Annotated in this window: 90 protein-coding genes; 48 read left to right on the top strand and 42 right to left on the bottom strand. The window is 70.6% G+C overall.

What is annotated here, in order from left to right; genetic code table 11:
• Position 1 precedes the first annotated feature (1 nt).
• The 6 genes from ACFP2T_RS38295 (at position 2) to ACFP2T_RS38270 (ending at position 7,855) form a co-directional block, all read left to right on the top strand.
• Entirely contained in the window at positions 2-799 is a 798-nt protein-coding gene (locus ACFP2T_RS38295) for an SAM-dependent methyltransferase (RefSeq protein ID WP_377430989.1), read from the top strand.
• Between the two features lie 112 nt (positions 800-911).
• A complete protein-coding gene (locus ACFP2T_RS38290) occupies positions 912-2,399 on the top strand; it encodes a cellulose binding domain-containing protein (RefSeq protein WP_377430987.1) in 1,488 nt (495 codons plus the stop codon).
• Between the two features lie 376 nt (positions 2,400-2,775).
• Entirely contained in the window at positions 2,776-4,101 is a 1,326-nt protein-coding gene (locus ACFP2T_RS38285) for a metallopeptidase domain-containing protein (RefSeq protein ID WP_377430985.1), read from the top strand.
• A 434-nt stretch (positions 4,102-4,535) separates the two neighbouring features.
• On the top strand, positions 4,536-5,915 hold the full coding sequence (locus ACFP2T_RS38280; RefSeq protein WP_377430983.1) for an ABC transporter substrate-binding protein: 1,380 nt from the start codon (positions 4,536-4,538) through the stop codon (positions 5,913-5,915).
• 83 nt (positions 5,916-5,998) lie between these two features.
• Positions 5,999-6,955: a carbohydrate ABC transporter permease gene (locus ACFP2T_RS38275; protein ID WP_377430981.1), complete on the top strand. Its 957-nt coding sequence runs from the start codon at positions 5,999-6,001 to the stop codon at positions 6,953-6,955.
• A gap of 12 nt (positions 6,956-6,967) precedes the next feature.
• Positions 6,968-7,855 carry a carbohydrate ABC transporter permease gene (locus ACFP2T_RS38270; protein ID WP_377430978.1) on the top strand — a complete coding sequence of 296 codons (888 nt, stop codon included), beginning with the start codon at positions 6,968-6,970 and terminating at the stop codon, positions 7,853-7,855.
• On the opposite strand, the gene ACFP2T_RS38265 is transcribed toward ACFP2T_RS38270, so the two are convergent.
• Positions 7,856-8,251, bottom strand: coding sequence for a hypothetical protein (locus ACFP2T_RS38265; RefSeq protein ID WP_377430976.1), 396 nt, complete (start codon positions 8,249-8,251; stop codon positions 7,856-7,858).
• Positions 8,252-8,375: 124 nt separating this feature from the next.
• Between ACFP2T_RS38265 and ACFP2T_RS38260 the strand changes: the two genes are divergently transcribed.
• Positions 8,376-11,528 (top strand): AfsR/SARP family transcriptional regulator, encoded by a 3,153-nt coding sequence (locus tag ACFP2T_RS38260; protein WP_377430974.1) that lies wholly within the window; start codon positions 8,376-8,378, stop codon positions 11,526-11,528.
• Between the two features lie 52 nt (positions 11,529-11,580).
• Here the strand turns inward: ACFP2T_RS38260 and ACFP2T_RS38255 are convergent, their stop codons facing one another.
• The 3 genes from ACFP2T_RS38255 to ACFP2T_RS38245 all read right to left on the bottom strand — a co-directional run bounded on the left by ACFP2T_RS38255 (position 11,581) and on the right by ACFP2T_RS38245 (position 14,449).
• Complete coding sequence (locus ACFP2T_RS38255; RefSeq protein ID WP_377430972.1) at positions 11,581-11,928, bottom strand: VOC family protein; 348 nt, start codon at positions 11,926-11,928, stop codon at positions 11,581-11,583.
• A 58-nt stretch (positions 11,929-11,986) separates the two neighbouring features.
• Positions 11,987-12,751, bottom strand: a complete 765-nt coding sequence (locus ACFP2T_RS38250) for a phytanoyl-CoA dioxygenase family protein (protein WP_377430969.1) — start codon at positions 12,749-12,751, stop codon at positions 11,987-11,989.
• Positions 12,752-12,871: 120 nt separating this feature from the next.
• Positions 12,872-14,449: a phospholipase D family protein gene (locus tag ACFP2T_RS38245; RefSeq protein WP_377430966.1), complete on the bottom strand. Its 1,578-nt coding sequence runs from the start codon at positions 14,447-14,449 to the stop codon at positions 12,872-12,874.
• Positions 14,450-14,665: 216 nt separating this feature from the next.
• Between ACFP2T_RS38245 and ACFP2T_RS38240 the strand changes: the two genes are divergently transcribed.
• On the top strand, positions 14,666-15,211 hold the full coding sequence (locus ACFP2T_RS38240) for a dihydrofolate reductase family protein (RefSeq protein WP_377430963.1): 546 nt from the start codon (positions 14,666-14,668) through the stop codon (positions 15,209-15,211).
• Between the two features lie 43 nt (positions 15,212-15,254).
• On the opposite strand, the gene ACFP2T_RS38235 is transcribed toward ACFP2T_RS38240, so the two are convergent.
• Entirely contained in the window at positions 15,255-17,381 is a 2,127-nt protein-coding gene (locus ACFP2T_RS38235) for an MMPL family transporter (RefSeq protein WP_377430961.1), read from the bottom strand.
• Between the two features lie 486 nt (positions 17,382-17,867).
• Between ACFP2T_RS38235 and ACFP2T_RS38230 the strand changes: the two genes are divergently transcribed.
• From ACFP2T_RS38230 to ACFP2T_RS38215, 4 genes are read left to right on the top strand one after another with little or no spacing between them, the layout of a single operon-like run.
• The gene (locus tag ACFP2T_RS38230) at positions 17,868-20,252 is read left to right on the top strand and encodes a sensor histidine kinase (protein WP_377430959.1); all 2,385 of its coding nucleotides are present in this window, start codon (positions 17,868-17,870) and stop codon (positions 20,250-20,252) included.
• Positions 20,249-20,683 (top strand): roadblock/LC7 domain-containing protein, encoded by a 435-nt coding sequence (locus ACFP2T_RS38225; RefSeq protein ID WP_377430956.1) that lies wholly within the window; start codon positions 20,249-20,251, stop codon positions 20,681-20,683. Before ACFP2T_RS38230 ends, ACFP2T_RS38225 begins: the two co-directional genes overlap by 4 nt.
• Positions 20,676-21,038 (top strand): DUF742 domain-containing protein, encoded by a 363-nt coding sequence (locus ACFP2T_RS38220; protein ID WP_377430953.1) that lies wholly within the window; start codon positions 20,676-20,678, stop codon positions 21,036-21,038. Before ACFP2T_RS38225 ends, ACFP2T_RS38220 begins: the two co-directional genes overlap by 8 nt.
• Positions 21,039-21,055: 17 nt before the next feature.
• The gene (locus ACFP2T_RS38215; RefSeq protein WP_377430951.1) at positions 21,056-21,610 is read left to right on the top strand and encodes a GTP-binding protein; all 555 of its coding nucleotides are present in this window, start codon (positions 21,056-21,058) and stop codon (positions 21,608-21,610) included.
• Between the two features lie 96 nt (positions 21,611-21,706).
• Here the strand turns inward: ACFP2T_RS38215 and ACFP2T_RS38210 are convergent, their stop codons facing one another.
• Together ACFP2T_RS38210 and ACFP2T_RS38205 are read right to left on the bottom strand one after the other, a co-directional pair.
• Positions 21,707-23,029, bottom strand: coding sequence for an FAD-dependent oxidoreductase (locus ACFP2T_RS38210; RefSeq protein ID WP_377430948.1), 1,323 nt, complete (start codon positions 23,027-23,029; stop codon positions 21,707-21,709).
• Positions 23,030-23,121: 92 nt separating this feature from the next.
• The gene (locus tag ACFP2T_RS38205) at positions 23,122-24,522 is read right to left on the bottom strand and encodes a short-chain fatty acyl-CoA regulator family protein (RefSeq protein WP_377430946.1); all 1,401 of its coding nucleotides are present in this window, start codon (positions 24,520-24,522) and stop codon (positions 23,122-23,124) included.
• Positions 24,523-24,714: 192 nt separating this feature from the next.
• Between ACFP2T_RS38205 and aceA the strand changes: the two genes are divergently transcribed.
• Together aceA and aceB are read left to right on the top strand one after the other, a co-directional pair.
• Positions 24,715-25,986, top strand: coding sequence for an isocitrate lyase (aceA, locus tag ACFP2T_RS38200; protein WP_377430944.1), 1,272 nt, complete (start codon positions 24,715-24,717; stop codon positions 25,984-25,986).
• Entirely contained in the window at positions 25,983-27,593 is a 1,611-nt protein-coding gene (aceB, locus tag ACFP2T_RS38195; RefSeq protein WP_377430941.1) for a malate synthase A, read from the top strand. Before aceA ends, aceB begins: the two co-directional genes overlap by 4 nt.
• 66 nt (positions 27,594-27,659) lie before the next feature.
• Here the strand turns inward: aceB and ACFP2T_RS38190 are convergent, their stop codons facing one another.
• The 10 genes from ACFP2T_RS38190 to ACFP2T_RS38145 all read right to left on the bottom strand — a co-directional run bounded on the left by ACFP2T_RS38190 (position 27,660) and on the right by ACFP2T_RS38145 (position 37,563).
• Positions 27,660-28,331 carry a class I SAM-dependent methyltransferase gene (locus tag ACFP2T_RS38190; RefSeq protein ID WP_377430938.1) on the bottom strand — a complete coding sequence of 224 codons (672 nt, stop codon included), beginning with the start codon at positions 28,329-28,331 and terminating at the stop codon, positions 27,660-27,662.
• A 126-nt stretch (positions 28,332-28,457) separates the two neighbouring features.
• Positions 28,458-29,078: a helix-turn-helix transcriptional regulator gene (locus tag ACFP2T_RS38185; protein WP_377430936.1), complete on the bottom strand. Its 621-nt coding sequence runs from the start codon at positions 29,076-29,078 to the stop codon at positions 28,458-28,460.
• Between the two features lie 240 nt (positions 29,079-29,318).
• A complete protein-coding gene (locus ACFP2T_RS38180; RefSeq protein WP_377431257.1) occupies positions 29,319-29,543 on the bottom strand; it encodes a hypothetical protein in 225 nt (74 codons plus the stop codon).
• Positions 29,544-29,678: 135 nt separating this feature from the next.
• Positions 29,679-31,409: a beta-N-acetylhexosaminidase gene (locus tag ACFP2T_RS38175; protein WP_377430934.1), complete on the bottom strand. Its 1,731-nt coding sequence runs from the start codon at positions 31,407-31,409 to the stop codon at positions 29,679-29,681.
• The gene (locus ACFP2T_RS38170; RefSeq protein ID WP_377430932.1) at positions 31,406-32,248 is read right to left on the bottom strand and encodes a carbohydrate ABC transporter permease; all 843 of its coding nucleotides are present in this window, start codon (positions 32,246-32,248) and stop codon (positions 31,406-31,408) included. The genes ACFP2T_RS38175 and ACFP2T_RS38170 overlap by 4 nt, the downstream gene beginning before the upstream one ends.
• Entirely contained in the window at positions 32,245-33,141 is an 897-nt protein-coding gene (locus ACFP2T_RS38165) for a carbohydrate ABC transporter permease (RefSeq protein ID WP_377430929.1), read from the bottom strand. Before ACFP2T_RS38165 ends, ACFP2T_RS38170 begins: the two co-directional genes overlap by 4 nt.
• A 4-nt stretch (positions 33,142-33,145) precedes the next feature.
• Positions 33,146-34,432 (bottom strand): extracellular solute-binding protein, encoded by a 1,287-nt coding sequence (locus ACFP2T_RS38160; protein WP_377430928.1) that lies wholly within the window; start codon positions 34,430-34,432, stop codon positions 33,146-33,148.
• Positions 34,433-34,603: 171 nt separating this feature from the next.
• Entirely contained in the window at positions 34,604-34,984 is a 381-nt protein-coding gene (locus ACFP2T_RS38155; protein ID WP_377430925.1) for a RidA family protein, read from the bottom strand.
• A 3-nt stretch (positions 34,985-34,987) separates the two neighbouring features.
• The gene (locus tag ACFP2T_RS38150; RefSeq protein WP_377430923.1) at positions 34,988-36,268 is read right to left on the bottom strand and encodes an amidohydrolase/deacetylase family metallohydrolase; all 1,281 of its coding nucleotides are present in this window, start codon (positions 36,266-36,268) and stop codon (positions 34,988-34,990) included.
• Entirely contained in the window at positions 36,265-37,563 is a 1,299-nt protein-coding gene (locus ACFP2T_RS38145; protein WP_377430921.1) for a helix-turn-helix domain-containing protein, read from the bottom strand. The genes ACFP2T_RS38150 and ACFP2T_RS38145 overlap by 4 nt, the downstream gene beginning before the upstream one ends.
• A 151-nt stretch (positions 37,564-37,714) precedes the next feature.
• On the opposite strand from ACFP2T_RS38145, the gene ACFP2T_RS38140 reads away from it, so the two are divergent.
• Positions 37,715-38,959 (top strand): type III PLP-dependent enzyme domain-containing protein, encoded by a 1,245-nt coding sequence (locus ACFP2T_RS38140; protein ID WP_377430918.1) that lies wholly within the window; start codon positions 37,715-37,717, stop codon positions 38,957-38,959.
• A gap of 12 nt (positions 38,960-38,971) precedes the next feature.
• Here the strand turns inward: ACFP2T_RS38140 and ACFP2T_RS38135 are convergent, their stop codons facing one another.
• Positions 38,972-39,844, bottom strand: a complete 873-nt coding sequence (locus ACFP2T_RS38135) for an alpha/beta fold hydrolase (RefSeq protein WP_377430916.1) — start codon at positions 39,842-39,844, stop codon at positions 38,972-38,974.
• 484 nt (positions 39,845-40,328) lie between these two features.
• On the opposite strand from ACFP2T_RS38135, the gene ACFP2T_RS38130 reads away from it, so the two are divergent.
• Together ACFP2T_RS38130 and ACFP2T_RS38125 are read left to right on the top strand one after the other, a co-directional pair.
• Positions 40,329-41,432 (top strand): sugar phosphate isomerase/epimerase family protein, encoded by a 1,104-nt coding sequence (locus ACFP2T_RS38130; protein WP_377430914.1) that lies wholly within the window; start codon positions 40,329-40,331, stop codon positions 41,430-41,432.
• 159 nt (positions 41,433-41,591) lie between these two features.
• Entirely contained in the window at positions 41,592-44,915 is a 3,324-nt protein-coding gene (locus tag ACFP2T_RS38125; protein ID WP_377430912.1) for a ThuA domain-containing protein, read from the top strand.
• Positions 44,916-44,970: 55 nt separating this feature from the next.
• On the opposite strand, the gene ACFP2T_RS38120 is transcribed toward ACFP2T_RS38125, so the two are convergent.
• Positions 44,971-45,879, bottom strand: a complete 909-nt coding sequence (locus tag ACFP2T_RS38120) for an N-acetylglucosamine kinase (protein WP_377430910.1) — start codon at positions 45,877-45,879, stop codon at positions 44,971-44,973.
• 111 nt (positions 45,880-45,990) lie between these two features.
• On the opposite strand from ACFP2T_RS38120, the gene ACFP2T_RS38115 reads away from it, so the two are divergent.
• The 8 genes from ACFP2T_RS38115 to ACFP2T_RS38080 all read left to right on the top strand — a co-directional run bounded on the left by ACFP2T_RS38115 (position 45,991) and on the right by ACFP2T_RS38080 (position 54,891).
• Positions 45,991-46,926 (top strand): MurR/RpiR family transcriptional regulator, encoded by a 936-nt coding sequence (locus ACFP2T_RS38115; RefSeq protein WP_377430907.1) that lies wholly within the window; start codon positions 45,991-45,993, stop codon positions 46,924-46,926.
• Positions 46,923-47,681, top strand: a complete 759-nt coding sequence (locus ACFP2T_RS38110) for a sugar isomerase domain-containing protein (RefSeq protein WP_377430904.1) — start codon at positions 46,923-46,925, stop codon at positions 47,679-47,681. The genes ACFP2T_RS38115 and ACFP2T_RS38110 overlap by 4 nt, the downstream gene beginning before the upstream one ends.
• Before the next feature lie 19 nt (positions 47,682-47,700).
• Positions 47,701-49,119: an N-acetylglucosamine/diacetylchitobiose ABC transporter substrate-binding protein gene (ngcE, locus tag ACFP2T_RS38105; protein WP_377430903.1), complete on the top strand. Its 1,419-nt coding sequence runs from the start codon at positions 47,701-47,703 to the stop codon at positions 49,117-49,119.
• Between the two features lie 15 nt (positions 49,120-49,134).
• Complete coding sequence (locus tag ACFP2T_RS38100; protein WP_377431254.1) at positions 49,135-50,052, top strand: carbohydrate ABC transporter permease; 918 nt, start codon at positions 49,135-49,137, stop codon at positions 50,050-50,052.
• Between the two features lie 80 nt (positions 50,053-50,132).
• Positions 50,133-50,936: a carbohydrate ABC transporter permease gene (locus tag ACFP2T_RS38095; protein ID WP_377431251.1), complete on the top strand. Its 804-nt coding sequence runs from the start codon at positions 50,133-50,135 to the stop codon at positions 50,934-50,936.
• Between the two features lie 126 nt (positions 50,937-51,062).
• Complete coding sequence (locus ACFP2T_RS38090; RefSeq protein WP_377430900.1) at positions 51,063-52,259, top strand: carbohydrate-binding protein; 1,197 nt, start codon at positions 51,063-51,065, stop codon at positions 52,257-52,259.
• A gap of 228 nt (positions 52,260-52,487) precedes the next feature.
• Positions 52,488-53,666, top strand: a complete 1,179-nt coding sequence (locus ACFP2T_RS38085; RefSeq protein ID WP_377430897.1) for a low temperature requirement protein A — start codon at positions 52,488-52,490, stop codon at positions 53,664-53,666.
• 124 nt (positions 53,667-53,790) lie between these two features.
• On the top strand, positions 53,791-54,891 hold the full coding sequence (locus tag ACFP2T_RS38080; protein ID WP_377430895.1) for an NAD(P)/FAD-dependent oxidoreductase: 1,101 nt from the start codon (positions 53,791-53,793) through the stop codon (positions 54,889-54,891).
• A 15-nt stretch (positions 54,892-54,906) separates the two neighbouring features.
• Here the strand turns inward: ACFP2T_RS38080 and ACFP2T_RS38075 are convergent, their stop codons facing one another.
• The 6 genes from ACFP2T_RS38075 to ACFP2T_RS38050 form a co-directional block, all read right to left on the bottom strand.
• Positions 54,907-56,571 (bottom strand): tripartite tricarboxylate transporter permease, encoded by a 1,665-nt coding sequence (locus ACFP2T_RS38075; protein WP_377430892.1) that lies wholly within the window; start codon positions 56,569-56,571, stop codon positions 54,907-54,909.
• Positions 56,572-57,081: a tripartite tricarboxylate transporter TctB family protein gene (locus ACFP2T_RS38070; protein WP_377430889.1), complete on the bottom strand. Its 510-nt coding sequence runs from the start codon at positions 57,079-57,081 to the stop codon at positions 56,572-56,574.
• Positions 57,078-58,076: a Bug family tripartite tricarboxylate transporter substrate binding protein gene (locus ACFP2T_RS38065; protein ID WP_377430886.1), complete on the bottom strand. Its 999-nt coding sequence runs from the start codon at positions 58,074-58,076 to the stop codon at positions 57,078-57,080. Before ACFP2T_RS38065 ends, ACFP2T_RS38070 begins: the two co-directional genes overlap by 4 nt.
• Positions 58,077-58,257: 181 nt before the next feature.
• Positions 58,258-59,766, bottom strand: coding sequence for a PepSY-associated TM helix domain-containing protein (locus ACFP2T_RS38060; RefSeq protein ID WP_377430884.1), 1,509 nt, complete (start codon positions 59,764-59,766; stop codon positions 58,258-58,260).
• Between the two features lie 190 nt (positions 59,767-59,956).
• Positions 59,957-60,841: an ABC transporter substrate-binding protein gene (locus ACFP2T_RS38055; protein ID WP_377430881.1), complete on the bottom strand. Its 885-nt coding sequence runs from the start codon at positions 60,839-60,841 to the stop codon at positions 59,957-59,959.
• 66 nt (positions 60,842-60,907) lie between these two features.
• Entirely contained in the window at positions 60,908-61,129 is a 222-nt protein-coding gene (locus tag ACFP2T_RS38050; RefSeq protein WP_377430878.1) for a hypothetical protein, read from the bottom strand.
• A 281-nt stretch (positions 61,130-61,410) separates the two neighbouring features.
• Between ACFP2T_RS38050 and ACFP2T_RS38045 the strand changes: the two genes are divergently transcribed.
• Positions 61,411-62,700, top strand: coding sequence for an endo-1,4-beta-xylanase (locus ACFP2T_RS38045; RefSeq protein WP_377430876.1), 1,290 nt, complete (start codon positions 61,411-61,413; stop codon positions 62,698-62,700).
• A 67-nt stretch (positions 62,701-62,767) separates the two neighbouring features.
• On the opposite strand, the gene ACFP2T_RS38040 is transcribed toward ACFP2T_RS38045, so the two are convergent.
• On the bottom strand, positions 62,768-64,315 hold the full coding sequence (locus ACFP2T_RS38040) for a family 43 glycosylhydrolase (protein ID WP_377430873.1): 1,548 nt from the start codon (positions 64,313-64,315) through the stop codon (positions 62,768-62,770).
• A gap of 38 nt (positions 64,316-64,353) precedes the next feature.
• Positions 64,354-65,856 carry a family 43 glycosylhydrolase gene (locus tag ACFP2T_RS38035; RefSeq protein WP_377430870.1) on the bottom strand — a complete coding sequence of 501 codons (1,503 nt, stop codon included), beginning with the start codon at positions 65,854-65,856 and terminating at the stop codon, positions 64,354-64,356.
• 542 nt (positions 65,857-66,398) lie between these two features.
• Between ACFP2T_RS38035 and ACFP2T_RS38030 the strand changes: the two genes are divergently transcribed.
• Both ACFP2T_RS38030 and ACFP2T_RS38025 read left to right on the top strand, forming a co-directional pair.
• Positions 66,399-67,802, top strand: a complete 1,404-nt coding sequence (locus tag ACFP2T_RS38030; protein ID WP_377430868.1) for a glycoside hydrolase family 43 protein — start codon at positions 66,399-66,401, stop codon at positions 67,800-67,802.
• A 51-nt stretch (positions 67,803-67,853) separates the two neighbouring features.
• Positions 67,854-69,368, top strand: coding sequence for a family 43 glycosylhydrolase (locus tag ACFP2T_RS38025; protein WP_377430866.1), 1,515 nt, complete (start codon positions 67,854-67,856; stop codon positions 69,366-69,368).
• A 2-nt stretch (positions 69,369-69,370) separates the two neighbouring features.
• Here the strand turns inward: ACFP2T_RS38025 and ACFP2T_RS38020 are convergent, their stop codons facing one another.
• The gene (locus tag ACFP2T_RS38020; RefSeq protein ID WP_377430864.1) at positions 69,371-69,724 is read right to left on the bottom strand and encodes a cupin domain-containing protein; all 354 of its coding nucleotides are present in this window, start codon (positions 69,722-69,724) and stop codon (positions 69,371-69,373) included.
• Between the two features lie 182 nt (positions 69,725-69,906).
• Here ACFP2T_RS38020 and ACFP2T_RS38015 point away from each other — a divergent pair, with 182 nt between their 5' ends.
• Positions 69,907-71,307, top strand: coding sequence for an NAD(P)/FAD-dependent oxidoreductase (locus tag ACFP2T_RS38015; protein WP_377430862.1), 1,401 nt, complete (start codon positions 69,907-69,909; stop codon positions 71,305-71,307).
• Between the two features lie 12 nt (positions 71,308-71,319).
• Here the strand turns inward: ACFP2T_RS38015 and ACFP2T_RS38010 are convergent, their stop codons facing one another.
• A complete protein-coding gene (locus ACFP2T_RS38010; protein ID WP_377430859.1) occupies positions 71,320-71,910 on the bottom strand; it encodes a TetR/AcrR family transcriptional regulator C-terminal domain-containing protein in 591 nt (196 codons plus the stop codon).
• A gap of 132 nt (positions 71,911-72,042) precedes the next feature.
• Between ACFP2T_RS38010 and ACFP2T_RS38005 the strand changes: the two genes are divergently transcribed.
• A complete protein-coding gene (locus tag ACFP2T_RS38005) occupies positions 72,043-73,275 on the top strand; it encodes a beta-ketoacyl-[acyl-carrier-protein] synthase family protein (RefSeq protein WP_377430856.1) in 1,233 nt (410 codons plus the stop codon).
• A gap of 244 nt (positions 73,276-73,519) precedes the next feature.
• Here the strand turns inward: ACFP2T_RS38005 and ACFP2T_RS38000 are convergent, their stop codons facing one another.
• Positions 73,520-74,104, bottom strand: coding sequence for a transglutaminase-like domain-containing protein (locus ACFP2T_RS38000; protein WP_377430854.1), 585 nt, complete (start codon positions 74,102-74,104; stop codon positions 73,520-73,522).
• A gap of 255 nt (positions 74,105-74,359) precedes the next feature.
• Positions 74,360-74,710, bottom strand: a complete 351-nt coding sequence (locus ACFP2T_RS37995; RefSeq protein ID WP_377430851.1) for a GNAT family N-acetyltransferase — start codon at positions 74,708-74,710, stop codon at positions 74,360-74,362.
• A gap of 77 nt (positions 74,711-74,787) precedes the next feature.
• Here ACFP2T_RS37995 and ACFP2T_RS37990 point away from each other — a divergent pair, with 77 nt between their 5' ends.
• A complete protein-coding gene (locus ACFP2T_RS37990) occupies positions 74,788-74,916 on the top strand; it encodes a hypothetical protein (RefSeq protein ID WP_377430849.1) in 129 nt (42 codons plus the stop codon).
• A gap of 827 nt (positions 74,917-75,743) precedes the next feature.
• Here the strand turns inward: ACFP2T_RS37990 and ACFP2T_RS37985 are convergent.
• On the bottom strand, positions 75,744-76,868 hold the full coding sequence (locus ACFP2T_RS37985) for a helix-turn-helix domain-containing protein (protein WP_377430846.1): 1,125 nt from the start codon (positions 76,866-76,868) through the stop codon (positions 75,744-75,746).
• A gap of 315 nt (positions 76,869-77,183) precedes the next feature.
• On the opposite strand from ACFP2T_RS37985, the gene ACFP2T_RS37980 reads away from it, so the two are divergent.
• The gene (locus tag ACFP2T_RS37980; protein ID WP_377430843.1) at positions 77,184-79,715 is read left to right on the top strand and encodes a polysaccharide lyase family 8 super-sandwich domain-containing protein; all 2,532 of its coding nucleotides are present in this window, start codon (positions 77,184-77,186) and stop codon (positions 79,713-79,715) included.
• Between the two features lie 38 nt (positions 79,716-79,753).
• Here the strand turns inward: ACFP2T_RS37980 and ACFP2T_RS37975 are convergent, their stop codons facing one another.
• On the bottom strand, positions 79,754-80,821 hold the full coding sequence (locus ACFP2T_RS37975; protein ID WP_377430841.1) for an SEC-C metal-binding domain-containing protein: 1,068 nt from the start codon (positions 80,819-80,821) through the stop codon (positions 79,754-79,756).
• 189 nt (positions 80,822-81,010) lie between these two features.
• On the opposite strand from ACFP2T_RS37975, the gene ACFP2T_RS37970 reads away from it, so the two are divergent.
• Together ACFP2T_RS37970 and ACFP2T_RS37965 are read left to right on the top strand one after the other, a co-directional pair.
• Positions 81,011-84,238 carry a family 78 glycoside hydrolase catalytic domain gene (locus ACFP2T_RS37970; RefSeq protein ID WP_377430838.1) on the top strand — a complete coding sequence of 1,076 codons (3,228 nt, stop codon included), beginning with the start codon at positions 81,011-81,013 and terminating at the stop codon, positions 84,236-84,238.
• Between the two features lie 159 nt (positions 84,239-84,397).
• Entirely contained in the window at positions 84,398-87,184 is a 2,787-nt protein-coding gene (locus tag ACFP2T_RS37965; RefSeq protein ID WP_377430835.1) for a family 78 glycoside hydrolase catalytic domain, read from the top strand.
• Positions 87,185-87,551: 367 nt separating this feature from the next.
• Here the strand turns inward: ACFP2T_RS37965 and ACFP2T_RS37960 are convergent, their stop codons facing one another.
• Positions 87,552-88,418 carry a hypothetical protein gene (locus tag ACFP2T_RS37960; RefSeq protein ID WP_377430832.1) on the bottom strand — a complete coding sequence of 289 codons (867 nt, stop codon included), beginning with the start codon at positions 88,416-88,418 and terminating at the stop codon, positions 87,552-87,554.
• 275 nt (positions 88,419-88,693) lie between these two features.
• Here ACFP2T_RS37960 and ACFP2T_RS37955 point away from each other — a divergent pair, with 275 nt between their 5' ends.
• Positions 88,694-89,284 (top strand): hypothetical protein, encoded by a 591-nt coding sequence (locus ACFP2T_RS37955; RefSeq protein WP_377430829.1) that lies wholly within the window; start codon positions 88,694-88,696, stop codon positions 89,282-89,284.
• Between the two features lie 34 nt (positions 89,285-89,318).
• Here the strand turns inward: ACFP2T_RS37955 and ACFP2T_RS37950 are convergent, their stop codons facing one another.
• Positions 89,319-90,455: an SGNH/GDSL hydrolase family protein gene (locus ACFP2T_RS37950; protein WP_377430826.1), complete on the bottom strand. Its 1,137-nt coding sequence runs from the start codon at positions 90,453-90,455 to the stop codon at positions 89,319-89,321.
• Between the two features lie 139 nt (positions 90,456-90,594).
• Positions 90,595-91,536 (bottom strand): GlxA family transcriptional regulator, encoded by a 942-nt coding sequence (locus ACFP2T_RS37945; protein ID WP_377430823.1) that lies wholly within the window; start codon positions 91,534-91,536, stop codon positions 90,595-90,597.
• Between the two features lie 192 nt (positions 91,537-91,728).
• On the opposite strand from ACFP2T_RS37945, the gene ACFP2T_RS37940 reads away from it, so the two are divergent.
• From ACFP2T_RS37940 to ACFP2T_RS37925, 4 genes are all read left to right on the top strand, one after another.
• The gene (locus ACFP2T_RS37940) at positions 91,729-92,385 is read left to right on the top strand and encodes a DJ-1/PfpI family protein (protein ID WP_377430820.1); all 657 of its coding nucleotides are present in this window, start codon (positions 91,729-91,731) and stop codon (positions 92,383-92,385) included.
• Positions 92,386-92,444: 59 nt separating this feature from the next.
• Complete coding sequence (locus ACFP2T_RS37935) at positions 92,445-92,762, top strand: hypothetical protein (protein ID WP_377430818.1); 318 nt, start codon at positions 92,445-92,447, stop codon at positions 92,760-92,762.
• A 168-nt stretch (positions 92,763-92,930) separates the two neighbouring features.
• A complete protein-coding gene (locus ACFP2T_RS37930; RefSeq protein WP_377430815.1) occupies positions 92,931-94,013 on the top strand; it encodes a nucleoside hydrolase in 1,083 nt (360 codons plus the stop codon).
• 73 nt (positions 94,014-94,086) lie between these two features.
• The gene (locus ACFP2T_RS37925; RefSeq protein WP_377430812.1) at positions 94,087-94,926 is read left to right on the top strand and encodes an endonuclease/exonuclease/phosphatase family protein; all 840 of its coding nucleotides are present in this window, start codon (positions 94,087-94,089) and stop codon (positions 94,924-94,926) included.
• A gap of 46 nt (positions 94,927-94,972) precedes the next feature.
• Here ACFP2T_RS37925 and ACFP2T_RS37920 read toward each other — a convergent pair whose 3' ends face one another.
• Positions 94,973-96,142 (bottom strand): aminoglycoside phosphotransferase family protein, encoded by a 1,170-nt coding sequence (locus ACFP2T_RS37920; RefSeq protein ID WP_377430810.1) that lies wholly within the window; start codon positions 96,140-96,142, stop codon positions 94,973-94,975.
• A 187-nt stretch (positions 96,143-96,329) separates the two neighbouring features.
• On the opposite strand from ACFP2T_RS37920, the gene ACFP2T_RS37915 reads away from it, so the two are divergent.
• Positions 96,330-100,997, top strand: a complete 4,668-nt coding sequence (locus ACFP2T_RS37915; RefSeq protein WP_377430807.1) for a family 78 glycoside hydrolase catalytic domain — start codon at positions 96,330-96,332, stop codon at positions 100,995-100,997.
• 123 nt (positions 100,998-101,120) lie between these two features.
• On the opposite strand, the gene ACFP2T_RS37910 is transcribed toward ACFP2T_RS37915, so the two are convergent.
• Positions 101,121-102,170 (bottom strand): LacI family DNA-binding transcriptional regulator, encoded by a 1,050-nt coding sequence (locus ACFP2T_RS37910; protein ID WP_377430804.1) that lies wholly within the window; start codon positions 102,168-102,170, stop codon positions 101,121-101,123.
• A 300-nt stretch (positions 102,171-102,470) separates the two neighbouring features.
• On the opposite strand from ACFP2T_RS37910, the gene ACFP2T_RS37905 reads away from it, so the two are divergent.
• The 5 genes from ACFP2T_RS37905 (at position 102,471) to ACFP2T_RS37885 (ending at position 107,701) form a co-directional block, all read left to right on the top strand.
• On the top strand, positions 102,471-104,060 hold the full coding sequence (locus ACFP2T_RS37905) for a sugar ABC transporter ATP-binding protein (protein WP_377430802.1): 1,590 nt from the start codon (positions 102,471-102,473) through the stop codon (positions 104,058-104,060).
• Positions 104,061-104,079: 19 nt separating this feature from the next.
• Positions 104,080-105,141, top strand: coding sequence for an ABC transporter permease (locus ACFP2T_RS37900; RefSeq protein ID WP_377430800.1), 1,062 nt, complete (start codon positions 104,080-104,082; stop codon positions 105,139-105,141).
• Positions 105,131-106,159, top strand: a complete 1,029-nt coding sequence (locus ACFP2T_RS37895) for an ABC transporter permease (protein WP_377430798.1) — start codon at positions 105,131-105,133, stop codon at positions 106,157-106,159. Before ACFP2T_RS37900 ends, ACFP2T_RS37895 begins: the two co-directional genes overlap by 11 nt.
• 85 nt (positions 106,160-106,244) lie before the next feature.
• Positions 106,245-107,306: a rhamnose ABC transporter substrate-binding protein gene (rhaS, locus tag ACFP2T_RS37890; RefSeq protein ID WP_377430795.1), complete on the top strand. Its 1,062-nt coding sequence runs from the start codon at positions 106,245-106,247 to the stop codon at positions 107,304-107,306.
• A gap of 179 nt (positions 107,307-107,485) precedes the next feature.
• A complete protein-coding gene (locus ACFP2T_RS37885; protein ID WP_377430792.1) occupies positions 107,486-107,701 on the top strand; it encodes a helix-turn-helix domain-containing protein in 216 nt (71 codons plus the stop codon).
• A 17-nt stretch (positions 107,702-107,718) separates the two neighbouring features.
• Here ACFP2T_RS37885 and ACFP2T_RS37880 read toward each other — a convergent pair whose 3' ends face one another.
• Positions 107,719-109,014 carry an aldehyde dehydrogenase family protein gene (locus tag ACFP2T_RS37880; RefSeq protein WP_377430790.1) on the bottom strand — a complete coding sequence of 432 codons (1,296 nt, stop codon included), beginning with the start codon at positions 109,012-109,014 and terminating at the stop codon, positions 107,719-107,721.
• 315 nt (positions 109,015-109,329) lie between these two features.
• Between ACFP2T_RS37880 and ACFP2T_RS37875 the strand changes: the two genes are divergently transcribed.
• Positions 109,330-110,166, top strand: coding sequence for a hypothetical protein (locus tag ACFP2T_RS37875; RefSeq protein WP_377430788.1), 837 nt, complete (start codon positions 109,330-109,332; stop codon positions 110,164-110,166).
• A gap of 43 nt (positions 110,167-110,209) precedes the next feature.
• On the opposite strand, the gene ACFP2T_RS37870 is transcribed toward ACFP2T_RS37875, so the two are convergent.
• Positions 110,210-111,757, bottom strand: coding sequence for a DUF2207 family protein (locus tag ACFP2T_RS37870; protein WP_377430786.1), 1,548 nt, complete (start codon positions 111,755-111,757; stop codon positions 110,210-110,212).
• A 109-nt stretch (positions 111,758-111,866) separates the two neighbouring features.
• Here ACFP2T_RS37870 and ACFP2T_RS37865 point away from each other — a divergent pair, with 109 nt between their 5' ends.
• Together ACFP2T_RS37865 and ACFP2T_RS37860 are read left to right on the top strand one after the other, a co-directional pair.
• Complete coding sequence (locus tag ACFP2T_RS37865) at positions 111,867-112,442, top strand: RNA polymerase sigma factor (protein ID WP_377430783.1); 576 nt, start codon at positions 111,867-111,869, stop codon at positions 112,440-112,442.
• Positions 112,443-112,446: 4 nt separating this feature from the next.
• Positions 112,447-112,977 (top strand): hypothetical protein, encoded by a 531-nt coding sequence (locus tag ACFP2T_RS37860; RefSeq protein WP_377430781.1) that lies wholly within the window; start codon positions 112,447-112,449, stop codon positions 112,975-112,977.
• A 9-nt stretch (positions 112,978-112,986) separates the two neighbouring features.
• On the opposite strand, the gene ACFP2T_RS37855 is transcribed toward ACFP2T_RS37860, so the two are convergent.
• Positions 112,987-114,474 carry a serine/threonine-protein kinase gene (locus tag ACFP2T_RS37855; protein ID WP_377430778.1) on the bottom strand — a complete coding sequence of 496 codons (1,488 nt, stop codon included), beginning with the start codon at positions 114,472-114,474 and terminating at the stop codon, positions 112,987-112,989.
• A 151-nt stretch (positions 114,475-114,625) separates the two neighbouring features.
• Positions 114,626-115,246, bottom strand: coding sequence for a hypothetical protein (locus ACFP2T_RS37850; protein WP_377430776.1), 621 nt, complete (start codon positions 115,244-115,246; stop codon positions 114,626-114,628).
• Positions 115,247-115,343: the final 97 nt, after the last annotated feature.

Raw genomic sequence — 115,343 nt, 5'->3', positions numbered from 1 at the left:
TGTGTCCGAACAGGATCGCGCACCGTCCGGAATCGACACCACGCAGATGAGCCACGCCCGCGCCTACGACTACGTGCTGGGCGGCAAGGACAACTTCGCGGTGGACCGGGAGGCCGCCCGGCAGGTCATCGCGCTGGCGCCGGACCTGCCCGCCCTCGGCAAGGCCCAGCGCAGGTTCCTGCTGCGCGCCACCCAGATGTGCGCCAACGCCGGGATCACGCAGTTTCTCGACGTCGGCTGCGGCATCCCGACCTCGCCGAACGTCCACGAGACGGCCCGGGCGATCACTTCCGACGCCCGGGTGGTCTACGTCGACAGCGATCCGATCGTGTTCGTCCACAACCGCGCCCTGATGGCCACCGACGACAAGGTGGCCTCGATCCAGGCCGACGTACGTCGTCCGGCAGAACTGCTCGACGATCCGCAGGTACGGCGGCTGATCAACTTCGACGAGCCGATGCTGCTGCTGTTCATCGGCCTGTTCCACCTCGTCACCGACCAGGAGGATCCGGCGGCGCTGATCGCCGAGTTCCGTGACCGGATGGCGCCCGGCAGCCACGTCTGCATCTCCCAGTTCTGCGTGGACGGCAGTGACCCGGCGGCCAGGGCCAAGCTGGAGGAGATCTCGGTCAACTCTCCGGCTCCGATGACCTTCCGCCCCCGGGCCGAGATCGAGAGCTTCTTCGACGGTTTCGAGCTGCTTCCGCCCGGAGTGGTGGACGTGCAGGAGTGGTGGCCGGACGAGACGGCCGCCCCGACCATGCTGAAGGTCGCCGCCGGCATCGGCCGGAAGCGGTAGCCGGCGGCAACAACCGTCACCTTTCTCCCGAGCGGAGCTTGACTCCGGCGAAACGGTTAGGCTAACTAACTGATCGACCGCCGTCGTCATTGTCCGGCCAGAGGAGAATCCGGTGCCCGTACCTGCCGTGCTCCGCCTCGCCCTCGCCACCGGGCTGGCCACGCTGCTCGCCGGCCTCGCGGTGCTGACCGCCCCGACCGCGTACGCCGCCCGGGCGCGGCTGACCGCAGCCTACGTCGAGGCATCGACCTGGAGCACCGGGTACGGCGGCGGCTATACGGTCACCAACGTCGGCGACGCGGTGGCGGAGGGTTGGACGGTCGAGTTCGACCTGCCCGCCGGCTCCCGGGTGACCAGTTCGTGGAGTTCGGTCCGCAGCCAGACCGGTCAGCGGTACCGCTTCACCAACGCCACCTGGAACGGCAGCCTCGCCCCGGGTGCCTCTGCCGACTTCGGGTTCAACGTGAGTGGCCTCGGCCGGCCCACCAGCTGCCTCGTCAACGGCCAGCCCTGCGACGGCGCACCGACGACACCGAGCCCGACCGCTGCACCGAGCCCGACTGATCCACCGAGCCCGACTGTCCCACCGAGCCCTACCGCTCCACCGAGCCCGACGCCGACGCCGAGTTCGTCGCCCGGCCCGACGGTTGCGGTGGCTACGGCGACAGAACTGCGGGCCGCGCTCGCGGATGCGGCGCCCGGCCAGCGCATCCAACTCGCACCGGGGACCTATCGCGGCTCGTTCGTCGCGCAGCGGCCCGGTACCGCCGCCGCCCCGATCGTCCTCACCGGCCCGCGTGACGCGGTCCTGATCAACGACGGTCCGAGCGGCACCGGCCCGTCGTGCCCGGTCCCGACCGCCGGCTGGGATTCCGGGTACGGCCTCTGGCTCTTCGCCGCCGCGTACTGGCGGCTGGAGGGCTTCACGGTGGCGGAGTCGAAGAAGGGCATCGTCCTGGACAACGCGCCGCACGTCACCATCGACGACGTGTACGTGCACCACGTCGAGGACGAGGCGGTCCACTTCCGGCGCTCCTCGTCGGACGGGATCCTGCGCAACTCCCGGATCGAGCACACCGGCCTGGTCCAGCCCGGCTACGGCGAGGCGGTCTACCTCGGATCGGCGAACTCCAACTGGTCCTGCCACGGCAACATCGACGGGGTGGACCGCTCCGACCGGGTCCAGGTGCTCGGCAACCGACTGGGGCCCTCGGTGGCCGCCGAGCACATCGACGTCAAGGAGGGCACCGTCGGTGGTGTCATCCGGGGCAACACGTTCGACGGGCGTGGCCTCTCCGGCCAGAACTCGGCCGACTCGTGGGTGGACATGAAGGGCACCGGCTACGTCGTCGAGGACAACATCGGCTCGTACGCCCCGCCGGGCACCTTCGCGAACGGGTACGAGACACACAACCCCGTCGCCGGCTCCGGCTGCGGCAACATCTGGCGTCGCAACAGCTCCGACCTCGGCGGAGTGGGCCAGTGGGCGATCAACGTCACCTCGACGTCGAAGTGCGCGGGAAATCTGAACGTGGTCTACGCCAGCAACACCGTGACGAACGCGACCGGCGGCCTGACCAACATCGCGGTGATCCCCTGACCCCACCGTCCCGCCGCCATTACAGCTCCGATCGAGGCCGGACGGGACCGGACAGCGGCTGTCGCCGTCTGCTCCCGTCCTTGCGGCAGATTTTGTTACCTCATAACCATAGGCGGAACGTGTTCCCGTCAGTGCGTAGAGGGTCAGGGCAATCATTGATCGTGGTCACAATTCCGACCCGGTAAGGCCGTTACGACGGGACCCGGGGTGCCGCAGGTGATGGGTCCGAGGGCTGAGAGCGGGCGGCCCGCTCCTACCCGTGGCGGACAGCGGTGGGCACGGTGGTCGGAGTCGCCGATGGGATTTCTGACCTACCTTTCTGACATGCCGCACAACGGCACCGCCACCGGGCGGTGCGCATTGGATGGAGGATGGTTTGAGGGTTAGCCAGGTCCACATCAACTGGCATTCGGCGCAGCAGGAGCCTCACCGGTGGCGCGAGGTCGGGCGCAGGCTCCGCACCCTGCTCAGCGCCGTCGCGCTGCTTTCGGCGGCGCTCGCGGTACCGACGGTGGCGGCGCCCCCGGGCCCCGCCCAGGCCGCGTCGGCCGCTGACTGTGCACTACCGGGCCCGTCCACTCCGAGCGCCCGCGAGCATCCGGGCATGCTGACCGACTACGAGGGACGCTGGAAAGATCCGATCGGTAACCATCGGGGAATCGTCCTGTTCGTCGACTTCTCCAATGCGATCGGCGACCCGGTCCACATTCCGTCGTTGCGGAGCCTCTACGCACCGGCGGCCGGCTGGTTCGACATCTCGTCCTACGGTCGGACGAAGCTCGACGTGACCTGGGACTCCCAATGGCGCCGGATGCCGTTGGAGAGCGACGACTACCACGATCCGGAAAAAAGCGTCACCAGTACGTTCGATCGGCACCGCACGTTCATGAAGGCCGCTGTCACGGCTGCGGATCCGTACGTGGACTTCACCGGGTACGACTTTGTCTACGTCATCGTGCCGCCGGACCTTTTCAACTCCAATTTTCACTCCGCCGCTTACATCACCTGGGCGAGCAGCACCTCCGATTTCCTGGACACGGCGGAGGGTTCGCCCCGGCTCGGCGTGACTCTGGGATCGGGAGTCGAGCAGGGGCAGCGACTCTTCGTGCACGAGACCGCCCACCTGTTCGGCCTCCCCGATCTGTACAGCCTTACGCCCGAGGGACACGGCAGTTACGCGGCACTCGGTGGCTGGGACCTGATGAGCATGACCAGTTCGAACGCCCCTGACCACCTGGCCTGGCAGAAGTGGAAACTGGGCTGGCTGGACAACTCCCAGGTGTACTGCATGGATACCCACGCTCGGAAGACCTGGACGTTGACCCCGTTGCACGCCTCGGGTGGTCCGAAGATGGCGGTGGTACGTACCGCGCCGAACCGGGCGGTCGTGGTGGAGTACCGGGCCACCGGCGGACCCATCGACGGCAACCCCGGGCGGGTGTCGGTTCCGGGCTGCTTCCAACCCGGGGTGCTCGTATACACGGTCGATGCCAACCTGGCGGGGCTCCAGGAACCGATCAAGGCGATCGATGCCGAGCCAATGCCGAACACCGGAGACCACTGCCCGCCGGATCAACTGCAGTTGAGCGACGCCACCATGGTGAGCCTCCAGCAGGCGGTGATCGACCCGGAGAGCGGAGTCGAGGTCCGACTCACCGGTATCGGTAGCGGCACCCGCACGGTTCAGGTGAGCTGGCCGTGACCTGAGCGCCCCTGGAGAACCAACCACGACAAGGACCGTTCAACCCGCGACCGCGGGAGACCGGGAAGCAGACGCCCCGGTGGCCGGAATGCCGGCCACCGGGGCGGTCCTTGTCGTCCGGGACCGTACGCCTTTGCCGCAAGTGCTGGTGCGATTACGACCGGCAAATCAGGCGAAAGCCTGTATTGAGGACCGCCTCCTCGCGTTCTTGTCGTCGTCTGCCGTAATCAAGTCGTGTCTTTTCAAAACACAGTCGATATCTTGCTGAAATGAGTTCGTCTCGCTACAGTGACTCCACTCACAACCCGACGTCAGGCAGCTCCAGGGCCAGGTCACACATGGCGGATAGAGATCAGTAGCAGGGCATGGCCGCGGTGACGATCCCGCGCATCAGCACAGGTCATGGAGACTCCCGTTCCCGAAGGGATGGACAGATGTCCGTACCGCAGTACCGGAAGGCCGCGGCGTTGGCGCTCGTGGCCGGCCTGGGGCTCAGCCTCACGGCCTGCTCCACAAAGAGCGACGACGGCGACTCGACCGCAGGCGGCAAGGTCACCATCACGGTCGACTGCCAGCCGGTCGGCTCGCAGAAGGAGCTGTTGCAGAACTGGAACGACGATGTCGTGGAGTTCCAGAAGCAGAACCCCGACATCGTCGTCAAGAGCGTGAGCGTCGGCGAGCAGTGCAACAACCCGCCGGACTTCACCGCTCGCCTGGCCGGCGGCACCGTGACCGACGTGTTCTACGGGTACATGACCGATCTCCAGCAGGTGCTCGACTCCGGTCAGGCGGTCGACATCACCGAGTTCGCCAACAAGGACAACATCCCGACCTGGGACAGCGTCGACCCGGCGCTCAAGGGGGTCTTCAGCGACGGCGGCAAGCTCTACGCCGTACCGGTGAAGAACTACTCGATGGGCCTGGTCTACAACAAGGTCCTGTTCCAGCAGGCGGGCCTCGACGTCAACAACCCGCCCAAGACCTGGACCGAGGTCCGGGACGCGGCCAAGAAGATCTCCGCGCTCGGCAACGGCATCGCCGGCTACTCGGAGTACAGCGCCGGCAACACCGGCGGTTGGCACTTCACCTCGCTGCTCTACTCGCAGGGCGGCCAGGTGCTGACCCCGGACGGCAAGAAGGCCGACTTCAACAACGCGATGGGCAAGCAGGTCCTCCAGAACCTCAAGGACATGCGGTACGGCGACAACAGCATGGGCGCCCGCCAGCTGCTCCAGTGGGGCGACCTGCTGACCAACGCCGGCGCGGGCAAGGTCGGCATGTTCATCGGCGCCCCGGACGCCACCCAGGCGATCGTCAGCCAGTTCCAGGGCAAGTTCCAGGACTGGGCGATGGCCCCGCTGCCCGGCCAGGACGGCCCGGCCAAGGGGACGCTCGGTGGTGGCGAGGGCTACTTCTTCAAGAAGGGCCTCACCCCGGAGCAGATCAAGGCCGGCATGAAGTGGATCGCGTACCAGAAGCTGACGCCGGGCAAGGGCCAGTTCGACTACGTCCGGGCCAAGCCGCAGAACTACCCGGTGGGCCTGCCCCAGCCGCTGCTCTTCGCCAACGGTAGCGAGGCGCAGAAGCAGGAACTCGAACTGCGCAAGGCGAACGCGAACGTCGACACCGCGAACTTCGCGCTCTTCGAGGCGACCCCGGTCCCGATCAAGGGTGAGCCCCGCAACGCGCAGGCGATCTACGCAGTGCTCGACGCCGCGATGTCCGGGGTGCTGACGAACCCGAACTCGAACATCGACGCGCTGCTCAAGACGGCCGAAGGCAAGGTCAACCAGCTACTGGCCGCCGAGAGCTGATCCGAAGCGGGTGGGGGCCGGCACGCCGGCCCCCACACACCCGCGCCACACCGTCGACGTCACCGACTTCCGCAGGAGTTGCCTTGGCGATCACCACCGTCCCGGGTACGACCAGAGAGCCTGGTCGCCCCGCGCCGACGCGCCCGGCAGGCCAGAGGCGTACGAGCCTCGGCCGCAAGGTACGGGACAACCTCACCGGGCACACGTTCCTGATCGGGGCGGTGGTCTGCTTCGCCGTCTTCTCCTGGTACCCGATGATCCGCGGCATCGTGATGAGCTTCCAGCGCACCCGGCGCGGCGAGACCACCTGGGTCGGCTGGGACAACTACTCCCGCATCATCGACGATCCCAGCTTCCTCACCGCCTGGAAGAACACGCTCTACTTCACGGTTCTCGCGCTCGTCCTCGGGTACGCGGTGCCGTTCTTCGTGGCGATCCTGCTCAACGAGTTCCGCCACGCCAAGGGGTACCTGCGGATCCTGGTCTACCTGCCGGTGATGCTGCCGCCGGCCTCGGCGCTCTTCCTCTTCAAGTACTACGCGTACGACCCCAGCGAGGCGGGGCTCTTCAACGCGATCCTCAAGGCGCTGCACCTGCCGACCTCGGAGTGGATGCAGTCCCCCGAGATGACGATGCCGGCGATGGTGATCGCGTCGACCTGGATGAACATGGGCAGCGCGGTGCTCATCTACCTGGCGGCACTGCAGAACATCCCCGGCGAACTCTACGAAGCGGCCGAGCTCGACGGTGCCGGGATCTGGCGGCGGATCGTCAACGTGACGATCCCACAGACCCGGCTGATCCTCGCGCTCCTGGCGATGCTCCAGATCGTCGCCACGATGCAGCTCTTCATCGAGCCGCTGATCCTCGCCAACGGTGCGGGCGCGGAGGACTCCGCGACCTCGGTGGCGTACCTCATCTACCAGCACGGGTTCTTCCAGAACGACCTCAACGGCGCTGCGGCCCTCGGGGTGATCATGCTCGTGGTGCTGGCCGGCTTCTCCGCCGTCTACGTGCGGCTGACTGCGAAACAGGACTAGGACGGGCCACCAATGGCACAGGACTCCGGGACCCGGACGCTCATCTCCCACGCCCAGCTCCGACGCGGACGCGGCAGGATCCTCTACTGGACGCTGCTCGCCGTCGTCGTCGTGGTGTTCACGCTGGTCTTCCTCGGGCCGCTCTACTGGATGGTCACCGGCGCGCTCAAGTCGGGCCAGGAGATCGCGCAGACGCCGCCGTCGCTGTTCCCGATGGATCCCCAGCCGCAGAACTACGTCGACGCGTGGCACAACCTGGACCTCGCCAAGCTGCTCTTCAACACGTTCTACTACGCGGCCGGCGCGCTGGTGTTCCAGCTCGTCCTCGACACCGCCGCGGCGTACTCCCTGTCGAAGCTCCGCCCGATCTTCGGCAACGCGATCCTCGGCCTGATGCTGGCGACGCTGATGATCCCGGCGATGGTGCTCATCGTCCCGCAGTACGTGACCGTGATCGACCTGCCGATCCTGCACATCAACCTGCTCGACTCGCCGTTCGCGATCTGGCTGCCCCTGGTCGCGAACGCGTTCAACATCTTCCTGCTGAAGCGGTTCTTCGACTCGATCCCGGAGGACCTGATGGCGGCGGCCGTGATGGACGGCGCGACGCCGCTGCGTACGCTCTGGTCGATCATCCTGCCGATGTCGCGCCCCATCCTCGGCGTCGTCTCGATCTTCGCCGTGACGGCGGTCTGGAAGGACTTCCTCTGGCCGAAGCTGGTGATGCCGTCGCCCGAGACCCGAACGGTCAGCGTCGGCATCTACGCCTTCGCCGGCGGTACGCCGATGAACGTCGTGATCGCCGCCTCGGTCATCGCCGCCATCCCGACCGTCATCATCTTCCTGCTCTTCCAGCGGAACATCATGTCCGGCCTGACCACGGGCAGCCTCAAGGGATAGTCAGGCGACCCGGAGTCTCGGTAGGGACGTCAGCCGGGTGCTGTCGACGGCACCGGTGACCTCGTCGGGCCGGTCGATCGACGGCACCGCCGACTTCTCCGCGCCGACGCCTGCCGTCTCCGGGTCCGACACCTCCGCGTCCGGAGCGGGTCCATCGGACGACGGCCCGGCAGTGGCGACCGAGTCGACGGACAACATGATCTCGTTGAGTGTCGTGGCGAGCCTGCGCACGTCACCGACGGCCAGCCGGAAGGATCCCCGGCACACCGGTCCGAGCCACAGGGACACCACGACGGTGCCACGCTCGTCGTGATAGCTGACCCGCATCGTCCGGTCGCCGCCGCGCGTGTCGGTGAACAGGTCACCGAAGCTCGGCATCGGCAGTACCTCGCTCATGATTCCAGGATGTGCGATCGGCGATCGCGAGGGAAGGGCTGACAGCCGGGAAGTCGACCGCCGAATCGACCCCCTTGCCTCGATATCCGCCGCGGGCCACGCTGTTAGGCATGGGGGAGACGGCATGACCGTGGCTCGTGGGGACTTCTCCGGCACGCCTTCCGATGCCGGGGGCGGTGACGGCAGCGACGCCGTACGGGTGGAGATTCTCGGGTCGGTACGGGCCTGGCGTGGACAACACCACATCGACTTCTCCTCGCCCGGCCAGCGCACCGTTCTCGGACTGCTGGCCCTCGCGGCGGGCCGACCGATGACCCGGGCGGAGATCATCGACGCGCTCTGGGACGACGACCGGCCGCCACCGACCGCGACGAACATCATCCAGACCCACGTCAAGAATCTGCGTCGTCTGCTCGAACCCAATCGCCAGACCCACACCCGGAGCGTTGTCCTGCCCCGGGTCGGCGACGGGTACGCGATGGCCGTACCGGCGCAGAACCTCGATCTGCTCCGGTTCCGCGAACTTGCCGGCGCGGCGGCCGAGGCGCAGCGTCGGGGCGACCCGTCCAGCTCGGCGCGGCTGTTGCAGCGGGCGTTGGCGCTCTGGCGTGGTGCGCCGCTCGTCGATGCTCCGCTGCTCGCCCGGCATCCGAAGGTCGTCGCGTTGATCGAGGAACGGCGGGCGGCGGTGAGCCGGTACGGAGAGGTCATGATCGCCACCGGCAGGGCGGCGGACGTGCTGCCGGCGCTGGAGGAGGCTGCCGCGCACAGCCCGCTCGACGAAACGGCTCAGGGCCTGCTGATCCGGGCCTACCACGCCATGGGACGCCGTGATCGGGCCGTCTCCGCCTTCCGGGAGGTCCGCCAGCGGCTCATCGAGGAACTGGGGGTCGAGCCCGGCCCCGAGCTGGCCGCCGCCTACCGCGCCGCGCTGCGTACCCCGGACCAGGGTCCGGCGGCTCCGGCCCGGCCGGCCGGGCGGCCGCAGGGGGATCCGGTCCGGCCGGCCGGCCCCGCTCAGCTCCCGGCGGACGTGTCCGGCTTCATCGGACGCTCGGCCGAGACGTCCATGCTGGACCGGCTGCTGCTACGGCCACCGGAGGAGGGCCGAGCGGAAGCCTCGGCGGTACCGACGGTCGTGCTGTCCGGTACCGCAGGGGTCGGCAAGACCGCCCTCGCACTGCGCTGGGGCCACCGTGCCCGACACCGGTTTCCCGACGGGCAGCTCTACGTGAACCTCCGTGGCTACGACATCGACCAGCCGATGCCCGCACGGGAGGCACTGGCCGGCTTCGTCCGTGCCCTGGGCGTGCCCGGCACCGAGGTCCCGTTCGACCTCGACGAGTGCGCCGCGCGGTACCGCAGCCAGCTGGACGGCCGACGGATGCTGATCGTCCTGGACAACGCGGCATCGGTGGATCAGGTGCGCCCACTGCTTCCGGGTAGCGCCTCCTGCGCGGTACTGGTCACCAGCCGGGACACCCTCGCCGGCCTGGTGGCGCGGGACGGCGCGGACCGGATCGGACTCGACCTGCTCTCCACCGCGGACTCCGTCGAACTGCTCTGGCGAACCCTCGGCGAGCGGGTCGCCCGGGAATCCGAGGCAGCCGCCGCGCTCGCCGGCCGCTGCGCGCGGTTGCCGCTGGCCCTGCGGGTCGCCGCCGAGCTCATCCTCACCCGGCCGACCGCGCCGTTGGCCGTACTGGTCCGTGAACTGGCCGACGAGCAGGGGCGGCTCCATCTGCTCGACGCCGGTGGCGATCCACGGACCGGCGTCCGGGCGGTGCTGTCCTGGTCGTACCAGCAACTGGCTCCGGCCGCCGCGCGGGCCTTCCGGATGCTGGGCCTGCACCCGGGGCCGGACATCGACCGGTACGCCGCGGCGGCCTTCTTCGGCACGGAGCCCGAGCAGGCCCGACAGCTGCTCGACACGCTCGCCCGGGCGCATCTCGTGCAGCCCGAGGGAGATCAGCGGTACACCTTCCACGACCTTCTCCGCGCGTACGCGGCCGAACGCTGCGCGGCCGACGAGTCGGTGGCGGAGGCCGACGCCGCCCTGGACCGCCTGTTCGACTACGAACTCTTCGCGGCGGCGGCGGCCATGGACATGTTGTACCCGGCGGAGCGGCACCGCCGTCCGCGGGTCGGTACGCCGTCGGTGTCCCCGGCACCGATCGCGGATCCGCAGGCGGCGCGGGAGTGGCTGGACGCCGAACGGGCGACCCTGGTCGCCACCGCGGTCCGGGCGGCCGAACGCGGCCGGTCCTCGCACGCCATCCGGATGACCCTGACGATGCTGCGGTACCTGGAGAGCGGCGGCTATTTCGCCGAGGCCGAGCGGATGCACGAGCACGCCCTGGGCGCGGCGCGGGACACCGGGGACCGGATCAACGAGGCACACCTGTTGACCGGTCTTGCCGTGATGTGCGCGCAGCAGGGCCGGTACGCCCCGGCGATCGAGCGGCTGCGACGGGCGGTCGTGCTCTGCCGCGAGCACGGCGACAGCGCGGGCGAGGCCCGGGCGCTGGGCAACCTCGGCCACGTCCACCAGCGGCAGGGCCGGTACGCGGAAGCGGCCGTGGCACTGCGGGACGCCCTGCTGCTGTGCCGTCGGGTCGGTGACCGTGCCGGCGAGGCGCGGGCGGCGGGCAACCTCGGTCATGTGCTGCTGCGGCAGGGCGGCTATCGGGAGGCGACGGTCCACCTGCGGAGCTCCGCGATCCTGTGCCAGCGGATCGGGGACGCGACCGGGGAGGCGTACGCGTTGTCGAGCCTCGGTGACCTGCACATGCGCGTCGGGCGTCTGCCGAGGGCCGCCAGCCGGTACCAGCGGGCGCTCGCGCTGTTCGAGGCGGTGGGGGACCGGGCGGGGGAGGCGCACGCCCTGGACGGCCTGGGCCGGGTCCGGCTCCGGCAGGGCGACCACGCCTCCGCGCTGACCGCCATCGAGCAGGCGCTCACCCTGCTCCGCCGGGTCGGGGAACGGGCGGGCGAGGCGTCGTCGACCAACAGTCTCGGCGAGTCGTTGTACCGCCTCGGCGAGCCGGCACGGGCCCGGACGGAGCACTCCACCGCGCTGACCCTCGCCACCGAGATCGGGGACCCGTACGAGCAGGCCCGCGCGCACGCGGGGCTGGCACGGGCGTACCGGAGGACCGGTGACCGCGAGCGTGCGGCGACACACTGGAGTTCCGCGAATGCCCTGTACGTGACGCTCGGAGTGCCCGAGGCGGCCGAGTGCCAGGACCAACTGGCCACACTCGACCTTCAGGCGTGAGCCGCCGGCCGTACCGGCTCAGCCGCCGCTACGCCGCGCACTCCGGACGGGTTCACCCCGCGCCGGTGTTCACCACACAGCACAGATTGCCGTCCGGGTCGGCGAGCACGACGAAGTTCGCGTCGTCGGGATAGCGCCAGGGAACGCGCCGGGCGCCGAGCGAGATCAGCCTCTCGACCTCGGCCCGCTGCTCGGCCTCGTCCGCGACGTGCAGATCGAGGTGCGTCGAGTCGGTCTCGTCCAGGGTGATGGTCGGCCCGTTGCCGTCCGCCGGGACGAGGACCGGGGACTCGTCGCCGATCGGACCGTCGCGCAGGACGTATCCCAACGCGCCGGTCCAGAACCGCGCGGCCCGGTGAACGTCGGCGACGTGGAGGACCAGGGTTCCGATCCGCACCATGGAGCCAGTATCGGGCATCCCGCTACGTCCTGCCGGTGGCGCGTCCGCCCTCCCACGGTCAGTCGGCCGCACCCAGCCCGGTCACGATCGCCCGGGCCACCGGCGAGGGGTCGGTGCCGTCGAGGGTGAACCCGTCCGGGACCTCCACCCCGGGCTGGGCCATCATCCGGGGCGTCGTACCCCGGTGCGGCCAGGTCGCGGTGTGCACGACGAAGGGATGGCACAGGTAGACGTCGCCGGCCCGGCCGGTGGCCTCCGCCGCGCGACGGCAGAACACCGACGGTCGCAGTCGCTCGGCGACGGCACCACCGCCCATGCCGGTCTCGCCGGCCGGGGCGAGGACCCGGGCCGCGTAGAGGTGGGAGCCCACCACGAGCCGGGTCGGCGCGTCGTCGGGGCCGACGTCGGAGAAGAGGAACAGCGCCAGGAGCCCCCGGCCCCGGGAACGCACGTTGGTCCAGTACTCGTCGCCACCCCACCAGTTGCCCTCGATGTGGTATCCGACGTCGCCGGGGTACTCCTCGGACGGAAACCGCACCGGGACGCTGCCGCCCACATCCGGGCGCCGGGTCCAGCGTCCCCGACCGATGAGCGCGTCGTACGCGTCGACGAGCGCCGGGGACGCCCCGGCCGCCCTGAACGGGGTGCCGTCGGGGCAGTCGACACGGACGGAGGGGCGGACCCAACTGCTCCGGTCGGCCTCGGACATCCCGTGCTCGGCCAGCGCGGCCCAGATCAGGCTCCGGCATCCGGCCGCGGTCTCCGGGTCGAAGGCGCCGCGTACCGCCACGAAGCCGTCGCGTACGAAGGCGTCGACGTCCATCCATCAAGTGTGGGTCCGGCGCCACCGCCGCGCACCCGGGTTTTCCCCGACAGGCACGGGGGTCACGGGTCACGGGTCACGGGGCGGGGACGGCGGTGCCGGTGCCGGTCGCAACGGTGCCTACCAGGTGCCGGCGCGGCGCTCCCGCCAGGCGCGGCCGTCGGGGTCGTAGACGAGCCGGTAGGCCGGGACTGCCCAGAGCCGCTGGTGCCACGGCAGCCGCTCGGTCTCGTGCGGAAGGAGCCGACCCGGCGGGCGGGGCCCGACGCGTCCGCCCCGGTGCCAGTCGCGCAACGCGTCGGCGGCGGCGCTGATGGCGCGTACCGCCGAATCGGGGTCCAGCAGATCCTGGTCGTCGGACCGGTCGAGGTGCTCACGCCAGAGCGCGAGCCGCAGGTCGCGCGGGAACCGTCGGGCCCCGTCGCCGAGCCCGGCCGGGTCGTGCGGTGCACGCTCGTCGCGGGTGTCGTCCAGCACCGCGCAGGAGAGCTCGCTGTCGTGGGTCCACGACCGGCGGTTGAAGTTGTCGCTGCCGACGCTGCACCAGACGTCGTCAACCACACAGACCTTGGCGTGAACGTAGACCGGCGTACCGGCATGGTTCTCCACGTCGAAGACGTGCACCCGGTCGGCGGCCGCCGCACGGCACAGCGCGATCGCCTGCTCGCGGCCGACCTGGTTGGGCGGCAGGGCGAGTCGGCCGTCGACGTCGGGATGCCGGGGCACGACGGCGACCAGGTGCAGGCCGGGGTTGTCCCGGAGCGCATCGGCGAACAGCTTCGCCACCTCTTTGGACCAGAGATACTGGTCCTCCAGGTAGATGAGCCGTCGAGCCCGCTGGATCGCCTTCGTGTAGCCCCGGGCGACGGTCTGCTCGCCGCGCTTCGCGAAGCCGTACGCCGGGCGCATCGCCGGATAGGTCCGCAGCACCTGGACCCGGTGCGGCCCGCACGGCGGCGGATCGGGCGGCTGCGGCGGCAGGCGGTCGGCGTGCAGGTCGGCGCCGCGCAGCCGATCCCGGACCGTGCTGATCGGCCCGTGCTGGTCCAGCGGCGCCGGATCGGTCCAGCGCTCCCGGAAGCTGAGGTCCAGTGCGCCGACGACCGGACCCCGCAGCGCCAGCTGCACGTCGTGCCACGGCGGATTGTCGCCGTACGCCCGGGCCATCGCCACCGCCTGCGGGTCGCCCCGGTGGTCGCCGTCGTCGCGTCGGCTGTGGCACAGGTCGATGCCGCCGGCGAACGCGATGTCCCGCTCCGGCCGGCCGGGATGCCGGAGTACGACCAGCTTCTGGTGGTGTGAGCCGCCCCGCCGGACGCGCTGGTCGAGCAGCACCTCACCGCCGGCCGCCTCGACCGCGTCGCCGAGGTGCCGGTTCTCCTCCTCGCTGTACGCCAGCTTGTCCAGATGTGAGCGCCAGATCAGCCCCTTGACGACGACTCCGCGCCGGGCGGCGTCGGCCAGCAGTTCGGCGATGGTCGGCCCCGCGTCGCGGAGCCGTTCGTCCGGGTCGCCGCGCCAGTCGGTGAAGAACGCGTGGTCGCCCTCGCGCAGCTCCCGCACCTCCGAGACCAGCCGGTCGAAGTACGTCGCCCCATGGATCAGTGGCTCGACGAGGTTGTCGTCGCACCAGACGGGCAGCGAAGAGTCGGGATTGCCGCGCTCCGCCGCAGTGAGGAACCAGTCCTGCGGTTGCACGGGACCCCTCTCGGTAGCTGATGTCCCCACCGTAGGACGGTGCCCGGCCCGCCGCATCCCGATCCGCCGGGTAGGTGCCGACCGGAGGTAGCCTGCTGCGGGTGCGCTGCCACCGGATGCCGGGCCCGTACGCCCGGTGGTCCGCCGGCTTCACCGAGTGAGCGGGCCGCCGTCTGCACGGAACAAGCCGGGACCTGAACTCGACGGAGGGACCTCATGGCCAAGCTGCTCTACTCGGCCAGCATGTCGCTGGACGGCTTCATCGCCGGCCCCGGTGGTGACATGTCCTGGTTGGCCGAGCACGTCGGGCCCAACCCGGCGGTGGACGAGCTGGTCCCCAGGATCGGAGCGCTGCTCGTCGGTCGCCGTACCTTCGGCGGCGACGATCCGTACAAGGGCAGGCCGGAGGAGGGGCAGGCGTTCGGTGGGGCGTGGAGCGGGCCGCAGTTCGTGCTCACCCACCACGCCCCGGAGATCCAGGTTCCGGACGTCACCTTCGTCGGCGACCTGGACACCGCTGTCGCCGCCGCCAAGGCTGCCGCGGGGGAGCGGTACGTGAACGTCCTCGGCGCCGACATCGCCCGGCAGTGCCTGGAGGCGGGGATCCTCGACGAGATCTTCGTATCCTTCGCCCCGGTCCTGCTCGGCGACGGCGTCCGCCTTTTCGACCATCCCGGTGGGAGCACCGTGCAGCTCGAACGCCTCAGTCTGACCTCCGCACCGGACGCGACGAACATCTGGCTGCGGGTGCTGGGCAGATGACGGGCATCTGGCTGCGGGTGCTGGGCAGATGACGGGCATCCGGCTACGGGTGCTCGGCTGACTCGGTCGGCTTGGCGCCGGTGTCCTCGTGACCCGGCCACCAGGCGGCGTGGCCGAGCAGGGCGGTGATGGCCGGGGTGAGGAACAGCGACATCACGAAGGCGACGATGGCGATGCCGCAGGAGATGGCGAAGCCCATCTGGGTCAGGGTGCTGTTGCCGGCGAGCATGAGTGAGGCGAACGTACCCGCGAGGATGAGGCCGGCGGCGGCGACCGTCGGTCCGGCGTGCCGGATCGCCATGCTGGCGGCGTCCCGGGGGCTCCGGCCCTCCCGTGCCTCCTCCCGCAGCCGGGCGACCATCAGAATGTTGTAGTCGGTGCCGAGCGCGACGACGAACAGGTACATGATCACCGGGAGGATGAAGATCAGGCCGGGCTCGCCGAGCCCGATCTGGAAGATCAGCACGGTGGCGCCCAGGGTTGCCGCGAAGCCGAGGCCGACCGAGAGCATCAGGTACCAGGGCGCGACGACGCTGCGCAGCAGCAACCCCAATATGATCATGATGAGAACGGCGGCGACCGGGAACACGACCGCGTAGTCGCGGTCGACCGCCGCCTGGATGTCGACGAACACCGCGGTGATGCCGCCGACTAACGCGGTCGTCCCGTCGGGTGCCGCCGCGTGCGCGGTACGACGCAGTGGGCCGTCGACGGTCCGCAGTGCCGCGGCGGACTGCGGCGTGTCCGCGAGGGTCACCTGGAAGTTCGCGACGGTCCGGTCCGGTGAGAGGGTCGGTGCGCCGACCTGCCCGACGCCGGGCACCCGGGTCAGCTCACCCCGGTACGCGTCGAGCTGGCCGGACGGCAGCGGGCCGCCGGTGTCGGACCGCAGGAACACGTTGGACGGCTCGGTCGCGCCGGCCGGCAGGCCCTTGAGGAGTTCTCTGCTCCAGACGTTGGACTCCGACTCGGTCGCGGTCGATCCACTGCTCAGGTCGAAGTTGGGGTGGAAGCCGAACGCGAACACCGCGAGTGCGACCAGCGCTCCGCCGGACACCGCGGCGTACACCGCCGGCCGTCGGCCCAGCGAGCGGCCGATCGCGGCGAACCGCGCGCCGCGTGGCTCGTGCCGCCACGCCTTCGACGGCCAGAACACCTTGGTGCCGAGCAGCGACACCACCGCCGGGATGAGGGTGAGGCCGGCGAGCAGGGTGGTGGCGACCGCGATCGCCAGCGCGGGCCCGAGGGACCGGAACAGGCCGAGCGTCGACAGGGCCAGTGCCAGGAAGGCGATGATGACCGCACCGGCGGCGGACGCGATCGCCTCGCCGGCCCGGGCGACCGCGCTGACCATGGCCGTCTTCGGGTCCTCGCCCAGCCGCAACCGTTCGCGGTAGCGGAACATCAGGAAGAGGATGTAGTCGGTGCCGACCCCGAACAGCACGACGATGAGCATCGCGCTCACCGAGCTGTCTGTCTTCAGGTCGAACGCGTCGTTGGCCCAGGCGATCAGGCCGGTCGCGATCTGCGACACCAGGCCGATGATGACCACCGGCAGGATCGCGATGATCGGGCTCCGGAAGATGATCAACAGCAGGACCAGGATGAGGCCGATCGTGGCGACCCCGATGATCAGATTTGCCCGTTCTCCGGAATTCTGGGCGTCGAGGGCCTGCGCGGCCGTACCCGTGATGCCAGCCTTGAGGTCGGACCCGTCGAGTTGGGCGGGCAGCGCGTCCCGCAACCGCTGCACCGCGTCGGCCTGCGCCTGGTCCGCGGCGCTGCGCTGCGGGGTCAGCTGCACCGCGATGATCTGAATCGACCGGTTCGGCGACGGTGGCGTCGGGACGAGGGCGAGGACGTCCGGGATCCGCTGTCCGCCGAGTGCCTGCGCGATCGCCGCGACCTTCGCCGCGTCGGCGTCGGTCAGCGGCGCGTCGTCCTTCCGCTCGAACACGATGATCGCTGCCGGCGTCGCCGCCTGTGGGAACGCCTTCCGCTGTAGTTCCGCCGCCCGGATCGACTCGTAGTGCGAGGGCAGGAAGGACGCCTCGTCGGTGGTGGCGGTCAGCGTGGGCGCGAGACCGATCACAGCTGCCGCGGCGATCACCCAGGCCACGATCACCCAGATCGGATGGTGGACCACGAACCGTCCCACAGCGGCGAACACCAGCGGAACCTCCTGCGACAGGCGAGTCTCCTTCTGTGATCAACCTAAACGGTGAATTGCCAGCAAGTAGGATAAATAGCCCATCCCGTTCGAGGGGCCGTCGGCCGTCAGTCGTCGTTGGCCGGGCTCTGCGCGGCCGGGGAGTAAGGCCGACTACGTGACTCCCCTGCGTCGCTTCGGCTCCTCTTCGGCACGCATGCAGCTCAGGGGCTGTCTCCTACTGACTGCCGCTCTGAAGTGGTCCTGGGAGGCGGCAACGACAGGGTTCTCGTTGTGGTTGGGTAGGGTTGCGCCCGCATCAGCATTGGTCGTAACGTTCGCCCTGCTGGTCCCTATTGAGCCCTTGATTGGGGATGGACGTTGGCGCATTCACATGCCGACCGTGCGGGTGGGCAACAGCCTGATTCGGAGATCCGTGGTCAGGCAACGGCGTCGACTCGACGCCGTGGTCGGCAAAAGTCGATTAGGCGGCACGTCATTCGTCTGGTGCTTGCCCCCAGTATCGTCATCGTGGTCCTGTGGCTCGTGGCATCCGGGTACCTGGTCTTCCAAGGTTTCTACACCAGCGCGGTTGCCAAGTCGGTTCGGAGCGTGTCGATCCCGGCAGTTGCCGCGTTGACCTCGATCCAGCAGGAGCGGCGGCTGAGTATCTCCCACCTTGCGCAGCGGTCCGGTGATTTGCAGGGTCTGGTCGACCAGCGAAAGGTGACCGACGAGCGACTGTCCAGGTTGCGTGCTGTGGCGACGGAGGCGCTTGGCAATGCGCCCGACTCCATTGTGACGCGGTGGCGGGCGCTGTCAGCGTACCTGGATCAGTTGCCGAGCGTGCGAGGCACGGTCGACTCCCGATCGATCGACGGACAACGCACGTTCGCGTTCTACAACGACCTGCTCGATGCCGCAACCACCCTTTTCGACACCCAGGCCCGCGTGGTGCCCGACGTGACGGCGACCCAGGGCGGCATTACGGCCACCGATGCGTTCCGGGCCAGCGACCTGATGTCCCGGGCGGCGTCGAGGATCGACGGCGCGTTCGGCGCCCGGGCGCTCGACCAGCAGAGTTACCTGGAGTTCGTGAGCCTGGTGGGCTCGTACCACGCCGGACTGGCCACCATCGCGCCACACCTGCGACCGGGCCCAGGAGAGCGTCTGAAGGACCTCACGTCCAGCGACCTCTGGCGTGAGCTGGTCGCCGCCGAGCACGCGATCATCACCGGTGGTGCGTGGCGGAACGGCGTTCCCGCCACCCTGTCCGCGACGAGGGCCCGCTGGGAGACGTTGACCCGGCAGGTCTCGGACCGGCTGATCGACGTGACCGTCGCGCAGGCCGACGAGGTTTCGGCGGAGGCCCTGCGGACCGGTAACAACCAGCTGCTGATGGCGTCGGTCGCAAGCCTGGTCGCGCTGTCCATCGCGATCGCCGCGATCCTGTGGGCATTTCGGCAGTCGCGGGAGTTGCCGGTCCGGCTTGCCAGGCTGGGCGAGGACGCGGCGGCCATGGTGGACCAGCGGCTGCCGGCCATGATGGAGCGGCTGCGCCGGCACGAGAAGGTGGATCCCGCGGCCGAGCTTCCGCTGGGGGACTACGGGAGTGACGAGATCGGCCATCTGGCCGAGGTCCTCAACAGGTCGTTGCAGGCTGCGGCGGCTGCGGCAATCGAGGAGGCGAAGACCCGGACCGCCAGTAACGCGATGCTGATGGGCGTCGCGCGTCGTCCGCAACGGCCGCTGCAACGGGGCCTGAAGGTCATCGAGGAGGTCCAGAACCTAGTCGGTGACGAGGGCCTGCTGAGCAAGCTGTTCGATATCAACCACCAGTTGACGCAGTCCCGGCGGTTCCTGGAGAACCTCCTTATCCTGACCGGTAACCAGATCGGCCGGCGCTTCCAGAACCCGGTACCGGTGGGCCGGGTGATGCTGGCCGCGTCCGCGGAGGCACAGCAGTACCAGCGCGTCACCCAGCGCAGTGCGCCCGATGTCGCGATAGTCGGTCAGGCGGTCGCCGGTACCATCCACCTGCTGTCCGAACTCCTGGACAACGCACTCGCCTTCTCCCCACCCGGCACCACCGTTTGGGTCACGAGCAACGAGGTCGCCAAGGGCGTTGTCATCGAGATCGAGGACTCCGGGATCGGGATGCGGCCGGATGCCCTGGAGCGGGCCAACGACCTGCTCACCACCGCACCCACGCCGGACGTGACCGCGATCAAGGACGGCTCGCAGATCGGTCTGCACGTGGTGGCAGAGCTGGCCAAGCGGCTGGGCATCAAGGTGACCCTGCGCCCGTCGGCGTACGGGGGACTGATGGCAGTCGTGCTGCTGCCACAGCGGGTCATCGCCGGCAACGGCGCCGCAGAGCGCCCGGACGCCGGCCCCCAGGCGCCGTCCGCAGCTGCTCCGGCCTCGAAGCCGGACGCCGCGCCCCGTCGCGAACCACGTCCCGCCGCGTCGCCCCCTGCCACCTCGGTCGCGGCATCACCGAACGGTACGGCCCAGACGGTATCCAAGTCCGCCCCCGCGCAGGTCCGGCGGCCCGACGTCGCGGGAGGCAGGATGGGTAACCATCAGTCGGATCCCGGAGCAATTCCTCGGCAACGCGCGTCCTCCGCGTCGAGCCCGGTCGGGAGCGGCTCACCAAGCCCGCAAGCCGCTACTCGGCCGCCTCTACCTCACCGGCAGCCACAACGGCACCTCGCGCCCGGACTGCGCGACGACCCTCCCCCCGCCGCTACCCAGAGGACGGCGAGACCCGCGCGGTCGCCAGAGGAGGCTCGGAGCCGGTTCACGCAATACCAGCAGGCGTGGGCCGCCGGCCAGGCAACGGGGATCCACGAACCGGCAACCACAGACGACCAAGGCGGGAAAGCGTGACCGAATCGACCATTCAAGGCGACCTGACCTGGATGTTGGACGACCTGCTGAAGGTTCCCGACGTCGACGACGCCCTGGTGCTGTCGACCGATGGATTGATCATTCAAAAATCGACGTCCATGCCCCAGGATCGGGCCGAGATCCTCGCTGCCGGTGCCTCCTCGTTGTACAGTGTCGCTGCGGGCATGGGCAGGCGGTTCAACAGTGGACCCGTGCAACAGGCCATTGTGGAATACGGCGACCAGACCTTGTTCATCGCGGCCGCCGGGCAGAACGCTCGGCTGGCCGTCCTCTGCGACCAGGCGGTCGACATGGGAACGGTCGCCTACGAAATGAGCCGCCTGGTGAATCGAATCGGCGAGTATCTCGGCACCAAGACACGACCCGCTCCGTTGCGACCAGTCAGCCGCCCAGGCACAGGCCATGGCTGACGGATGGAGCGGCGACGACGAGCGCGACGAGCCCGGGCTCGTTCCGCTCTACGTTCTTGTTCACGGTCGGACTCGGCCGCGCAACAGTAATCTGGACCTGGCCACCCAGGTTATCGCTCTACCGGCCGACATCTCGCGGTTGGAGCCGGAGTACGCGGACATCGTCAACCAGTGTGCGAGTTGGATGTCCATTGCCGAAATCGGGGCCTACCTGCGCCGGCCACTCACCATCGTCAAGGTGATGGTGGACGTGCTGGTGGAGCAGCGCTTTCTGAAGATCGGCTCCCCCGCGCAACAACAGGTCGCCGACCTTCGGCTTATGGAAACGGTGCTCGCCGGCCTTCAACGACTTTGAGCAAGAGGGACTGTTACGTGGATCGCAGGTCAATCAAGGTCGTTGTGGCCGGCGGGTTCGGCGCTGGCAAGACCACCTTCGTCGGGTCGGTCAGCGAGATCCCCCCGTTGACCACGGAGGAGGTCCTGACCCAGGCCAGCGTCGGTGTCGATGACGTCACCGGGGTGGACGACAAGACACGCACGACGGTCGCCCTGGACTTCGGGCGCATCACCATCACGCCCGATGTCGTGCTCTACATGTTCGGCACGCCGGGACAGGACCGGTTCTGGTTCATGTGGGACGAGTTGGCGCAGGGTGCCATTGGTGCGATCGTCTTGGTGGATACCAGGAGGTTGGGTGCCAGCTTTCCCGCCATTGACTACTTCGAGCGGCGGAGGATTCCCTTCGTCGCGGCTGTCAACCGGTTCTTCGGGGAGTGCCTCTACACGGAAGAGGAGATCCGCTCGGCGCTCGAACTCCAGCCGAGCGTGCCGTTGCTGTGGTGTGACGCCAGGGATCGCGCCTCCACCAAGCAGGCACTGATCCAACTCGTCCGGCACGCCATGTCCTACCTGCCGGTCGGCAGCTGAGCGCAGGCGTCCGGCGGCCGCTACCTGGCCAGCCACGAGCGGCCGGTAACCGACCGGCTGACCCGTGACCTGTCGGCCGGTACCGCCGTCCCCTGGTCATCGAGCACGGCGGGACCCACGGAATACCCGGATCAGGTGTCCCGGTGCGACCATCGCGCTGGCGGGCGCCAACATCTGCGCGACCCGAAGGAACGTCCTGGCCAGCGTCGGGTCCACGGTAGCGGCCAGCCGATACCGATCGAGGTAGCTGGCCAGCGTCCGGTCGAGTGCGGTACGGCGGCCGTCGATCTCGGGAAACCTCAGATCACTGCCGACCGAGAGGGTCCACGCGGCGTCTATCGCCTTCGCCGCCGCGCTGTAGAACCGGGCCGGCAGTGCGGCCGTCCGCGCCCGGGTCAGATCGCGGAGAATCAACGCCTCCATCGCCGCGACGGACATACCCTGTCCATAGGTCGGGTTGAAGCTGCACAGGGCGTCTCCGACCACGAGGAAGCCGTCCAGGTGCCGGCGTTGCTTCTCGAAGTGCCACCGTTCGCTCGCCGGATACCGCATCTGGACCGGATCGTCGAGCGGCTCCGCCTCCCGCAGCAGTTTCGCCAGATCATTGACCGGCAGCGAGTCTGCGAACGCCAGCATGCCCTCGTCGTCGACCGGCGGGGTGTCGCCGATCAGTCCGAAGAGAGCGACCGTCCAACGGTCGCCCTCCATGTGGACGGCGGCGCCGCCACGGGGGGTGCCCGGCATCGGGACGATGAGCAGACCGTGCCGTCCGTCGAGGTGGTTGGGCTCCCAGCGGTAGTTCCGGGTCACGTACACGACCTCCACCTCGACCCGGGATCTGTCCGGTTCGGTGACCCCCACGTCGCGCAGCCACGTCAGCGCCCGGGCACCACGGCCCGCCGCATTCACCACCAGGTCGGCGGCCAGTTCCGGGGCATCGCTGCTGTTGGTCCGCACCCCGGTCACCGCCGCGCCGCCCCGCCCGGTCAACAGTCCCACCGCATCGACGCCAGGCCGTATCGCGACGTTCGACAGCCGCTCCACGCGCTGTCGTACGTGGTGCTCCACCAGTGGTCGGCTCGCGCCGAGCACCGTCATACCGGATGGTGCCGGCGCGATGGCCCGGCCGTCGAGGTAGTACGTGGTGTCGATCTGGGGATCGAGGCGGATGGCTCCATCGGCAACGAGGTCGTCCGTGAGTCCGGGGAGGAGTTCGTCGAGGACCTCGGCCCCCCGGCTGAGTAGCACGTGGAGCTGCCGGCTCTGTGGCACCCCCCGCCGGGGCGCCGGCCCGGTCGGCAGGCTGTCCCGTTCGAGGACGGTCACCCGCTCGTACGTCTCGCTCAAGGCCCGTGCAGCCAGTAGACCGGCCATGCTCGCGCCGACGACGACGGCGTGCCCGTTACCTGTGGAGTCCATGGTGGGCAATCATCCCAGACGATGGGCCGGGTCGAAAGATCGACTGGGAGGTCCGGTGAGCGTGGCAGGCACCCCCGCTCCACCGCGAACCACTACCGGGTGGGCTGCTCCTTCAACGGGTACGGGATGAACGTGCTGCGATTCTCGTCCAGGTCGAGGCGACGACTGATCGGTGCGGCGGCACGCTGTGGACAGGTCATCCGGGTGCAGGTCTTGCAGCCCGGCCCGATCGGGGTGGCCGCCTCCGTCGCGTGCAGGTCCACCCCGGTGGAGTAGACGAGCCGCCCGGCGTGCCGGGTCTCGCAGCCCAGCCCGATCGCGAAGACCTTGCCGGGCTGGCCGTAGCCGCCGTGATGCCGGGTGACCGTACGGGCGATCCACAGGTAGCGCTGTCCGTCCGGCATCGCCGCGATCTGCGTCATGACCCGACCCGGCGCGCTGAACGCCTCGTACACGTTCCACAGTGGGCAGGTCCCGCCCGAGCGGGAGAACGGGAAGCCCGTCGCCGACTGGCGCTTGGACATGTTGCCGGCCCGGTCCACCCGGACGAACGAGAACGGTACGCCGCGCGTCTTGGGGCGTTGCAGGGTGCTCAGCCGGTGGCAGATGCTCTCCCAGCCCATCGCGAAGTGATTGGTCAGCAGTTCTATGTCGTACCGCATCGTTTCGGCGGCCGTCAGAAACTCCCGGTACGGCAGGATCAGTGCGGCGGCGAAGTAGTTCGCCAACCCGACCCGCATGAGAATCTGTGTCTGGAGATCGTCGAACTTCTCCTCCTCGATGATTTCGTCGATGACGTCGGCATATTCCAGCAGGGCTATCTGGGCACCCATCCGGATCGCCTCCTGGCCGGCGCGCAGCGACGTCGACAGGTGCAGGGTGCGAGTCTCGGGCCGGTACCGGTGCAGTTCGCCGGCGAGCGAATCCGTGTCCTGTCGGACGATCCGGATGCCGTGCCGGTCGGCCAGTCGGTCGTTCAGGGCCAGTCGGCTCTCGCCACGGCGTACCCCGAGTTCGGCCGCCAGGGTCTCGGCCGCCTCGTCCAGGTCGGGCACGTAGTTCTGCCGGCGGTAGAAGAAGTCGCTCACCTGGTCGTGCGGGCTCCGCCCGGCCACCAGTTCACGGTCGCCCACCACCTCGGCCAGCTGGTCGTTGGCCTGCCGGTAGCGCCGGTAGAGGTCGATCACCGCCTCCGCGACCTCGGGTAGCCGGGTGGCGAGCTCCGCCAGGTCGGGCAGGGTCGCCCGGGTGGGCAGTGCCTCCCGGAGCTGCGACACCAGCCGGGGGGTGTCGTGCGGGGCGAAGTACGCGGTGTCGACGCCGAACACCTCGGTGATCCGGATCAGTACGGCGACGGTCAGCGGCCGGGAGTCGTGCTCGATCTGGTTCAGGTAGCTGGGGGAGATGGCGAGCTGCCGGGCGAGTTCGATCTGGCTGATGCCGTGCTCCTCGCGCAACCGGCGTAGTCGCGCGCCCGCGAACGTCTTGACCATGGCGACTCCCTCCGCCCGATCCCGTCACATTAACACACTTGTTAAGAACACCATTTGCAACTTCGCAAAACTGCGATCGGACTTTACAAAAATTGGCTGTTTCCGTATCTCGACCCTCCGATCGGGACCATGCCATGGTTTCGCCATGACCGCAGGGGCCGCCAGAAGAGACAGAGCCCGGAGGAGGAACTGATGAGTACACCAGCAGAGCAGTTGCGTACCGAATGGGCCACCGACCCGCGCTGGCGGGGAGTGGAGCGGACCTATCGCGCCGAGGACGTCGTGCGGTTGCGCGGTGCGGTCCAGGAGGAGCACACGCTCGCCAGACGGGGAGCCGAGCGGCTGTGGCGACTCCTGCACCAGGAGGAGTACGTCCACGCGCTCGGCGCGCTCACCGGCAACCAGGCCGTGCAGATGGTCCGGGCCGGGCTGAAGGCGATCTACCTGTCCGGCTGGCAGGTCGCCGCCGACGCCAACCTCGCCGGGCAGACGTACCCGGACCAGAGCCTCTATCCGGCCAACTCGGTGCCGGCGGTGGTACGCCGGATCAACAACGCGCTGCTGCGCGCCGGCCAGATCACCTCGGCGGAGGGGGGCGGGGCCGGGCCCGACTGGCTCGCGCCGATCGTCGCCGACGCGGAGGCCGGGTTCGGTGGCGTGCTCAACGCGTACGAGCTGATGAGCGCGATGATCGCGGCCGGCGCGGCCGGGGTGCACTGGGAGGACCAGCTCGCCTCGGAGAAGAAGTGCGGCCACCTCGGCGGCAAGGTGCTGATCCCGACCGGACAGCACGTGCGGACCCTCAACGCCGCCCGGCTCGCCGCCGACGTCGCCGGCATCCCGTCGGTGATCGTCGCCCGCACCGACGCGCAGGCCGCCACGCTGCTCACCACCGACACCGACGAGCGGGACCGAGCCTTCACCACCGGGGAGCGGACCGCCGAGGGCTTCTACCGGGTACGCAACGGCATCGAGCCGTGCATCGCCCGTGGCCTCGCCTACGCCCCCCACGCCGACCTGCTCTGGATGGAGACCAGCACGCCGGACCTCGCCGTCGCCCGCCAGTTCGCCGAGGCGATCAAGGCGCAATATCCGGACCAGTTGCTCGCGTACAACTGCTCGCCGTCGTTCAACTGGCGCAGGCACCTCGACGACGACGCGATCGCCAAGTTCCAACGCGAACTCGGGCACCTGGGGTACGCGTTCCAGTTCATCACGCTGGCCGGCTTCCACGCTCTCAACTACTCGATGTTCGACCTGGCCCGGGGCTACGCCGCCGAGGGCATGCCGGCGTACGTGGAGTTGCAGGAGCGGGAGTTCGCCGCCGAGGCCGACGGCTACACGGCGGTCAAGCACCAGCGTGAGGTCGGCACCGGCTACTTCGACCTGATCAGTACGGTGCTCAACCCCGCGGCCGAGACGACCGCGCTGCGCGGATCGACCGAGGAGGAGCAGTTCCGATGAGAGTCATCGTCACCGGCCCGGTGGGGGAACGATTCGAGGAGGTCCTCAGCCCGAAGGCCCTCGACTTCCTCGTCGCGCTCGACAGCGAGTTCGCGGCGCGCCGGGTGGCGCTGCTGGACACCCGCCGGGCCCGGCGGGCCCGGTACGCCGAAGGCCAACTGCCGGGGTTCCTGCCCGAGACGGCGGCGATCCGGGCCGACCCGGACTGGCGGGTGGCGCCGCCGGCTCCGGGGCTGGTCGACCGGCGGGTGGAGATCACCGGCCCGCCGGACCGGAGGATGACCGTCAACGCGCTCATCTCCGGCGCCCGGGTCTGGCTGGCGGACTTCGAGGACGCGCTCGCGCCGACCTGGGACAACGTCATCGACGGGCAGCTCAACCTGGTCGACGCGATCGACCGCCGGATCGACTTCACCGACGAGCGGGGCAAGCGGTACGCCGTCGGCGACGATCCCGCCACCATCGTGGTCCGGCCGCGCGGCTGGCATCTGGTGGAGAAGCACATCGTGGTCGACGGGCGGGCGGTCTCGGCCAGCCTGGTCGACTTCGGGCTCTACTTCTTCCACTGCGCACAGCGGCTACTCGACGCGGGCAGTGGGCCGTACTTCTACCTGCCGAAGCTGGAGAGTCACCGCGAGGCGCGGCTCTGGAACGACGTCTTCCGGTTCGCGCAGCGCTATCTCGGCGTCCCGGAGGGCACGATCCGGGCCACCGTGCTGATCGAGACCATCACCGCCGCCTTCGAGATGGACGAGATCCTGTACGAACTCCGCGAGCACTCCGCCGGACTGAACGCCGGCCGCTGGGACTTCATCTTCAGCGTCATCAAGAACTTCGGGCAGCGCGACGACTTCGTCCTTCCGGACCGGAGCGACGTGACGATGACGGTGCCGTTCCTGCGGGCGTACACCGAGTTGCTGGTGCGGACCTGTCACCGGCGCGGAGCCCACGCCATCGGCGGGATGGCGGCGTTCATTCCCAGCCGTGATCCCGCGGCCAACGAGGTCGCCCTGGCCAGGGTCCGGGCCGACAAGGAACGTGAGGCGGGGGACGGGTTCGACGGATCGTGGGTCGCACACCCCGGTCTGGTCCCGGGCTGCCGGGCTGCCTTCGACGCCGTCCTCGGCGACCGGCCCCACCAGCTCGACCGGCTCCGCGACGACGTGTCGGTGACCGAGGCCGACCTGCTGGCGGTCGACCGGACACCCGGCCGGGTCACCCTGGCCGGGGTGCGTGGCAACGTCGCCGTGGCGCTGCGCTATCTGCACGCCTGGCTCGGCGGTACCGGGGCGGTCGCGCTCTTCGACCTGATGGAGGACGCGGCCACCGCCGAGATCGCCCGCTGTCAGGTGTGGCAGTGGCTGCACCACGGCACGCCGCTGGCCGACGGCGGTCGGGTGACGGCGGAGCTGGTGTGGTCCATCCTGGACGAGGAGGTGGCGGCGCTGCGGGCCGGCTGCGCCGGGCCCGACCTGGACCGGATCGCGCTGGCGGCGGACGTCTTCGCGCGGACCGCGCTCGGCGAGGACCTGCCGTCGTTCTTCACCACCGAGGCGTACGCCCGGCACCTGGTCACGCCGGTGGCGCCGCTGGCGTCCGTCCGGTAGCGGCATCCGTTGCACGGCACCGCGTGCGGGCCACGGTCGACACCCGTGGCCCGCACGTGCCGGCCGTCACGAGGTACGCGTCAGGCGTACCTCCAGGCCGATCCCGTCCAGGCTCACGGTGCACGTGGTGAAGTCGCTGGCCGCCGCGAGCTGGCGGAACCGCTCCGCCGAGAACGCTCGGCGTCGCAATGCCCGCAGGGCCAGCCTGGTCAACGCCGCGTCCCGCCGCGACAACCCCATCCGCGACACCTCGGCCCTGATGTCGGCCGTGCCGGCGTCCCTGCTCATGTCCTGGACCACGGCGACGCCGTCGGAGCGGAGGACGCGGTGCATCTCGTTGAGCGCCCTCACCGGTTCCCGGAAGTTCTTGAACGCGGCCTGACAGACGATCACGTCGAACGAGCCGTCCGGGAAGGGCAGCGCCGCGACGTCGCCGTGCCGGAAGTCGACGGTGACGCCCTCCCGGCGGGCGTAACCGGCGGCGATCTCGACGAACGAGTGGCTGATGTCCAGGCCGGTGATCCCGAAACCGCGCCGGGCCAGCTCGACGGCGAAGTAGCCGGGGCCCGGTGCGATCTCCAATATCTCCGCGCCCGGGGACAGCGAGTCGGTGAAGCTGGCGGCCTGCTTCCGATAGGCGTCCAGCTGGCTGGCCGAACCGCGGTTGTGGGTGTACCAGCGGGCCAACGCGCCTTCCATGCCGAGCATGGGAAGCCGCCTGGTGCGTACGGTGCTCATGGGTCTCCTCCTGATCGTCGCGGAGGGCCCGGCTATCCTTGATCTGCCGCTTGCCGCCGGGTCCGCCCGTGTGGTGAGTCGAGGTTCCGGGGCCGGTGTCGCCACACCGCCCCGGAACCGGTTTTCCTAGCCGAAGGCGACCTCCGGGGGTATCTCTCCGGTTTCGTGGAACCGGCGCCACAGGTCCTGCCCCGGCAACGTCCCCTCGCTGAGCTGGGCAAGCAGCTCACGCGTCCACTCCAGGTCCGCCTGGCGCATGGCGAGGTCGTATTCGGCCTCGATGAGGAACAGCGAGTGGACCTTCTCGCGATAGCCGTCCAACGCGGCACGGTCGTCGGCGAGATGCCGCTCCAGCACGGCCACGCGTTGGCGTAGCAGGTGGGTGGTCTCGTCGGGCCTGAGCACGCCCATCAGCGACAGCGCCGCCCGGAAGCGCGGCTGCTCGGGCTCCGGGACGGCGATGAGTTCACCGACCCAGTCCCGCAACTCGTCGCGACCCGCCGGGGTGATGCGGTAGACGGTCCGCTCGGGCCGTCCGCCCTGCCGCCCGCTCTCCACCACCTCGAGGAACCCGTGCTTCTCCAGATTCTGCACGACGGTGTAGAGCGTGCCCCATTTGATGGGCATGTCCCGGTCCTTGCCGCGCTCCCGCATCACCGTCGCCATCTCGTACGGGTGCATCGGCTCGACCACCACCGTGGCGAGCACGGCGAGGCCGAGCATGTTGCTGACCTTCCGCCGTTTCACCCCGGACCTCCCTTACTCGGATCCGAGTATACGGATGTGAATATGCCAACCACAAGGGACACGTTCCGGCGGACGCTTCCGCCACGCGGTGGCCCTCGTCAGGCATCCGAGGCTTTCGAGGACGCCCGGACCGGCGGGTACGGGCCGGTGTCGCGGGAGGGGGGAACACACATCGGGGCCGCCAGCGCGATGGCTGGCGACCCCGACGGGTGATACCCGGGCGCGTACGCCCCGGAGTGATTACTCGCCGTGCTCGGCCAGGTTGACGAGCGCGCTGGCGGTACGGAAGTACTGGCTCCGGCCGAGGTCGCCGATGGTCTTGATGCCGAGCGCCTCCTTGAGGTGCGTCGCGGCCCGCTCGCTGACACCGGCCAGCGCGGCGACCGGGGCGTCGACGAGTTCGGCCAGGCTCTTGTCCTGGTACTCCTTGTCGACCAGCTTGACGAGGTTGGCGGTAACCGGCACGAGTGCTCCCATTGAGTCGACGGTCCGGCACGGCGCCGGACCCGGCCAGCATTGTTCCATGTTGGACGGAACCGGCACCGCCGACCCACCCCATTGTCCTAGGACGCTGTACGGGTGGTGACCTGAGGAGAACGGCTAGGGCTGGCGGACGTTGCGGGTGAGTGCGGCGAGTTCGGCCTCGCGGTCGGCGCGGTCCCGTGGCCAGCCCGCCGCGTCCGGCCGGCGCTGCCAGGGCAGCGGGCCGGCGGGCCGGCGGTACTCGACACCGAGAGCGTCGAGCCGGCGCAGGTGCGCCGCCAGGCGCTGCCCGAAGTCGTCCTCCTGCCAGGGAGCCTGCGGCGGGGCTGGGGCCGGACGAGGATCCGGACCAGTAGGCAGGGCGGGGGCCGGGGCCGGGGCTGCGGGCGACCAGACCGCCTCGGCGAACGCGGACAGCCGGGGAAAGGCCAGGTAGTCGAGGCCGCGCGGACTGTCGGCATGCTCGGTCCAGAGGTTGCACTGCGCACCGATGATCCGGTCCCGCAACTCCGCCGGCAGCGCGGCGGGCACCGGTTCGAAGGCCCGGACGTCCGCCACGGTGAGCACCGTACCGACCGGGATCGGCTCGTCCGGACCGTCGGACTGCCGGTAGTCCAGGTAGGCGGCGGTGTCCCAGCAGGCCACCACGTCATGTCCGGCGCGGGCCGCCGCGACCGCCAATGCCGGACCGCGCCAGGCGGCGACCGTCGCGCCCGGCGGAAGTTGGCCCTCCAGGATCTCGTCCCAGCCGAACAGCACCCGACCGCTCGCGGCGAGATGCCGCTGGAACTGCCGGACGAACCAGCTCTGCAACTCGTCCTCGTCGCGCAACCCGAGTTCCCGCAGGCGCTCCTGGGCGGTCGGGCTGGCCCGCCACTCGTCCTTGACGCACTCGTCGCCGCCGATCCCGATGTGCCGGCTCGGAAACAGCTCCATCACCTCGTCCAGCACGTGCCGGAAGAACGCGATGGTCTCGTCGGAGAGGTTCAGCACCCGGCGGGAGACGCCCCAGCGGGTGCCGACCGCGACCGGCTCGCCGGGGTTGTTGCCCAGTTCCGGGTACGCGGCGATGGCGGCCTGGGTGTGACCGGGCAGGTCGATCTCGGGTACGACGGTGACGAACCGCTCCGCCGCGTACGCGACGATCTCCCGGATGTCGTCCTGGCTGTAGTAGCCGCCGTGCGGCCTGCCGTCGAACCGCTCGTGCTGTCGTGACCCGACCATCGACTCGGCACGCCACCCGCCGACCTCGGTCAGTCGGGGGTAGCGCCGGATCTGCATCCGCCAGCCCTGGTCGTCGGTGAGGTGCAGGTGCAGCACGTTCAGCTTGTGCGCGGCGAGCAGGTCGACGAGGCGCAGCACCCCGGCGACCGGCAGGAAGTGTCGGGCGACGTCGAGCATGCAGCCACGCCAGCCGAACCGGGGCGCGTCGGTGATCTCGACGCCCGGCACGGTCCACGGACCGGCCGTCACCGGCGCGCGGCGGTACACGGCCGGGGGCAGGAGTTGTCGCAGGGTCTGGGCACCGTAGAAGACACCGGCGGGCGAGCCTCCGGTGATGGCGATCCCGTCGGGACGTACCCGCAGGTGGTAGCCCTCGGCGGGCAGTGCCGGGTCGACGGCGAGCGTGATGCCGCCGGTCCCGTCGACCGCGCCGCCCCCGTGAGCGGCGCGATCGACGGGACCGGCGGGTCCGGGCAACGGCAGGCCGGTGGCGCCGGACAGCGTCGTCCGGAGCCAGTGCGCCACCCGGGCACAGGCCGGGTCCGCGCCGAGCGTCGTCGCCGCGTCGAGGGTGAAGGCGCCGGATCCGGTACGGGTGACGGCGACCGGGCGCGGCAGCATCATCCCTTCACCGCCCCGCCGAGGCCGGAGACCAGCCGGCGCCGGACGAAGATGAAGAAGACCAGTACCGGGATGGTCATCAGGGTCGACGCGGCCATGATCCCGCCCCAGTCGTTCTGGTCCGGTTTGAAGAACACCAGCAACGCGGCCGGCAGGGTCTGGTTCTCGGTGGCGCTGATGATGAAGGTCTTCGCGAACAGGAAGTCGTTCCACGCGATGATGAAGGAGAAGACGCTGGTCGCGGCCAGGCCGGGCGCGATCAGCGGGAACAGGATGCGCCACAGGATGGTGAACCGGGAGGCACCGTCCATGATGGCCGCCTCCTCCACCTCCTTCGGGACCGCCGCGACGAAGCCGCGCAGCATCCAGATCGCGAACGGCAGACTGAAGGCGAGCTGTACCAGGATCAGCGAGCCGAGGGTGTTCAGCCCGACGCCGGGTACCGTCCGGCCGAGATCGCGGATCTGGAAGAACAGCGGAATGCTCAGCGCCTCCACCGGCACCATCTGGGCGACCAGGAACAGCACCAGGATTGTGCTCCGGGTGCGGAAGCGGTAGCGGGTCAGCGCCACCGCGGCCAGGAACGAGATCAGCGCACTCAGCGCGACCACGGCCAGCGCGACGACCAGGCTGTTCAGGAGGTACCGGCCGAAGCCGCTGACCCCGAGCGCCGACCGGAAGTGGTCCAGGGTCGGATGCAGGGTCCACGGGCGGGGATCGGCGGACAGGATCTCGCCGGTCGGCTTCAGCGCCGACAGCACCATCCAGTAGATCGGAAACACCGTCACGGCCGCGACCGCGATCGCGACGGCATCGGCGATCCGGCGGCGGACCGTACTCACAGTGCCTCCCCGGTGCGGCGCAGTGCCCGTAGATAGAAGAGGGTGACCACGAGCAGGATCACCGTCATCACGATGCCGATCGCCGAGCCGAGCCCGTACTGGGCGGAGGCGAAGGCCTTCTGGTACGCGTACACGTTGAGCACCATGTTCTGGCCGGCGATGCCGCCGCCCCGGGTCATCACGTAGATCTGGGTGAACACCTTGAAGTCCCAGATGATCGACTGGATCACCACGATCGTGATGAGCGGGCGCAGCATCGGCGCGGTGACCCGGCGGAAGGTGGTGAAGGTGCTCGCCCCGTCCAGCGCCGCCGCCTCCAGCACCGATTCGGGTATGGCCTGGATGCCGGCGTACAGGGTGATCATCACGAACGGGAAGGAGTGCCAGACCACTACCGCGCCGACCAGCGCGAACGCCACGGTCCGGTCGTAGAGCCAGTTGTAGCCGTCCAGGCCCAGCACCTCGTTGACCAGGCCGAGGTTGCTGTCGAACAGGAACGTCCAGACGACCGAGCCGGTCATCGCCGGTGCGGCCCAGGCGGTCAGGGCGGCGAACGACAGCACCGTCCGGGCCACCCGGCCGATCCGGGTCATCAGCACCGCCAGCGCGGCGCCGAGGGCGAGCGTCACCACCACGCAGCCGGCGGCGAAGACCACCGTCTGGTTGAGCACGCTCCAGAACGCCGGATCGCCGAACAGGGTACGGAAGTTGCCCGTTCCCACGAACCGGGCCGGTTCACCGCCGCTGACCTGTGGCTGCCCGTACTCGAAGGTGGAGAGCAGGCCGAGTTGGTACAGCGGGTACGCGAACATCGGCACGAGAACGGCGAGCGCCGGCAGCAGCAGCCACAGGGGCGTCAGCCGCTGCCGGCGGATCGTAACGGACGACGGCACGTCGCTACTTCCCGAGTGCCGTACTGATCTGGGTGTTCGCCTCGGCCGCGGCGGCGTCGACGGTCGCCTTGCCGGTGATCACCTTTTGCAGCATGTTCGGCAGGATCTTCTCGGCGTCGATCGTGGTCCACGCCTTGTCGACCGGGACGAACTTCGTTCCGGCGTCCATCGTGTCGATGAACGGCTTCAGGAACGGCTCCTTGGCGATGACCTCGGCCCGGCCCGACTTCATCGCCGGCACGAAGCCCATCGCGTCGTACAGCTTCAGGGTGTACTTCTTGCTCGCCAGCAGGTGCATGAACTCGACGGCGAGGCTGCGGTGCGTGGTGGAGCGGAAGACGCCCAGGCTGCTGCCGCCGGCGAAGGCGGGCGCGATCGACCCGGGCTTGGCGCCGGGCAGCGGTACGACGCCGTACTTGCCCTTGACCGCGCCGGCCTCCACCGCCGAGCGGTTGAAGTTGCCCAGGATGCCCATTCCGGCCCGGCCGGCGGCGAACGCTTCGACGGTGCCGCCACCGGTCAGGTCGACGCACTGTTGTGCCGGGCAGATGTCGGCGCTGAACAGGTCGGTGTACGCCTTGATCCCGGCCTTGGCGGCGGGCGAGTCGATGGCCGCCGTGTACTTTCCGCCGGATCCGGTGGCGATGTCACCGCCGGCGTCCCAGACGAACGGCAGGGCGCCGAACGTGTAGAGCCCGCCGACCGCGATGCCGAGCATGTCCTTGCGCTCGGCCCGGATCTTCTTGGCCGTGGTGACGAGTTCGGCGTACGAGGTGGGTGGGGTCAGGCCGAGCTGGGTGAAGACGTCGGTGCGGTAGTAGAGCGCCCGTACCCCGATCCACCACGGCACGCCGTACGCCTTGTCGCCCACGGTCACCGTCTGCACCAGGTCGGCCGGCAGGTCGGCACCCTCGGACCAGGACCTGTTGTCCTCGGTGACGTCGGCCATTCCGTTCGAGGCGACGAAGCCGGCCAGGTCGGTGTTGCCGACCTCGGTCACGTCGGGCGCGCTCGCCGGGTCGTTGAGCGCACCCTTGTACTTCTCGGCCCGGGTGTCGGTGGCCAGGTAGCTGACGTCGACCTTGACGCCGGAGTGTGCGGCGGTGAACTCGGCGATCGCCTCGTTCACGACCGCCTCCTTGGCGGTGCGGTTGGCTTCGTCGAAGAGCCAGACCCGCAGCGTGCCGGTCTTGGCGTCGGTGCTGTCGGCGGGCTGGTCGGTGGATGGTGCGCAGGCACCGGCGCCCAGGGCGAGCGCGAGCAGCGCGGGAAGGGCCAGGAGTTTCCGCACGGGCTCTCTCCTCGAATAACGAGCTAGGTTCGTAATTAGGTCGATATGGATGCCTTACAGGCTGGGCTCCCCGCAGCGTCGCGTCAAGTCACAATTTCCCTGCTCAGAGCCCCTTTGCGGGCACGCCGGCAGACCGCCCGGCAAACGCCGGACGGCGGTTCGCCGACGGGGTCAGTCGCCCAGGTACAGCACTGCGTCGATCTCGATGTCGAAGCCCTTCAGGGCGACCGGCAGAGTGGTCCGGGCCGGCAGGTTCTCGGTGCCGAAGAACTCGACGTAGATCTCGTTCATCTGCGGGAAGTCGGCGAAGTCCCGCAGGTACACACCCACCCGGACGGCCTTGCCCAGGTCACCGCCGGCCGCCTCGGCCACCCTGGCCAGGTTGGTGAACGCGGCCCGCGCCTGTGCGGCGAAGTCGCCCCGGACCCACGTCCCGTCCGGCAGCACGGGACAGGCCCCGGCCAGGTACGCGTGGTCACCGGCGACCACCGCGTGCGAGTACGGCCCGCCGGGCGGGGCCGCCTGGTCGGCTACGACGATCTTCTTGGGCATGACTCAACCTCCGTGTCGGGGAAACTGTTCGGCGAGCCCGTCCGGGCCCACCAGGGGTGGGGTCAGTAGTTCGCGTACGGCGCGTTCCCGGCTGGCCAGGGCATGCCGCTGGGCATCGGTGAGCGGGATCCACGGCGGTACGGGCTGGGGCAGCCGGGGTGGCAGCGGTCGACCGGCCCGGTACGTCAGCTCGTTCACCAGCCGGGTCGGCGCGTGGCGGCGCTGGCCGTGCACGTCGACGTACTCGAACCGGCCGTCCTGCACGGCGAAGACCGCGATGTCGGCCGGTGCGCCCACGCCGAGCGTGCCGACGCCACCGGTCAGATTCAGCGCCCGCGCCGGTCCGACGGTCGCCGCGGCCACCACCTGCGGCAGGCTCATCCCGACGGCCAGCATCTTGGCCATCGTGGTCGGCAGGTCGAACGCCGGACCGTGCAGCGACCTGCTGTGCAGGTCGGTGGAGACGGCGTGCGGCGGCATGTCGGCCGCCAACTGCGCCTCGAGTACGTCGAAGGCGAACCCGCCGGAGCCGTGCCCGATGTCGAACAGCACGCCGGCTTGGTACGCCTCCTTCGCGGCCGGGTCGAATCCGTCCGGTCCGGCGGCGATGCCGCTGGCGCAGTGCGTGATGATGTCGCCGGGTCGCAGCAGCGGCAGCATCTGCGCGATCGTCGGCGGGGCGGCACCGATGTGCACCATCACCGGGAGTTCGCAGGCCTGCGCCGCCTCGACCGCCCGGCGCAGCGGGGTCAGGCCGTGCGTGCCGACGTTGTGCCGGTCCATCCGTACCTTGATCCCGACGATGGTGTCCCGGTGCGCCCGGACGGTCGCGACCGCGAGTTCGACGTCGCAGTTGGCCAGGTCCCGGGACTCGCCGACGGGTGCGATCAGCCCCACCGCGGAGATGTTCAGCAGTGCCGGCACCCGCACCGCGTAGCCGGCCGAGGCGGCGGCGAAGGCCGGGAACGAGTACGCACCGGCCGAGCCGGCGTCCACCCAGGTGGTCACGCCGGAGCGCCAGGCCACCGGATCGGGGTCGATGCCCCAGTAGGTCGCGCCCGGGTAGACGTGCGAGTGCAGGTCGACCAGGCCCGGGGTGACGAGCCGGCCGGTCACGTCGGTGACCTCGGCGGCGTCGTCGCGGGGCAGCCGTGGCGCCACCATGGCGATCCGGCCGTTCCGGACCGCGACGTCGTGCCGGCCGGTCCGGCCGCTGCCCGGATCGAGCAACTCGCCGCCGGTGAGCAGCAGATCCCAACCGGCTTCCCTGCCGCGCCCGGTCATCGGGCCTCGATCGCGGTGCCGATGCCCAGCCGGTAGAGGCGGGCGGGGCGACCCTTGCGGTGCAGTTGCGTGCTGCCCTCCACCTCGACCAGCCCGGCGTCGCTCAGCTTGCGGATCAGGCGCCGGCCGCTGGGGTCGGTGATGCCGAGTTGGGAGGCGAGGTCGCTGGGGGAGATGGCCCGGCCCTCCAGGGTCCGTTCGACGGCGGCCAGCCGGGACAGCGTCGCCGCGCTCAGTCCCACCTCACCGGCCAGTCGTTCCAGCTCGACGCCGTGCTCGCGATAGGTGAAGGCGACCGCGGAACCGGCCGGACTCATCGGGCCGATGATGACTCCGCTGTCCTCGATCAGGTACGCGCTGGGCGTCTCCTCCTGCTCGGCCCGGGTCGCCGCGCGTTCGGCCAGATGCAGGCAGCTCCGGGCGGACGCGCCGACGCCGAAGCCGGCGACGACCCGGATCCCGAGGGTCTCCTGCGCCTGGCCGAGCGCGGGCAGCGAGACCCAGCCGCTGGTCGCCTGCTCGAACAGCGCCTGGTGGGCGAAGACCACCACCCCACGCCGGCCCCGGTTCTCGATCCAGGCGTCGCCGAACTCCGGCGTGTTGAGGAGCAGGTTCATCAGGCCCACCCGGGCCCGGTCCAGGTCGAGCTGGGGGCTGGCCCGGTCGACCAGGAAGACGCCGGCGGCGAAGCGCAGCGCACTGGCCTGTTTGGACTGCACCCGCAGGGCCAGCTCGTGCAGTTGGGCGCGCAGCGTGGCGGGTCCCGGAAGACCGCCGAGCACTCCGGTGGTGCCCTGGAGCTGTGCCGCGACCGCGGTGCGCAGGCTGATCACGTACTCGGCGCCGGTCCGGGTCAGTGCCGAGTGGTGGAACGCCACGATCTCGGCCACGCTCTGTTCCGGGTCGTACGGCAGGCAGCTGATCTGTTTCGGGTCCAGCTCCAGGGCCTGGACGACCTCGTCGACCGTCCGCGCGTCGTACGTGTCGATGCTGACCGGGGTGGGCCGCCAGCCGCGCGCCAAGGCCTTGAACAGGGCCAGCGACAGGTCCAGTCCGGCCGAGCGCAGGATGGCGACGAGCAGGTCCGGGGGCAGCAGGTCCCGGCACTTGGCGTACGGGACGGGGCCGAGCAGCAGGCCGTCGACGTGCTGCCGGGCGAGCAGGCCGGCGACGAGCCGGCGCACGGCGTCCTCGTGCTCGTAGACGACCCACTCCAGGGTCACCCCGGCCAGGGTGCGCGCCGCGTCCTCGAACACGGCGCGGTGGCTGGCGTGGATGACCAGACCAATCACCATCGGCGCTCCAGGTTCGAAAGTAGTTCGTTTCCAGTGATGCGGACAGCCTGGGCCTTCGCGGCCGGATCCGTCAAGCGGTTGACGTGAAGTTCGTGATCAGGCAGGCTCGGCTGCCAACAGCGAGCCACATCCGAACATCTGCGGGAGAGCCGTGCTCCGCGATCAGCTCGACGCGCCTGCCCTCGACTGGCGGGCCAAGGGGTTCTGGCAGCCCGGTCCGGCGGTGTCGTCCGCCGACTTCGCCGCCGCCGGCCATCACCTGTTCGGTGGCGCCGTCAGCTGGCCGGTGCTGGTGGCCCGGTCCGCCGCCATCACGCACAACATCGACACGATGGCCGCGTTCTGCGCCCGGCACGGCTTCTCGTTCGCCCCGCACGGCAAGACCACCATGGCACCGGCGCTGTTCACCGCGCAGCTCGCGGCCGGGGCCTGGGCGGTCACCGTGGCCACCGCCAACCAACTGCTCGCCTGCCGTGCCCTCGGCGTGCCCCGGGTGCTGCTGGCCAACCAGCTCCTCGACCCGGTGCCGCTGCGGTGGCTGGCCGGCGAACTCGACCACGGGTTCGAGGCACTGTTCTACGTGGACTCGGTCGCCGGGGTCGAGGCGATCGGCGCCGCCCTCGCCGACCAGCCGGGCACGAGGCCGGTACGCGTACTCGCCGAACTCGGGCATCCGGGCGGGCGGACCGGTTGCCGTACCGTCGACGAACTGGTCGAGGTCGCCGAGGCGGTCGCCGCCACCGCCCGGGTACGGCTGGACGGCGTCAGCGGGTACGAGGGTGGCCTGCCCGACTCCGCGGCGGTCACCGCGTACCTGGGGCGGATCCGGGAGGCGACGGTCCGGCTGGCCGACCGGGGTCTGCTGGCGGCGGAGGTGGTCGTCAGTGCCGGCGGCAGCGCCTGGTTCGACATCGTGGCCGACCAGCTCGGCGGTGCCTGGCTACCCGGTCACGACCTGCGGGTGGTGCTGCGCAGCGGCGCGTACATCACCCACGACCACGGCTACTACGCCGAGCACACCCCGTTTCGGCGGGTGCGGAACGAGGGCTCGCTGGAGCAGGCGCTGGAGATCTGGGCACAGGTCACCTCCACCCCGGAACCGGGGCTGGCGATCGTCGGGATGGGCAAGCGGGACGCCCCGTACGACGAGGGCCTGCCGGTCCCGCTGCGGATCCGCCGGGCCTCCGGCGCGGTCGAGGGTGCCGACGGGTTGAGCGTGACCCGGCTCAACGACCAGCACGCGTATCTCCGGGTGCCGCCGGAGGTCGAGGTCCGCCCCGGTGACCTGCTCTGCTTCGGCATCTCCCACCCGTGTACCGCCTTCGACAAGTGGCGGACCATTCCGATGGTCGACGACGGCTACACGATCGTGGACGTCCTGCACACCTACTTCTGAGCGGCCGTCGGGTCAGGAGCGGTCGGGGACGGCCAGGAATTCGAGCAGCGCCTCGGCCAGTTGCGCCGGCGCCTCCTCGGCCATGTGGTGGCCGGAGTCGATCTCGACGGTGTCCACCTCGTCGGCCCAGTCGCGCCAGATGGCGGCCGGATCGCCGTACAGCTCGACCATGTCGTCCCGGGCCGCCCAGCCGAACAGGACCGGGCAGCGGATCCGGCGGCCGGCGGCCCGGTCGGCGTCGTCGGCGGCGCGGTCCACGCCCAGCCCGGCGCGGTAGTCCTCGCACATCGCGTGCACGGTCTCCGGATCGTGGATGGCCGCCCGGTAGTCCTGGTACGCCTGGTCGCCCATCTGCTCGGCGGTGCCCCGGTACCAGGCGTCCGGATCGGCGTTGATGACCCGCTCGGCGGGCTTGGCGGTCTGGCCGAGGAAGAACCAGTGCCACCAGGCGCTGGCGAACCTGGCGTCGGCCCGGGCCAGCGCCTCGCCGATGGGTACCCCGTCGAGCACCACGAGCCGGGTCACCGCCGCCGGATGGTCCAGCGCCATCCGCTGGGCGACGTACGAGCCCCGGTCGTGCCCGACCACGGCGAACCGCTCGTGCCCGAGGGCGCGCATCAGGGCCACGCCGTCCCGGGCCATCGCCCGCTTGGAGTACGTGGAGTGGTCGGCGACGGTCGGCGGTTTCGTCGACTGCCCGTACCCGCGCAGGTCGGGGCAGACCACCACGTGCCGGTGGGCGAGCAGTGGCGCGACCCGGTGCCAGGTGACGTGGGTACGCGGGTGACCGTGCAGCAGCAGCACCGGGGGACCGCTGCCGCCGTGCCGTACCCGCAGTTCCACGTCGCCGACGTCGATCCGGTCCAGAGTGAATCCGTCGAACATGATCCGTGCCTTCCCCGGCCCTGCCGGAGGCGAAACCCGGGGGTGAGCGGCGGTGGGTGGCCGCCGACGATCCAGAGTGTCGGAATCGCGGGCAACTTTCCGTGGGTTGCGGCCAACTTTTGCATACGCACACCAAAGTTGCCGTACTTCTCTCTTTTCTTCTCGGGACGCAGCCTCTAGCGTGTGTCTATCCGTAACAGAGACGAACGCTGATCGTCATATCCCGTTGGGGTACCGGCCCGACGGAGCTTACGAAGGCGTCCCGGCCGCCACAGCCGGAACGCCCCTCCCCGCGCGCCGCGGGTGGCACGCCGGCGCGCCCGTCAGGTTGTTTCGCGCCCTCGAAGGACAGTCCGGCAACGCGATGGCGGCGTTGGCGGTCCGCCGCGCGCACCGAGGGCAGGTCTTGAATCGATCCAAACATCGGGCGGGCCTCCGCCGCCCGGAATCGGGGCGGCCACGGCCGCCCGGAAAGGCGCGGGACATGACCAGGACAGACCAGCCGATGGATCCAGCGGCCCGGCGACAACTCACCCGGCGGAGCATCCTCGCCGCCTCGGCGGGTGCGGCAGCCGCGCTCAGCGCGGTCGGCGCCAACGTGGTGCAGACCGGGAAGCCGGCGACCGCACACGGCCAGCTCAGGGCCGAGCCGCTGATCCCGTCCCGGAACCGCGGGATCATTCTCTACAGTGTCCGGGACCGCATCTCCGCCGCTCCGGACGACAGCGGCGTCCCGTACGGCTTCGAGCGGGTGCTCGCCCGGATCGCCGAACTCGGCTATAAGGAGGTCGAGTTCGCCGGCTACACCCAGAACACCGCGATCCTGGGCCGGCAGATCACCCCGGCGGAGATCCGGAAGATCCTGGACGACAACGGGCTGGTGGCCAACGGCACCCACGCCTCGATCAACCCGGAGACCTTCGAGCAGCAGATGGACATCGCCGAGACGCTCGGGATGAAGAACATCGGCACCGGCAGCGACCCGACGAACTCCTCGTACACCTCGGACTGGGACGCGGCGGCGGACGTCTGGAACGAGCTCGGCCGGCAGGCCCGGCGGCGTGGGCTGCGGCTCTACACCCACAACCACGACGCGGCCTACTCCTTCCTGCTCGACGCGGGACCGCTGGACGCCACCGGCAAGCCGACCCGCTCCTCGGGTACCCGCCGGCTGGAGTACTTCTTCCGGAAGACCGACCCGAGGTACGTCTTCTTCGAGCTCGACATCTACTGGGCCTACGTCGCCCGGTTCAAGCACCAGAAGTACGTCGACCGGTACGGCCGCGAGAAGACCGACCTGTTCGACCCGGTCCTCAACGTGGTGTCACAGAGCAAGCGCTTCCCGCTGTTCCACGCCAAGGACGGCAACCGGAACAGCGCGCTGGCCAACGGCTACGAGATGACGCCGCTGGGCGAGGGTGACATCAACTTCCAGCAGTTCTTCCAGACCATCGGCGACGCCGACTTCCGGCACGCCAACTGGGAGCAGGACTCCGCGCCGGGCGGCGCCGCCAACCCCGGCCAGTCGCTGGACTTCGCCGCGCTCAGCTACACCAACATGTCGGAGCTGACCATCTACCGTCGCTGACCCGTCCGGGCGGGGCGCGACGGCGCACCTCGCCCCCGCCCGGCACCACCTCCCGCGAACCACCGACCGCACCCCCCGGGCATCCCCGGCGGACGTGGCACCGCGCCGGGGCACGAGCGTGTTCCTGCCCGCACGACCGTGTGCCAAGACGGAGGAAACATGCACTCGATCCTGCGCCGCTGGCTGACCGTGCTAGCGGCAACCGCGACGATCATTCCCCTGACCACCGCCGTACCGGCCGCCGCCGTACCCGATCCCGGCCCGGCTCCCGGTTCGGGCGAGACCCTCGTCGCCCGGGAGAACGGCCCGGCCACGCTCCGGTCCGACGCCCGGGCGCCCCGCGACTACGGCGTCCTGGTCTTCACCAAGACGGCCGGCGCCCGGCGGGCCTCCATCCAGGACGGCGTACGGGCGATCCGCGACCTCGGCCGGGAGAACGGCTTCACCGTCACCGTCACCCAGGACGCGGGCGCGTTCACCGAGCCGAACCTGGCCCGCTACCGTACGGTGATCTTCCTCAACACCACCGGGAACATCCTCAACGCCGCCCAGGAGACCGCGTTCGAGCGGTACGTCAAGGCCGGCGGCGGGTACGCCGGAGTGCACGCGGCGGCCGAGACCGAGCCGGACTGGCCGTTCTACCAGAGCCTGCTCGGCGCGAAGGCGACCGGCGCGTCCCCGGTCGAGCCGGGCAACATCGACGTCGCCGACCGCGCGCACCCGTCGACCGAGACCGTGCCGCGCACCCTGACCCTGACCGAGGAGTGGTACAACTTCTCCGCCAACGTGCGGGGCAACGCGCACGTGCTGGCCACCGCCGACGAGCGGAGCTTCGCCGGTGGCGGCATGGGCTTCGACCACCCGATCGCCTGGTGCAAGGACTACCAGGGCGGACGCTCGTGGTACACCGGGCTCGGCCACTCCGTCGAAACCTATCGGTCCGGTGCCTTCACCAAGCACCTGCTCGGTGGCATCCAGTGGGCCGCCGGTGTGATCGAGGGCGACTGCGGCGCGACCGTGACCGGCAACTACGAGAAGGTCACCCTCAACGACGAGCCCGGTGAGCCGATGTCGCTGGCGGTGCTGCCGGACGGCCGGGTACTGCACAACACCCGTAACGGCCAGATCCGGCTCTACGACCCCGCCACCGGGGCCAGCCCGGTGATCGCGACCATCCCGGTCTACAGCCACGACGAGGACGGCCTGCAGACCGTGGCGATCGACCCCGACTTCGCCACCAACAACTGGGTCTACCTCTTCTACTCGCCGCCGCTGAACACCCCGGTCGACAACCCGGCGACGCCCGGCGTCAACGAGGGTGACGCCCCGGCCACCAGCACCGACCCCACGGTCTGGGACAAGTTCAAGGGCTACAACCAGCTCTCCCGGGTGAAGATGGTGCAGGGCGCGACGCCGCACCTGGACATGAGCACCGAGCAGCAGATCCTGCGGGTGGACGTCGACCGGGGCATCTGCTGCCACGTCGCCGGCAAGGTGAAGTTCGACGCCAAGGGGTTGCTCTACCTGATCACCGGTGACGACACGAACGCGGGCGGCTCGGACGGCTTCGTCCCGATCAACGAGTCGCCGACCCAGGGACCGGGGTACGACGCCCAGCGTTCCGCCGGCAACACCAACGACCTGCGGGGCAAGCTGCTGCGGATCAAGGTGAAGCCGAACGGGACGTACACGATCCCGGCCGGGAACCTCTTCCCGGAGGCACAGGACCACGAGAACAAGACCCGTCCGGAGATCTTCCTGATGGGGCTGCGCAACCCGTTCCGGTACGACGTCGACGCCTCCGGCCGGGTCTACGTCGGGGACTACTCCCCGGACAGCCGTACGTCGAGCCCGACCCGTGGGCCGGAGGGCACCGGGCGCTGGTTCTCGACCAACAAGGCCGGCAACTACGGCTGGCCGTACTGCTACTCGCCCGCGTTGCCGTACATCGACTACGACTTCGCCACTAGGACGTCCGGTGAACCGTTCAACTGCGGTGCCCCCGTCAACGACTCGCCCCGGAACACCGGCCTGACGGTGCTGCCGGCGGTGCAGCAGCCGCAGTTCTGGTACACCTACGAGGCCCGTACCCCGTGCCCCGGCGCCTACCTGGAGACGCCGCCGACCAGCTGCGACTTCAAGTGGCCGGTGATCGGTACCGGTGGGGTCGGACCGCACGGCGGCCCGATCTACTCGTACGACCCGGCGTCGACCTCGGAGACGAAGTTCCCCGAGTACTACCACGACGCCGTGGTGTTCGGGGAGTTCACCCGGGACAAGATCTTCATGATGCGGACCAACGGCAAGGGTGACCTGGTCGGGGTCGAGCAACTGCTGCCCGGGTTCGTCTTCGACAACCCGATGGAGATGGAGTTCGGCCCGGACGGCAGCCTCTACCTGCTGGAGTACGGCGACGGCTTCTTCACCGCCAACCCGGACGCGCAGCTCTCGGTGATCCGCTACGTCAAGGGCAAGCGGTCGCCGGTGGCGGTGCTGAACGCCAGCCCGACCTCCGGGCAGGCGCCGCTGACGGTCAACTTCTCGGCCGTCGGCTCCTACGACCCGGACCCGGGCGAGTCCATCTCGTACGCCTGGGACTTCACCAGCGACGGTACGGTCGACTCGGCCGACCCGAGCACGTCGCACACGTACACCGCGAACGGGACGTACACGGCACGGTTGACGGTCACCGACTCCAGCGGCAATACGGGGGTGCTGACCCGGGTCATCACGGTCGGCAACACCGCGCCGACGGTGACGGTGACCAGCCCGGTCGCGGGTTCCTTCTTCAACTGGGGTGACCAGATCCCGTACACGGTGACGGTCACCGACCCGGAGGACGGCACCATCGACTGCTCCCGGGTGACGGTCAGCTTCGTACTCGGGCACGACACCCACGGCCACGAGCACGGCTCGACCACCGGCTGCACCGGGACGTTGCAGTCCCCGGCCGACGGTGCCGACCACGCCGGCGGCTACCTGTACGGCGGGATCAGCGCCTCGTACACCGATCTCGGCGGTGGCGGGCAGCCGGCGCTGACCACGGTGAACCAGGTCGTCGTGCAGACGCCCCGGCAGCAGGCCGAGTTCGCCCAGGTGCGGCAGAACGTGACGGTCGCCAACACCAGCGACGCCGGTGGCGGCCAGCACGTCAACGGGATCGACGCGGGTGACCACATCGCGTTCGATCCGATCAACCTGGGTGACGCCAGCGCGATCACGTTCCGGGTCTCCGGCGGCTCGGCCGCGACCGCGGGCACCCCGAGGGCAACGGTCGAGCTGCGGCTCGACTCCCCGACCGGTGCACTGGTCGGCACCGCCACGCTGAACGCCACGACCGGCAACAACGACTGGTCCAGCCAGAGCCTGCCGGTCGACCAGCCGGCCGGCGGCCACCGGCTCTACCTGGTCTTCCAGCCGGTGACCGGTGGTCCGACCACCGGGCTGGTCAACCTCAACTGGGTGGAGTTCACCGCGAAGTAGAACGGTTAACAAGGGCCCCCGCTTTATGCAGAAAACGATAAGCGGGGGCCCTTCCTTACATCTGGGCGGTGACGTGCCGGGCGGCGATCCGGGCCGCGCCGGCCGCCCCGTCACCGGCCAGTGTTCCGGATCGGCCGAGCCGGCGGCGGAGCCGTTCCTGTACGGCGTCGCGGATCTCGGGTACGCCGAGGAGGACGCCGCCGGCCAGCACCACCGGGCCGGGTCCCGGAGGCAGTGAGAGCAGGGTGTCGGTGAGCCGGTCGGCCGCCGTGTCGAGCAGCCCGGCGGCGGCCGGGTCGCCGTCCCGGGCGGCCCGGGTCACCAGTGGGGCCAGCGCGGCGACGTGGTCGCGGCCGAGTTGGTAGATCCCGGTCACGAAGGCGTCCGGGTCGGTGGTGTCGAGCCGTTCGCAGAGCGCGCCGGCCAGTGCACCGGCCGGTGGAGCCCGGTACAGCGCCCGTGCGGTCAGTTTCGCGGCGGCCAGGCCGATCCAGAAGCCGGAACCCTCGTCGCCCAGCAACCAGCCGAGCCCGTCGGCGATCCGCCCGACCGTGCCGTCGCGTACCTCGGCCGCGACCGCACCGGTGCCGGCGATCAGCACGGTGCCGCTGGCCGCCGTCGTTCCGGCGGCGAACGCCACCACCGCGTCGCCGACCGGTCGCATCGGGCAGGTCAGTCCGAGCCCGGTCCACTGCTCGGCGTACACGGCGGCCACCTGCGGGTCGGCCAGCCGCGCGACCCCGGCCAGCCCTACCACCGCGCCGACGACCCGGGCCGGGTCGGTGCCACCCAGGGCCGCCCGACCGGCTGCGGCGAGGGCGGCGGCGGCCTCGGCCGGGTCGGTGGCGACCGGGTTGCCGGCCAGCGCCCGGCCCTGCCCGACGATCCGACCGTCGAGAGTGGACAGCACGACGCGGGTCGTGGTGCCACCGCAGTCGGCGCCGAGCACGAGGGGGGCGGTCACGCTGCCGATGGTCCGCCGTGGACGGCGGGGTCCACAAGGGGTACGGAGCAAGAATGTCAAAACTCTTGACGGCGCGGGGTCAGTGGTCATATTTTTTTTCATCAACACGTCATGGTGAAAGGAATGCTGATGGAGGAGAGCGGGCTGCTGGGCCGGTTGCGTACCGAGCTGGCCACGATGCCGGTCGCCCTGCAGCGGGTCGCCGAACAGATCCTGATCGCGCCGGAGGAGACCGCCCGAGCGACGATCATCGACCTGGCCGAGCGGGCCGGCACCTCCACCGCGACCGTGACCCGGCTCTGCCGGGTTCTCGGCTACCGGGGCTACGCCCAACTCAGGGTGGCGGTCGCCACCGAGATCGGCCGCGCCGCACAGGCCCGCTGGGACACCGACATCGACCGGGAGATCGGACCCGACGACCCGCTCGACCACCTGCTGGCAGTGGTGGCCAGTGCCGACGCCCGCGCCATCCAGGACACCGCCGGACAGGTCGACCTCGGCGCGGTCGACCGGGTCGCCGGGGCCGTGGCCAGGGCCGACCGGGTCGACCTGTTCGGGCTCGGCAGCTCCGGCAACGCCGCCCGGGAGATGGCGTTCCGGCTGGAGCGGATCCGGATCCCGGTCTGGCACCGCGCCGACCCGCACACCGCGCTGACCAACGCCGCGCTGCTCGGTCCGGGCGACGTGGCGATCGGGCTGTCCCACAGCGGGCGTACCCGCGAGGTGATCGAGGTACTCGCCGAGGCCGCCGACCACGGCGCGCTCACCGTCGCGGTGACCTCGTTCCGGCGGTCCCCGCTGGCCGAGGTGGCCGACGTGGTCCTGACCACCGCCGTCCAGGAGACCACGTTCCGGCTGGCCGCGCTCTCGGCACTGCACTCCCAACTGCTGGTCCTGGACCTGATCTACGTCGCGGTCGCGCAACGGACCTACCAGCGCACCACCGAGGCGTTCGAGGTCACCGCCCGGGCCGTCGACGCACACCGGTTGCCGGACGAGTCGGCCCGGCCGGCACGCCGACCGATCAAGACCACGGAGGGGCCATGACCACCGACATCGGCGCAACCGCCTACCTGACCGCCGTCACCGAGGCGATCGGCCGGGTCGCCCGCACCCAGTCCGACGGGGTACGCGCGGCCGCGGACCTGATCACCGCCGCGCTCGACCGGGGCGGCGTGGTGCAGGCGTTCGGCTGCGGCCACTCCGAAGCGCTCTCGATGGAGATCGCCGGCCGGGCCGGCGGCCTGGTACCGACCAACCGGATCGCGCTGCGCGACCTCGTGCTGTACGGCGGCGCCGACCGCAGCGTCCTCGAGGACCCACTGCTCGAACGCGATCCGACGGTGGCGCACCGGCTCTACGAACTCGCGCCGATCAAGCCCGACGACGTCTTCGTGCTGACCTCCAACTCCGGCGTCAACGGCGTGATCGTCGAGTTCGCGCTGCTGCTCAAGGACCGGGGGCATCACCTGATCGGAATCACCTCGCTCGACCACACCGCACGGGTCGCCGCGAACCACCCGTCCGGGCGGCGGCTCGCCGACATCGCCGACGTCGTACTCGACAACGGCGCCCCGTACGGCGACGCCGCGCTGCCCATGCCCGGCGGCGGTGCCGTCGGGGCCATCTCCTCCATCACCGGTGCGTTGCTCGCCCAACAGGTCGTCGCGGAGGTCGTCGCCCGGCTGCTCGACTCGGGTGCCGTACCACCGGTCTACCTGTCGGGCAACGTCCCCGGTGGACAGAGCCACAACAGCGAGCTTGAGGCACGGTACGCCGGTCGCATCCGACGTACCGCCTAGCAGAAGGCGAGGCGCCGACATGTCCTCCTCCACCCCGTTCCGGCACCACCCGAGCCGACGTACCCTGCTGCGCGCCGCCGCCGTCGGACTGACCGCCCCGGCCCTGGCCGGCTGCGTGACCAGCGGCGGTGGGAAGGACGAGCCCGCCGCCGCCAAGGGCGAGACGAGCGCCGAGAACCCGCTCGGCGTACCCGCCTCGACCCCGCTGGAGGTGGTCATCTTCGACGGCGGCTACGGCGACGAGTACGCCACCAACGCCGAATCGCTCTACAAGGGACGCTTCCCCGGCGCCACCGTCGACCACAAGGCGATCCAGAAGGTCGGCGAGGCGTTGCAGCCGCGTTTCGTCGCCGACACCCCGCCGGACGTGGTCGACAACACCGGCGCCGGCCGACTCGACCTCGCCACCCTGGTGACGGCCGGAAAGCTGACCGATCTCACCGAACTGCTCGACGCGCCGTCCCTCGACGACCCCGGTACCCGGGTCCGGGACACCCTGCTGCCCGGAGTCGTCGCGGACGGCACCCTGGACGGCAAGGTCTACACGCTCAACTTCACCTACACCGTCTGGGGCCTGTGGTACTCCAGGCCCCTGTTCGACCGGCACGGCTGGAGCTACCCGACGACCTGGGCGGCGATGCTGGAGTTGTGTGGCGAGATCAAGAAAGCCGGCATCGCGCCGTGGACCTACCAGGGCAAGTACCCGGAGTACCTGAACGATCCGCTGCTCGCGATGGCGGCCAAGGCCGGCGGACCGGACCTGGTGAAGTCGGTGGACAACCTGCAACCGGGCGCCTGGAAGCAGCAGCCGCTGCTCGACGCGGCGACCGCGATCTCCGAACTGGCCGGTCGGGGCTACCTGCTCTCCGGTTCGGAGGCGCTGTCCCACACCGAGTCCCAGGCGGCGTGGTCGCAGGGCAAGGCCGCGATCATCCCGTGCGGTTCCTGGCTGGAGGCCGAGCAGAAGGGCGTCACCCCGGCCGGCTTCGACATGGTGATGGGCGCGGTGCCGTCGCTGGGCCCGGCCGACAAGTTGCCGTACGGAGCGGTGCAGGCGGCCAGCAGTGAGTCGTTCCTGGTACCGGCCAGGGCGAAGAACCCGCGCGGCGGGCTGGAGTTCCTCCGGGTGCTGTTCTCCGCCGCCAGCGCCCGGCGCTTCGCCGAACTCAACAGCACGCTGCCCAGCGTGGCCGGGGCCACCGAGGGGCTGACCGTGAGCAGTGGGCTCGGCTCGGTCCGGGCCGCGGTGCAGGCCGCCGGGACGAACACGATCAGCTACCGGTTCCGCACCTGGTACGCCCCGCTGGCCAAGGCCGTTGACGACGCCACCGGCGAACTTGCCACCCGTCGGATCACCCCCACCCAGTGGGCCGACCGGATCCAGAAGGCCGCCGACGCCGTCGCCGCCGACTCGTCCGTCACCAAGTACACCCGGTAGCTCCCGGTGACGGCCCTGCGGCACGGCAAGTACCGCTTCCTCGCCGGTGCGATCCTGCCCGCGCTGCTGCTGTACGCGGTCTTCGTGCTCTCCCCGTACACGCAGGCGTTCTATCTCGCCCTGACCGACTGGACCGGGGTCTCCGGCGAGGCGAGCTTCGTCGGGCTGGACAACTTCCGGCGGCTGTGGGGCGACGCGTCGTTCCTGGCGGCACTGCGCAACAACGGGGTGATGCTGCTGGTCGTGCCGGCCGTCACCATCCTGCTCGGCCTGCTGCTCGCGACGCTTGTCAACTTCGGTGGGCGCCGGAACAGCACGATGCTCGGCGGCATCAGGGGCGGTGAGTTCTACAAGATCGCCTACTTCTTTCCGCAACTGCTGTCGCTGCCGATCATCGCGGTGCTCTGGCAGTTCGTGTACCACCCGAACGAGGGGATGCTCAACGGCCTGCTCCGGGGCGTCGGCCTGGGCTCGCTCGCCCGGACCTGGCTCGGTGACCCGCACCTGGCGCTCTGGGCGGTGATGGCCGTGCTCGTCTGGTCGTCGGTCGGCTTCTACATGGTGCTGTTCTCGGCCGCGATGGAGTCGATCCCCCGGGAGGTGCTGGAGGCGGCGGTACTCGACGGGGCCGGTCGGCTCGCCACCCTGCGCCGGGTGATCCTGCCGCTGCTCTGGGACAACGTGCAGGTCGCCTTCGTCTACCTGGGCGTGCTGGCGCTCGACGGGTTCGCGGTCGTACAGATCATGACGGTCGGGCCCGGTGGCCCCGACGGGGCGACCGAGGTCATCGGGCTCGGCCTCTACCGCAACGCCTTCACCTACGGCCGGTTCGGGTACGCGGCCGCGATGGGGGTCGCGCTGTTCCTGCTGACCCTGGCCCTCGCCGTCGTGGCGATGCGGGCCGGCCGCCGGGAGCGGGTGGAACTGTCGTGACGACCCTGGTCGAACGCCCCGTGACCGCCACGACGCCGGCCCACCGACCCGGGCGACGCACCGGGCGGGCCGGCGACACGATGGCGCACCTGTTCCTGGTCGGCTGGGCCGCCCTGGTGACGCTGCCGCTGCTCTGGGCGGTGCTCAGTTCGCTGAAGACCGATCGGGAGATCCTGACCAGCCCGTGGACGGTGCCGGCCACCCCCCGATTCGACAACTGGTCCCGGGCCTGGAACCAGGCGTCGATCGGCAGCTACTTCCTGAACAGCACGATCGTGGTGGGCACCGCACTGGTCCTGACCATGCTGCTCGGCGCGCTGGTCGCGTACGCGTTGGCCCGGTACACGTTCCCCGGAAACCGCCTGCTCTACTACGTCTTCGTCTCGGGCCTGCTCTTTCCGGTCTTCCTCGCCCTGGTGCCGCTCTTCTTCGTGGTACGGCAACTCGGCCTGCTCGGCACCTACCCCGGGCTGATCCTGGTCTACACCGCGTACGCGCTGCCGTTCACCGTCTTCTTCCTGCACTCGTTCTTCCGGGCGCTGCCCTCGGCGCTGGCCGAGGCGGCGTTCCTCGACGGCTGCTCGCACTGGGGAGTGTTCTTCCGGGTGATGCTGCCACTGTCCCGGCCCGGCCTGGTCAGCGTCGGCATCTTCAACTTCCTCGGACTGTGGAACCAGTACCTGCTGCCGCTGGTGCTCAATCCCGACCCCGACCGCTACGTCCTGGCCCAGGGACTCGCGGCACTGTCGGTGAGCCAGGGCTACCGCAGCGACTGGAGTGGTCTGTTCGCCGGCCTCACCATCGCGATGCTGCCGGTCCTCGCCGCCTACGTCCTCTTCCAACGCCAGATCCGTACCGGCCTGACCGCCGGGGCGGTCCGATAACGCACCGTCGCGCCCGCGTTTCGCATGTGGTCGCGTCCGCACCTCCCACCTGGTCACGCCTGCGCCCGACCATCGTCGTCCGGGACGCAGTAACCCCCTTGTCGTTCCCCCTGGGAGGAGAACCCCGTGTCAGTCACACCCACCGCGAGAAGTCTCGCGGCCGGCGCGGCGGCCGTACTGGCCGCAGGCACCCTCGCCGGCATCACCGCGACCACCGCCGGTGCCACCGGGGCGGCGGCCCCCGCCGTCGCCGCCGCCAACTGCGGCGTGCTCTTCGACGACTTCGCGTACGCCTCGTCGTCGGACTCCGCGATCCCGGCCCGTGGTTGGACGGTCCGGACCAATGCCGGCGGCCCGGGTGTTCCGGGTGCGGCCTGGCCGGCGGCGAACGTCAGCTTCCCGACCGACGGCGGGCAGAAGGTGCTCCAACTGACCGCGAAGACCGACGGCACGGCCGGCGGTACGAGTCACGCGGAGTTCTTCCACCAGCGCAAGTTCTTCGAGGGCACCTATGCCAGCCGGGTCCGGTTCACCGATGCCCCACAGTCCGGGCCGGACGGGGACCACCTGGTCGAGACCTTCTTCACCATCACCCCGCTGGACCGCCCGCTCGACCCGAACTACGGCGAGATCGACTTCGAGTACCTGCCCAACGGCGGATGGGGTGAGCAGGGCCCGATCTTCTACCAGACGACCTGGGAGACGTACCAGAACGAGCCGTGGCAGGCCGACAACACCCACACCGCCCAGCGGACCAGCTTCGCCGGCTGGCACGACCTGGTCTTCACCGTCCGGGACGGGCGGGTGAAGTACTACGTGGACGGTCAGCAGGTGGCGGACCACGGCGACCGCTACTACCCGGAAACCCCGATGTCGATCAATTTCAACCTCTGGTTCATCGACCTCACCGGACGCACCGGCAGCGGCCTGGCGAGCTACATCCAGCAGGTGGACTACCTCTACTACGCCGACCGGGAGGTCATCACGACGACCGAGGCGAAGAACCGGGTCGCCGCGTACCGGGCGTCGGGGACCAGCCACGTGGATTCGGTGGGGAGCGGTGGCTCCTGCCCGACGGCCAACCCGACGACGTCTCCGACCACCCGACCGCCGACGACCCCGCCCACGACCCGGCCGCCGACCACGCCGCCGACCACCCAACCACCGGTCAACTGTGCCAGCGCGCCGGCCTGGGCCTGGGGGACCGTCTACCTCGAAGGTGCCCGGGTACGGCACAACGGGCGGCTGTGGCAGGCCAACTGGTGGACCCAGGGTTCCGAGCCCGGCCTGACCGCCCAATGGCGTGATCTCGGCCCCTGCTGATTGGGCCTGCTGATTGGGCCTGCTGATCGGGCCTGCTCAGCGGGCCTGCTGAGCGGGCCGTTGTCCCGGCTCTTCCGTCGATCGGTGTTCGCGGCGACGGAGGAGCCGGGCGCAGCGAGCCGAGACCGGTACGGAACGGCCCTCGCCGACGGGCGTCCTCGGCCGGCGCCGATCGTTCGCCTATAGGGGAAGCGACCGGAGCTTCGGGGGAGTGGGGGCGGTTACTCGATGGCGGGCGAGGATACGGCGGCGCTGTTGCGGCAGCCCGACGCGCCGAAGCGGGCGACCCTGCTGGAACTCCTGCTCGACGTGGTCTACGTCGCCGCCCTCGCCCTCATCTCGATGCGGCTGGCGGACGACGTCACCTGGCTCGGTGCGGCGCGGGTACTGGTGCTGCTGATGGCGGTCTGGTGGATCTGGTCGATCACCGCACTGCTGACCGACTTCTACAACCCGGAGCAACTCGGGATCCAGCTCGTCGTCGGCTGGGCCATGTTCGGCAGCATCGTGATGACGGCCGCTCTTCCGCACGCGTTCCGGCACCAGGGCTGGCTGTTCGCCGGGATCTACGTGGGGATCCACGTCGGGCGCGGGATCGCGCTGGTGTCCCTGCTGCGCGGACACGAGGCCCAGGCCCGCGCGGCCCGGTTCCTCGTCTGGTTCGTCGTCTCCGGCGTGGCCTGGCTCGCCGGAGCCTTCCTGCCGAACCCGATGCGACTCGTGCTCTGGGCCGTCGCCCTGATGATCGACTACGTCGGCGCCGCGCTGCGATATCCCACGCCCCGGCTCGGCCGGGTGCCGCTGGCCCAGTACGACAAGGCGAGTGAGCACCTCGGCGAGCGGTACCAGCAGTTCATCATCCTCGCCCTCGGCGACATCATCCTGGTGCCGGTGCTCCAGAACGACGGGCGGGGGTTCAACCCGGAGCGGCTGGGCGGACTACTGCTGGCATTCGCCACGATGCTCCTGCTCTGGCACATCTACGTCTACCGTGCCGGCGCGTTCCTGCAGATGGCGATCAGCAGCGGGCCGGGCCGGGCCACCCGCTGGGCGCCGTACACCCACATGCTCATGGTGGCCGGCATCGTGTCGACCGCCGCCGGGTTCGAACTCGTGATCAACGGGACCAGGGACCGCGCCGGACTTGGCTGGGTGATGGTGGTGGTCGGCGGGCCGACCCTGTTCCTGATCGGTCGAACGGTCTTCGAGTACGAGATCTTCGGCAGGTTCTCCTGGTCCCGGCTTCTCTGGCTGCTGGTTCTGGTCGGGATGACGCCGCTGCTGGTGTCTCCGCCACTGATCGTCGCGGCCGCCGTCACCGGTGCCGCCCTGCTCGGGGTCGGAATGTCGGACGCGCTCAGGGCGAAGCACGCGTCCTCGCCGGATGAGCACTCCGCGCGGCCGTGACCCAACTTTTTGCTGTTTCAGCAACGCCACTTGTCGAATCCGGGCTCACGGACGGACAGTTCGACGTGAGTGATGGTCGTCCGTCTGGTACGGCAGCACTCCGGAACCGGACAAGGAGGCACAGATGAACGGCACCTACGACGTAGTGGTGGTGGGCGGTGGTGCGGCCGGGCTCAGCGCCGGGCTGGCCCTGGCCCGGGCCCGTCGCGCGGTACTGGTGGTCGACGCCGGCACACCCCGTAACGCCCCGGCCGGACACGTGCACAACTACCTGGGCCGCGAGGGCACGCCGCCGGGTGAGCTGCTGGCCGTCGGGCGCGCGGAGCTGACCGGGTACGGCGGCGAGGTCGTGACCGGCCGAGCCGTGCTGGCCGAGTCGCTCGACGGCGGCCCGGACGGTACGCGCTTCCGGGTCGAACTCGCCGACGGTCGATCCGTGCTGGCGCGGCGGCTGCTGGTCGCCACCGGTCTGGTGGACGAGTTGCCGGACATCCCGGGGCTGCGCGAGCGCTGGGGTCGGGATGTGCTGCACTGCCCGTACTGCCACGGGTGGGAGGTCCGGGACCAGGCGATCGGCATCCTGGCAACCGGTCCGATGGCGACGCACCAGGCCCTGCTGTTCCGGCAGTTGAGCCCCGACGTGACGCTGTTCCAGCACACCGCCGCCCCGCCCAGCGCGGACGAGCGGGAGCAACTCGCCGCCCGGGGCATCCCGGTGGTGCCGGGCGAGGTCGTCGCGCTGGAGCTGGTCGACGACCGGCTGACCGGCGTCCGGCTGCGCTCGGGAGAGGTCGTTCCGCGTCAGGCCGTGGCGTTGCTGCCCCGGTTCACCGCCCGCGCCGAGCTGCTCGCCCCACTCGGGCTGGAGCCGACCGAGCTGCGGGTCGACGGGCACGTCACGGGTAGCTACGTACCCGCCGATCCGACCGGAGCGACCTCGATCCCCGGCGTCTGGGTGGCCGGCAACGTGGCGGACGTACGGGCAGGCGTGATCAACGCCGCTGCGGCGGGCCTGAACGTCGCCGCGGCGGTCAACGCCGACCTCGTCGCCGAGGACACCCGGCGGGCGGTCGCGGAACACCGGCGCGGGTCAACCTCGTCCGCAGGCCCGGCCGGCACGCCGGTCGAGCCCTCCTCTGCCGAGTCCTTATCGGCGGAGCCCTTCTCGATCGAGCTGGAGCGGGAGATGTCCGAGCGGGTGCTCGGGGACCGCCGGCACGGCTGACCAGCCGTGCCGGCGTCAGTCGACCGGTGGCGGCACCCGCTTCCGGCCTTCCAGGGCGGTCGCCGGCTCCTCGCCCTCGCTTTTGGCGGCCGGGCTCTCGCCCTCGCTCTTGCCGACCGGGCTCTCGCCCTCGGCGGTGTCGGCCCGAGGCTCGCCCTCGGGGGTGCCGGCCGGCTGTCCGGCTTCCGGGGCCAGGGCCCGGCGCTTCCGGATCAGCCGGAATCCGACCGGTGCGAGCAGGGCCAGCACGGTGGCCGCGAACAGCGTTCCGGAGATCGGGCGGGTGACGAAGCCGGTCGGGTCACCGTCGAAGATCCGCATCGACTGCCGGAACGCGGTCTCCAGGATGCTGCCGAGGACGAATGCCAGCACCAGCGGGCCGGGCTCGAAGCCGGTCTTCTTCATCAGGTACCCGACCACACCGAAGAAGATCACCAGCAGCATGTCGAAGGTGCTGTTGTTGACGGTGTAGACGCCGAGCATCGTCACCATCACCACGATCGGGGCGAGGATGCTGTCGCGCACCGACACGAGCCGGACGAAGACGCCCACCAACGGAACGCTGAGGATCAGCAGGAATATGTTGCCGATGTACATCGAGTCGACAACGCCCCAGAAGACCTCGGGATTCTCGTTGATCAGGCGGGGGCCGGGCGGGATGCCCTGGAGCAGCAGTGCGCCGAAGATCAGTGCCATCACCGGGTTGGTCGGGATGCCCAGCGTCAGCAGCGGAATGAACGACGACGTCGCGGCGGCGTTGTTCGCCGTCTCCGGCGCCGCCACGCCCTCGATGGCGCCCCGGCCGAACCGTTCCGGGGTCTTGCTGCGGCGCTTCTCCAGGGCGTAGGCCGCCATCGACGACAGCACACCGCCGCCGCCGGGCAGCAGGCCGATGACGAAACCGACCACCGAGCCCCGGCCCACGGCTCCGCGCGACTGTCGCCAGTCCGCGCGGGACGGCCACACGTTGCTGACCGTCGGCTTCGGCAGCCGGTTCCGGGCCCGGTGTTCGAGGTGGTACAGGATCTCGCCGAGCCCGAACAGACCCATCGCGAGGGCGACGAAGTCGACGCCGTCGGCCAGGTTGATGCTGCCGAACGTGAACCGTGGCGAGGCGAACAGCGGATCCGGCCCCATGGCGGCGAGCAGCAGGCCCAGCGCGGCGGCGGCCAGGCTCTTCGCGGTCGACACCGTGCCGAGGGTGGCGACCAGCAGGATTCCCATGGCGGCCAGCACGGCGTTCTCCGGCGGCCCGAACCCGAGCGAGAACCGGGCCAGCAGCGGGGCGATCAGGGTCAGCCCGACGATGCTGACCGTGCCGCCGATGAACGATCCGATCGCCGCGATGCCGAGTGCCGAGCCGGCCCGGCCCTGCCGCGCCATCTGGTACCCGTCGATGGTGGTGATGACGGTGGCCGCCTCGCCGGGCAGCCGCAGCAGGACCGAGGTGATCGTGCCGCCGTACATCGCGCCGTAGTAGATGCCGGCGAGGAGGATGATCGCCGATTCGGCCGGGATCTCGTAGGTGATCGGCAGCAGCAGGGCGATCGTCGCGACCGGACCGAGGCCCGGCAGGACACCGATCACCATCCCGATCACGACACCGGCGAGGACGTACAGCAGATTGACCGGGGTGAACACCACCCCGAAGCCGGAGAGGACGGGGTCGAGGAAGTCCACTCAGAAGGCCAATCTCGGTAACGGGACGCCGAGTCCGGTGATGAACAGCAGATAGAGCGCCAGCGTGGTGGAGGCGCTGACCGCGGCGGTGACCAACCAGGACTCCCGGCCGAGGACCTTCAGCCACAGCACCATGAGCAGCAGGGTCGGGATCTCGAAGCCGATCCGGCTGATCAACAGGACGAAGACGACCAGCCCGGCGAGGCCCACGGCGATCCCGATCGCGCCCCGACTGAACTGTTCGGCGTCCCGCGTCCCGCGCTCGAAGATCAGCGTCCACGAGCCGGCACCGACCAGGAGCAGGCTGGCCAGCGCGGGCCAGAGACCCGGCCCCGCCTCCACCGGCGTGCCGAGGGAGAGCGAGACCGAGTACGCCAGGCACGCCAGCCCCAGCGCGATCGGCACCACGGCGGCGACGAGCTGCCCCAGCCGGCCGGCGGGCGGGATGTCGGTCGGCATCGCCTCCGGTAGGGCCGGTGGAGGCACCTCGTCGAGGTCCGCCCGACTCATTTCGGCTGGAGTCCGAACCGGTCGATCAACACCTTGTACCGGTCGAAGTCTCCCTTGATCTTGCTCGCCACCTCGGCGCCCTCGACCTCGAACCGGTCGATGAAGTTCTTCTTGAGGAAGGCGTCGTACTCCGGATCCTTGACCGCCTCGCGGAACGCCTTCTGTAGCGCCGTCACCGCATCGTCGGAGATCGACTTCGGTCCGGCGATGAAGCGTGCCTGGTCGACCGTCAGGTCGAACCCCTTCTCCTTCGCGGTCGGCAGATCCGGCAACGACGGGCTGCGCTGCTGGCTGAACACCCCGAGCCAGCGCAGTTCCCCGGACTCCACCAACCGCATCGACTCGGCCGGCTGCGAGGCGCCGATGTCCACCTGCTTGCCCAGTACGGCGGTGACGGCCGGGCCGCCCCCGCCGAACGGGACGTCGGCGGCGTTGATGCCGGCGAGCTTGTAGAAGGCGGTCTGTGCGAAGTACGCCCCGGTGCCCACACCGGAATGGCCGTACGTGATCCGCCGACCGCTGTCCTTGAGCGCGATGACGTCGTCGAGAGTCTTGAACGGGGAGTCCTTGTGCGCCACGAGAACGATGTTCTCGACCGTCAGCCCGATGACCACCCGCAGGTCGTCGAGCGAGACCGTGTCGGCGTTCTTGACCAACTGTGGAGTGAGCGTGAACAGCGAGCTCGGTGGGAAACCGATCTTGTAGCCGTCGCCCTGGGCGGCGGCCACCTCCTTGGTGCCGACGGCGGCAGCCGCGCCGTCCCGGTTGACGATCACCATCGAGTGGCCGAGCGGCTCCTCGATCGCCTTGCCGAGCGTCCGCGCGATGAGGTCCGTGCTGCCGCCCGGTGCGAACGGCACGATCAGTTCGACCGACCGTTGCGGGTACGCCGAGTCGCCCTCGCCGTCGCCGCTGCCGGTCTGCACACCGCACCCCGCGAGGAACGTTCCCGCGCCGAGCCCCACACCCAGTCTCAGGGCGGCACGCCTGTTCATGGCGTGCCCCAAAGCCGAATCGGTCACTGGTTCCCCCTGGCGGTTCAGGTTGGAGATCCTGTCCGGTGAAACGTGTCATCTTGATACCCGCCGATCTTCGGGCTGTCAATCACACCGGCGCCACCCGGACCGAAGCGGACGCAGTGGGAACGGCATCCACTCCGGTCAGTGCGAGACAGCCTCACACCCGCCCGTTCCCGGGGGATGCTGTGCTCGGCTCTCCCTCGATTGGCATGGTCGGGGTGGGACCGCCGCCTCGACCGCGCATGGCGGTGACGATCAGGTCGACGGCGAGGAAGCCGAGCAGGGTGACACCGAGCACCGGCAGCGCCACCCCGACCGCGACAGTGGACAGCGCACCGGCGAGCAGTAGCGGCCGCCGCAGCAGCCGCCAGCCGCCGCGGGCCGGCGGGACGCCGACCGGAGCGCGCCGGTCGGCCCGGAGCGGACGCCGTTGCCACCACATCCGGTAGCCCCAGACGATCACGCAGAGCAGGCCGACAGCGAGCGCGGCGAGCAGGATCTGGTTGACGAGGCCGAACAGGTAGCCCATGTGGGCCTGCACTCCGAGCTTGGACAGTTGTGAGAGCAGTGGCCAGTCCGCGAAGTCGCTCCGGTCGACCACACCGGCGTCCGGGTCGACCACGATCCGGTCCAGACGTACCGGCCACGAGCGATCGTTCTCGGCGACCAGCCAGCCCTGGCCCGCCGCCGCGGGCACGGTGACCTCGATCGGCCCGGTGATCCCGGCCGCGCCGGCGTGCCGTAGCACCGCGTCGATCGCCGTGATGTCCACGACGGCGCCCGGTCCGGCCGCACCCTCGTGGTGCCCGGCACCGCTGGGCGGGGACGGCGGTGCCGCGTCCGGCAGCGTGGTGTCCATGGTCGGGCTGTGCGCCCGCAACGTGGAGAGTGCGGTGCTGAAGTTCGCACCGGCCCAGCGCGACCAGGTCAGCCCGGTCGCGGACAGGAACAGCAGGCCGACCGCGAGCCACACCCCGAGCGAGGCGTGCCAACCCCGGGTCCGCCGTACGCCCCGGGCGGTGAGGTCCGGCAGCAGGAGCCTGCGGGCACGCCTACGGGCGGTCCACTGCCGGTGCAGCCACAGGGTGAGGCCGCCGAGCACCAGCACCCACAGCCAGCTCGCGGCGACCTCGGAGTAGACCCGGCCGACGGCGCCGAGGTGCAGGTTGCGATGCAGGTCGTCGACCCAGGTCATCAGCGGGGTCTCGCCGAACCAGGTGACGAGGGTCCCCCGGATCCGCAGGGTGTACGGGTCCACGTACACGGTGTGCTGCCGTTCCCCGAGCTCCGGCATGGTGAACACGACCCGGGTGGTGGCGTCCGGGGCAGCGGCCGGTAGCACCGCGGCCAGGGTGCCGTCCGGGTGCGCGGCCACCGCCGCGGCCACCTGCGCCGACACCGGATTCGCCCGGTCGCCGACCTGCGCCACCCGCAGCTCGTCCCGGTAGACCAGCGAGTCGAGCTGCGGGGTGAACACGAACGCCAGACCGGTCAGCGCGGCCACGGCGAGGAACGGGGCGACGAGGATTCCCGCGTAGAAGTGCAGCCGGGTGATCAACGGGGTCGGTGACCACGACCGACGGGGCACGGTAACCGGACCCCGGGCCGGTTCGGGCGGGGCGGCCGGAGCGGCCCCGACCGACACGTCGGATGGCGTATTGGACACAATGGACTCCCTGTCGCGGCGGCGCGCCGGGCGCGTACGGTCGGCACTCGACCGTCTGCAGGATCAGTCGCTCCGCCGGTCCGACAAGTTCCCAATCAATTCATAGACATGAATGTATGCCGCATTCACGTCCGGGCGGGCGGGTCGGCCGCCTTACCGCCTCGCCGCCTCGCCACCTCGCCGGCCCGGGTCACGCGACCCGGGCGACCGCCCCGGCGGGTGGGTCCGGCACGGCACCCGGGTGCAGGATCGCGGCGATCGCCTCGACCCCGTCGACGAGGCGGGGACCGGGTCGTACCACCAGACCGTCCGCGTCGACCGCCCACACCGGAACGCCCGGAAGCCGCTCCGTAACGACCCGGGCCTGGCGGGCCGCGCCGTCGAGGTGGAAGCCGCACGGCGTGACGAGGACGATGTCCGGCGCGGCGTCGGTGAACTCCTGCCAGGTGGTCTCCACCGAGCGGGCGGCCGGGCGGGCGGCCACCGGCTCGCCCCCGGCGGCCCGGATCAGGTCGGGCACCCAGTGTCCGGCGGTGAACGGCGGCTCGACCCACTCCACGACCGCGACCCGGGGCCGTGGCCGGTCCCGTACGGCCGAGGCGACCGCCGCGAGCCGGGACCGGAGTCCGGCGACCAGTCGCTCGGCCCGGTCGGGCACGCCGGTCCGGTCGCCGACCGCGACGATGGTGTCGAGGACCTCGTCCAAGGTGTACGGATCGAGTGACAGCACGTCGGCCCGGCAGCCGAGATAGTCGAGGGCGTTCTCGACGTGGTCCGACGGCAGGGCGCACACCCGGCACAGGTCCTGGGTCAGGATCAGCTCCGGATCGAGCCCGGCCAGCGCGTCGGCGTGCAGGGTGTACAGGTCGGCACCTGCCGCCAGTTGCGCCTTCACGTATTTGTCGATCTCGCCGGGGGTCATTCCCCGGGTGTCCCGGCCGCCGACCACGACGGCCTTGTCGGTACGGGCGGACGGCGGCTCGTCGCACTCGAAGGTCACGCCGACGAGATCGTTCCCGAGACCGAGGGCATAGACGATCTCCGTCGCGGACGGTAGCAACGACACCAGGCGCATCCGACCATCGTGCCTGCCCGGAGTAGTCCCCTCGGACCCGCCCCCGGGGTCGCGGTCTCGTTTCGGTCAGCCGATCGGTTCCGCCGGCCGGGTCGGTGCGGCGGATTCTTCGTCGGTCGACTCCGCCGGGAGAATCTGCCGCTCCGTCAGCAGCCGGCGCACGACCTCGCCGGCCAGGGTGATGGCCGCAGTGCCCGCCATGAGGGCGAGGGTCGACTGGTCCAGCACGGCGGCCCCGATGGAGAGGCCCACGAGCAGCAGTTCGACTCCGAGCAGGACGACGACCACCGAGGTCGCCGGCCCGGCGGGGCCCGTACCTCGTCCGTCCGGTGGTGTCCGGTGGCCTGAGGCTGGGTGGCGACGGCCCAACATTGACATAAGGCAATCATCCGGGTTCGCAGGGTGGCGCGCAAGTGCAGATGCACGTGCATTTGCACTTGCGTCGGCCGCTCACGGCGCCGATCCGACCGCTCGACGGAAGATCCGCCACACCCCCCGAGGAGCCAACCGCATCCCGTCGTAGGGTGGCCCTTCCGTGCCACTGGCCCCGACCGCTGGAGGATGCTTCGATGCCGTCCGACTCCGACCCGCAGATCAGGCGGCACCGCAGCACGGACGTCACGTTGACCGTGACCGAGAACGGGGTACCGGCGGCCGACCGCGAGGTGGTGGTCGCCCAGCGCAACCACGAATTCCTCTTCGGCTGCACCGGTTTCGAGTTCATCCCGCTGGCCAACGGCGAACTCACGACGGGTCCGGCGACCGGTCCGGGTGGCGGGCCGGGATCGCTGGGCGAGGCCGATGCGGGGCCGGTCGAGCGGCTGGCCGACCTCTGGCTCGATCTGTTCAACTTCGCGACGCTGCCGTTCTACTGGGGCCGTTTCGAGCCGACCCGGGGCCAGCCGGACACCGCACGGTTGCGCGAGACGGCGCGATGGTTCGCCGACCGGGGCTGCGTGGTCAAGGGCCATCCGCTGGCCTGGCACACGGTGAGCGCGGAGTGGCTCACGGAACTGTCCAATCCGGAGATCGTCGAGGCGCAGGCGGCGCGGATCCGTCGGGAGTCGACCGACTTCGCCGGCCTGATCGACATGTGGGACGTCATCAACGAGGCCGTGATCATGCCGATCTTCGACAAGTACGACAACGGCCTCACCCGGATCTGTCGCGAGATGGGCCGGATCCCGATGATCCGGATGGTCTTCGACGCGGCGCGCGAGGCCAACCCGCAGGCCACGCTGCTGCTCAACGACTTCGACATGTCCGCCGCGTACGAGTGCCTGATCGAGGGCGTGCTCGAGGCGGGGATCACCATCGACGCGCTCGGGTTGCAGAGCCACATGCACCAGGGCTACTGGGGCGAGGAGAAGACGCTCGACGTCCTCGACCGGTTCTCCCGGTACGGGCTGCCGATCCACTTCACCGAGACCACCATCCTCTCCGGCGAGTTGATGCCGGCGGAGATCGTGGACCTGAACGACTACCAGGTTTCGGAGTGGCCCAGCACACCGGAGGGGGAGGCGCGGCAGGCCGACGAGATCGTCCGGCACTACCGGACCCTGCTGTCGCATCCGTCGGTGCGGGCGATGACGTACTGGGGGATCGCGGACGGCGGCTGGCTGGGCGCACCCGGTGGCTTCGTCCGGGCCGACGGCACGCCGAAGCCCTCCTACGACGCGCTGCACTCCCTCGTCAAGGGCGACTGGTGGCTCCCACCGACGACCTTCCGCACCGACGCCCACGGCCAGCTCCGCCTCACCGCCTTCCTCGGCGAGTACGAACTGAGCGCCGCCGGCAAGACAACAACCTTCCGCCTAACCACCCCCACCACCGCAGCCTCCGTCGAGGTACAGGTGTAAGGAAGGGCCCCTTCTTATCGCTTTTTGTAGAAGAAGGGGCCCTTCTTAACAGGGGTGCGCGCGAGGGCTACTCGCCGGAGGGGGCGGTGAGCGGCACGCCGAGTCGGACCGGGGTACCGAAGTTCGGCGTACCGTCGCTGTTCCAGGTGAACTTCTGGGCCCGGGTCGAGCGGTTCATGTCGCATCCGCCGCTGGCCGACTCGTTGGCGTGGTAGACGATCCAGTCCTCGGTGCCGTCCGGCGACTTGAAGAAGCCGTTGTGGCCCGGCGCGAAGACGCTGTTGGCGTCGCTGCGCTGGAACACCGGATTCGGGCTCTTCGTCCAGGACGACGCGCTGAGCGGATTGCTGCCGGTGAGGGTGAGCAGGCCGAGCTTGTAGTCCGGTCCCCAGCAGGCGCTGGCGGAGTAGACGATCATCGTCCGGCCGTTCCGGTAGAGCGGTTCGGGGCCTTCCGCCACCGCACCGGTCTGCCGCTCCCAGCTCAGCGTCGGCGACGTCAGCCGGACCCGGGATCCGCTGAGCGTCCACGGGTTGCTCATCGGGGTGATGAACAGGCTCTGGCCGTAGCTGCCGCCGGCGTTGTAGGTGCCCAGCAGGTAGAGGCTGTTGTTCACCCGCAGCACGCTGGCGTCGAGCTGCCAGTCACTGCCCAGGTCGGCCCTGAAGGTGTACGGCCCCATCGGGTCGGTGCCGGCACTTTCCAGTACGTGCAGCCGCTGGGTCGGGTTGTAGTCGCTGACGTTCTGCCCGGCGACGTAGTACATGTACCACCGGTTGCCGTTGGGGCCGTTGATGAGGTGGAACTCCGGCGCCCACATGTTGCAGCAGCCGTTCGCCCGGCCGGAGAGATTGAAGACCACCTGGTCCGCGGCGCTGGACAGGCCGGCGAGGGTCCGGGACCGGCGCATGGTGATGGTGGAGTTCCAGGTGGTCGTCGCGAGGTAGTAGTACCCGTTGTACTGCTGGAGCCAGGGATCCGGCCCGTTGCGTTTGATCGGGTTGGTGAAGGTGCCGGAGCCACCGGGGGGTGTGGTCGGGGTGCCGCCGACCGAACCCACGTTGACCATCTGCCACTGCTGGTTGGCGCCGTCGAGGTCCTGGTACTGCGTGACCATCGCGCCGTCGGCGGTGGACCACTCCCACACGTCGAGCGCCTTGCCGCTGCTCCGGTTGATCAGCCGTACGTAGCCGCCGGCCGAGTCGGCCAGCCGGAAGTGCTGCCGGGTGCTGCCGCTGTCGGCGTTCTGCACCAACTGCACCCCGTCGTTGGAGTTGGGTAGTTCGAGGACCTTGCCGCTGTGCCGGGACTGCACCCGGTAGTAGCCGCCACCGGCGTCGAGGAAGCGCCACTGCTGCCAGTTGCCGTCGTTGCGGGTGTACTGGTTGACCGGCGCACCGTCGGTGGTGGCCAGGTTGTAGACGTCGAGGGCCTTGCCGCTGTTCCGGTTGACCAGCACGTAGTAGACGTTCGGGTCGGCGGTCGCCGCCGAGGCCGTCGGGCCGGCGACCAGCACACCGGCGGCGACGACCATGGCGGCGACGCCGACGGCGAGCCCGGCTCGCCAACCTCGCCAGCGGGGCCGGTCGGGCCGGCTCTCCGGGGTCGGTGTCATGGGGGTACTCCCTACGTTTCTCAGGGGACGGGTCGGAGTCAGTAGACGAACGGCCAGCCGGCCGAGTCGTAGCCGATCCGGTTGATGCCGAGCAGCGATGCGCCGTTGTTCGCGTAGTAGTGGTAGACGAGTGCGTCCCCGTCGGTGTCCGGCAGCACCGTCTGGTGGCCGGGACCGTGGATGTCGCCGTGCGAGGCGAGGACCTGGGTACCGCCGCCGGAGGTCAGCGCGGTGCCGTTCCGGTCGACGAACGGACCGGTCACGCTGGTCGAGCGGCCCACCATCACCCGGTACGTGCTGGACGCGCCCTGGCAGCAGCGGTCGAACGAGACGTACAGGTAGTAGTAGTTGCCGCGCTTGAACACCGTCGGTGCCTCGATCGCGCCGCCGTTGCGGCCGGCGATGCTCCGGATGGTGCTGTCCGAGCGCTTGCCGGTTGCCGGGTCGAGGGCGACCATCTTGAGCCCGGACCAGAACGAGCCGAAGCTCAGCCACCACCGGCCCTGGTCGTCCACGACCAGGTTCGGGTCGATCGCGTTGAAGTTGTCCGAGGTCCGGGACTCGATGACCAGACCCTGGTCGGTCCACGAACCGGAGGCGCCGGTCGAGCTGGTGGCCAGGAAGATGGCCGAGCGGTTCGAGCCGAACGTCGAGGCCGAGTAGTACAGGTAGTACCGGTTGTTGTGGAACGAGATGTCCGGCGCCCAGAGGTTGCGGCTGCCGCCGGTGTACGTGGTGGTCCACGGCGCGCCGCTGGGGAAGACCGCTCCGGCGTTCCGGAACGCCACCCGGTCGGTCGAGGTCTTCAGCGCGACGTTGTCGCCGGTGTGCGCGAGCAGGTAACCGCCGGTCGGCCGTCGGATGATGGTGGGATCGTGTACGCCGACGTCGCCGGTCACCCGCTGCGGAGCCGGGTACGCGGCCGGCGGCACGCCGGGGGTCGTACTCGGGGTCGGGTTGGCGGTCGGGCCCGGGGGTGTGGTCGGGTCCCCGCCGCCGACGGAGCCGACCCGGACCAGTTGCCACTGCTGGTTGGCGCCGCCCTGGTCGGCGTACTGGCTGATCCGGCCGCCGTCGGCGGTGGACCACTCCCAGACGTCCAGTGCCTTGTTGCTCTGCCGGTTGATCAGCCGGACGTGGCCGCCGTCCGAATCGGCGAGCCGGAACTGCTGGTCGGTGCCGCCCTGGTCGGTCCACTGGACGATCTCGGCGCCATCGGCGTTGGAGGAGTTCAGGATGTCCACGACCTTGCCGCTGTTTCGGGACCGGAGCCGGTAGTAGCCGCCGCCGGAGTCGACGAACTGCCACTGCTGCCAGGCGCCGTCGTTGCGGGCCCACTGGACGATCCGGCCACCGTCGGCGGTGGACCGGTCGTACACCTCGAATGCCTTGCCGCTGTGCCGGGACACGAGGACGTACCAGGCGTTGGTGTCGACGGTCGCGGCCGAGGCCGATCGCGTCGGGACCGCGATCGCACCGGCGACGAGCATCGCGGCGATCGCCAGTACGGTGGCGGGGCGGATGAGCCTGCGCCGGCTCATCCTGGTCGGTTGCGGGGAAGCTGAGGCTTCCATGGTCTTCCTTCCGTCGGTCCGCCTCGGGGGTGAGGACGGCGCCGAGCCGCGGAAGCTCCGGCGTCGGTCGTGCCGCCGAAGTTCGGTTCGGCGTCGGTCGTGCCGTAGCCGGTCCGGCGTCGGTCGTGCCGCCGAAGTTCGGTCCGGTGTCGGACGCCGGGGAGTTCCGCAGGTTGGCGTGCTGGTCTGTTGGTGGTGGAGCGCCCTGCGCGCGGTGAGGTGGAGCGCCCTGCGCGGTGGGGTGCACGCCGGTCGCCGGCGTCGGGGACGGTGCCGGCGGGGGCTGCCGCAGGGCCCGGGTGCCGGCGCTCAGCCGGCGGTGCAAGGTGACATTCCGCCCGGACGTATCGATAGTGTTCGCGCTCACATCCATCGATGTCAAGGAGGAATCCGCTTTCCTGCTAATCTCGCCGGCCCTTGACTCCCATCGATGTTAGCGGTAACACTATCCTCCGTAACACCGAGGTAACAGAGGTACGCCCGACGGCGTCAACGAGAGGGATCCGGCCATGGTGTCGATACGGCGCAGAGCACTGTCGGCGGCGCTGGGCGTCCTGCTGCTGGGCGGGGCCGGTACGGCCGTGCTGTCCGTACCGTCGACCGCCTCGGCGGCGGAGCCCTACGCCGGGTACGTGATGGGCTACTTCACCGAGTCTCCGGGCCGGGTAGCGAACAACTACGGGCTGCATCTGGCGGTCAGCACCGACGGATTGCAGTGGACACCGCTGAACCAGAACAACCCGGTGGTGACCCCCACCGCCGGCACCCGGGGCCTGCGTGACCCGTACATCGTGCGCCGGCAGGACGGCACGTTCACGGTCATCGCCACCGACCTCAACGGCACCGACTTCACCCAGCAGAACCAGTACATCCACGCCTGGGACTCGCCGGACCTGCGCAGCTTCACCGGCTACCGGCGGCTGCGGATGCACACCATGCCGACCCACACCTGGGCGCCGGAAGCGTTCTGGGACGCCAGCCGTGGCCAGTACGGGATCATCTACTCGGCCTACAACGGCACCCGGGACGTCTTCTACGTCAACTACACCAGCGACTTCCGGACGGTCGGCTCGGCACAGCTCTTCTTCGACCCCGGATTCAACGTCCTGGACGCCACCATGCACATCAACAACGGCACCAACTACCTGTACTACAAGCACATGGGCGACGGACGGCTGTACGGCGCCAGGTCGACCAGCCTGAACCCGCGCAGCTTCGACCGGGGGACGTACACCGCCGGGGTGGTCAACGGCGGCATCGAGGCACCGATCGTGGTCAAGGCCAACGACCGGAACGAGTGGTACCTCTGGGGCGACTCCTTCTCCCCGAACAACGGCGAGCTGTACGCCTGGCGCAGCGGCAACGTCAACGCCGACAGCTGGTCACCGTTGACGAAGGCCCAGTACAGCCAGCCGCTGAACGCCAAGCATCCGACCATCATCCCGATCACCGCCACCGAGCGGACGAACCTGCTGTCCCGGTGGGGTGCGCCGAACTGGAACCGGATCAAGTCATACAACTTCCCGGACCAGTTGATCCGGCACGCCGGCAACGTCGGGCGGATCGACCCGTACCCGTTCGACCCGTTCGCCGACGCGCAGTGGCGGCTGGTGCCCGGCCTCGCCGATCCGGCCGGGGTGTCGTTCCAGTCGGTCAACTACCCGAACCAGTACCTGCGGCACTCGGGCTACGCGATCGTGCTGGCGGCGAGCGACGGTTCGACGACGTTCGCGGCGGACGCGACGTTCCACCGTACGGCCGGACTGGCCGACTCGGCCTGGACCTCGTTCCGGTCCCACAACGTCCCCGACCGCTACCTCCGGCACACGAACTACGTGCTGCGGATCGATCCCCTGTCGAGCAGTTCGGCCGCCAGCGACCGGCAGGACGCCACCTTCCAGGTCGGCCACTGAACCCCGATCGTCGGCTCGCCGCCGGCACCGCCAGCCGTGGAGGAGATGACCATGCGCCGTCCCGACCCGCTCTCCGTCGCCGCCGAGGCACCTGGACCGCGTGCGCCACGCGGGTCGGGTGACCGTACCCGACGGCTGGCCCGGCCGGTGGTCGCCGCCGCGACCGCGGTGTTCGCGGTGCTGGCCGGGCTGCTGCCGGCCCTGCCGACCCAGGCCGCGCCCGCGGTGAACTACACCAACCCGCTGGTCAACCAGCGCGCCGATCCGCACATCTTCAAGCACACCGACGGCTACTACTACCTGACCGCCACCGTGCCGCAGTACGACCGGATCGTGCTCCGCCGCGCCACCACTTTGCAGGGGCTGTCCAGCGCCGCCGAGACGACGATCTGGCGCCGGCACACCAGCGGCGAGATGGGCGCGCACATCTGGGCCCCGGAGATCCATTTCATCAACAACCGCTGGTACGTCTACTTCGCCGCCGGCCGCGCCGACGACATCTGGCGGATCCGGATGTACGCGCTGGAGAACTCCAGCGCCAACCCGCTCACCGGATCGTGGACCGAACGCGGCCGGATCAGCACCCCGTGGGACACCTTCGCCCTGGACGCCTCGACCTTCGTCGCGAACGGGGTGCGCTACCTGACCTGGGCCCAGTCCGAGCCCGGCATCTCCACCAACTCGAACCTCTACCTCGCCCGGATGGGCAGCGACCCGTGGACCATCACCGGCACGGTGACCCGGCTGACCGTGCCGACGTACGACTGGGAGACCCGGGGCTACCGGGTGGCCGAGGGGCCGTCGGTGATCCAGCGGAACGGGCGGATCTTCCTGACGTACTCGGCCAGCGCGACGGACGCGAACTACTGCCTCGGACTGCTGACCGCCTCCGCGACGGCGAACCTGCTCAACCCCGCCTCCTGGACGAAGAGCGCGACCCCGGTGTTCGTCAGCAACGCCTCCACCGGCCAGTACGGCCCGGGACACAACTCGTTCACGGTCTCCGAGGACGGCCAGAGCGACATCCTGGTCTACCACGACCGCAACTACCGGGACATCAGCGGTGATCCGCTGAACGACCCTAACCGGCGGACCCGGATCCAGAAGCTGTACTGGAACGCGGACGGCACCCCGAACTTCGGCATTCCGGTGCCGGACGGCGCCACCCCGGTACGGCTGCGCTCGCACGACCTCACCACCAGTTACCTGCGGCACTACGACTACCGGGGGCGGTTGGAGGCCAATGTGGCCCCGCTGGCCGACTCGCAGTTCCGGATCGTCACGGGGCTGGCCGGCTCCGGGTCGGTCTCCCTGGAGTCGACCAACTTCCCCGGCTACTACCTGCGGCACCGCAACTTCGAGGTCTACGTGGAGCGGAACGACAACTCCGCGCAGTTCCGCGCCGACGCCAGCTTCCTGCGCCGGGCCGGGCTGGCCAGCAGTGCCGGGATCTCCCTGGAATCGCAGAACTCCGCCGGCCGGTATGTCCGGCACCGCGCCGGGCTGCTCTACGTCGAGGCGGTGAGCGGCACCGACCAGGCGTCCGCCACCTTCCACCTCGAATGACGTCAGTGCGGGGTCGGCAGGTCGACGACGGCGGAGTTGTGCGCCGCCCACACGGCGGCTCGCTCCTCCTCGCTGCCGGCGGAGTGCAGGGCGTCGACAAGCGCGTCGACCTCCGGGGTCATGACGGCGAGGATCCGTGCGCCGGTGTCGCCGACCGTGGCGAACGTGTGCGTCGTGCCGGCGGGTACGACGAGGTACTCGCCCTCGCCGAGCACCTGCCTGACGTCGCCGAGCAGCACCTCGAGTCGCCCACTGAGGACGCAGAACGCCTCGTCGGAGCCATGATGGACGTGCGGCGGCGCCTGGTCCTCGGGGATCGGAGCGAGTTCCCATCGCCTGATCACGAAGTCACCCATGTCGATGACGGTACCCATGCACCGCGGTCCGGACATGCCCGTCCGGAGGATTCGGGCGACCGAGGGTCGGGGTCGGTGCGTCACGGCATCGCGTAAGGCAGCGGTACGACGTCGAGTAAGGAAGGCGACAGGGGGTGTGTTGGAGGCGTCGGGCTGCCAGCCAGGTCGGTAAGGATGGAGGCATGCCTCCGCGCGCCCCTGCCCTGCGCCACGCCGTCGTTATCGGTGGCAGCCTTGCCGGTCTGTGCATCGCGCGTACCCTGCTCGACCACGTCGAGCGGGTGACCGTGGTCGAGCGGGACCGGTTTCCGGAGGCCCCGCAGGTGCGGGCCGGCGTACCCCAGGCATACCACCTGCATATCTTGATCACCTCGGGTCAGCGGGCCCTCGAACGGCTCTTTCCCGGTCTGATGGCGGAGCTGCGTGGGTCCGGCGCGGTGTCGGTGGCGGTGCCGACGGACGTCCTGTACCTGAGCGCCACCGAATGGCGGGAGCGGTTTCCGGCGACCCACGAACTGATCGGGGCCAGCCGGGAGTTGATCGACTGGACCATCCGGCGGCGGTTGCTGGCCGACGAGCGGATCCGGTTCCTGACCGCCCACGAGGCGGTCGGGCTGCTGCCGGGAAACGACGGGAGTTCGGTCGCGGGCGTGGCACTGCGTCCGCGCGGCGGTGTCGAAGGGGTCGAGCGGCTCGACGCCGATGTGGTGGTCGATGCCAGCGGGCGCGGTTCCCGTACTCCCGACTGGTTGGATGCGCTGGGCTACGGCCGCCCCGAGGAGAGCCGGATCGACGCCGGGCTGGGCTACGCCAGCCGGCGGTACCTCGTTCCCGGCGGGGTCGCCGATGGTTGGAAGCACATCCTGTTGATGCCGAACCCGCCGCAGACCTTCCGTGGCGGCGTGCTGTATCCCATCGAAAACAATCGCTGGATGGTCACCCTGGGCGGACTCGGCGACGAGGTTCCGCCGACCGACGAGGCCGGATTCCTGGAGTTCGCCCGCGGGCTGCGTAGTCCGGTGCTCTACGAGGCGATCCGGGACGCCGAGCCGGATTCACCGATCCACGGCTTCCGGTGGACCGCCAACAGCCGCCGGCACTACGAGACCATGGCCCGCTGGCCGGACGGCTTCCTCGTGGTCGGGGACGCCGCCTGCGCCTTCAACCCGGTCTACGGCCAGGGTATGAGCGTCGCCGCGCAGACCGCGGCACTGCTCACCGAGCACCTCCGGACCCGTCCGGGCAGGTTCGGCCGAGCCGCGCAGGCCGTGGTCGCCGAGACGGGCACGGCGGCCTGGACGATCGCCACCGGCGCGGACGTGCGCTACGCGGCCAACAAGGTCCGGCTGGCGCGGCGGGTCCGGTTCTCGCACTGGTATCTGGCCCGGACCGCCGAGGTGGCGAACCGGGACCCGTACGTGAGCAGGACGTTGACCGACGTGCTGTACCTGGTCCGGCCTCCGGCGGCGCTGATGTACCCGAGGATGGCGCTGCGGGTGTTGCGGGGGCCGACCCGTCCTCCGCTGACGGCACCTCCGGTCCGGGTGCCGGGTGCTCCGCCCGGCCCGGGTGCTCCGCGCTGACTCCACCGGAGTTCAGGCATCGGTCCTGGCCCGGACGGTGAGCACTCCGGCGAGGTCGATGTCGTCGGAGCGACCGCCGAACCCTGACTCCGAGATCAGCCGCGCCCCGAGGACGGTGCTCCAGAAGGTCCGGGCCTCGACGTCGGCGGGACGGTCGATGACCCAGTCCCGGCGGTCGAGGATCGCGGTCAGGTACTGCCTGGCCTTGCGGAACAGCAGGGCGAGGTTCTGCTCCGCCACCGGCCGCAACTCCGGTCGGCGTCGCGTGATCGACATCGCCTGTACGGCGATCGGCACCGCCGGTAGGGCCAGCGCGGTACGCGCCAACGCGGACCGGAAGGACTCCGGGGTGTGGCGGCGCCGGCCGACCGGCTCCAGCCGCTCGGCCTCCCGGAGCAGCAGCATGAACGCCGCGTGCACGAACAAGGCGTCCTTGGACCCGAAGTAGTAGGTGATCTGGTTCGGATGTGCTCCGGCGGCGGTGGCGATCTCGGCGACGCTGACGGCGTCGAAGCCACGCTCGGCGAACAGCGCTGCGGCCTGTTCGAGGATCTGCGAGCGGGTACGCCGACCACGGGCTCTGGGCGGTTGGCTGGTGGACACCTGATAGTTGTATGCGATACAACTAACTGAGGACAAGCCGGCACACCGACGAGAAGGAGACAGCATGAGCGAGCGAATCGGTCGGCTCGGTTTCCACGCTCATGACGTCGACGAGCGAAGCGAGGAGGGGACATGAGCGCCTCGGACGTGGTCGTCACCGGACTCGGTGCCACCACACCGCTCGGCGGGGACGTCGAGTCCCTCTGGCAGGGCATGCTCGCCGGGCGCTCCGGGGTACGCCGGATCGACGACCTGGTGTCGTCGTTCGCGTACGCCGACGATCTGCCGACGAAGATCGCCGCGCCCATGGCCGTCTCGCCGGACGGGGTGCTGCCGCGGGTCCAGGCTCGCCGGATGGACCGCTGTCAGCAGGCCGCGCTGGTGGCGGCCCGGCAGGCCTGGGCCGACGCCGGAAGCCCGGAGGTCGATCCGATCCGCCTCGCCGTGGTGATCGGCACCGGGATCGGCGGCGTCAACACGCTGCTCGGCCAGGACGACCTGCTGGAGGAGAAGGGCCCGTACCGGATCTCCCCGCTCACCGTCCCCATGTTGATGCCGAACGGGCCCGCCGCCTGGGTCAGCCTGGAGTACGGCGCTCGCGCCGGGGTCTACACCCCGGTCTCCGCCTGCGCCTCCGGAGCCGAGGCGTTGGCGCTGGCCGCCCGGCTGATCCGGGCCGGCGAGGCCGACGTCGTCATCGCCGGTGGCGCGGAGGCCGCGATCGCGCCGTTGACCATCGCCGGATTCGCCCAGGCGCGGACGTTGTCGAAGCGCAACGACGATCCCGAAGGGGCGTCGCGACCGTTCGACGTCGACCGGGACGGCTTCGTGCTCGGCGAGGGCGCCGGAATCATGATCCTGGAGCGGGCGGACTTCGCGGCCGGCCGGGGTGCCCGGGTGCTCGGACGGCTGGCCGGCTACGGCATCACCTCGGACGCCCACCACATCACCGGACCGGACCCGACCGGCGCCGGGCAGATCCGGGCGATCCGTACCGCCGTCTCCGTCGCGGGGCTCGAACCCCGCGACGTCGGACACGTCAACTGCCACGCGACGTCCACAGTGGTCGGCGACGTCGGAGAGGCGGTCGCGATCCAGGAGGCCCTCGGCGACGACGTCGTGCTCACCGCGCCGAAGTCGAGCATCGGGCACCTGGTCGGCGCCGCCGGTGCGGTGGAGGGCATCCTCACGCTGCTGTCGGTCACCAACGGTGTCATCCCACCCACCATCAACCTCGACCGCAAGGCTTCCGAGGTCCGGTTGGACGTCGCCAGCGACGGGCCCCGGAAGCAGCGTCTCGACGCGGCGATCTGCAACTCGTTCGGGTTCGGCGGGCAGAACGTCTCCCTGCTGTTCACCAACTAGCGCTGATCTCCGTACGGTCCGTGCCCGTGACCACATCCCCGTTCCCGCCGACAGCTTGGCGCGGGCAACAACGGCGGTCCATGCGTGTGACCGGCCACTTCGGGTGATCAGATCTCCGATGCGGCCGCCCTGGAAACTCTACGAGCTACTCAGGGTGACGGCTCCGGCTGACGTACGGCGTCCGATCGTGCCGAGAAGAGTGTGTTGCCGCGAATTTCCCATGGCTGGCATCCGCTGTCCCGACTCAGGGTGTAGCGGGTAACCCGGCGCGGCACAGTTCAAGAGCGTCTCGAGCACCGCGCAGGGCTGCGATCACGTTGGGGGAGGGTCGCACGTGCACTTCAGGAAGATCGAGACCAGTCGATCCGTTGGTAATCGGGTAGGCCAGTTGCTCACGCCCGAGCCGGAATTGGGCGTCGATGCCGGTGCGGTTGCCGCGCGGGTCCTGGCGATGCCAGCGGCCCGCGAGGTATACGGCAACGAGGCCGTGCAGGAAGGGCTCTCCCCCGTCGGTCAGCTGTTGGTAGCACAACCCGGCCGGAACGCCGGCGGCCCGGGCCACGGCCACCAGCAGGTGCGACTTGGCATAGCAGAGGCCGACGCCGGCGCTGAGCACCTCCCCAGCGGTGACGGTGATCCGCGGATCCTGGGCGTCCACGGAGTGCCGGATCCGGTCACGAACCCATGCGAAGGCGGCCCGCATGAAGTCGACGTCGTCCGGATGCGCCGCGCGTAGTTCACCAGCTAACGCCCGCACTGCCGGATGGTCCACCTCGACGACCATGTCACCGCCCAGGTACTCCAACGGTTCGCCCGCGACCAGTTGCATGGCTGTCCCTTCCCCGCCGCTTGTCGGATCGATGCTGCTCCATCGCGCCATGACCCATCGCGTTACGGTAACGGCGCTATTTCACCGCAGCCACGCTTCGCCTGTCACCCTCATTCCCGGACACGGCTGCGGCAACGCGCACTGATCTGCCGCAGAGCGCGCGGTAACGAGCCGCACGGCGTCACACTCAGTCGCTGGCACTCCTAGGTTGCCTCGTGCGCACTCCGAGATCACTGCTGTGGCGGCCTCGGTGGCCTAGCCGCGTCGTTGGCTCTCGTAGCGGATCTCGTAGCCGGTTTCGGGTTCGGTGATCCCTGTGCGTCCGGCGAAGACTCCGCAGTTGCCGATCAGTCGCTGGGTTGTCCGCTTACGCAGTGCGTACCAGCAAAGACCCGGGTCACGGTGGCTGATCAGGCGACGCGTGATCCACGCCCGGGTCTGCTGGATGTCGCAGTGTGGTCCGCTGCCGATGGTGTGGGTTTGTGGGTCGCTGAAGATCTCGTGGAGCTCCTCGACGTCGTCGGAGACGAAGGCGACCAAGTCCAGTTGCGGGCTCGTCAACGACGGCCTCATCCCGCCGTGGGTCAGCGCTGGAGCGTCGTTCACGGTACGAGGCTAACTTCCCTGCTCTCCGGCCGATCGACCTCGATCACCGCCCAGTTCGGGTGAACCTTGACGACTTCTTGTCGCGTCCACAACAAGAAGTCGTCAACATCTACGCCATCTCGTCGCTGATGGTGGTGGGGCGTCGTGACCGGGTGCGGGGGCGTCGCGTGGACTACTTCGACGACCCCCGGAAGCCCCGCCGCTGAACTCGTTGGTGCCGGCCGGGTCCGGGTACGCCGACGGGCCCCGACCTCATCCCGAGGTCGGGGCCCGCCTCTTGCTGATCCTCTCGTCAGTTCATGTCGGTGATTCGGCGTAGGTCCTCGGGTGTCGGGGTCTGTGACGGCAGCAGGATCCGCACCGACGGCGGCAAATAGTCATCCTTCATTACCTCCAGCCAGGTCGCCGCGACCTGCATCCGAGAGCAGTTCGGCAGGCCACACGGCCGACAGCCGTCGACCCCGCGCGGCCAGTGGGCCGTCATCGTCTGCCGTGCCACCACGGAGACGAGCTGCCGCCGGTCGGCCGGTACGACGCGGTCGGTGATGACGATCCATAGCGCCCATTCGGCAGTCGGGCACCAGGCGCCCCGGCAGCCGTCGCAGTGCCGAGCCTCGGCGTGCGTGGTGATCGTTGCCCACGCCCAGTCGATCGCCAGGCCCGGCGCGCTCTCCGGGACGTTCCTCGTACGGCCCCCAGCCGGGCCGCCAGGGTCCTCCGAGGCGTTCCTGCCAGTACACCTCGGCCCGGGACCGCCGCCACCGGGCCCGGAGCTTCGCCAGCATGCGCACGTCGCACTCCTCCATCCGGGTACGTGGCGCCCCGGACCACCGATCACGGAGCGCCACTCTCAACTTGATCCGGCACCGGTCCGGGCCCCGTACAAGGCCCCGGACCGGCCGGGACGCGAGCCCTACGGATCCAACCGGCCCCTAGCCGACCATCGCGCCCACAACTCAGCGTGACCGCCGGTCCGGTCCGGAGCTAGGGGGCGCATGTCAGCAGACACGTCTGCTGACGCGGCTGACACGGTTTAAAGACCGAGACGACGCTCCAGTTCGGCCGCCCGCCGGGCCAGCCGGAGCGACCGCGTGGCCTCAGCGATCGACGCCGCCTCGATCACCGCCGCGCCCGCTTCATCCCGCTCGCCGGCCGCCTCGTGCGCAAGACCGAGATGCACAAGGTAGTCGCCTACCCACTCCGCCCGGCGGGCACCCGGCTCAAGGTCGTCGAGCCCGGACGTCAGGTGCTCGACCGCCTCGCCGCACCGGCCGCCGACCTGCAATGCCAGCCCCCGCTCCAGCGCGAAGAACGCGGGTGTCCGGTAGTAGTGCCAGTCCGGCGTCGGGCCGTGGTACTCAACCGCCTCGGCGGCCAGGTCGGAGCCGACCCGCAGGGCCTCATCGGTGGCCCGGTCGTCGCCGGTCAGGGCCAGGCCGCGCGCAAGCTGGTAGTGGTCGTATGCCCGCTGGCCCACGTAGGCGCGGTGATCACGCAGGGACGCCGTGCTGAGTCCGATGAGGGCGCCGACGTCGCCGGCCAACCAGGCTTGGTGCCCCTTGTAGCTGAGGACCGTTGTCAGCATCTCGTAGTCGTCCGTTTCGGCAGCCCACCCGCACGCCTGGTCGAGTAGTTCCCCGGCCGTGCCGAGCAGACCGGACGCCATGTGCAGCCAGGCGGCGAACTGGGCCCACTGAGCGGCGAGGTCGAGCACGTCGGTACGCAGCTCGCCCCGGACGTTGGCCAGGCCCGCGCGGACGATATCGAGGTGGCTCATGGTCGAGGCGATCAGCGGAGCGGAGCCGAACGCGTCGTCGAGCCGGCGCTGCTGGCCGAGGATCGTCCGGAGCGCGTCGACCGCCGGCGCGTCGATGCTTCGAGGTCGGGCGGCGACCGAGTCGATTCGGCTGGCGGTGTCGGGGTCCAGCGCGGTGTCAGTGACGAGCGCAGCGAGGATGCCGCCGCTGTGCAGCGCGGCGTCCAGGCGCTGGGCTACGTCGACTCCACCGGGACGTTTCTTGCCAGTCTCCAGTTCCCACAGGTAGGTGTGTGAGTAGCTGGTGGCCTCGGCCAACTGGCGCAGGGTCAGGCTGGACAGCTCGCGTAGTCGGCGCAGCTCGGCCCCGAATCGCGGGTCGACAGCCACAGGTCGCGGCATGGCTTGCTCCCAGATAGGGCTGGGGTGGTGGCGCCCTGGGCCCTACCCTGGGTCGCCACTTCGGACGGTACACCGATCAGCGGCTGTCGACCGGATGCGCTGCCGGTCGGCGATCCGTCTGTGTTCACCGCCCGTCCGTTGGCCAGCACGCTGGCGGTCTCCGACGACGCCACCGAGGTTGTCTGGTAGCCCCGACCGACATCGGAGGCATACCGATTTATTGACCTTGGCGAGTGCGGTTGGTTGAATGCGGCAAGCGCTCTCCGTCGATCTTGGAGCCCCGTCTTGCAGATCCCGCGCCGCGCCGTCCTGTCGATGATCCCCGCAACCGGCCTGCTGGCGGTGGCGCAGCCGTTGCGGGCCCGAGCCGCGACGCCGCCGGGCGGGGTGACCGCGGAGGCCACCGCCGACCACGCCGTACTGCTCGGCAACACCGTCGCGATCTTCGCCGGCACCGCCGAATCCAACGCCCGGCCCGAGGTCGCCGCCAAGCTCGTCGCCATCGACGGGGCCGCCCGGTCCCGACTCGACGCGCTCGACAACGCCGGACCGGGCGAACTCTTCCGGGGCGTGCCGCTGGGCACCAGCGATCCGAACCTGACGACGTCGTTCCAGTACCTCTACGAGATCGCCCTCGCCACCCGGGCCCCCGGCGGCACCCTTTCCGACCCCGGGTCCGACCCCGAGGCGACGGCGCGACGGGTCATCGACGGTCTCGGCTGGCTCTACGACAACTACTACGGCGACCAGTCGAAGGGCTACTACGGCAACTGGCACAACTGGGAAATCGGCATCTCCAACCACGTCAGCAAGATCCTGGTCCTGCTGGCGGCGCAGATCGCGGCGTACCGGCCCGACCTTCCCGCCACCTACGTCGCGGCGATGGACGCGTACCTGCGCAACGGGAAGGACGGCGACGTCGACCTCGACTCGCGCTTCCACACCGGCGCCAACCTCGCCGACATCGCGACGAACCGGATCCTCCAGGGTGCCGTCCTCGGCGACGACGCCCGGATCAGCAAGGCGCTCGCCGACCAGCTCACCGTCTTCGCCACCATCGACCCGTACGACCTGCGGCACGGGGTCACCGACGGCTACTACGCCGACGGTTCGTTCATCCAGCACGCCTCGGTCGCCTACACCGGCTCCTACGGCAAGAACCTGCTCACCCGGGTCGTACAGACCATCAAGATCCTCGAAGGCACCGGTTACGTCCAGGGCGACGACCTCGTCGGCGTCGTACAGGGCTGGGTGGTGAACGGGTTCGCCCCGCTCATCTTCGAGGGCTGGATGATGGAGATCGTCAAGGGGCGCGCGGTGTCCCGGACCACCACCGGGTACGCCGACGTCGCCATCGTGGTCGAGGCGGTCGTCGACCTCTCCGGCCATGCCACCGGTGCCGACGCCCGGGCGCTGGCCGGCTACGTCGCGTTCGTCCGGCAGACCTCCCGGGCCGCGCTCAACCCGACGACCTTCGTCTCCCCGGTCAGCATCGCCCGCTACACCGACATCCTCGCCGATCCGACGATTCCGGTTGCCGACCTCAACCCCGCCGAGCGCAACGTCGGATTCAACGCGATGGACAAGACCGTGCACCGCCGCCCCGGCTACGCCTTCGCGCTGGCCCGCAGCTCCGCTCGGATCAGCAAGTACGAGTACATGAGCGGCGAGAACCTGATGCCGTGGTTCCAGGGCGACGGCGCGCACTACCTGTATCTCGCCGGACAGGACCAGACCCAGGCGTACGGCGTCGACTACTACACGACCGTTTCGCCGTACCGGCTGGCCGGCGTCACCGCTCCGGTGGAGCACCGGCACACGATTCCCGAGCTCTACGGCACCGCGTGGTACGACAACCCGGAGCGCGGCTTCACCTCGTCGTCGGAGTCGCAGAACACGTACGTCTACTTTCCGCGCGGCACCAACCGGTACTCCGGCGGCGCCAGCCTCGGCCCGTACGGGGCGGCCGGACTGGTCCAGTCCAGCGACGTCGGGTACGCCGCGAAACGGGCCGGCGAGCTGCCCGACGACTTCGTCGCCTACCGCAACGCCGAGGCCACCAAGTCGTGGTTCATGCTCGACGACGAGATCGTGGTGCTCGCCGCGGGGGTTGGCGACGCCGCCGGCCGCGCGGTGACGACGACCCTCGACAGCCGGATCGCCGAGGCGACGGACGCCGTCACCCTGACCGGAGAACTCCGGACCGGCACCGCCTTCACCGGCACCGGTACGGCCCCGCTGGCCTGGCTGCGCTACGCCAACGCCGGTCAGGGCACGGCGGTCGGTTACGTGTTCCTCGCCGGGCGCCCGCCGTCCGTTCTCCTCGAGACGGTCACCCGGAGCCGCCGGGTCGTCCGCACCGCCAACCCCGACACGATGGTGCGCAAGCAGGTCTTCTCGGTCGCCGTCGAGCAGGCCGCCGGCACGCCGCCCGGCACGCTGGCGTACGCCCTGGTGCCGAACGCCTCGGTGCAACGGCTGCGGTCGTACCGGCACGGGCCGGTGGCGGTCCTGGCCAACAGCACCCGGATCCAGGCGGTGCGGCACTCCGGGCTGGGTCTGGTCGCGGCCAACGTCTTCGCGTCCGGCCGGCACGAGGCCGACCGGCTCGTCGTCGACGGCCCGGCGTCGGTGCTCGTCCGGCAGGCCCGCGACCACACCGTCGCGGTGGCGGTCTCCGATCCGACGATGGAGCGCGACACGGTATCGGTGACCCTGCGCGGCCGGCGGTACCGGGTGCTCGCGGCGGACGACGGCGTCCGGGTCCGCCGAGTTCCCGGCGGCACCCGGATCGAGGTCACCACGCGGCGGGCGTACGGCCGCAGCTTCCAGGTGACGCTCCGGTAGTCCCGGCCGGATTCCGGTGAACGGTCCGACTCAGCGGTTCAGCTCCGGGTGCGCGGCAGGCAGCACTTCTTGTACTTGAGTCCCGAACCGCACCAGCACGCCCCGTTGCGCTCCGGTGGCCACGGAAGCTGCGCGGCACGGTTCGCCAGTTCCTCGGCGTACCCGGTTCGGATCTGCTGTTCCGCCGGATCCCCGCCCTGTCGGGTGGCGTAGCCGGTCAGCCCCTCGGTCGAGCCGCGCAGCGGGCCCACACCGATGCGCCCGAGGTTGGCCTGCCGGACCAGTTCCCGCTGGACCCGGGCCCGGTGCTCGTCCCAGTCCCGGCCGTACGCCTCGGTCAGGGTGGGCCAGCGCGACAGCAGGCTGTCGAAGTCGTCCCGTGGCCAGAACAGCCGGGCCTCGGCACCGGGTTCGGCGTTGGCGGCCTGGGCGGCGTTGCTGAACAGCTCGTTCTCCAGCCGGTCCGCCAGGTTGTCGTTCTGGTCGTGCGGCAGGGAGAGTTCGCGCCGGACCCGGTGCCGCTGTTGCAGCAGGAAGAAGAGCACCCCGGAGGCTTCCAGCGCCGTCGGCTCGGCCGGTGCCTCCGGCGCGGCGGCCGGTGCCTCCGTCGGCTCGGCCGGTGCCTCCGGTGTGGTGGCGGCCCGGTCCCGCAGCGCGGTCTCCACCGCCGAGGTCAGCCACTGCTCGGCGAGGTCGGTCCGGCCGCCCGCGTCGAGCGCGGCGCTGAGGTAGGCGGCGGCGTCGGGGTGCTCGCCCAGCAGCGGGCGCAGGGCGGTGAGTTCGGCGAGCGCGTCGTCGGCCCGGCCGAGCCGGTACAGGATCCGCGCGTGCAGGGCCCGGGCGAAGCCCGCGTCGGTGCCGCCGCCGTCCCCGTACGCCTGCACGGCCTGGTCCGCGTACCGCAGCGCGGCGTCGAGTTTCGTCTTGACCTCGGCGATCTCGGCGGCCAGCGTCAGCGCCCGGCCGGCGTCCGCCGGGTCCGCGAGCCGGCCCTGGTCGACCGCCTCGGCCAACTCGGCGGCGATGCCGAGCGGGTTGGCCGCGCCGAGCGCGGACTGCCGGAGTTCGGTGAGATCTGCGCTGGTGAGAACGTCTTTCGTCGGCACTGTTTCACCGTACTGCGGTAGCCCGGCGCAACCCGGTCGGTCGGCTGTTGTGCCCGTCTCACCGGGCATCCCGTTCGGGTCCCGCTGGTTGTTCCGGCCCGCCTGACCGGATCCGGCCATCGTGACCGTCTTCACGAGGGCTCACCCGGCGGCGTAACCTGCCTGAAACGATTCAGGTAGGAGGATGGGTTGAGTCAGCCCAGCGCCGACCAGACCACCGAGACCACCACCGCGCTCTCCCGTCGAGGGTTCCTCACCGCGAGCGGCACTCTCGCGCTCGGTGCCGCCTCCTCCGCCACCGGAATCACGATCGGTGCGCTGGCCGAGGCCGCTCCGGCGCTCGCCACGTCCGCCCGGAAACCGGCGCCGACCGGCCTTCTCACCTCCCTCCTGGACACCCCGCTCGGGATCGTCCCGGACCGGCCACGGCTGAGCTGGATCGTGCCGGCGCTCGGCCGGGCGCCCCGGCAGTACGCGTACCAGGTGCAGGTCGCGCACACCCGCAAGGAGCTGTCGAGCCGAGGCGGCGTGGTCTGGGACAGCGGTCGGGTCAGCTCGGCCGAGTCCACCGCCGTGGCGTACGCCGGGCCACCGCTCGCGCCCGGCTCGCTCTACCACTGGCGGGTCCGTACCTGGGCCAAGCCGGGCCTGGTCTCGAACTGGTCGGAGCCGCAGACCGTGGTCACCGCCGCCGGGGACACCTGGGTCGCGGAGCCGATCTGGGCGCCGGACGGCAGCGTGACACTCTCCGACGGCACGTTCGAGGTCTCGGTCACCATCACCACCGTCGCCGCGAGCCTCTGGTTCCGGGCCCAGGACACCGCCAACAACTACCTCTGGCAACTGCGCGCCGGTACGCCCGGAGTGCTCCGGACCCATGTACAGCGGGGCGGTAGTTACACCGTGCTGGCCGACAAGCCGATCGGCGCAGCCGTACCGGTGGGGACCCCGCTGCGGCTGCGCGTCGAACTCGACGGCCCCACCATCCGGACCTACCTCGGGGACACCCTGGTCGACACCACGGTCGACGGCACGTACGCCGCCGGCAGCATCGGCTTCCGCAACGGCAGCACCGAGTCGCAGCGGTTCGGATCGGCGACCTTCACCGACCCGGCCGGCGCGATGCTGGTGGACGAGGACTTCTCGACCGGGCCGGGGGTGTTCACCGGTGGCACCGTCGCCGGTGGCGACCTGGTCGTCGACCGGGGCCAGTCGGTGCTCGCGACGGTGGGCGAGAGCAACGACTGGGCCCTGCTGCGTACCGAGGTGGTACTGCCGGACAAGCCGATCGCCGGTGCCTTCGTCCAGGCGACCGCGCAGTCACCGGAGCCGACCCGGCAGTACGTCTACAAGCTCTGGCTGGGCGACCGGATCGTGGGCGTGGGGCCGGTCCGGGCGATGGCGGGGGAGGCCCGCTACCAGACCCACGACGTGACGAGCCGGCTGCGCGCGGGGCGCAACGTGCTCGCCGCGCTCTGCTATTCGCCGCAGGAGCGCGGCTTCCTCGCCCAACTCGTCGTCGTGTTCGCCGACGGCACCCGGCAGGTCTTCGGGACCGGCGACGGCTGGCGGGCTCGTCGGGCGGGCGGCTGGCGGCCACCGGCGGGCACCACCGGCGGCGGCTACTACCACGCGCCGCAGGAGTACATCGACGCCCGGCGGGAGCCGGTCGGCTGGACCGGGGCCGGCTTCGACGACCACGACTGGGAGCCGGCGGTGCCCGCCCCGCTCACCCGTCGGCTGGAACCGGCGTGGGTCACGAACATGGCCTACAGCTACCGGCGCCCCACGGCGGTCGAACGCCCCGAGCCCGGTCGGTGGCTCTTCGACCTGGGCCGGGAGGTGGTCGGCGGGATCCGGCTGTCGGTCGTCGGCGTCGCCGGGCAGACCGTGGAGGTCCGGCTCGGCGAGGAACGCACCGAGATTGGCGCCCGGTACAACCTGCGGGCCGGGCAGACGTACCGGGAGATCTGGACGCTGCGGGACGGGCGGCAGCAGCTCGAACACTGGGGTTACCGGGCCTTCCGCTGGGTCGAACTCGTCGCCGACCCGGCGCTGGACCTGACCCACGCCGTCGAGGCGGCGGTGCTGAAGCTCCCCTGGCAGGACGACGACGCCTCCTTCGCCAGCTCGGACCCGGACCTGGACCGGGTCTTCGAGATGTGCCGCTACTCGATCGAGGCCACCCGACAGGACCTCTACCAGGACACGCCGACCCGGGAGCGCGGGCCGTACGAGGGCGACGCCATCATCAACCAGCTCTCCGAGTACGCCACCCAACGCTCGTACGCGCTGGCCCGGTACTCCACGTCGTACCTGGCCCGTCGGCCGACCTGGCCGGCGGAGTACCGGTTGCAGACCGTCATCACCGCCTGGGCGGACTACCTCGCGACCGGTGACCCGTCCAACCTCGCCGCCGACTACGACCTCTTCGTCGACCGGCAGCTCGACGAGGCGCTCAACCCGTCCGGCCTGGTCGAGAAGAACCCGGGAAGTTCGAGCCAGAGCAACGCCGACCTGGTCGACTGGCCGGCGAGCAACCGGGACGGCTACGTCTTCACCCGGGTCAACACGGTGATCAACGCCTGGCAGTACGCGGCGTTCGACGCCCTGTCCCGGATCGCCGGAGTGCTGGACCGCACCGCCGACCAGCAGCGGTACGCCGACCTGGCCGCACGGCTGCGGGCGGCGCTCAACGCCGCGTTGTTCGATCCGGCCACCGGCGCGTACCGCGACGGGGTGGGCACCGACCACCAGGCCCAGCACGCGAGCGCGTTCCCGCTTGCCCTGGGCGTGGCGCAGGAGCAGCACGTCCGGGCGCTGGGGGAGCGGCTCGCCGCCGGGGGCATGCGGGTCAGCGTCTACGGCGCGCAGTTCCTGCTGGAGGCGCTCTACCGGGCGGGCCTCGCCGACGCCGCACACCGGCTGTTGACCAGCCGGGAACAGTTCTCCTGGCTGCACATGATGGACGACCTCGACGCCACCATCGTGATGGAGGCATGGGATCCGTCGATCAAGCCGAACACGACGTTCTCGCACGCCTGGGGTTCGGCGCCGGCCAACATCGTGCCCCGGTTCGTCGCCGGGGTCCGGCCGCTGGCCCCCGGCGCCCGGGAGATGCTGATCGCCCCGCAGCCCGGACCGCTGAGCTGGCTGCGCGCGACGGTGCCGACCGTACGGGGGCCGGTCCGGGTGCACCTCGACCGGCGGCACGGCGGCCATTTGAGCGTCGCCCTACCGCCGAACGTCTCCGGGCGGATCGAACTCGAACTCGCCGCCCTCGGCATCACCGACGTCCGGCGGCTCCGGGTGCGCTCCGAGGGCCGGTCGCCGCACCGGTCCGTCGCGGACGGGCGGCTGGTGCTGACCCGGGTCGAGCCGGGCTCGACGGTGGTCGACTGGCCCGGCCGGCACTGAGCCGTCTGCACCCACCGCCGTCCGAGCCCGACGTCCGACCCCGACCCCGAGCCCGACGTCCGAGCCCGAGCCCGAGCGATCCCGAGCCCGACCGATCCCGAGCCGCAGCAATCGCAGCAATCGCCAGTCGAACCAGCACCGGCAGAAGAGGAGCCACATATGTCACGACGACGAACACCGCCACGCCTCCGGACCGCCCTGCTCGTCACCGCCGTACTCGTGCCGGGGAGTGTGCTCACCGGGGCGCTGCCGGCCGCGGCGACCAAGGGGCACGCGCCGAGGACGCCGACCGCGCTGACGGTCAACGACCGGGTACGTCCACTGAACATCGAGGGGACGCCGCAGTTCGGTTGGCTGCCCCGGGACAACGACCCGGGCGAGGTGCAGACCGCGTACCGGCTGACGGTGTCGGCGGCGGACGGCGACGTGGTCTGGGACTCGGGGAAGGTGTCGTCCCGGCAGCAGTCCTACGTGCCGTACGCCGGGCCCGCCCTGCTACCCGGCGCCGCCTACCGCTGGACGGTCCGGACCTGGGACCGGACCGGCCGGATCTCGCCGGCTGGCACCGGCGGCTTCGAGACCGGTATCTCCGACGCCCAGTGGGAGGGCGCGAACTGGATCCGCCGGGTCACCGGCGACGCCGACGACTACACGCTGGCCCGCAAGGAGGTGCGGATCGGCCGTAGCCGGGTCGTCCGGGCCCGTGCCTACACCGCCGCCGACCACACGTACGAGCTGTACCTGAACGGCCGCCGGGCCGACCGGGGTACGTCGTTCGGCTACCCGGGCGAGGACTACTACCAGGCCGCCGACGTCACCGACCTGGTCAGCGCCGGCAAGCCGCTCGCGCTCGGCGTCCGCTACCACTGGTACGGCAGCGGCCAGGGCCGTCCCGCCGGCACCCCCGGACTGCTGATGAAGCTCGTCGTCGAGCACGCCGACGGTAGCCGGGAGGTGTTCGTCACCGACGGATCGTGGCAGGTCGTCCGGGACGGCTTCTTCCCCAGCGGATCCGCCCGCCGCAACGGCGAGGGCGACCGGATCGAGCGCCAGGACGCCCGCGCCGAGATGGTGGGCTGGACCTCGCCCGGATACGACGCCACCGCCGCCGGTTGGACGCCGGCCACGGTCGTCGGGGCGCACCCGGCACCGGCGTACCCGCACCTGATCGGCCAGGAGACCCGGCTGACCGAGCGGACCGTGAAGCCCGTCGCGCTGACCACCGCCGCCGACGGCACGGTCGTCGCCGACTTCGGCGTGGTCATCCCGGCCCGCCCGGCGGTACGGTTCGACGCCGGAGTCGCCGGCCGAAGCGTGGCGATCCGGGCCGGCTACAACCTGAACCCGACCACCGGCCGGGTCGAGACGTCCACCCTGCTGTCCCAGGGCACCGACATGAGCTTCCCGTACGTCCAGAAGGACGGCCGGCAGGAGTTCCGGGCCTTCACCCACCTCGGCTTCCGCTACCTGGAGATCCCGGGCGCCGAAGAGAGGATCAGCCGCGACGACGTCTCCGCCGTCGTGGTGCACACCGACACCCCGGCCGGTCGGGAGGGGAGCTTCCGCAGTTCGGATCGCACCCTCGACGCCGTCTGGGAGATGCTGAAGCGGTCCGCGATCTACTCCGTGCAGGAGGCGTTCGTCGACACCCCCACCCGGGAGAAGGGGCAGTTCCTCGGCGACGCGGCGGACATCTCGTACGCCACCATGGGCGCCTTCGGGGAGCGGGACGCCACCCAGCAGGCGATCCGGGAGTTCCTGTACTCGGCCAAGCGGTTCTGGAACACCGGAAACGACCTCGGTCGGTACAACGCGGTCTACCCGAACGGCGACGGGAAGCGGGACATCCCCGACTACTCGCTGATGTTCGTGGACTGGGTCTGGCGCTACTACCAGGAGACCGGCGACCGGGCGTTGCTGGCCGAGGCGTACCCGTCGATCCGGGACACCGCAGACTACGTGCTGCGGCACATCCCGGCCGACGGTCCGACCGCCGGCCTGGTGACCCAGCTCTCCGGCGGCAGCGGTGCCTACCAGTACGGCATCGTGGACTGGCCCGAGCCCGGCCGGTTCGGGTACGACATGACCGCGGCGGCCCGGACCACCATCAACGCCCAGGGCGTGGACGTGCTGCGGACCACCGCCCAGATGGCCGAGGCGCTGGACCGACCGGACACCGAGGTGGCGAGCTACTCCACCCGGGCCGGCACACTCGTGGACACGATGAACGCCAAACTGCGCCGGGCCGACGGGGTGTACGTCGACGGGCTCGCCGCGACCGGTGAGCAGAGCGCCCACGCGGGTCAGCACAGCACGTCGTACGCGATCGCGCACGGGGTGGCGCCGGCCGCCGATCGACCGGCGCTGGCCGGGTACCTCGCCTCGCTCGGCATGAAGCAGGGGCCGATGACGGCACACTGGCTGCTCCAGGCGCTCGGCGACGCGGGGCGGCCGGATGCCGTACTCGACCTGCTGACCAACCCGGACGACCTGGGCTGGGCGAACATCCTCGACCAGGGTGGAACCTTCACCTGGGAGGCCTGGACGCTCGACCCCGGCAGCAACTTCAGCCAGTCACACGGCTGGGGCGCACAGGTCGCCGTCGACGTCCAGGAGACGCTGCTCGGGATCCGGACCGCGAGCCCGGGTGCCGCCGAGGTCGACATCGTTCCGCCGGCCACCGGACTGACCCACGCGTCCGGCACCGTGCACACCCAGCGTGGCCCGGTGACCCTGGACTGGCGTCGGATCGGCGCCGGGATGCGGGTCGAACTCGACGTGCCGGTCAACGTCACGGCAAGGGTCGCGCTGCCGGTGGTCGCCGGCAAGTCGTACCGGGCCTCCGGCCCGAGCCGGGCGACGTTCGTCGGCGTCGAGAACGGCCGGGCGATCTTCGAGGTCGGCTCCGGCCGGTCGAGTTTCCAGCCGGCGGGCCGTACGCACTGATCCCGGTGTAGCCCGTCGTGGTCGGTCAGCCCACAACCGTCAGGTTGTGGGCTGACCGCCGTGGGGCACAACCATCAGTGGCTGGTCCGGAAGACGTAGATGGCCAGATTCGTCGGGTAAGGCTGGATAGCCTGGTAATACCGCGTAAGTGAGAGGGACGACGTGACCCGCAGCGTTTCCGGAGGCAGCCTGACCCACGCCGACGGCCTCACCATCAGTCGGATGGGCTACGGCGCCATGCAACTGGCTCGGCGTCAGCCTGGACGCCATCGCGTGGTGAACCTGCGAGTGGGGTCGGCGGTGCAATCCGGGATCCTGGTCGACATCGCCCCACCCGGGATCGCCGTGGGTGCTTCTCGATCGAGTCTCATTGACACCTCGTCCCGGAGAAACTCACGGTGCACCGCCCGGTGGCGCGGGCGGTACTGATGCTCCGGAAGGGCACGCCTCCATCGTCCACCACAGTTGTTCCCGTCTTTCCCTCCGAAGCCCACGTCACCTCCGCGACCCAACCGCAGTCACACGATCTGGTCTGCGCCGTGATGAGAAACGGCTCGGCGTCGGAGAGGGACACCTCGTACGGAAACTTGATGGGGGTGAGCTGCTGCGACGGCACCTCGTCCACCATGCTCTCCGCTCTCTCGGCATCGTATCTGGGGGTGACTACCGGGGGAGTCCGGTCGAGGTCCACCTCGAGCGACCGAAACGCCCCGGGATCCGCGCAATCGGCTGTCAGGACAGTGGCTTGTGGCGGTGGGGTCGATCGCTTGACCACACGGACGTTCAGGCCGGTGATGATCACCTCGGCAGCAGAGCGGCCCTGAACGAAGATCAACACGTGGTGCGGGGCAGCGTTTGCCCCTCCGGCGGCGGGGGTCCAGTCGCGCCAACCCTTAGTCATGTCGATGTTCATCGGCATCGGCGTGTCGAACTCCGCCGGTCCGACCGGGACCACCCACTCGCTACCACACAGGCCGAGCGGTTGGACCGCCACCGTCAGAGGTCCGGGGTCCACCGTGGATGCCGAGACTGTGGGCGCGATCTCGTCGCGGTCGACGGTCCTGGCGATTTCGCGGCCGGCAGCCCCGAACCAGCCCGTCAGGACGCCCGCGAGTGCTGCTGTCAATGCCGCCGCCAGTACGCCGGCCAGCCAGGCTCGGATGGTGCTGGCCCTCTTTTGGCGAGCCGTCGTCGGCGACGGACGAGCGCTACCCGTTCTGGGTCTTCTGGCCACGCCGAGTCCTTCGCGGGGTCGATACCGTCAGGTGGCTAGCTCGGGCAGCTTGTTGCCACTCTTGGCAGTGGCGAGGCGTCGGCCTGAGTGGACAAGGCTGCTTCCCGCCCTCCGTGGAGGCGTCTTAGCCGCTTCATGCGGCGTAGAGCCTGTCAGAAGGCGAGTGCGTGGCGCAACCATCCGATCTGCCCCACGCGAGCCGGCCCCGGCTTGTGTCTCGCCGGTAGCCTGGCGGCGGACATGGCCAGCGTTCGCACCGTGAGGCGGAGGTCGATGTGGCACGGCAGCGGGTCGGGCAGCAGCGACCGGGCGGAAAGCGCGCGCCGTACCGGGGTCCGGGCTGGACGTGGTCGCCGACGCTGGGCGTCGATGTCGGCGGTGTGATCGTCGCTCTGAGTGGCCGGGACGAGGACACCTCCTTCTTCGGCAGCCGGCCGTTGGAGACGCCGGCGGTGGCGGGGGTCTTCGACGCGCTCGCCACGCTGACCGTCGAGCCGTTCGCCGGGCGGGTCCACCTGGTCTCCAAGGCCGGTCCGAAGGTCGCCGCCAACACCCGTGCCTGGCTGTTCCACCACGACTTCTTCGACCGCACCGGGATACCCGCCGCCCACCTGCACTTCGTTCGGGAACGCCGGGACAAGGCGCCGGTGTGCCAGCGGCTCGGCATCACCCACTTCGTCGACGACCGCCTCGACGTACTGGCCTACCTAGACACGGTCGAACACCGTTACCTGTTCCTGGGCGGGACCGACGAACAGGTCCAGGACGGGAGCCTTCCCGACTGGGCGACCACGACCGACACCTGGGCGGGACTCGCAGCCCTGCTGGCGGAGTCGGTCCCCACCCAGGCCGGGAACCGGCCGTGATGCTCGCTCCGCCGGCTAGTGATCGCTCCGCCGGCTACCAGCGCAGCGGAAGGGTGGCGACGAAGTCGCCCAGTCGGTCCGCGATGAGCTGATGGTCGCGCAGTGACGGGTGCCAGTGGCAGCCGCCGTAGTCCAGACCCGAATTCTCGTAGTACCAGTAGCGGATCCGGCTGTCGCCCGCGTCGTTGCGCTCCTGGACGATCTGCTGGGCGAGTTCCGCGAAAGTCGTGGTGTTGGACATGTAGGTGGCGCTGACCACGATGACCGTGCGGGCGCCGTACCGCGCGCGGAGCTTGTCGAGGAAGTCCCGGTAGGCGGCGCGGTAGGCGGCGATCAACGTGTCCGGGGTCCACTGCTCCCCCGGGTTGATCGCGGTCGAGAAGTCGTTGATTCCCAGACCCACCACGACGAGTTGCGGCCGCCAGGTACCCGGGTTCCTCCAGACGTCGCCCTCGACGTTCAACAGAGCCCGGTCGTAGTACGTGCGATAGCTGGTTCCGGGTTCGCCACCGTTGTAGTTGCGGACCATTCCCCGGCCGGAGAAGGCGTTGACCTGGTAGTCGGCGTTCAGCCGCCGCGCCGCGAGCGCGCCGAAGCCGAGGTCGGCGTTGGTGGTCCGGTTGACCTCGTCGGAGGTGCAGTCCCGCGAGGCGGACAGGTTCCCGTAGCCGGCGGTGTAGGAGTCGCCGATGAACTCGATCTGCCGGTGCCGCGCCGGTGGCCTGGAGAGGATCGCGCCGCCCGGTGCGGCGACGAAGCCGCCGAACGTACCCGTCGCCCACGGGCTCTCGGTGCGCTTGACGAGTCGGACCCGGTGCACCCCGTTCGGCAGACCGTTGATCCAGTGCGTGGTCCGACCCGGGGTCACCAGCGTGGCGACGGTCGTACCGTCGATCGCGACGTCGTAGTCGTTGTCGGCGTCGTCGAGGACGATCCCGACCCCGGTGCCTCGGAAGCGACCCTCGAAGTAGACGCCGGGCCAGCTGTACCGCACCGCGCCCTTGTCGACGTCGACCCGACCGGCGGTGTGCGCCTTGGCCAGGACGCCCGGAGCCGGCTTCTGCGCGGCCGGCACCGAACGGACCAGCGTGGCCCCGTCGGCGGCTCCGGGCAACAGCGCGGCGGCCATCAGCCCGGCGGTCAGGGCGGCGGTGACGCGTATGGGTCGCACGGTTCTTCCTTTCCGTCGCCGGCGAGGCCGACCGCGGGCATTCGACGTCGGGTACCGAGATGAGCCGACCCGGAGGATGTTACAGACATCGATGGATCGGGGCGACGTGTCGCGGGCCGGCTCGGTCCTGCGCGGTGCGTCAGCCGTGCCGGAAGGTGCTGCGGTACGCCCGTGGGGCGACGCCGCTGATCCGCTTGAACTGGGTCCGGAAGTTCGTCGGTGACGTGAAGCCGACCTGGTGCGCGATGCGGTCGATGCCGTGGTCGGTCGTTTCGAGGAGTTCCTGGGCCCGGCGGACCCGTACGGCGTTGAGCCATTGCCCGGGTGTCTGGCCGGTCTCCTCGTGGAACCGGCGGTTGAGGGTGCGGATGCTCATCGCCGCGCGGCTGGCCATGTCGTCGAGGCTGAGATCGCGGTGCGCGTTCTCCTCGATCCACTCGAGGATGTGCCCGAGAGCCGTGGCGGCCCGACCGGGGGTGTTCCGCCGGATGAACTGCGCCTGCCCGCCGTCGCGGAACAGCGGCGCCACGCTCAGCCGGGCGGCGTCGGCGGCGACCGCAGCCCCGTAGTCCCGGTGGACCAGGTGCAGACACATGTCGACTCCGGCCGTGGCCCCGGCGGAGGTGACGAACTGGCCGATGTCGACGTAGAGGACGTCGGGATCGAGTTCGACGGTCGGGAAGGCGATGCGGAACTGGTCGGCCGCGGTCCAGTGGGTGGTGGCCCGCCTGCCGTCCAGAAGTCCCGTCGCGGCGAGGGTGAAGGCACCGACGCAGATGGAGACTATGCGAGTCCCGGCGGCCGAGGCGTCGCGAAGCGCGTCGAGAACGGCCTCGGGGATCGGGGCCGACGGGTCGTTGCGGCCGGGAACCACGATCGTGTCGGCCTGCGCCAGTTCGTCGAGGCCGTGGTCGGTGGCGAGCCGAAGCGGTCCGGCGGCGACGACGGGCTCGGTCGCGCAGATCAGCACCCGGTAGCCGGGCCGGTCTCCCGGCAATCGCACCCGGCCGAACACTTCGACAGGGGTGCTCAGGTCGAAGGCGATGGTGTCCGGCATGGCGAGGACGGCCACGGTGTGCACGGCAAAATCCTAGTGTCAGGCGACATCGGCGGCGTCGGGCGTCAGGTGCGGATGCCGGACAGCGTGCCTGTTCAGCAGGTCTGGCAAGATTCAGCCGAACGCTGGCAATCACGCCACTGGAGCTGTCGACTCGGCTTGGAGAGCATGGACGGGTGCGGTCCCGCACCGAACCGTCCAGCTTGAGGAGCCTTGATGTACGCCCAGATCGTCCTGTTCGACGGCTTCGACCCGTTGGACGTCATAGCGCCGTTCGAGGTGCTCGCGGCCGGCAGCGACGCGGTCGGTGGTGAGCTGATCGTGGAGCTCGTCTCCGCCGAAGGACCTCGCGCGGTGCTGAGCGGCACGCGTGGGCTGGTACTGAACGCGACCGCCCGCCTCGACCCGACCAGGCCCGGCTACGTCCTGGTCCCGGGTGTCAGCGGACCGACCGTCGGCGACCCCGACGAGGGGGTCGAGACGATTCCGGTGCTGCTTGCCCGCTTCGGCGACACCGAGGCGGTTCCACTTCTCCGGCAGGCCCTGTTGAACCCGGACGTGACGGTGGCGACGGTGTGCGGGGGCGCCCTGGCCCTGGCCATGGCCGGACTTCTCGAGGAACGTCATGCCGTGACCCACGTCCAGGGCATGGACATGCTCGCGGCGACCGGTGTGTACGCCGTACCGGCCCGCGTCGTCGACGACGGCGACCTCGTCAGCGCCGGGGGAGTGACCTCCGGCCTGGACCTCGGACTCCACATCCTCGACCGCGAGTACGGACCGAGGATCGCGCACGCCGTCGAAACCCTCTTCCAGTACGAGCGTCGGGGCACCGTGTGGCGGAACAGCGGACGCGAACCGGTCGCGGTCTGAGTCGCCCGATGACGCCATCCATCCGCGACCACAGGCAGCACTGCCGGAAGGACAACTCCGTGAACTCCATCGTCGGCACCTGGGACCTGAGACTGAAGACGCCGATCGGCTCGCTCGCCGCCGTCTACACCTTCACCGACACCGCCGGAGCCATCACCGGAACCGCCGAGGGCAGCGGCGAGACCGTGCCGCTCTCCGACATCGCCTTGGCGGAGACCGCCGACGGACTGCACGTCACCTGGCGACAGTCCGTGACCAGGCCGCTGCGCCTGAACCTGGACTTCGACGTCACCGTCCTCGGCGACACCCTGGCGGGGCGGTCCCGCGCCGGCAGGCTGCCGGCCAGCAGCGTCACCGGCACCCGGAGGAACGGCTGACCGCCCCGCCGTCGAGGTCCTCCGGTCACCCGGGCCCGCAGCCCGGCCGAGATCGCGGGGCCGCGCGGGACGCGCCACACCGGCACACTGGACGAGGACCGACTCCGGTGGCCGGCCTCGCGTGGCCGTCTCGCCGTGGCGTCAACCGCACCAGGGGAGGTATCGACGGTGAATCTGCCCCGGCGTCGTACCGCGACGGTGGTGCTGGCGGTCGCGCTCGTGATCGCCGGCCAATGGTTCGGCCGGGTACCCGCGTCCGGTCAGCCGGCCGGCACACCCGCTCCGGCCAGCGCACCCGTTCCGGTGATCTACGACAGCGACATGGACTTCGACGACGCGTCGACGCTTGCCCTGCTGTGCGAGGAACACAAGCTGGGGCGGATCGAGCTGCGCGCGGTCACGGTGGCCAACAACGGGTTCGGCGAGCCGCGTCGCGCGTTGACGCACGCGCGCAGCGTGCTGGCCCAATGCGGCCTGCCTCAGGTGCCGATCGCCGACGGTGCGACCGGCGCGGGGGCGCACCCGGCGCCGCCGGAACTGGTCACCACGATCGAGACCGTGCTGACCGGTGCCCTGGGCGACGCCGACCATCCGACGCCACCCTCGCGGTGGACGGCCGCGCAGCTCATCGCGCTGACCGCCAGGACGGCGCCGCGGAACGTGGTCGTCCTCGCCACCGGGCCGCTGACCAACGTGGCCGATGCCCTGGCCTCGGGCCGGGTGCGGGAGCGGATCGCGCGGATCCACGTGATGGGCGGCGCGCTGGCCGTTCCGGGCAACCTGTACGGCTCCGCCCTGCCCGGGTTCGACAACTCGCAAGAGTTCAACATGTGGATGGATCCGGCGTCGGCACAGCGGACGCTGGTTCGGGCGCGTCCCGGCAGCGTACGCCTGGTGCCGCTCGACGCCACCCGGTTCGTCCCGATCACGCCGGCCTTCGTGTCCCGGCTCGGGGCCGACCAGAACGCCCCGGGTGCGCGGATCGCGTACCGGATCGCCAGCCAGCCGGACCTGGCGGCGCTGATCGAACTCGGAATCATGTACTGGTGGGACGCGCTCGCGGCGGTGTCGCTCGTGCACGACGGCGTCGTCACCGCAAGCCGTACGGTGCCGGTCTCGATCGTCCAGAACGGAGCACAGGCCGGGCGTACGGTGACCACCCGGCCCGGCGTGCCGGTGCGGGCCGCGTTCGAGGCGGACCGGGCGATGTTCGAGGAGGTCTTCCTCGACTCGCTCAACGGGCGGCGATGAGCCGCCGCCGGCCGGGGTGACCCGACCCGGAGTCGGCGGAGTGTCCCTCGGACCGGAAAGGGGAGACCAGCGGGTGCGCGTGCTGACCTGGAACCTGTGGTGGCGGTTCGGCCCGTGGGAGCAGCGGCGGCACGCGATCCTGGCCGTGCTGCGCGACCTGCGCCCCGATGTCGTCGGCTTGCAGGAGGTGTGGGCCCGGGGCGGGGAGAATCTCGCGGAGTGGCTCGCGGAGGAACTCGACATGCACTCGGCCTGGGCCGCATCGACGGCACCGGAGAAGTGGCAGCGGCGCATCGGGGATTCCGCCGTCGACATCGGTAACGCGGTGCTCAGCCGGTGGCCGATCGTGGACCGCGACGTGCTGCGGCTGCCGGCGGCCGAGGGGCAGCCGGACGGGCGCCTGGCGCTGTACGCGCTGGTCGACGCGCCCGCTCACCGGGTGCCGTTCGTCACCACCCACCTGACGTCGGCGGTGCATGCCTCGGCGATCCGCTGCGAGCAGGTCGTGGCCCTCGCCAGATTCGTCGCGGCCCACCGGGCGGTCAGCGACTTTCCGCCGGTTCTCACCGGTGACTTCAACGCCTGGCCGGACTCCGACGAGATGCGGCTGGTCGGCGGTTACAAGACCGCCCCCGTCGTCCCGGGCCAGGTGCTCGTCGACGCCTGGGAGTATGCCGACCCGGCCGCTCCCTCGGCGACCTGGAACGCCGCGAACCCCTACACGGCGGCGACGTTCGAACCGAGCGCCCGGGTCGACTACATCTACGTCGGGTTGCCCGGACCGGGCGGCCTCGGCCACGTCACCTCCGTACGGCGGGTCGGCGACGCCCCGGTCGACGGGGTGTGGCCGTCCGACCACGCCGCCGTTCTCGCGGATCTCAGGGTCGTTCCGGGCCCGGATCCGGGGCGTTGAGGACTCGCCCGGCGGAGTGCGGCGACGGTGTGCGGCGACGGTGGGCTCAGGTGGAGGGGGATTGGAAGCCGGCACGGTCCAGCGCGTGGCGGATCACGGTGGCCGGATCGCCGAGGTGGTAGACGCGTTCGCTGGGTTCGATGTTGTCGAGGAACTCCTGGTACCGCACGGCGTAGGCGAGCTGCGCGAGCGGTTCGGCGATCCGCAGCGCCTCGGCTGGACGTGACCGGGGCGCCGCGGCGGTCCAGGCCGTGATCCAGGCGTTGGCCGCCGTGCGGCGCCGGTCCGCCGGCAGGTAGTCGATCGCCCGCAGCCCGTCGAGCACCGGGTTGCCCAGGTGCGCGTCGGCGAGGTCGAGGATCACCGGGGGGCCGTCGGAGCGGCGCCAGTTGCCGGGGTGGAAGTCTCCGTGTACGACGGTGTCGGGCAGACCGCAGTCGACCAGCGTCTCCCACCGGGATTGCAGGCTCCGGGCGGCACGGAGTTCCTCGGGGCTCAGTTCGGCGCCGACCGGGCCGTCGAGCAGGTCGTCGACGGCGGCGGCCAGGATCTCCGGGCGTCGGTCCGGGATGCCGGGCGGTGGAGTGTCGATCCGAGCCTGTGCGGTGGACAGGCGCCGCACGGCTTCCGCCACGACCTCCGGGGACGCGTCCCAGCAGTCCGTACCGGGGATGTCGGCGAGCAGCAGGCGACCGGGCGCGCTGGCCAGCACGGTCGGCACCAGGTCCGGGTCGACCTCGGCGAGAGCGGCGATCGCGAGCGGCTCGGCGGCGGCGAAGGGTGGGATGGCCTTGAGCCAGACCGGGCCGTCGGCGGTCGGCAACCGGAACAGCCCGGCCAGGTTCCAGGTCTTGCGCTGTTCGGGCCGTCCGGTGAGGTTGACGTGCCGGGACGCCCACCGGAGGAGTTCCCGGATGCCCGAGGCCCGCGCCCAGGGCAGCCGGAGCGGGTGGTCGTCCTCGGTGAAATCGCAGGCGGTCCGGTTCCCGGGTGGTCGGAGTGCCGCCACGTGGTACGTGACGTGTCCGTCGCGCGCCCCGTCGGATCCCTCCACGCTGAGCAGCCGCAGGACGACGACCGGCACGCCCAGCGTTCCCTCCAGGTGCGCCACGACCGGCTCGACCTCGGCCCACCACGGGACGTCGACCGGGAACGGCCCGACCACGCCGACGCAGTCGCCGTCGTACGTCACCAGCGCGGTCACAGTCCGTCCCATCTGGCCAGTGTGCCGACCCGGCCCCGGAAACCCGACCGAATATCGGACCACCCGGTTCGGGTGTTCCGAGGGGGTGCTGACCGGATGTGGCCACCGCCAGCCATTGAACAGGAAGCGTGTCGATGGACAGGATCTGTCCAAGAAGTCATTGAGACGTTTCATCTGCCGCGAAGTGGGGAGTCGGCGCATGAAGGTCACCTGGATGCCCCGGTCGGGACTGTCGGCCGTACTCGCGCTGCTCCTCGTCGTACCGGGGATGACGGTCGCCGGACCGGCCCCGGCCGCCGCGGCACCGCCGAGTCCCGAGTTGACGGTGGCGGACCTGACCACCGAACGGGCGACGGACCCGATCGGACTGGACGTCGAACGTCCCCGGCTCGGCTGGACGATCAGCTCCGCCCGGCGCGGCGTACTGCAACAGTCCTACCAGGTACGGGTGGCCAGCAGCCCGGCCCGGCTCGGCGACGCCGACGTCTGGGACAGCGGCCGGGTCAGTTCCCGGAACAGCACCCTCGTCCCGTACGCCGGTCCGGCGCTGGCGCCGCGCACCCGGTACGCCTGGCAAGTGCGGGTCTGGGACACCACGGGTCGAGCCTCCGGATGGAGTGCCCCCGCCTTCTGGGAAACCGGGGTCAAGGGACCCGACGGGTGGCAGGCCGACTGGATCGGGCTGGCCCCACCGACCGAGTCCTGGGCCGACTACACCGTCACGGCCACCGTGGCGGTGGAGCGGGACGCGGCCGGGATCTTCTTCCGGGCGAGCGGTCCGGGCAACGCCTACATGTGGCAGTTCTCCGTCACCGGCGGCACCGCGAAGCTGCGCCCGCACCTGCGCGTCGACGGAGCCTGGACGGTGCTCAAGGAGGTACCGCTGGCTGCCGTCGTACCGGCGGACAAGCTGACCGCCCCACACAGCCTACGGATCAGCGCGGTCGGTGACACCTTCACCACCTGGGTCGACGGCGTCCAGGTGGACGTCACCCGGAACGCCACGCACCGGGCCGGTTCGGTGGGCCTGCGGGCCGCCAACCCGGAGTCCGCCGTCTACTCCGACTTCTCCGTGACCAGCGGCGACCAGACCCTCTACGCCGCCCCGCTCACCGACGGCGAGAACCCGTTCAGCGCCGGTACGCCGGTCCCGGCCGGCCTGCGGGTCAGCGGCAACACCGAGGCGATGCTCGCGGCGCTGGACGCCAACCCGCTGCTGCGGCGGGGTTTCCGGGTCGACGGGAAGGTCTCCCGGGCCCGGGTCTACGCCAGCGCGCTCGGCGTCTACGAACTCGCGCTGAACGGCCAGCGGGTCGGCGACCACGAACTGGCGCCCGGCTGGACCGACTACGCCAAGCGGGTGCAGTACCAGACGTACGACGTGACCGGCCAGCTCCGCCAGGGCGACAACGCGTTCGCGGCGATGGTCGGCGACGGCTGGTACTCCGGCAGCATCGCGTGGTTCGGGACCGACTTCTACGGCCCACGGCCGCTGCTGAGCGCGCAGCTCGTCGTCGACTACGCCGACGGCCGGACCGAGACGGTCCGCACCGACGGTTCCTGGCGGGCCACCCCGGGACCGTTCCTCCAGACCGACCTGATCCACGGCGAGACCTACGACGCACGCCGGCTGCCGGCCGGCTGGGACCGACCCGGCTTCGACGACTCCGGCTGGACGGCGGCGACCGTCGGCGGGGACGGCGGCGCCACCGCCAGGCTGGTGGCCCAGGTCGACCCGCCGGTCCGGGTGACGCAGGAACTGCCGGCCAGGGCGCTGACCCAGCCGACCCCGGGCACCTGGATCTTCGACCTGGGTCAGAACATGGTGGGCAAGGTGCGGCTCAAGGTCGACGGCGCGGCCGGTTCGACGGTACGGATCCGGCACGCCGAGGTGCTCAACCCGGACGGCACCGCCTACACCGCGAACCTGCGTACGGCCAGGGCGACCGACCACTACCGGCTGAAGGGCGGCGGTCCCGAGGTCTACGAGCCGACCTTCACCTTCCACGGCTTCCGGTACGTCGAGCTGACCGGCTTCCCCGGCACCCCCGACCTGGCCACCGTCACCGGCCTGGTGATGCATACCGACGGCGAGCTGAGCGGCGAGTTCTCCACCAGCAATCCGATGGTGAACCAGTTGCACAGCAACATCACCTGGGGGCAGCGCGGCAACTTCCTCTCCATCCCGACCGACACCCCGGCCCGGGACGAGCGGCTCGGCTGGACCGGTGACATCAACGTCTTCGCCGAGACGGCGACGTTCAATATGGACAGCCTGACGTTCCTGACCAAGTGGTTGGCGGACCTGCGGGACGCGCAGTCGGCGAACGGGGCGTACCCGGACGTGGCGCCGAGGGCCTGCTGCGGCGACGGCGCGACCGGCTGGGCCGACGCGGGGATCACCGTGCCGCACACGCTCTGGCAGCGCTACGGCGACACCCGGGTCGTCGCGGAGCACTACGACTCGATGGTGCGCTACGCCGGCTGGCTGGAGAGCACGAGTTCCGGCCACCGGCGGACCAACGCCGGTCCCTACCTCGACTGGCTGAACCTCGACGACCCCACCCCGGCCGGGGTGATCGGCACCGCCTACTACGCGCACAGCATCCGGCTGCTGGGGGAGATGGCCGGCGCGATCGGCAGGTCCGCCGACGCCGCCCGGTACGCGGCGCTGTCGAAGCAGATCGCCGACGCGTTCGTCGAGGCGTACGTCGCGGCCGACGGCACCGTGCAGGGCGACAGCCAGACCGGGTACGTCCTCGCGATCGGCATGGACCTGCTGCCCGACGCGCTCCGGGCCAGGGCCGCCGACCGGCTGGTAGCCAACCTGGAGCGGCACGACTGGCACCTGGCCACCGGCTTCCTCGGCACCCCCGGCCTGCTGCCGGCGCTCAGCGACACCGGACACCTCGACGTGGCGTACCGGCTGCTCCTGAACGACACCTACCCGTCCTGGGGCTACGAGATCGCCAAGGGTGCCACCACGATCTGGGAACGGTGGAACTCGATCATGCCGGACGGCAGCTTCGGCGACGTGTCGATGAACTCCTTCAACCACTACGCCTACGGCGCCGTCGGGGACTGGATGTACCGCACGGTGGCGGGGATCCAGCCCGACGCCGCGAATCCCGGGTACGCCCACCTGACGATCGCGCCAGAGCCGGGCGGGAACCTGACGTCGGCGAAGGCGTCGTACCGGTCGGTGCACGGCACCGTCGGCACCGACTGGCGCCTCGACGACCAGGGCGAACTCCGGCTGTCGGTCACCGTGCCCGGCAACACCACGGCGACCGTCCGGATCCCCGCGCCCAGCCGGCACGCGGTCACCGAGGGCGGCCGCCCGGCGGAGAAGGCCGACGGCGTGCGGCTGCGCCGGCTCGACGACGGGGTGGCGGTCTTCGAGATCGGCTCCGGCAGCTACTCCTTCGCCGTCGACCGGGTGCTCGGCGACCTGGGCGAGGCCGGCGACGCGGTCGCGGCGGCGTCGGCGCTGGCGAACGAGGTCGCCGGGGACCTGAGTTGGCCGCTCGCGATCTACCTGCGGGTCCGGCTCGCCCAGTTGACCGCCCGGCTGGCGGCCGCCCGGCTGGCGTACGGGGCCGGGGACGAGCGGGCCACCGCGGCGGCGGTGCACCGGACCCTAGGCACCGCCGCCGACCTCGACCGGTGGCTGCGTACCCAGGCCGGGGCGGGGCGGATCCCGGCCGCCACCGCCGAGCGGTTCGGTGTCGTGCTGACCCGGCTCGACCAGCGGCTCTCCGCCGCCTCCTCGGCACTGGTCGGCGCCGTGGTACGCCTCGAACTGCCGGTCGGCGAGGCGCTCCCCGGTGACCCGGTCCGGGCGAGCGTGGTGCTGACCAACGGTGGCGGCAGCACCTTGACCGGCCTGGACTCCACCTTGCGCGCGCCCGCCGGCTGGACGGTGCGGCCGGTCGGGAGCCGTCCCGGCAGCGTGGCGCCGGGGAAGTCGGTGCGGCACGAGTACGACCTGCGGGTTCCGGCCGGGCAGGTGCCGGAGACGGTTCCGGTGACCGGGTCGGCGAGCTACCGCTACCGGTCCGGTACCGCGACGATGCCGCTGGCGGGATCGCTGATCGTGGCTCCTGCGGTAACCATCGCCACGACGACCGTCGAGCCGGCCTCGGTCGAGCCCGGCGGCACGGCGACGGTCCGTACCCTGCTGCGCAATCGTTCCACGGCACGGGTGACCGGGCAGGTGGCGAGCACCGCACCGGACGGCTGGCGGGTGGACCCCGCCGTACGGGCCTACGACCTGGCTCCGGGCGCGCAGGTCACCCTCGACACCGTGGTCACCGCGCCACTGTCGACCACCGAGGGCGCGGCCGGGATCACCGTCGCCACCGGGCCCACCGAGGCCGAACGCCGCACCGTCGAGGTGCCGGTACGGTTCGGCAACCCGCCCGCGACGGTGCTCGACCACGTCGACCTCGGCGCGGCGGCGTCGGAGGCGGCGCACGGCCTCGTCGCGTCGCAGTACTCCGGCACCAACACCGAGGCCGGGCTGACCCGCCGTTACACCAACGTCAGCTACCCCGGCGGGTACTTCGAGTTCGACCTCGCCGTCACGCCGGGACGGCCGTTCGTGCTCCGGGCCGTCGAGACGTACGACAGCGCGCAGTTGAAGGACTACGACATCCTGGTCGACGGCGTTCCGGCGCACGTCCGGGCGTACCGGCGGGCCGCCGGCGGGCTCGGCACGGTGAGCTACCAGTTCGTGGTCGACCTGCCGGAGACGACCGGGGACGGCGTGGTCAGGGTGCGGTTCCAGGACACCGGCGAGGGCTACGACCCCTCCATCGCCGACGTCTGGTCGATGCCGGTTCCGGAGCGGCCCGCCGAGCGGTGACCCGGCGCCGGTCCGGGAGGGCAGTGTTCCCGGACCGGCACCGGCCGGAAGGGCCCACGGGTCGGTCAGCGGGACGCCGGGCCGCCCGGGTCGGTCAGCGGGACGCCGGGCCGCCCGGGTCGGTCAGCGGGACGCCGGGCCGCCCGAACTGCGGCTGGATTCGCGGACGACCAGTTCGGGTTCGAAGACGACCTGCTGGTGGCGGTGGCTGTCGGGCTCGGTCACCTCGGCGAGGAGCAGCGCGGCGGCGGTCTGGCCGAGCCGCTGCCGGGGCTGGCGTACCGAGGTGAGCGGTACGGCCGCGGCGGCGGCGAAGTCGATGTCGTCGTAGCCGACCAGGGCGATGTCTCCGGGTACCCGGACGCGTTGCTGGGTCAGGCCCTGTAGGACGCCGAGCGCGAGCAGGTCGTTGCCGCAGAAGACGGCGGTGACCCGGCTGTCCCGGGGGGTGCCGAGGATGCGTGCGGCGGCGTCGCGGCCGGCGTCGGCGGTGGACGCCGGGGTGTCGAAGCGTTGCAGGCCGTTCTCCGGCCCGCCGAGCCCGGCACTGGTGACCGCCTGGACGGCACCGGCGTAGCGGTCGTGCATCTGTTCCAGCCCGGCGGGACCGCCGACGAAGGCGATCCGCCGGTGGCCGGCCTCCAGCAGGTGCTTCACCGCCAGTTCACCGCCGAGCCGGTCGTTGACCGAGACCGAGCAGATGTCGGGCTGCCTTGACCGTCGGTCGAGCAGCACGACGTGGATGCCGCGCTCGCGGAGGTGCCGCAGTCGGATGCTCGCGTCGTCGATCGGGGTGATCAGCACGCCCTGGACCCGCTGTTCCTTGAGCAGGTCGAGGTAGGCGTCCTCCTTGGCTTGGTCGCCATCGCTGTTGCAGAAGATGACGGCCATCCCGGCGGTGCCGATGGTGTCCTCGACGCCCTTGGCGATGTCGGTGAAGAACGGATTGGCCACGTCGAGGACGACCAGCCCGAGGGTGCGACTCCGCCCCCGGCGTAGCTGCCTGGCGGCGTGGTTGGGCACGAACCCCAACTCGTCGATCGCGGCGAGGACCCGGGCCCGGGTCGCGCTCGCCACCAACTCGGGCTGGTTGAGCACGTTCGACACCGTGCCCATGGAGACGCCCGCGCGACTGGCGACGTCGCGGATGCTCACGACGGGCGTGTCTCGCACCGGCTGTCCTCCCTGGGCGGTCGTGGGAACTGAATCGTGTCAAGAATGCCTGCCGGCCCTGGCGTCGGGGGTCCTCTGACCGAAAGTGGCCATTGCGGCGCTGGTCGGAGGCATCGCCGAGCGGATTCCGACCGACTGTCGAGGCGTCGGCGCTGCCCAGGGCATCGACGGCAGTCTAGGAAAGGGCTTACCTCCGAGTAACGATTCAGTAACCGCCATGAAACGCTTGACCGGCCGGGAAGGCTGGCTCTACCGTCTTCATCACATCGGACTGAAACGTTTCATGGCTGGAGGGCGTTGATGCCCGAGCATGCGGACAACGATGCGGCGCGGCTGGCCCTGTCCGGCGTACGGAAGTCGTTCGGCGCGGTGCACGCGTTGGTCGACGTACGTCTCGAACTGCGGTCGGGCGAGGTGCACGCACTCGTCGGTGAGAACGGTGCGGGTAAGTCGACACTGGTGAAGATCCTGGCCGGGGTGCACGCGCCGGACGCCGGTGAGTTGACCCTCGACGGGGCACCGCTGGAGCTGACCGGCCCGGCCGACGCCCGGGCCGCCGGGATCGCGGTGATCTACCAGGAGCCGACGCTGTTCCCCGATCTGTCGGTCGCAGAGAACATCTTCATGGGCCGGCAGCCGCTGCGGGGTCTGCGCCGGATCGACGCCGCGTTGATGCGGAAACGCGCGACGGAGCTGTTCGCGCGGCTCGGCGTACCCCTTGATCCGGATCGGCCGGCGCGCGGCCTCTCCATCGCCGACCAACAGCTCGTGGAGATCGCCAAGGCGTTGTCCTTCGAGGCTCGGGTGCTGGTGATGGACGAGCCGACGGCCGCACTGTCCGGAGTGGAGGTGGAGCGGCTGTTCGCGGTGGTCCGCTCGCTGCGCGAGGCCGGTTCGGCGGTCCTGTTCATCTCGCACCGCTTCGACGAGGTGTTCGCGCTCTCCCAGCGGATCACGGTGATGCGCGACGGGCGGTGGGTCTCGACCGACCGGACCGAGGACCTGGACGTGGGCCAGGTGGTGCGGCGCATGGTCGGCCGGGAGGTCTCACAGCTGTTCCCCAAGGAGGAGACCCCGGCCGGGGAGGTGATCCTCCAGGTACGCGGCCTGACCCGGCGCGGAGTCTTCTCCGACATCGGCTTCGATGTGCGCCGAGGGGAGATCGTCGCCCTCGCGGGCCTGGTCGGCGCCGGCCGCAGCGAGGTGATCCGGGCGGTCTTCGGTGTCGACCCGTACGACGCGGGCGAGGTCCTGGTCGACGGCGTACGCCTGCCCCGGTCCAGACCGGCGGCGGCGATGGCCGCGGGCCTGGCGCTGGTGCCGGAGGACCGCCGGCAGCAGGGCCTGGTCATGGAGCTGTCGATCGAGCGGAACGCCACGCTGACCCGGCGCTGGTCGCTGGCCCGGTTCGGCCTGCTGGGGTGGGGCGCCGAGCGCCGCGCGGCCGGGACCTGGACCGAGCGGCTCCAGGTGAAGGCGGGGCGGCTCGGCGACCCGGTGTCGACGTTGTCCGGCGGCAACCAGCAGAAGGTGGTGCTGGCGAAGTGGCTCTCCACCAGCCCGAAGGTGTTGATCGTCGACGAACCCACCCGGGGAATCGACGTCGGCACCAAGGCCGAGGTGCACCGGCTGATGTCCCAGCTCGCCGCCGAGGGTGTGGCGGTGGTGATGGTCTCCAGCGAGCTGCCCGAGGTGCTGGGCATGGCCGACCGGGTGCTGGTGATGCACGAAGGGCGGCTGGTCCAGGAGATAGCCCGGGACGCGGCCACCGAGGAGTCGGTGATGCTCGCCGCCACCGGTCAGATCGCCGCCACCGGTCAGATCGCCGCGACCGGTCAGGGCGCCGCGACCGGTCAGATCGCCGCGACTGGTCAGGGAGGAAAGCCGTGATCGGGCAGGGAGGAGAGCTGTGAGCACCACGAGCACACCGGACACGGCCCCGGGCCCGGCGCCGGAACGGGTGGCGCCGCCCGCCGCCGGTGTCCGCGCCGCCCATCGGTTGTTCCTGGGCCGGGAACTCGGCATCGCGCTGGCGTTGCTGCTGCTGCTCGGCGTGACGACGGTGGTGAACCCGAGGTTCGTCTCCGGCCAGGGCCGCACCGACCTGCTGCTCGGCGCGACCATCCTGGTGGTGCTCGCCGTCGGTCAGGCGATCGTCATCATCACCCGCAACGTGGACCTGTCGGTCGGATCCGTCCTCGGCCTGTCCGCGTTCGCCACCGGCAAGCTGTTCCTGGCGATGCCGGACGCGCCGATCGTGCTGGCGCTGCTCGCCGGGGTGGGCGTCGGCGTGCTGTGCGGCGTCGTCAACGGTGCGCTGATCGCGCTGGCCCGGGTGCCCGCGCTGGTGGTCACCCTCGGCACCCTCTACGTCTTCCGGGGCGTCGACTACTCCTGGGCCGCCGGCCAGCAGATCAACGCCGCCGACATGCCCAGCGGCTTCAAGGGCATGGGTACGGCCGACGTGCTCGGCTTCCCGGCACTCGCGTTGTTCGCGGTCGTGGTGTTGCTGGCCGCCGGCTTCTACCTCCGGTCCTACCGCAGCGGCCGAGAGCTGTACGCGATCGGCTCGGATCCGGCGGCCGCCCGGCTCTCCGGAATCCCGGTCGGCCGGCGGGTGTTCGGCGCGCTGGTGGTCAGCGGCGCACTCGCCGGACTGGCCGGAGTGCTGTACGCGGCCCGGTTCGGCACCGTCGACGCCGCGTCCGGCAACGGCATCGAACTGAACGTGGTCGCCGCCGTGGTGGTGGGCGGGGTCGCGATCTTCGGCGGCAGCGGCTCGGTGTACGGCGCGGCACTCGGCGCCGTGCTGCTGAGCACCATCGGCAGCGCGCTGCCGGTGCTGCACGTCAGCCCGTTCTGGCAGCAGGCCGTCGTCGGTGCGTTGATCCTGGCGGCGATCGGGATGGACCGGGCGCTCGCCACGCGGGTGGCCCAACGTCTACGAGGAGGTAAGGCCCGTGGCGCCTGAGGGAACGGGCCGACCGGCCCGCTGGTTCGCCGCGCTCGGCACCTGGGACGTGCTGGTGATCGTCGTCCTGGCCCTGGTGGTCGTCGCCTCGTCGGCGCTGGTGGAAGGCTTCGCCAGCGCACGCTTCTGGGGTTTCCTGCTGCTCGACATCGTGCCGATCGCGTTGATCGCCCTGCCGATGACGCTGATCGTCATCACCGGGGAGATCGACCTGTCGGTGGCCAGCGTGCTCGGGCTCAGCAGCGCGGTACTGGGTCAGCTCTGGGTCACCGGCCTGCCGCTGCCGCTGGTCCTGCCGCTGGTGGTGCTGCTCGGTGCGGTGCTGGGTGCGGTGAACGGACTCTTCATCGCCGGGTTCGGGCTGCCGTCGCTGGCGGTGACGATCGGCACGCTGGCGCTGTACCGGGGACTGGCCTACGTGGTGCTCGGCGACCGGGCGGTCGCGGACTTCCCGATCGGCTGGACCGGTAACAGCATCGAGGCGCTGCCCGGCACCACGGTGCCGTGGGTGGTACTGCCGCTCGCCCTGCTGGCCGTCGGGTTCGGGGTGGTGCTGCACTACACGCCGATCGGTCGCGGCCTGTACGCGATGGGCAACAACGACCAGGCCGCCACGTTCTCCGGCATCGCGGTGGCCCGGACCAAGTTCTGGCTGTACGTCGTCACCGGTGCGGTCGCCGCGCTCGCCGGTGTGTTCTGGACCATGCGGTACGCCAGCGCCCGCGCCGACAACGGCAGCGGACTGGAGCTGTCGGTGGTGGCGGCGGTCCTACTCGGCGGTGTCTCCATCTTCGGCGGCCGGGGCACCCTGATCGGCGTCATGGCCGGGGTGCTGCTGCTGATGACCCTCCGCAACGCGCTGCAACTCGCCGACGTACCGGCCGACACCCTGACCGTGGTGACCGGCACCCTGCTGATCATCTCCGTCGTAGGACCGAATCTGGTCGGCATGCTCCGGGACAGAACCCGGCGCCGACGATCCGCCGTATCGCCGGTGGCGGGCGCTCCAGGCGCCTGACCACGTCACACCTCTCCCCACCGCTGCGGGATCCCACCGGCGGCGTCGAAGGTACGGACAGCTGTATGTCGAGAAAGGACCGGTCATGACTGTCATTCGATCCAGAGCAGTACGCCTCGGCGCCACCGTGGCCACACTGGCGGCGCTGGTGCTCAGCGCCGGGTGTGCGAGCGACGACGAGGGCGCGGCCCCGGGCGACTCGGCGGCCGGCGGTGGAAGCTCCATCAAGGAGGGGCTGAGCGTCGCGTTCCTGCCCAAGCAGGTCAACAACCCGTACTTCACGGTCTCCGACAACGGGGGCAAGGCCGCGGTCGAGGAGTTCAAGGGCGAGTACAAGGAGGTCGGCCCGTCCGAGGCGAGCGCCTCGTCGCAGGTCAGTTACCTGAACACGCTGAGCCAGCAGGGCAGTGACGTCATCGTCGTGTCGGCCAACGACCCGAACGCGATCTGCGGCGCGGTCAACCAGGCCCGGCAGGGCGGTGCGAAGGTGGTCACCTTCGACTCCGACACCAACAAGGACTGCCGCGACCTCTTCGTCAACCAGGTGACCGGGCAGGGCATCGCGGAGAACCAGGTCAAGCTGATCTCCGACGCGATCGGTGGCCAGGGCAAGATCGCGATCCTCTCGGCGACCGCGAACGCGACGAATCAGAACGCCTGGATCGAGCTGATGAAGACCGAGCTGAAGAAGCCGGAGTACAGCAAGATCGAGCTGGTCACCACGGTGTACGGCGACGACAAGGACGACAAGTCGTTCCAGGAGACCCAGGGTCTGCTGTCGTCGCACCCGGACCTGAAGGGGATCATCTCGCCGACCACGGTGGGCGTGGCGGCGGCGGCCCGCTACCTGTCCGGCTCCCAGTACAAGGGCAAGGTCGCGCTGACCGGGCTGGGCACCCCGAACCAGATGCGCGACTTCGTCAAGGACGGCACGGTGAAGAGCTTCGCGCTGTGGAACCCGGCCGACCTGGGCTATCTGGCCGCGTACGCCGGTGCCGCACTCGCCTCCGGCATGATCAGCGGCAAGGAGGGTGACAAGTTCACCGCGGGCAAGCTCGGGGAGTACACGGTCGGCACCGAGGGTGTCGTGGTGCTCGGCCCGCCGACCGTCTTCGACGCGGCGAACATCGACCAGTTCAACTTCTGATCCACCTTCCCGGTGCCGCCACCCGCCGTGCGCGTGGCGGCACCGGGAAGTCTCCATACTCGCCCGATCCGTCACAGAGCACGCGGAGCGTCGCTCGCGCTGACCCGACGGCGATGCTGGGCCAGAGCACAGATCGGAGCAGGACGGCAGTACCGCATCGAGAGGAAGGGGTGGCGTCCGTGACCGTACCGATCGTGCAACGCCAACTACTGGACGACGAGGAACTCACCCTGCTGCGACTGCTCGCCCAGGGCCTTCCGATCGACGCGGTCGCCCGCCGGCTGGACATGTCCGAGCGGACCGTCCGACGCCGTACGCGGGCGATCTGTGACCGGCTCGGTGTACCGGCGCCGATCTCCGCGGTGGTCTGGGCGGTCCGGCACGGCCTGCTCTGACCGGCGGCCTGCGATCCTCAGTTCGAGCCGGCCGACCGGTCGTCCTCCGGCACCACCACGTACTGGCGGAGGAACAGATCCTGGAAGGTGACCGGCCCACGCGGTCCGGGCACGTGGTCCACGTTGATCCCGGTCTCCGGTACGCCGTGCAGCTTGAACCCGTCCAGCAGCCGGGTCGAGGCGTTCCAGAAGACACCGGTGCCGACGGCGGCGGCGATGAACCGCCGTGCCGCCGCCTCGTCCTCGGTCACGATGGTCGCGGCCAGCCCCGAGGTCTCGGTGTTCGCGATCGTGACCGCCTCGTCGAGGTCGGCGACGACGGCGATCGTGACCGTCGCCTCCCGGCCGCTGTCCAGGGCCCACTCGTAGCCGACCGGGTGGTCGTACGGCGGCAGCGACGCGCGTACGCCCAGCTCGTACATTGCGCGCTGGAAGGCCGGTACGGCCCGTTCGGCGATGCTCCCGTGCACGAGCAGGAGGTTCACCCGGTTGCACACGCCCAGCCGGTCCAGGCCGGCGACCAGCAGCTCGGTCGCCCGGGTGAGATCGGCCGCTGCGTCGACGTACAGCACGCCTCCACCGTCCGCGTGCGCGAGCGTGCGTACGCCGTGCCGGGCGGCCTCGGCGCCGAGCGCCCTGGTGGCGTCACCGCTGCCGCGCAGGATCACCAGCGGGATCAGGTCCGGCTGACGTACCAGCGCGACGGCGCTCTCCCGGCTGGCGTCCGAGAGCAGTTGGACCGCGTCCGGATCGAGCCCGACGTCGGCGAGACCGGGGGCGATGACGTGTTCGTACAGGGCGCTGGCGGAGGTGAGCGCGGCGGAGCCGGTACGCAGGACACCCGCGTTGCGCGACTTCACCAGTTGGGACGCCACGTCGACCGTCACGTTCGGGCGGGCCTCGAAGTTGGCCCCGATGACGCCCACCGGGCGGCGGCGCTCGGACAGCCGCAGTCCGCCGGGCAGCGACCGCAGGAACGTCTCGCTGGCCGGGAACGGTGCCTCGGCGAGCAGCCTGAGCTGGTCGGCCATGCCCTTCAGCCGGCCGGTGTCCAGCCGGAGCCGGTCCTGGAGCGCGGGACTCATCCCGCTGGCCCGGGCGGTCTCGACGTCCTGGGAGTTGGCGGCCAGGATCTGGGCCTCGGCGGCGACCAGACGGTCCGCCATCGCCTTCAGGGCGGAGTCGACCACCGCGTCCGGCGCGGCCATCAGCCCGGCCGACGCGGCCCGGGCCCGACGGCCGGCCTCGGCAACCAGCGCGGGTACGCCGTCCGCACCCTCCCGGCCCTGGTCAGTTGCCTCGCTCGACACCACCGTCTGGTCTCCTTCGCATTCCCGTACCGCGTGCCACCGGCACAGACCGAGTCTGACATCTTGTTCAACGAGGGAGCAATGATGCCGCGGCGCAGCCCTGCCGGTGAGCCCGGAAGAGTCGCCAGTGTCGCATCCGACGACAGCCGTCGGGGCCGACCGAGTCGCTGTCCCAGATTCTGGCGCCCGAGCCGGCTCGGGACGCCATCGTGACCGCGCCGTCGCAGAGCGTACCGGTGGCGGCCCGTCCGGCCGGGCGCTGCGACGCCCGCCGGGGGGTCGCGACCTCCCGGCGGGGTACGGATAAGGTTCCGTCCCATGTCGGAGAACCTGGTACGAGTCGTGTTTTTCGACGCCGACACCGGAGCGCAGATCGGCCGGAGCGAACTGCCGGTCGCGCAGTTGCCGGAGAGCTTCCAGACCCAGACCACGTTGGAACTGGCCGGCGCGGCGTGGTCGGTCGAGCGGGCCGAACCACCGACGGCGGCGGAGTTCGGCGCGACCGGAGCGCTGGCGCTGACGCTGCGCCGGATCGAGTCGGTGTCGCCGGCCGACGTCCTGTACTCCCTGCCGACGATCTGTGCCGTCCTGCCCTCGGTGGCCGATTTCCCCGGCAGCGGTGACCGTGTCGAGCTGCACGAGGACGACTGGCGGCAGGTGGAGCTGGTCAGCGCCGACCTCACGGACCTGGTCCAGACCGAGCTGCGCGCGGTACGCCAGAGCTACGAACAGCACGCCCGCCGGGACGACGACGGCCGGGTGTACGGGTTCCAGGGCATCCACGTCCGGACCCAGCCGATCCGGCCGCTCTCGGCGTCGGTGTCCCGGCGCCGGCTGCTGGCCGCGCTGCCGCCGTCCGCCCGCGACCGTGGCGGGATCGGGTTCCGAGATCAGCGCGGAGTCGTGCCCAGTTCGTTCGCGGTGGCCGTCGGGCGGGTGCTCCTCTACGGTCTCGCCGACGGCGACGCGGTCGCGGTACTGGGTCTGCACGCCCTGAACGCCGAACCGGGCCCGGCGCCCGAGCCACAGCCGGGACTCGTCACCGGACTGGAGCGTGCCATGCGCTCGGCCAACCTCGTACTGGTCGACTGGTGCCGCGCCACCCTGGTCAGACCCTCCTCCCTCTCCGACTACCTCAACGGGCGGAGCGGTTAAGAAGGGGCCCTTCTTACAGAAAACGATAAGAAGGGGCCCTTCCTTACACCCGGGCCGGGCGGTGGACGGTGACGCTGCGGACTCGGCGGGTCCATGGGCGGACGCGGGCGGTGATCACGTCGCCGAGGCGGCACTGGTCGGCGATCTCCGCGGGGAGGACCCAGGCCCGGGTCCGGTCGGCCCGGCCGTCGTCGACGGCGAGGTAGTAGTTCACCGGTACGCGGGTGCGACCGGCCGACTCCGAATGGCGGGTCTGCCACACCTGGTGCCAGAGCACCTCTCCGGTGACGCTCCCCGGGGCGGCCAGGTCGAGCACGACCCGCAGGGCGAGATATCCGGCGTAGCACAACGCCCCGATACCGGCGAGCGCGAAGCCGACCATGATCGGGTCGCCCGTGAGCAGTCGCCACCATTCGTCGCTCGCCACGCTGGGCAGCCCGCTCTCCTGCCCGGTGTAGGCCCACCCGCCCTCGCCCAGCCAGAGCGATCCGAGCACGGAGGTCAACGTCCCGCCGACCATGCCGGCGAGCACCGCCCGGAACCCGATCCAGCCCAGCGACTGCCCGTACCGGGGGAGCCCGCTGGGATAACTGACGCTCACCTGTCGCCACCTGCCGCCGTACGCCGACCAGAGCCGTTCCCGGTCGGCCAGGCCGAGGTGGATGATCCGGGACGCTGTCCGGGTGATTCCGAGCGCGGCCCCGTACGACAGGTGCCGGCGCCACACCGTGACCGCCGCCGGAGGTGCGTCGGCGAAGGACTGCTGCCCCTCCAGCCAGGCGCGCAGCCCGAGCCACCGGGCGGCGACGGTCCGGCCGTCGGGGGTGTCGCGTTCCCCGTGGTCCCGGCCGGCGATCCCGGCGAGCACGCTCGCGGTGACCAGGATGACGGCGAGCCCGCCGAACGTGTTGTCGCTGTCGGTGTTGGCCAACTCGCCGGACCGGATCAGGTAGTGCAGCGCACCGAGGCCCACGCCCAGTGCGGCCACCCCGCCGACCACGGTGAGCCCGGTGACCAGTTTCTTCGGGAAGCGGCGGCGGGACAGCCCGAGTCGCCGCGCCTCCGCGGCGACCGACCGCCGGAACGTCTTCGACCATCTCGCCGACTGCTGTTCGTCGTGCATCGCCAGGGCGGTCAACGGCAGCACACCGTCGACCGCCCGTTCGACGACCCGGTGCAACACCTGCCGCTCGTAGCCGTTCAGTTCGTCGCCGGGGCGGTCGGTGGGGCCGTCGACGAGGTGGACGGTTGTTCCCATCGGATCCGGACCGGCCTGGCGCAGCTCGAGGTACCCACGGGCAGCGAGGTCGAGCAGGGTCGACTCGGCGGCGTCGGTGGTGATCCGCCAACGGTTCGCCAGCAGGCTGACCAGCGCGGGGGACTCCGGGCCGGGCAGTTCCGCCGCGGGCGCGGTCGGCGGGACGTGCCGAGGGCGGGTGGCCAGCCGGGCGGCCCAGTAGGCGGTGGCCCAGACGGCGAGGCTGGCCGCCGGCAGCCCGACCTCGACGACCAGATCGACGGCGTTCATCCGGCGACCGGGCGGGAAACGGATCCGGGCGGTGCGGCACCGGGGACGGAGTTCACGGGTCATCACCTCTGCGCTTGTCTGGCTCCGCCGGACACCCGTCGGCGGTCGTCAAAGATGATGTTGCGAGACGTCGTCAAGAGATCCAATCATCCGTCCGGCCAGGGTGGACACGGTGCCTAGACTCGGTACCGTGCCCTCCGGCCCGGACGACCTGCACGACCTGGACGGGTTGGCCCGAGCCGCCGCCGACGGCGATCGGGCAGCCCTGGACCGCCTGCTCGTCGCGATCCGCCCCGACGTGCTGCGGATGTCGGCGCGTTTCCTGCCGAACCGGGAGGACGCCGAGGAAGCGTGTCAGGACACCCTCCTGGCGGTTGCCCGGGGCATAACCCGGTTCGACGGCCGCGCGACGTTCCGGACCTGGCTGCATCGGATCGCCGCCAACCGGTCGCGGTCGACCTACCAGGCGTTGCGTCGCCGGTTCGAAGCCGAGGGACGGGGCGGACCGATGCCGGACGCGCCCGACCCGCGCCGTACCAGTGTGGTCGCGGGGACCCGGCTGGACCTGCTCGACGCGCTGGAGGCGATCGGCCCCGAATTCGCCGAGCCGGTGGCGTTGCGCGACATCCTCGGCCTGCCGTACCGGGAGATCTCCCTCCTGCTGGAACTGCCCGAGGGCACCGTGAAGTCGCGGATCCATCAGGCGCGGCGCCGGTTGCGCGACCGACTCACCGACAGCCTGGCCTGATCCCGTGCGACGCCGATCGCCCCGGGTACTGGGCATGCTGGTCGGGTCGGCGCTGGTGGCGGGTTGTGGCTCGGCGCCGGTCGCACCCCTGCCCGGCCGATGGCCGAGCCGCACCCCGGCGGGAACGGCGACCGGGGTCGCGGCGTCCGGCACCTCACCGGAGCCGAGCGTCACGTCGACGAAGGCCCTGCCGCCGCCCGCGCCCGTTCCGGTGACCACACCCCGGCGTACGCGCACCGCCGGCACGACCTCCCCGAGCACCGAGCTCTCCCCGGCCTGCCTACCGCCGGTGATCTATCCGGTCGACGGATCGGACCACGCGCTGCTGCCGAAGGCGCTCTGCCTGACGGTGGCCTCGGTCCTCCGGGTCCAGAATGTCGGGCCGGGGACCGTCACGGCGACCCCGGCCGACCGGGTGGCACAGCACTGGGAGGGCGGGGTGGTCGACTGCCGCCTGTTGAGCCCCGGCAGCGTCACGGTCGAGATCACCGGCGAGACGGGCAGCCACACGATCACCGTGTTGGTGGTCGAATGACCTCCGGGCTCATGGTCGCGCCCGGACCCCGGCCAGCAGGTTGTCGACGAAGTCCGGTGTGGACTCCACCGGCGGCGCGACCTGTACGTACACCAGGCCGGCGTCGTCCGGGCCGATACCGGCGGCCTCGACGATCACCGGCTTCCCCTCCCGGCAGGCGGTGAACCCGGCCACGAACCAGTCGATGGAGCCCCGCCGTACCGTCCGGACCGGGGATGGGTCGCACTCGGCGTGTGGATGCTCGGCGACGTACCCGGCGGGGCTGTGCCGGGCGGCCAGGGTCCGGGACAGCCCGACGAACGCCCCGGGTACGGCCGGATCGCTCCGCCACCGGTCCGGATCCGGCGACATCACCAGTGCGGGCTCCAGGGCCCCGTCCGGCCCACGCTGCCCCATCCAGCCCGATCCCGTGACGCGCCAACCGTTTGGCAGGGCAACGGTGATCCGGCCCGTCGAGTCCTCGCCGATGTCCGCATGCCGGTCCGGCCAGTCCACCCTCAGCAGGGTGAACGTCGCCGCCGAGAGCGTGACGACCAGGGCGACCAGCCCCGCCGCCAGCAGCGTACGGCCGCGTCGCGGACGACGGCTCCCGACCGGTTCGTCCGGCCCGACCCCGATGGCCCGGTCCAGCGCGGCGGCGAACGCCGTGGCGTCCGGGTAGCGGCCATCCGGCCGGTGGGCGGTCGCCTTCCGGAGCACGGCGGCGACGCCGGCAGGCACGCCGGACCGGAGCACCGGCCAGCTCTCCGGCGTCGCGCTGGGCTCCCGCAGCCGATCGGCGCTCGGGCTGGCCGACGTGTCCGGAGACGACTCCGGCTCGCGCGGCGTCGCGTCGTGCCGCGTTGGGTCGTGCGGCGTTGCGCCGAGGAGCGTCGCGCCGAGGCGACCGAGTCCGAAGACGTCGGTTCGAGCGTCGACGAGCGCCAGCGACGACTCCTGCTCGGGCGCCATGTAGCCCGGGGTGCCGGCCCGAGCCGTCAGTCCGGACGCCGCGGCGATGGCCTTGGCGAGGCCGAGATCCGCGATCAGGACCGAGTCGGTCGGATCGGATTCGACTGTCGACGGCCTGGGCTGGAACAGCACGTTGCCCGGCGTCAGGTCCCGGTGCACGATCCCGCTCGCGTGCAGGACGCCGACTCCGGCCGCGATCTCCCGCAACACGTGCAGAGCCTGCGCGACCGGCATCGGCCCGGTGGCGAGGCGGTCCCGGAGGCTGCCACCCTCGGCCCAGGCCATCACGAGGTACGGGCGACCGTCGTCCAGTTCGCCGACGGAGTACACCCGGACGAGGCGTTCGTGATCCAGCCGCCACAGCAGCCGGCCCTCGTCCAGGAACCGTTCCCGGACCCGCAGGTCGTGGGACCAGTTCTCGGCCAGCACCTTGATCGCCACCCGGGAGCCGAGGGACGGATCGTGCCCCAGCCACACCGTGGCGAACGAACCGAAGCCCAGCAGCCGTTCGACCCGGTAGGGGCCGATCCGCCGCAGCGGGTTCACGAGGGCGGCTGACCGGTGTCGCCGGGGCGCCGCGCGCTGGTCACCACCCAAGGATAGGCCGGGTGACCGGGCCGGCGCGGGGCGGCGGAAACCCCTCGGGTACGGCGCCGGAACGCTCCGCGACCGAGGGGTCCCGTTCACCTGACGAGGGTCAGCACTGGTCGTCGCCACCGGTGAAGGAGGCGAGAACCCGCTCCCGCTCTCCACTGGAGACGCGGTAGACGTACGGGGTGTAGGGGTCCTCGAAGAACGCGATGACCCTGGTGCCGACCGGTACGAGGAAGGCGCGCAGCCACCACTTACCGTTGACGATCTCGCCCCGTGAGCCGTACCGGGCCGCCAGATCGGCGAGGGTCAGGCCGACCCGCCCGCCATCCCGGGTCAGGATCGTCGGGTCGGTCGTGGAGATCTGGACCAGCAGCTCGCCCTCGAACTTGAACAGCAGTTTGTCCGCGTACCGGCCGGTGGCCGCCGCGGCGTGGTAGCCGGTGCAGGTCGGCTCCTCCTGGACATCGGTGACCAGGCCGCGCCGGGTGAGTCCGGCGAGGGTGGAGACTCCGATCCGGTAGGGGCCGATTCCGTCGACGCCGAGCCGGTGGCGCTGCGGAGCATGCTGGGCCGCGAGGGCGGCGATGGATGCGCGCCCCTCCGGACCGTTCCGAACGGACCCGGCCGCGACCGCCGGGGCGGCCCCGGGCGGGACCAGGGCGAGCAGGACTCCGGTGAGGATGACGCCGAGGACGGCGACGTGGCGGGTGGTCGACCTGTGCATGATGGTTCCTCCGGTCTGACTGGGCTTGTCATCCGGTTAGGGCGTGTCCTGTCGATCATGCATCGGCAGTCCTGCTCATGACATGCTTCGGTCGTGT

Source organism: Plantactinospora solaniradicis, from assembly GCF_042658085.1.
Lineage (GTDB): Bacteria > Actinomycetota > Actinomycetes > Mycobacteriales > Micromonosporaceae > Plantactinospora > Plantactinospora solaniradicis.
Note: the sequence above shows the minus strand (reverse complement) of the source record. Positions and strands in the feature narration are given on the sequence as shown.

What these genes read in the sequence shown, in the direction of transcription:
- ACFP2T_RS38110 (WP_377430904.1), top strand. Translation starts at nt 46,923, where the DNA reads ATGACCACCGACATCGGCGCAACCGCCTACCTGACCGCCGTCACCGAG.
- ACFP2T_RS38205 (WP_377430946.1), bottom strand. Translation starts at nt 24,522, where the DNA reads ATGGTCAAGACGTTCGCGGGCGCGCGACTACGCCGGTTGCGCGAGGAG.
- aceB (WP_377430941.1), top strand. Translation starts at nt 25,983, where the DNA reads ATGAGAGTCATCGTCACCGGCCCGGTGGGGGAACGATTCGAGGAGGTC.
- ACFP2T_RS38005 (WP_377430856.1), top strand. Translation starts at nt 72,043, where the DNA reads ATGAGCGCCTCGGACGTGGTCGTCACCGGACTCGGTGCCACCACACCG.
- ACFP2T_RS38270 (WP_377430978.1), top strand. Translation starts at nt 6,968, where the DNA reads ATGGCACAGGACTCCGGGACCCGGACGCTCATCTCCCACGCCCAGCTC.
- ACFP2T_RS37870 (WP_377430786.1), bottom strand. Translation starts at nt 111,757, where the DNA reads ATGACCCGTGAACTCCGTCCCCGGTGCCGCACCGCCCGGATCCGTTTC.
- ACFP2T_RS38065 (WP_377430886.1), bottom strand. Translation starts at nt 58,076, where the DNA reads ATGAACAGGCGTGCCGCCCTGAGACTGGGTGTGGGGCTCGGCGCGGGA.
- ACFP2T_RS37875 (WP_377430788.1), top strand. Translation starts at nt 109,330, where the DNA reads ATGTCGGAGAACCTGGTACGAGTCGTGTTTTTCGACGCCGACACCGGA.
- ACFP2T_RS37905 (WP_377430802.1), top strand. Translation starts at nt 102,471, where the DNA reads ATGCCCGAGCATGCGGACAACGATGCGGCGCGGCTGGCCCTGTCCGGC.
- ACFP2T_RS38145 (WP_377430921.1), bottom strand. Translation starts at nt 37,563, where the DNA reads ATGGTGATTGGTCTGGTCATCCACGCCAGCCACCGCGCCGTGTTCGAG.
- ACFP2T_RS38055 (WP_377430881.1), bottom strand. Translation starts at nt 60,841, where the DNA reads ATGCGCCTGGTGTCGTTGCTACCGTCCGCGACGGAGATCGTCTATGCC.
- ACFP2T_RS37965 (WP_377430835.1), top strand. Translation starts at nt 84,398, where the DNA reads ATGTCACGACGACGAACACCGCCACGCCTCCGGACCGCCCTGCTCGTC.
- ACFP2T_RS37980 (WP_377430843.1), top strand. Translation starts at nt 77,184, where the DNA reads ATGATCCCCGCAACCGGCCTGCTGGCGGTGGCGCAGCCGTTGCGGGCC.
- ngcE (WP_377430903.1), top strand. Translation starts at nt 47,701, where the DNA reads ATGTCCTCCTCCACCCCGTTCCGGCACCACCCGAGCCGACGTACCCTG.
- ACFP2T_RS38085 (WP_377430897.1), top strand. Translation starts at nt 52,488, where the DNA reads ATGGCGGGCGAGGATACGGCGGCGCTGTTGCGGCAGCCCGACGCGCCG.
- ACFP2T_RS38210 (WP_377430948.1), bottom strand. Translation starts at nt 23,029, where the DNA reads ATGGACTCCACAGGTAACGGGCACGCCGTCGTCGTCGGCGCGAGCATG.
- ACFP2T_RS38220 (WP_377430953.1), top strand. Translation starts at nt 20,676, where the DNA reads ATGGCTGACGGATGGAGCGGCGACGACGAGCGCGACGAGCCCGGGCTC.
- ACFP2T_RS38280 (WP_377430983.1), top strand. Translation starts at nt 4,536, where the DNA reads ATGTCCGTACCGCAGTACCGGAAGGCCGCGGCGTTGGCGCTCGTGGCC.
- ACFP2T_RS38040 (WP_377430873.1), bottom strand. Translation starts at nt 64,315, where the DNA reads ATGACACCGACCCCGGAGAGCCGGCCCGACCGGCCCCGCTGGCGAGGT.
- ACFP2T_RS37915 (WP_377430807.1), top strand. Translation starts at nt 96,330, where the DNA reads ATGAAGGTCACCTGGATGCCCCGGTCGGGACTGTCGGCCGTACTCGCG.
- ACFP2T_RS38025 (WP_377430866.1), top strand. Translation starts at nt 67,854, where the DNA reads ATGCGCCGTCCCGACCCGCTCTCCGTCGCCGCCGAGGCACCTGGACCG.
- ACFP2T_RS38035 (WP_377430870.1), bottom strand. Translation starts at nt 65,856, where the DNA reads ATGAGCCGGCGCAGGCTCATCCGCCCCGCCACCGTACTGGCGATCGCC.
- ACFP2T_RS38095 (WP_377431251.1), top strand. Translation starts at nt 50,133, where the DNA reads ATGGCGCACCTGTTCCTGGTCGGCTGGGCCGCCCTGGTGACGCTGCCG.
- ACFP2T_RS38000 (WP_377430854.1), bottom strand. Translation starts at nt 74,104, where the DNA reads ATGCAACTGGTCGCGGGCGAACCGTTGGAGTACCTGGGCGGTGACATG.
- ACFP2T_RS37985 (WP_377430846.1), bottom strand. Translation starts at nt 76,868, where the DNA reads ATGCCGCGACCTGTGGCTGTCGACCCGCGATTCGGGGCCGAGCTGCGC.
- ACFP2T_RS38020 (WP_377430864.1), bottom strand. Translation starts at nt 69,724, where the DNA reads ATGGGTGACTTCGTGATCAGGCGATGGGAACTCGCTCCGATCCCCGAG.
- ACFP2T_RS38015 (WP_377430862.1), top strand. Translation starts at nt 69,907, where the DNA reads ATGCCTCCGCGCGCCCCTGCCCTGCGCCACGCCGTCGTTATCGGTGGC.
- ACFP2T_RS38240 (WP_377430963.1), top strand. Translation starts at nt 14,666, where the DNA reads ATGGCCAAGCTGCTCTACTCGGCCAGCATGTCGCTGGACGGCTTCATC.
- ACFP2T_RS37940 (WP_377430820.1), top strand. Translation starts at nt 91,729, where the DNA reads ATGTACGCCCAGATCGTCCTGTTCGACGGCTTCGACCCGTTGGACGTC.
- ACFP2T_RS37920 (WP_377430810.1), bottom strand. Translation starts at nt 96,142, where the DNA reads ATGGGACGGACTGTGACCGCGCTGGTGACGTACGACGGCGACTGCGTC.
- ACFP2T_RS37850 (WP_377430776.1), bottom strand. Translation starts at nt 115,246, where the DNA reads ATGCACAGGTCGACCACCCGCCACGTCGCCGTCCTCGGCGTCATCCTC.
- ACFP2T_RS38070 (WP_377430889.1), bottom strand. Translation starts at nt 57,081, where the DNA reads ATGAGTCGGGCGGACCTCGACGAGGTGCCTCCACCGGCCCTACCGGAG.
- ACFP2T_RS38135 (WP_377430916.1), bottom strand. Translation starts at nt 39,844, where the DNA reads ATGTTCGACGGATTCACTCTGGACCGGATCGACGTCGGCGACGTGGAA.
- ACFP2T_RS38265 (WP_377430976.1), bottom strand. Translation starts at nt 8,251, where the DNA reads ATGAGCGAGGTACTGCCGATGCCGAGCTTCGGTGACCTGTTCACCGAC.
- ACFP2T_RS38155 (WP_377430925.1), bottom strand. Translation starts at nt 34,984, where the DNA reads ATGCCCAAGAAGATCGTCGTAGCCGACCAGGCGGCCCCGCCCGGCGGG.
- ACFP2T_RS38080 (WP_377430895.1), top strand. Translation starts at nt 53,791, where the DNA reads ATGAACGGCACCTACGACGTAGTGGTGGTGGGCGGTGGTGCGGCCGGG.
- ACFP2T_RS38125 (WP_377430912.1), top strand. Translation starts at nt 41,592, where the DNA reads ATGCACTCGATCCTGCGCCGCTGGCTGACCGTGCTAGCGGCAACCGCG.
- ACFP2T_RS38030 (WP_377430868.1), top strand. Translation starts at nt 66,399, where the DNA reads ATGGTGTCGATACGGCGCAGAGCACTGTCGGCGGCGCTGGGCGTCCTG.
- ACFP2T_RS38250 (WP_377430969.1), bottom strand. Translation starts at nt 12,751, where the DNA reads ATGGACGTCGACGCCTTCGTACGCGACGGCTTCGTGGCGGTACGCGGC.
- ACFP2T_RS38150 (WP_377430923.1), bottom strand. Translation starts at nt 36,268, where the DNA reads ATGACCGGGCGCGGCAGGGAAGCCGGTTGGGATCTGCTGCTCACCGGC.
- aceA (WP_377430944.1), top strand. Translation starts at nt 24,715, where the DNA reads ATGAGTACACCAGCAGAGCAGTTGCGTACCGAATGGGCCACCGACCCG.
- ACFP2T_RS38190 (WP_377430938.1), bottom strand. Translation starts at nt 28,331, where the DNA reads ATGAGCACCGTACGCACCAGGCGGCTTCCCATGCTCGGCATGGAAGGC.
- ACFP2T_RS38255 (WP_377430972.1), bottom strand. Translation starts at nt 11,928, where the DNA reads ATGGTGCGGATCGGAACCCTGGTCCTCCACGTCGCCGACGTTCACCGG.
- ACFP2T_RS38115 (WP_377430907.1), top strand. Translation starts at nt 45,991, where the DNA reads ATGGTGAAAGGAATGCTGATGGAGGAGAGCGGGCTGCTGGGCCGGTTG.
- ACFP2T_RS38260 (WP_377430974.1), top strand. Translation starts at nt 8,376, where the DNA reads ATGACCGTGGCTCGTGGGGACTTCTCCGGCACGCCTTCCGATGCCGGG.
- ACFP2T_RS38130 (WP_377430914.1), top strand. Translation starts at nt 40,329, where the DNA reads ATGACCAGGACAGACCAGCCGATGGATCCAGCGGCCCGGCGACAACTC.
- ACFP2T_RS38045 (WP_377430876.1), top strand. Translation starts at nt 61,411, where the DNA reads ATGCCGTCCGACTCCGACCCGCAGATCAGGCGGCACCGCAGCACGGAC.
- ACFP2T_RS38175 (WP_377430934.1), bottom strand. Translation starts at nt 31,409, where the DNA reads ATGATGCTGCCGCGCCCGGTCGCCGTCACCCGTACCGGATCCGGCGCC.
- rhaS (WP_377430795.1), top strand. Translation starts at nt 106,245, where the DNA reads ATGACTGTCATTCGATCCAGAGCAGTACGCCTCGGCGCCACCGTGGCC.